82 protein-coding genes (1 of these 82 running past the window's edge) are annotated in these 115,343 nt (G+C 46.4%); 33 read left to right on the top strand and 49 right to left on the bottom strand.

Annotated features, from left to right (window positions below):
• Both OI18_RS13335 and OI18_RS13330 read left to right on the top strand, forming a co-directional pair.
• Window positions 1-1,704 carry the 3' portion of a TonB-dependent receptor gene (locus OI18_RS13335; RefSeq protein WP_052273198.1) on the top strand. It extends 684 nt beyond the left edge of the window, so the window shows 1,704 of its 2,388 coding nt (coding positions 685-2,388); its start codon lies off the left edge, out of view; it ends in the stop codon at window positions 1,702-1,704.
• Window positions 1,705-1,707: 3 nt separating this feature from the next.
• Window positions 1,708-2,601: a DUF4249 domain-containing protein gene (locus tag OI18_RS13330; RefSeq protein WP_039140509.1), complete on the top strand. Its 894-nt coding sequence runs from the start codon at window positions 1,708-1,710 to the stop codon at window positions 2,599-2,601.
• Between the two features lie 70 nt (window positions 2,602-2,671).
• Here OI18_RS13330 and OI18_RS13325 read toward each other — a convergent pair whose 3' ends face one another.
• Both OI18_RS13325 and OI18_RS13320 read right to left on the bottom strand, forming a co-directional pair.
• Window positions 2,672-4,516, bottom strand: a complete 1,845-nt coding sequence (locus OI18_RS13325) for a RagB/SusD family nutrient uptake outer membrane protein (RefSeq protein WP_039140507.1) — start codon at window positions 4,514-4,516, stop codon at window positions 2,672-2,674.
• Window positions 4,517-4,527: 11 nt separating this feature from the next.
• Entirely contained in the window at window positions 4,528-7,596 is a 3,069-nt protein-coding gene (locus tag OI18_RS13320; protein ID WP_052273197.1) for a SusC/RagA family TonB-linked outer membrane protein, read from the bottom strand.
• A 320-nt stretch (window positions 7,597-7,916) separates the two neighbouring features.
• On the opposite strand from OI18_RS13320, the gene OI18_RS13315 reads away from it, so the two are divergent.
• Both OI18_RS13315 and OI18_RS13310 read left to right on the top strand, forming a co-directional pair.
• Window positions 7,917-11,498 carry a CRTAC1 family protein gene (locus OI18_RS13315; protein ID WP_039140505.1) on the top strand — a complete coding sequence of 1,194 codons (3,582 nt, stop codon included), beginning with the start codon at window positions 7,917-7,919 and terminating at the stop codon, window positions 11,496-11,498.
• Window positions 11,499-11,516: 18 nt separating this feature from the next.
• Window positions 11,517-12,839 (top strand): vanadium-dependent haloperoxidase, encoded by a 1,323-nt coding sequence (locus OI18_RS13310; protein WP_039140503.1) that lies wholly within the window; start codon window positions 11,517-11,519, stop codon window positions 12,837-12,839.
• 103 nt (window positions 12,840-12,942) lie between these two features.
• Here the strand turns inward: OI18_RS13310 and OI18_RS13305 are convergent, their stop codons facing one another.
• From OI18_RS13305 to OI18_RS13285, 5 genes are read right to left on the bottom strand one after another with little or no spacing between them, the layout of a single operon-like run.
• Window positions 12,943-16,065 carry a GH92 family glycosyl hydrolase gene (locus OI18_RS13305; protein WP_240312773.1) on the bottom strand — a complete coding sequence of 1,041 codons (3,123 nt, stop codon included), beginning with the start codon at window positions 16,063-16,065 and terminating at the stop codon, window positions 12,943-12,945.
• Between the two features lie 57 nt (window positions 16,066-16,122).
• Window positions 16,123-17,418: a GH36-type glycosyl hydrolase domain-containing protein gene (locus OI18_RS13300; protein ID WP_240312772.1), complete on the bottom strand. Its 1,296-nt coding sequence runs from the start codon at window positions 17,416-17,418 to the stop codon at window positions 16,123-16,125.
• A 5-nt stretch (window positions 17,419-17,423) separates the two neighbouring features.
• Window positions 17,424-20,213, bottom strand: coding sequence for a GH92 family glycosyl hydrolase (locus OI18_RS13295; protein WP_039140502.1), 2,790 nt, complete (start codon window positions 20,211-20,213; stop codon window positions 17,424-17,426).
• A 32-nt stretch (window positions 20,214-20,245) separates the two neighbouring features.
• Complete coding sequence (locus OI18_RS13290; protein ID WP_160290233.1) at window positions 20,246-22,924, bottom strand: glycoside hydrolase family 38 N-terminal domain-containing protein; 2,679 nt, start codon at window positions 22,922-22,924, stop codon at window positions 20,246-20,248.
• A 26-nt stretch (window positions 22,925-22,950) separates the two neighbouring features.
• Window positions 22,951-25,335, bottom strand: a complete 2,385-nt coding sequence (locus tag OI18_RS13285) for a GH92 family glycosyl hydrolase (protein ID WP_039140498.1) — start codon at window positions 25,333-25,335, stop codon at window positions 22,951-22,953.
• 152 nt (window positions 25,336-25,487) lie between these two features.
• Between OI18_RS13285 and OI18_RS13280 the strand changes: the two genes are divergently transcribed.
• From OI18_RS13280 to OI18_RS13270, 3 genes are all read left to right on the top strand, one after another.
• The gene (locus OI18_RS13280) at window positions 25,488-26,219 is read left to right on the top strand and encodes a GntR family transcriptional regulator (protein WP_039140497.1); all 732 of its coding nucleotides are present in this window, start codon (window positions 25,488-25,490) and stop codon (window positions 26,217-26,219) included.
• Between the two features lie 156 nt (window positions 26,220-26,375).
• A complete protein-coding gene (locus OI18_RS13275) occupies window positions 26,376-29,045 on the top strand; it encodes an ROK family protein (RefSeq protein ID WP_039140495.1) in 2,670 nt (889 codons plus the stop codon).
• 43 nt (window positions 29,046-29,088) lie between these two features.
• Complete coding sequence (locus tag OI18_RS13270) at window positions 29,089-30,507, top strand: sugar porter family MFS transporter (protein WP_052273195.1); 1,419 nt, start codon at window positions 29,089-29,091, stop codon at window positions 30,505-30,507.
• On the opposite strand, the gene OI18_RS13265 is transcribed toward OI18_RS13270, so the two are convergent.
• Window positions 30,501-31,283 (bottom strand): hypothetical protein, encoded by a 783-nt coding sequence (locus OI18_RS13265; protein ID WP_152616821.1) that lies wholly within the window; start codon window positions 31,281-31,283, stop codon window positions 30,501-30,503. The two genes, OI18_RS13270 and OI18_RS13265, sit on opposite strands and share 7 nt — an antisense overlap.
• Before the next feature lie 174 nt (window positions 31,284-31,457).
• Between OI18_RS13265 and OI18_RS13260 the strand changes: the two genes are divergently transcribed.
• The 3 genes from OI18_RS13260 (at window position 31,458) to OI18_RS13250 (ending at window position 36,886) form a co-directional block, all read left to right on the top strand.
• Window positions 31,458-33,998, top strand: a complete 2,541-nt coding sequence (locus OI18_RS13260) for a BamA/TamA family outer membrane protein (protein ID WP_039140492.1) — start codon at window positions 31,458-31,460, stop codon at window positions 33,996-33,998.
• Between the two features lie 318 nt (window positions 33,999-34,316).
• Window positions 34,317-35,594, top strand: coding sequence for an epoxide hydrolase family protein (locus tag OI18_RS13255; RefSeq protein ID WP_052273194.1), 1,278 nt, complete (start codon window positions 34,317-34,319; stop codon window positions 35,592-35,594).
• 35 nt (window positions 35,595-35,629) lie between these two features.
• Window positions 35,630-36,886, top strand: coding sequence for an epoxide hydrolase family protein (locus OI18_RS13250; protein ID WP_052273193.1), 1,257 nt, complete (start codon window positions 35,630-35,632; stop codon window positions 36,884-36,886).
• An 84-nt stretch (window positions 36,887-36,970) separates the two neighbouring features.
• Here the strand turns inward: OI18_RS13250 and OI18_RS13245 are convergent, their stop codons facing one another.
• The 9 genes from OI18_RS13245 to OI18_RS13205 are packed head-to-tail and all read right to left on the bottom strand — an operon-like array spanning window position 36,971 to window position 51,147.
• A complete protein-coding gene (locus OI18_RS13245; RefSeq protein WP_039140490.1) occupies window positions 36,971-37,681 on the bottom strand; it encodes an MIP/aquaporin family protein in 711 nt (236 codons plus the stop codon).
• Between the two features lie 49 nt (window positions 37,682-37,730).
• Complete coding sequence (gene glpK / locus OI18_RS13240) at window positions 37,731-39,227, bottom strand: glycerol kinase GlpK (protein WP_039140488.1); 1,497 nt, start codon at window positions 39,225-39,227, stop codon at window positions 37,731-37,733.
• A gap of 12 nt (window positions 39,228-39,239) precedes the next feature.
• Window positions 39,240-40,751: a glycerophosphodiester phosphodiesterase family protein gene (locus OI18_RS24250; protein ID WP_152616820.1), complete on the bottom strand. Its 1,512-nt coding sequence runs from the start codon at window positions 40,749-40,751 to the stop codon at window positions 39,240-39,242.
• On the bottom strand, window positions 40,751-42,169 hold the full coding sequence (locus tag OI18_RS13230) for a calcineurin-like phosphoesterase C-terminal domain-containing protein (RefSeq protein WP_039140486.1): 1,419 nt from the start codon (window positions 42,167-42,169) through the stop codon (window positions 40,751-40,753). The genes OI18_RS24250 and OI18_RS13230 overlap by 1 nt, the downstream gene beginning before the upstream one ends.
• A complete protein-coding gene (locus tag OI18_RS13225; RefSeq protein WP_039140485.1) occupies window positions 42,169-43,464 on the bottom strand; it encodes a DUF5689 domain-containing protein in 1,296 nt (431 codons plus the stop codon). Before OI18_RS13225 ends, OI18_RS13230 begins: the two co-directional genes overlap by 1 nt.
• A 34-nt stretch (window positions 43,465-43,498) precedes the next feature.
• Window positions 43,499-44,974 carry a SusD/RagB family nutrient-binding outer membrane lipoprotein gene (locus OI18_RS13220; RefSeq protein ID WP_039140890.1) on the bottom strand — a complete coding sequence of 492 codons (1,476 nt, stop codon included), beginning with the start codon at window positions 44,972-44,974 and terminating at the stop codon, window positions 43,499-43,501.
• A 28-nt stretch (window positions 44,975-45,002) separates the two neighbouring features.
• The gene (locus OI18_RS13215; RefSeq protein WP_052273192.1) at window positions 45,003-48,164 is read right to left on the bottom strand and encodes a SusC/RagA family TonB-linked outer membrane protein; all 3,162 of its coding nucleotides are present in this window, start codon (window positions 48,162-48,164) and stop codon (window positions 45,003-45,005) included.
• 29 nt (window positions 48,165-48,193) lie between these two features.
• Window positions 48,194-49,531 carry a glycerol-3-phosphate transporter gene (glpT, locus tag OI18_RS13210; protein ID WP_039140483.1) on the bottom strand — a complete coding sequence of 446 codons (1,338 nt, stop codon included), beginning with the start codon at window positions 49,529-49,531 and terminating at the stop codon, window positions 48,194-48,196.
• A 26-nt stretch (window positions 49,532-49,557) separates the two neighbouring features.
• Window positions 49,558-51,147, bottom strand: a complete 1,590-nt coding sequence (locus OI18_RS13205; RefSeq protein WP_072039010.1) for a glycerol-3-phosphate dehydrogenase/oxidase — start codon at window positions 51,145-51,147, stop codon at window positions 49,558-49,560.
• A 207-nt stretch (window positions 51,148-51,354) separates the two neighbouring features.
• Between OI18_RS13205 and OI18_RS13200 the strand changes: the two genes are divergently transcribed.
• Window positions 51,355-52,122 carry a DeoR/GlpR family DNA-binding transcription regulator gene (locus OI18_RS13200; protein WP_082037964.1) on the top strand — a complete coding sequence of 256 codons (768 nt, stop codon included), beginning with the start codon at window positions 51,355-51,357 and terminating at the stop codon, window positions 52,120-52,122.
• Between the two features lie 25 nt (window positions 52,123-52,147).
• Entirely contained in the window at window positions 52,148-52,966 is an 819-nt protein-coding gene (locus OI18_RS13195; protein ID WP_039140480.1) for a cyclase family protein, read from the top strand.
• Between the two features lie 3 nt (window positions 52,967-52,969).
• Here OI18_RS13195 and OI18_RS13190 read toward each other — a convergent pair whose 3' ends face one another.
• The 6 genes from OI18_RS13190 to OI18_RS13165 form a co-directional block, all read right to left on the bottom strand.
• Window positions 52,970-53,812 (bottom strand): cation diffusion facilitator family transporter, encoded by an 843-nt coding sequence (locus OI18_RS13190; RefSeq protein ID WP_262494009.1) that lies wholly within the window; start codon window positions 53,810-53,812, stop codon window positions 52,970-52,972.
• 182 nt (window positions 53,813-53,994) lie between these two features.
• Entirely contained in the window at window positions 53,995-54,843 is an 849-nt protein-coding gene (locus OI18_RS13185; RefSeq protein WP_039140478.1) for an oxidoreductase, read from the bottom strand.
• 36 nt (window positions 54,844-54,879) lie between these two features.
• The gene (locus OI18_RS13180; protein WP_039140477.1) at window positions 54,880-55,623 is read right to left on the bottom strand and encodes a DUF1223 domain-containing protein; all 744 of its coding nucleotides are present in this window, start codon (window positions 55,621-55,623) and stop codon (window positions 54,880-54,882) included.
• A gap of 12 nt (window positions 55,624-55,635) precedes the next feature.
• On the bottom strand, window positions 55,636-56,064 hold the full coding sequence (locus tag OI18_RS13175; protein WP_039140475.1) for an organic hydroperoxide resistance protein: 429 nt from the start codon (window positions 56,062-56,064) through the stop codon (window positions 55,636-55,638).
• A gap of 156 nt (window positions 56,065-56,220) precedes the next feature.
• Window positions 56,221-56,649: an organic hydroperoxide resistance protein gene (locus tag OI18_RS13170; protein ID WP_039140474.1), complete on the bottom strand. Its 429-nt coding sequence runs from the start codon at window positions 56,647-56,649 to the stop codon at window positions 56,221-56,223.
• 73 nt (window positions 56,650-56,722) lie between these two features.
• Window positions 56,723-57,313, bottom strand: a complete 591-nt coding sequence (locus tag OI18_RS13165) for a TetR/AcrR family transcriptional regulator (protein WP_039140472.1) — start codon at window positions 57,311-57,313, stop codon at window positions 56,723-56,725.
• Between the two features lie 207 nt (window positions 57,314-57,520).
• Between OI18_RS13165 and OI18_RS13160 the strand changes: the two genes are divergently transcribed.
• The 5 genes from OI18_RS13160 to OI18_RS13140 all read left to right on the top strand — a co-directional run bounded on the left by OI18_RS13160 (window position 57,521) and on the right by OI18_RS13140 (window position 65,353).
• Window positions 57,521-58,204: a response regulator transcription factor gene (locus OI18_RS13160; protein WP_039140468.1), complete on the top strand. Its 684-nt coding sequence runs from the start codon at window positions 57,521-57,523 to the stop codon at window positions 58,202-58,204.
• Window positions 58,201-59,520 carry a sensor histidine kinase gene (gene porY, locus OI18_RS23820; RefSeq protein WP_052273191.1) on the top strand — a complete coding sequence of 440 codons (1,320 nt, stop codon included), beginning with the start codon at window positions 58,201-58,203 and terminating at the stop codon, window positions 59,518-59,520. The genes OI18_RS13160 and porY overlap by 4 nt, the downstream gene beginning before the upstream one ends.
• 100 nt (window positions 59,521-59,620) lie before the next feature.
• Window positions 59,621-61,018: a TolC family protein gene (locus tag OI18_RS13150; RefSeq protein WP_039140467.1), complete on the top strand. Its 1,398-nt coding sequence runs from the start codon at window positions 59,621-59,623 to the stop codon at window positions 61,016-61,018.
• Between the two features lie 16 nt (window positions 61,019-61,034).
• Entirely contained in the window at window positions 61,035-64,202 is a 3,168-nt protein-coding gene (locus tag OI18_RS13145; RefSeq protein WP_039140465.1) for an efflux RND transporter permease subunit, read from the top strand.
• 29 nt (window positions 64,203-64,231) lie between these two features.
• Window positions 64,232-65,353, top strand: coding sequence for an efflux RND transporter periplasmic adaptor subunit (locus OI18_RS13140; RefSeq protein ID WP_039140463.1), 1,122 nt, complete (start codon window positions 64,232-64,234; stop codon window positions 65,351-65,353).
• Window positions 65,354-65,437: 84 nt separating this feature from the next.
• Here OI18_RS13140 and OI18_RS13135 read toward each other — a convergent pair whose 3' ends face one another.
• From OI18_RS13135 to OI18_RS13090, 9 genes are all read right to left on the bottom strand, one after another.
• Window positions 65,438-66,172, bottom strand: a complete 735-nt coding sequence (locus OI18_RS13135; protein WP_082037963.1) for an alpha/beta fold hydrolase — start codon at window positions 66,170-66,172, stop codon at window positions 65,438-65,440.
• A 471-nt stretch (window positions 66,173-66,643) separates the two neighbouring features.
• Window positions 66,644-67,396: an SDR family oxidoreductase gene (locus tag OI18_RS13125; protein ID WP_039140459.1), complete on the bottom strand. Its 753-nt coding sequence runs from the start codon at window positions 67,394-67,396 to the stop codon at window positions 66,644-66,646.
• 169 nt (window positions 67,397-67,565) lie between these two features.
• Window positions 67,566-70,202, bottom strand: coding sequence for a sigma-54-dependent Fis family transcriptional regulator (locus OI18_RS24450; protein WP_052273189.1), 2,637 nt, complete (start codon window positions 70,200-70,202; stop codon window positions 67,566-67,568).
• A 336-nt stretch (window positions 70,203-70,538) separates the two neighbouring features.
• A complete protein-coding gene (locus OI18_RS13115; RefSeq protein ID WP_039140458.1) occupies window positions 70,539-71,747 on the bottom strand; it encodes an epoxide hydrolase family protein in 1,209 nt (402 codons plus the stop codon).
• Window positions 71,748-71,958: 211 nt separating this feature from the next.
• On the bottom strand, window positions 71,959-72,543 hold the full coding sequence (locus tag OI18_RS13110) for a TetR/AcrR family transcriptional regulator (protein WP_039140455.1): 585 nt from the start codon (window positions 72,541-72,543) through the stop codon (window positions 71,959-71,961).
• A gap of 167 nt (window positions 72,544-72,710) precedes the next feature.
• Window positions 72,711-73,154: a carboxymuconolactone decarboxylase family protein gene (locus OI18_RS13105; RefSeq protein ID WP_039140454.1), complete on the bottom strand. Its 444-nt coding sequence runs from the start codon at window positions 73,152-73,154 to the stop codon at window positions 72,711-72,713.
• 92 nt (window positions 73,155-73,246) lie between these two features.
• The gene (locus tag OI18_RS13100; protein ID WP_039140452.1) at window positions 73,247-73,834 is read right to left on the bottom strand and encodes a Crp/Fnr family transcriptional regulator; all 588 of its coding nucleotides are present in this window, start codon (window positions 73,832-73,834) and stop codon (window positions 73,247-73,249) included.
• A gap of 69 nt (window positions 73,835-73,903) precedes the next feature.
• A complete protein-coding gene (locus OI18_RS13095; protein WP_039140451.1) occupies window positions 73,904-75,433 on the bottom strand; it encodes a hypothetical protein in 1,530 nt (509 codons plus the stop codon).
• Between the two features lie 110 nt (window positions 75,434-75,543).
• Complete coding sequence (locus OI18_RS13090; protein WP_152616818.1) at window positions 75,544-76,341, bottom strand: hypothetical protein; 798 nt, start codon at window positions 76,339-76,341, stop codon at window positions 75,544-75,546.
• 296 nt (window positions 76,342-76,637) lie between these two features.
• Between OI18_RS13090 and OI18_RS13085 the strand changes: the two genes are divergently transcribed.
• Entirely contained in the window at window positions 76,638-78,527 is a 1,890-nt protein-coding gene (locus OI18_RS13085) for a T9SS type A sorting domain-containing protein (protein WP_082037962.1), read from the top strand.
• A 17-nt stretch (window positions 78,528-78,544) separates the two neighbouring features.
• On the opposite strand, the gene OI18_RS24700 is transcribed toward OI18_RS13085, so the two are convergent.
• The 6 genes from OI18_RS24700 to OI18_RS23810 form a co-directional block, all read right to left on the bottom strand.
• Window positions 78,545-78,946 (bottom strand): LytR/AlgR family response regulator transcription factor, encoded by a 402-nt coding sequence (locus OI18_RS24700; protein WP_160290232.1) that lies wholly within the window; start codon window positions 78,944-78,946, stop codon window positions 78,545-78,547.
• A 136-nt stretch (window positions 78,947-79,082) separates the two neighbouring features.
• A complete protein-coding gene (locus OI18_RS13075) occupies window positions 79,083-80,906 on the bottom strand; it encodes an alkaline phosphatase (protein ID WP_072039009.1) in 1,824 nt (607 codons plus the stop codon).
• A 19-nt stretch (window positions 80,907-80,925) separates the two neighbouring features.
• Window positions 80,926-82,614, bottom strand: coding sequence for a RagB/SusD family nutrient uptake outer membrane protein (locus OI18_RS13070; protein ID WP_039140877.1), 1,689 nt, complete (start codon window positions 82,612-82,614; stop codon window positions 80,926-80,928).
• A gap of 11 nt (window positions 82,615-82,625) precedes the next feature.
• The gene (locus OI18_RS13065; protein ID WP_082037960.1) at window positions 82,626-85,607 is read right to left on the bottom strand and encodes a SusC/RagA family TonB-linked outer membrane protein; all 2,982 of its coding nucleotides are present in this window, start codon (window positions 85,605-85,607) and stop codon (window positions 82,626-82,628) included.
• Window positions 85,608-85,855: 248 nt separating this feature from the next.
• Window positions 85,856-88,564 carry a GH116 family glycosyl-hydrolase gene (locus OI18_RS13060; protein WP_240312771.1) on the bottom strand — a complete coding sequence of 903 codons (2,709 nt, stop codon included), beginning with the start codon at window positions 88,562-88,564 and terminating at the stop codon, window positions 85,856-85,858.
• Between the two features lie 75 nt (window positions 88,565-88,639).
• Complete coding sequence (locus OI18_RS23810; protein WP_160290231.1) at window positions 88,640-89,239, bottom strand: TetR/AcrR family transcriptional regulator; 600 nt, start codon at window positions 89,237-89,239, stop codon at window positions 88,640-88,642.
• 137 nt (window positions 89,240-89,376) lie between these two features.
• On the opposite strand from OI18_RS23810, the gene OI18_RS13050 reads away from it, so the two are divergent.
• From OI18_RS13050 to OI18_RS13030, 5 genes are all read left to right on the top strand, one after another.
• Window positions 89,377-89,997, top strand: a complete 621-nt coding sequence (locus OI18_RS13050) for a TetR/AcrR family transcriptional regulator (protein WP_039140441.1) — start codon at window positions 89,377-89,379, stop codon at window positions 89,995-89,997.
• A 25-nt stretch (window positions 89,998-90,022) separates the two neighbouring features.
• A complete protein-coding gene (locus OI18_RS13045; protein ID WP_039140439.1) occupies window positions 90,023-91,405 on the top strand; it encodes a TolC family protein in 1,383 nt (460 codons plus the stop codon).
• 7 nt (window positions 91,406-91,412) lie between these two features.
• The gene (locus OI18_RS13040) at window positions 91,413-92,480 is read left to right on the top strand and encodes an efflux RND transporter periplasmic adaptor subunit (protein WP_039140437.1); all 1,068 of its coding nucleotides are present in this window, start codon (window positions 91,413-91,415) and stop codon (window positions 92,478-92,480) included.
• 14 nt (window positions 92,481-92,494) lie between these two features.
• Window positions 92,495-95,671 (top strand): efflux RND transporter permease subunit, encoded by a 3,177-nt coding sequence (locus OI18_RS13035; RefSeq protein ID WP_039140436.1) that lies wholly within the window; start codon window positions 92,495-92,497, stop codon window positions 95,669-95,671.
• Between the two features lie 162 nt (window positions 95,672-95,833).
• Window positions 95,834-97,006, top strand: a complete 1,173-nt coding sequence (locus OI18_RS13030; RefSeq protein ID WP_039140434.1) for a BamA/TamA family outer membrane protein — start codon at window positions 95,834-95,836, stop codon at window positions 97,004-97,006.
• Here OI18_RS13030 and OI18_RS13025 read toward each other — a convergent pair.
• Window positions 96,978-98,453, bottom strand: a complete 1,476-nt coding sequence (locus OI18_RS13025) for an aldehyde dehydrogenase family protein (RefSeq protein WP_039140433.1) — start codon at window positions 98,451-98,453, stop codon at window positions 96,978-96,980. The genes OI18_RS13030 and OI18_RS13025 overlap by 29 nt on opposite strands.
• A gap of 249 nt (window positions 98,454-98,702) precedes the next feature.
• Between OI18_RS13025 and OI18_RS13020 the strand changes: the two genes are divergently transcribed.
• Both OI18_RS13020 and msrB read left to right on the top strand, forming a co-directional pair.
• Entirely contained in the window at window positions 98,703-100,043 is a 1,341-nt protein-coding gene (locus OI18_RS13020) for an NAD(P)/FAD-dependent oxidoreductase (protein WP_039140872.1), read from the top strand.
• A 30-nt stretch (window positions 100,044-100,073) separates the two neighbouring features.
• On the top strand, window positions 100,074-100,511 hold the full coding sequence (msrB, locus tag OI18_RS13015; protein WP_039140431.1) for a peptide-methionine (R)-S-oxide reductase MsrB: 438 nt from the start codon (window positions 100,074-100,076) through the stop codon (window positions 100,509-100,511).
• A gap of 22 nt (window positions 100,512-100,533) precedes the next feature.
• Here the strand turns inward: msrB and OI18_RS13010 are convergent, their stop codons facing one another.
• Entirely contained in the window at window positions 100,534-100,920 is a 387-nt protein-coding gene (locus tag OI18_RS13010) for a cupin domain-containing protein (protein ID WP_240312770.1), read from the bottom strand.
• 89 nt (window positions 100,921-101,009) lie between these two features.
• Window positions 101,010-102,302, bottom strand: a complete 1,293-nt coding sequence (locus OI18_RS13005; RefSeq protein ID WP_082037958.1) for an epoxide hydrolase family protein — start codon at window positions 102,300-102,302, stop codon at window positions 101,010-101,012.
• A gap of 149 nt (window positions 102,303-102,451) precedes the next feature.
• Here OI18_RS13005 and OI18_RS13000 point away from each other — a divergent pair, with 149 nt between their 5' ends.
• The 4 genes from OI18_RS13000 to OI18_RS12985 all read left to right on the top strand — a co-directional run bounded on the left by OI18_RS13000 (window position 102,452) and on the right by OI18_RS12985 (window position 105,147).
• Window positions 102,452-103,045, top strand: a complete 594-nt coding sequence (locus OI18_RS13000; protein WP_052273185.1) for a Crp/Fnr family transcriptional regulator — start codon at window positions 102,452-102,454, stop codon at window positions 103,043-103,045.
• 67 nt (window positions 103,046-103,112) lie between these two features.
• On the top strand, window positions 103,113-103,478 hold the full coding sequence (locus OI18_RS12995; protein ID WP_039140429.1) for a hypothetical protein: 366 nt from the start codon (window positions 103,113-103,115) through the stop codon (window positions 103,476-103,478).
• Window positions 103,479-103,490: 12 nt separating this feature from the next.
• A complete protein-coding gene (locus OI18_RS12990; RefSeq protein WP_039140428.1) occupies window positions 103,491-103,919 on the top strand; it encodes a hypothetical protein in 429 nt (142 codons plus the stop codon).
• Between the two features lie 10 nt (window positions 103,920-103,929).
• Window positions 103,930-105,147: an ATP-binding protein gene (locus OI18_RS12985; RefSeq protein ID WP_052273184.1), complete on the top strand. Its 1,218-nt coding sequence runs from the start codon at window positions 103,930-103,932 to the stop codon at window positions 105,145-105,147.
• Here the strand turns inward: OI18_RS12985 and OI18_RS12980 are convergent.
• Genes OI18_RS12980 through OI18_RS12970 form a run of 3 tightly spaced genes read right to left on the bottom strand, consistent with a single transcriptional unit; the run spans window position 105,134 to window position 108,936 of the window.
• Entirely contained in the window at window positions 105,134-105,847 is a 714-nt protein-coding gene (locus OI18_RS12980) for a 3-keto-disaccharide hydrolase (RefSeq protein ID WP_052273183.1), read from the bottom strand. The two genes, OI18_RS12985 and OI18_RS12980, sit on opposite strands and share 14 nt — an antisense overlap.
• Window positions 105,848-105,894: 47 nt before the next feature.
• Window positions 105,895-108,288 (bottom strand): zinc-dependent metalloprotease, encoded by a 2,394-nt coding sequence (locus tag OI18_RS12975; protein ID WP_039140424.1) that lies wholly within the window; start codon window positions 108,286-108,288, stop codon window positions 105,895-105,897.
• Window positions 108,289-108,345: 57 nt separating this feature from the next.
• Complete coding sequence (locus OI18_RS12970) at window positions 108,346-108,936, bottom strand: outer membrane beta-barrel protein (RefSeq protein WP_039140422.1); 591 nt, start codon at window positions 108,934-108,936, stop codon at window positions 108,346-108,348.
• A gap of 213 nt (window positions 108,937-109,149) precedes the next feature.
• Here OI18_RS12970 and OI18_RS12965 point away from each other — a divergent pair, with 213 nt between their 5' ends.
• A complete protein-coding gene (locus OI18_RS12965) occupies window positions 109,150-109,428 on the top strand; it encodes a hypothetical protein (RefSeq protein WP_039140420.1) in 279 nt (92 codons plus the stop codon).
• Window positions 109,429-109,507: 79 nt separating this feature from the next.
• On the top strand, window positions 109,508-110,077 hold the full coding sequence (locus OI18_RS12960) for a hypothetical protein (protein ID WP_039140419.1): 570 nt from the start codon (window positions 109,508-109,510) through the stop codon (window positions 110,075-110,077).
• Window positions 110,078-110,184: 107 nt separating this feature from the next.
• On the opposite strand, the gene OI18_RS12955 is transcribed toward OI18_RS12960, so the two are convergent.
• Window positions 110,185-111,579, bottom strand: coding sequence for an SLC13 family permease (locus OI18_RS12955; RefSeq protein ID WP_205410044.1), 1,395 nt, complete (start codon window positions 111,577-111,579; stop codon window positions 110,185-110,187).
• Window positions 111,580-111,722: 143 nt separating this feature from the next.
• Between OI18_RS12955 and OI18_RS12945 the strand changes: the two genes are divergently transcribed.
• Window positions 111,723-112,766, top strand: coding sequence for a hypothetical protein (locus OI18_RS12945; RefSeq protein ID WP_039140414.1), 1,044 nt, complete (start codon window positions 111,723-111,725; stop codon window positions 112,764-112,766).
• A gap of 13 nt (window positions 112,767-112,779) precedes the next feature.
• Here OI18_RS12945 and OI18_RS12940 read toward each other — a convergent pair whose 3' ends face one another.
• Complete coding sequence (locus OI18_RS12940) at window positions 112,780-113,265, bottom strand: YybH family protein (protein ID WP_039140413.1); 486 nt, start codon at window positions 113,263-113,265, stop codon at window positions 112,780-112,782.
• Between the two features lie 183 nt (window positions 113,266-113,448).
• On the opposite strand from OI18_RS12940, the gene OI18_RS12935 reads away from it, so the two are divergent.
• Entirely contained in the window at window positions 113,449-113,847 is a 399-nt protein-coding gene (locus OI18_RS12935) for a VOC family protein (protein ID WP_039140412.1), read from the top strand.
• Window positions 113,848-113,890: 43 nt separating this feature from the next.
• Here the strand turns inward: OI18_RS12935 and OI18_RS23805 are convergent, their stop codons facing one another.
• From OI18_RS23805 to OI18_RS12920, 3 genes are all read right to left on the bottom strand, one after another.
• Window positions 113,891-114,265: a cupredoxin domain-containing protein gene (locus OI18_RS23805; protein ID WP_052273181.1), complete on the bottom strand. Its 375-nt coding sequence runs from the start codon at window positions 114,263-114,265 to the stop codon at window positions 113,891-113,893.
• 247 nt (window positions 114,266-114,512) lie between these two features.
• The gene (locus tag OI18_RS12925) at window positions 114,513-114,899 is read right to left on the bottom strand and encodes a DUF4242 domain-containing protein (RefSeq protein WP_240312769.1); all 387 of its coding nucleotides are present in this window, start codon (window positions 114,897-114,899) and stop codon (window positions 114,513-114,515) included.
• A 140-nt stretch (window positions 114,900-115,039) separates the two neighbouring features.
• Window positions 115,040-115,343: helix-turn-helix domain-containing protein (locus OI18_RS12920; RefSeq protein ID WP_039140410.1), on the bottom strand; the 304-nt coding region annotated here is incomplete at its 5' end.

Genomic DNA, 115,343 nt, shown 5'->3' with positions numbered 1-115,343 from the left:
ACCACGAGGGAGGGAAATAAGGATTCTTTGAAAGTCAGCGGTGGAATTGGCCTGATCTCATCCCGGCTATCACTTGAGGGACCAATCGTCAAAAAGAAACTGACATTCATCATCAGTGCGCGACGCACCTACATTGACCAGTTAGCCCGGCTGGTCGTACCCGGCAAGATCGGCCAGAATGCGTACTACTTTTATGACTTCAACGGAAGGGCTGATTACCGGGTCAACAGAAAGAACACCCTGTCATTTACTTTCTATTCAGGGCGTGATGATTTCAAGTTCCAGGACGATTATTCCGAATTCCTGGGGCGTGAGTTCAATGCACTCTGGGGCAACACCATTTTTGGGCTGACGTGGAAACTACAGCTGAACAACCGCTGGAAACAGGAATTGTCCGTAGTGCGGAATAATTTCAACCTGAGCAGCAGGATCTTTTACAGCACGAGCAGTTTCGTGCTTTCCTCGGGACTCACCGACTACCAGGTCAAGAACGACTGGGTCTATACTCCCCATAGGTGGATCAGGTGGAAAACAGGCGTTCAGTATACTTTGCATTCCTTCAGGCCGGGAGCGGGTAACTCAACTGTAGGAATACAGGATTTCAAATCGCAGATCAATGACCAGCATGCCCGGGAGGCAGCTGCATATATCAGTACAGATATCAATGTTACGCCACGACTGAATCTCGTTGCCGGTTTCCGTTACAGTTATTTTAACCAGGTCGGTCCGACCGAAAGAGTACTCTATGGTGCAAATGGAGCACCAACCGGCGAAACGGAATCTTTCAAAAAAGGGGAAAGCATTGCCCGTTACCAGTACCCGGAGCCACGCATCAGTGTTTTGTATAAAACCAGTAATGCTTCCAGCATCAAGATGTCTTATACGCGTACCACGCAGTACCTGCATCTCGCCACCACGAGTGCCGCAACATTCCCGAGTGATCTCTGGGTGCCGGTAAGCAGGTTGATCAGGCCCGGGAGGGCGGAGCAGGTTGCGGCAGGATTTTTCAAAGGCTTCGGCAAAGGCAGGTATGAGATAAGTATGGAAGCCTATTATAAAACCATGACCAATCAACTGGAATTCAAACCCGGTGCGCAATTGCTACTGAACCAGAATATAGAGGGAGAAATGGTTTTTGGAAGTGGCAAAGCATATGGAATTGAATTCTTTCTTCAAAAGAAAAAAGGAAAACTCAACGGCTGGATCGGGTATACGTTAAGTCGTACCACCCGCACTTTCCCTGGCATGAACGATGGCAAACCTTTTCCATACAGGTACGATCGTACCCATGACATGAGTTTGGTATTGAATTACCGGTTCAACCGGCACTGGGAAGCATCTACGGTATTTGTATATGGCACCGGCAATGCGCTCACAATGCCGACAGGAAGGTTTGCATATGACATGGGTTATGACCCGCGCAACATGGTGCCTATCCTGACTAATGTTAATCAATACGACAGGATCAACGATTACCGCATGCCGCCTTATCACCGGCTGGACCTGGCCTTCACATTTACACCGAGGCCGCGGACTACCAAAAGATATAAGAGCAGCTGGGTCTTCAGCCTTTATAATGTGTACAACCGATACAACCCGTACTTCATTTACCTGTATGCCGATGAAGACGAGGGCGTAATCCAGGGCAAGCAGGTTTATCTTTTCCCAATCACTCCGGGTATAACCTGGAATTTTAAATTCTGAAACATGAGAACGACGTCAGGCATTGTCTTTGTCTTTATTTCAGCCATCGTGGCCGGGTTGACCTCGTGTGAAAAGGATTTCGATATAAAAGTAAATAGCCACCAACCGAAGCTGGTGGTGGAGGCTTATATCAACAATGAACTGCCCCTGTACAACTACGTTATACTCGGAAGGAGCCAGGATTACTACGCACCTGATTTCACGAATGTACCGGTAACAGGCGCCAGTGTTGCAATAACGGAAGGCCGGTTGATTTCCGGCCAATATGAATGGGATGCATCCAGCCGGAAAGAACTGAAAGAGGCTGCGCTTACACAGCTCAGCAACGCTTATATCCCGGGCGTTTATTTTGATACAACCCTAAGAGGCACGCCGGGCATGCATTACCTGCTTGAAATCGAAGTAGAAGGCAAAATGTATAGTGCCACGACGGAGCTATTGCAACCATTGTCGATTGACAGTATTACCAGCGGTTACTATTTTATTGACGAGGAAGATGATCCCGAATATATGGCCCGGCTTACCGTTCACTTCAAGGACCCGGACACTATCGGGAACACCCAATTATATTACTGGAGGACGAGGCAGACAGGCGAAAATTTTGGCTGGGGTGCACTGGGCACAAACAGGTATTCACCACGAACAGATGAGCTTGTGAACGGACAGTACATGCACATTACTCATTCGAATGGATTTGATATAGGCGATACCGTGAGCTATCACCTGGTGAATGTTGAAAGGAAGGTCTATAATTTCTGGGACAGCTATTTAAAGGCAAGTGAAAGTGCCAGCCCCTTCTCCACCCCGGTAAACCTGCAGAGCACGATCAGCGGTGAAAACGTGATTGGTTGTTTCAGCGGGTTTAGTGTCAATACAAAGAGTGTAGTAGTGAAATGAAGTATGCGGCAAAAAAAAACCGGGCAGCAAATGCCGCCCGGTTATATCAATCATTCAGTAATCAGTAATTTTAATAACCAGGATTTTGCGAGATAGCATCATGACTCCTTTTGATTTCTTCGCGTGGAATAGGTAATAAGTAATAAAAATCACCTGCCCATGGTTTTCTGACTTCGGCGGCTTCAATAACTCCATAATTGAAAGTCATTTTACCTAACAAATCACCAGGCTGTGCACTTGACCAATCCATTTTCACGCTGGTCAATCCGCGGATAGGAATGTCAATATTTGATGGAGCGGCTTTCCAACGCATCAGGTCAAAGAAGCGGTGATCTTCAAGGTGTAGTTCAATTGCTCTTTCGTTCCTGTACTCCCGTACGAGATCGGTGCCGGAGCTCGTAATATCCGGCATGTTCACAGATGGCCTTTTCCTTACCTTGTTAATATACTCGCGGGCAACTGCTTCATTTCCCAGGGCGATCTGGATTTCCGCATAGTTCAGGTAGAATTCAGCAATCCGGAGGAAGGTGATAGCCTGGTTGTAATCATGATCAAAGCTTGCACGTGGACCGGTAAAATCCAGTAACCTTCTGAAAGTATAGCCCGTCTGAACCCTCCAGTGAAACGGTGTCTTACCTTTTACCCAATACGTTTTTGAATCACGGCCGAAATCATAGAGTTCCTGGCCATTTTTGGGGTCCACCTTATTTGGGTTGACATATGGCGCTGCATTGTCCGGATTGGGATTGGCATCTTCCCAGTATTCATAGGTTCTGAGTGTACTCTTCGCTCCATCATTGATGGTAAACGGACCTGCACCCGGATAAATGATGTCGCTATAGAATCTTGGATCCCTGTTTTTATGCGGATCCTGTGGATCATATCCCGAGGCAGGGTTTACGGTAACTCCGTCGGGCATGTATGGATACTGCCCGTTGGTCATTTGAAACATGTTTACAAAAGTCTGCGTGGGCATTATGCGCTGTCTTGCATCAAACCCGCTTGGCCAATAGTCATAGTTAAAGCCCCAGTCCGGAATACGGGTGCCGGCAGTATGGGATTTACCGAGGATTATTTCGTCCGATTTCAGTGGCCTTGTAAACAGATCGTCGTGCGTGGGATGCAGCGTATAGTTCAGGTCGATCACAGCTTTGGTGGCAACCTCTGCCGCCTGCCATTTAGCCACATCATTGGAAGGGTTATTAAGTGGACTTGCCATGTACAACAGCACCCTCGCCTTTAAAGCCATGGCAGCGGCTTTGCTTATCTTTCCGGGTGTGGGGCTGGTTGTTTTCAATAAATCAGCAGCCAGGTCGCATTCATCCATAATAAATTTAGTGCACTCATCGTATGTGTTCCGGGGAACATCAAAATTTTCATCATCCAGTTTGAAGCTGCTGGTAATAATAGGTACCCCTCCAAAGGTCTTCGTGAGCTCGAAGTACATCCATGCCCGCAGGAAATGCATTTCGCCTTTCATCGGATCAAGCACAGTTGCATCGATTGCAGAATTCTCAATGTTTTCGAAGAACACATTTGCCTTCCTGATATACCCATATTCATCGTTCCATACATTGGTAAGATCGGTGATATTGTCGGCAGAAAGGTTTCCCTCCAGGTATTGGCGGATTCCAGCCGATCTATCATGCGTTTCAGGCTGAGATACGGCTACATCTGTCAAAGGTTCGAAACCACCGGTGCCCGGCAACCATATGGGCTTCATGCCATTATACACATTGTAAACATAGCTTTGAAGAAAATTGGCATCGGAAAAAACTGCATCATCGGTCAGTGAATCCAATGGCTTTTTATCCAGCAAGTCCCTGTCGCACGAAATAGCAGTGATAGCCAGGCCGGTAAACAGCGTGATATAAATTCTGGCTGCCTGTTTATTTAAAAATTTTAAGGATCTCATAATTGTTGATTTTAGAAAGTAAGATTAACTCCGAAGCTGAATGTTCTCATATTGGGATATGCACCACCGTTACCAAGCAGGAATTCAGGATCGCCGGCACCGTACTTCTTCAGGTTGTTATAGAGCATAAAAACATTGTCGCCGGATAAATAGACCCTGAGGTTGGCTATTTTAACCTTTGACACCAGGCTTTTGGGAAGGCTGTATCCTAACTCAATAGCTTTTAAGCGTGCCCATGATACGTTATGGTAATAGAAATCCGCGTCGGATGATGCTACACCTGTTGGCGCTATCATTGGCAGAATGGCATTGGGATTTTCCAATGAATAGGAGTTCAACGCAACATACTCGAGACCATTTCCATTAGACCCGGAACTAAAGCCGGTGCTTAACCGCCACTTAGCTCCTGACTGTCCCTGCAGGAGCATTGTCAGGTCGAAGTTCTGGTAATCCAAACCGATGGTCAGACCAAACTGCGTTTTCGGAAAACCGGTACCATCGTACCTGTAGCGGTCATTCACATCGATCTCGCCATCATTGTTCAGATCCGCAAATATCAATCCCCCTGTGCGGGCACCTGCATAGCTGGCCCCCTTGGTCAGGTCGTCTTCTGTTCTGTAGATCCCGATAGCCTTGTATACCAGAATTGCACCGAGAGGATTTCCTTCCTGTTTCTGATACGATTCTGCCTGTGGTGGCTCATCAAAATAAATGATCTCGTTTTTAGCATACGAGATATTTCCGCTTGCTCTGAAACCGAGGCGGCCAAAATTCTGCCTGTAACCTGCCTGAATTTCAAATCCTTTGCTGTTCATCTTTCCGATATTCTCGTCGGGCAGCACCAGGCCGGTGTATCCCGGGATCGACGCCTGTCTCTTGGCAAGAATCTGTGAAGTCTTTGTATTGAAGACATCGAATTCAAAAGTTAACCTGTTATCCAGGAAGCCGGCTTCCAGGCCAATGTCAGTTTTTTCACTTACTTCCCAGGTAATATTCGGATTGGGTGTGGAAGTGGGCGCGATACCCTGGGCATCCGTTCCATTAATTACCCAACCATTTGAATATCCATATGCTCCTATATACTGGAAGGGATTTACCCTGTCGTTACCCAACTGGCCCCATGAAGCTCTTAACTTCAGGTTGCTGAAGATATTCTCAGGAATGAAAGACTCACTGCTCAACACCCATCCCGCAGATACCTGTGGAAAGAAACCATAACGGGTCTCTTTGGGAAAAATCGGAGAACCATCGTAACGGGCGCTGAAGCCAAACAGGTATTTACCTGCGTAATCATAATTAAGGCGGCCAAAATAGTTCTTCCTTGCTGATTCAGTAGCTCCGCCATTATTGTTCCAGTTTTGGCGGTTGGCACTTCCGGCCGAAAGCTGGTCGATCAACGGAGAGGCATAACCGAGGCGGCTGGTCCAGAAATTATTGTCCTTATAATCCATCTGCTCATAAGCAATGAATGCGCCGATTTTATGGTCGCTTATCGTGGTGTTATAGGATAACTTAATATTTTCTGTAATCCGCTGGCTCTGTACAAAGCCTTCCCTTAAGCCGATATCTTCCACTGTTCTTGACGGGCGTTTCACAACTTCCCCGGGGTTAGCTCCCCTCTCCCAATAAAACCAGGTGTAGTTAAAGGTCTTATCATAATTGGAGGTCTTCACAACAGAAGCAAATCCATCCAATGCAAGACCTTTCACAAACGGTATGTTGTATTTAAACTTAAGTGTACCCATACCTACGTCAGCCTTAGTATCGCGATAGCCCGGGCTTAGAAGCCTGGCGGCAGGATTCAGGTGTGACCAGCCTTCGCCTGGATAGCGATAGTCACCACCGATATATGCTTCCTGTAATGGACTGGTATTTGCGAAATAGGCTATCTCACCCGAACCACCTTGTGGAGACTCTGTATTTTTTTGCCTGAAGGAAAGGTCCAGTCCTACTTCAAAATTATCAGTAACAGAAACATCGATATTGCTTCTTACGTTGTACTGTTTCAACCTGGTTTTATCATCGCCTCGCATAATTCCGCCCTGCGAAGCAGTTCCGAGAGAAACAAAATATCTCACTTTATCTGTTCCGCCCCTCATAGTGAGCGATTGCCGTGACTGCTTGGCAGGAGGATCGATCAACGCATTGTACCAGTCTTCCGGTCTTCTTGTACCATTTTTAAATGATTCGATCAACTCATCAGGGAAATCGGGCGGTGTACCTTCCAGTGCCCTGCGCTGATTGAGTACATCCATGTACTGGAAAACATCAGCTGAATTCACTTTCATGGTCGGTGATTGGTAAGAATGCGTGGTTGTAAAATCAAAAGAGGGTTTCCCACTTTTTCCGCGCTTGGTAGTAACAAGAATTACCCCTCCTGCTGACTGTGCACCATAAACGGCTGCGGAGGCATCTTTCAATACGGATATTGACTCGATGTCGTTGGGATCCAGCCTGTTCAGTCCGTCCGGATCCGCGTTGGCAATACCGTCAATAACGATCAATGCAGAACTGTTCCGGTAAGTATTTGGTCCCCGCACCAGGATCTGCGCATCATCAAAACCAGGTATTGCACTTCTTTGGTTTACGAATAATCCTGCAAGTCGCCCTGACAGCGAGTTCGACAGGGAAACCGAAGTCGATTTCTTAACCTCCGAACCTGACACCTGTACAACAGCGTTTGTCAGTTCCTTCTTTTTCTGGGTGCCATAACCGACCACGACTACGTCTTCGAGGTTCTTTGAAAGTTTCTCCATTTTAACCACAGACGACGATGAGCCGGCTTTGATTTCCACATCCAGGAATCCGACATGGGAAAACAACAGCACACTGTTTTCATCCTTTACGTTGATGGTATATCTTCCTTCCTTATCGGTAACGACTACATTGTTAGTTCCTTTTTCAGAAACGCTTACTCCCGCCAAAGGCTCACCGTTGTCGCCGGTTATCTGTCCTTTGACAACACGGTCGGGCAGGTCAGTATGTTTGCCCCGGTTTCGGATATTGTGACCCGCATCTGACGGGGAATCCTTCTCCTTTGCTGAAAGAGTGTTACACAAGAAACCTTGCACTAATATCATGCAAAGAGCGCATTTGGCTTTATACCAAACACCAGGCAATCGTTTTGGTCTCATAACAGTGGTTTATAGTTAATATATTATCCCCAAGCAGGTTAAGGTTATGGCAACACTTCTGGTGTCAGAACATTGACATTTCAACATCAGGCCTTAATATTCCACCGCACTTTTCTTTATGTGATTGCCCTATATTTGTATTGTACCTATGTTTGTATGTCTATACATGATCAAATATAAAAGAAAAGATATTTAAGTCAAATATTTTTTTTACGAAATAATTGACAGAAACATCCTGGATGTTAACATGCCTAAACGATTGCCATATGAGATTACCCGGGTTCATTACCGTTATAGCAATTAACTGGTTGCTGGTTGCCTCCTGCAGCCAGAGGAAACAGCTTTTCCAGCCGGTAGATTCAAAACATTCCGGAATTGTATTCAACAACAAAATAGTCGAAACAGATTCCCTCAATCCCATTGATGTGACCAATATTTACAATGGTGGTGGTGTGGGGATTGGCGATTTCAACAACGATGGGCTGCAGGACGTGTACCTGACAGGCAATATGGTCTCTTCCGCGCTCTATTTAAATAAGGGCGGCCTGGAGTTTACAGATATAACTTCCATTGCGGGGGTAAACGGAAGCGGCAGGTGGTGCAAAGGAGTGTCCGTAGTGGATATCAATAATGACGGGTTGTTGGATATGTACGTCTGCGCCTCCATGAACAAGGACCCACAACAACGGAGAAACCTGCTGTACATTAATAAAGGACTGAACAAAGAGGGAGTGCCTACATTTAAGGATGAGGCAGCGGCCTACGGACTGGATGACAGCACCCACTCTACCATGGCCAACTTTTTCGATTATGATAACGATGGCGACCTGGACGTGTACATTGTTGTAAATGAAATTATTGCAGGCGTCAACCCTTCTGTTTTTAAACATAAGATTACGGATGGAAGTTTTCCCAGTACCGGTCGACTCTACCGGAATGATGTAAACAAGTCACTGAAACACCCTGTATTTACAGATGTAACCCATGCAGCCGGGGTAACCATCGAAGGTTACGGGCACGGTGCAACGATTTCAGATATCAATAAAGATGGCTGGAAAGACATTTTCGTTACCAACGACTTTATTGCTACTGACCTGCTGTACATCAATAACCAAAATGGAACATTTACAGAAAAGGCTACTACCTATTTTAAACACACATCCGCCAACGGAATGGGTCAGGACGTGATAGACATCAACAACGACGGCCTTTCTGATATCGTAGAACTGGACATGAATCCCGAAGACAATTACAGGAAAAAAATGATGCTTGGTGCAAGCAGTTACCAGACCTTCCAGCTCAATGATTTTTTCAGGTATCAATATCAGTATGTCCGGAATTCCATTCAAATCAATGAAGGGCCTCGACTCAATGCCAACGACTCAATAGGCGATCCGGTATTCAGCGAAACGGGATATTTTTCAGGCATCGCTGAAACAGACTGGAGCTGGTGCCCGTTGGTAGCAGATTTTGATAACGACGGATGGCGCGACCTTGTAGTAACAAACGGCTTTCCGCGGGACGTAACAGACCGGGACTTTATAGCTTATCGCCAGGAAGCTTCTCCCATCACCCCGCAGGAGAACACCCTGGCACAGATCCCACAGGTTAAACTTCACAATTATGCTTTCCGCAACAACGGCAACTGCAGCTTCTCAGACGTGTCACCGGAATGGGGTCTCACCACGCGCACATTTTCTAATGGCGCAGCCTATGCAGACCTGGATAATGATGGCGACCTTGACATGATAGTAAACAACATCAACGATGAAGCATCCGTTTATGAAAACAGCCTGATGAATGAAAAGCCAGGCACCAGGCACTACCTGACCGTGCAATTGTCAGGTGATTCGTTAAACAGGGATGGTATTGGCGCATGGATCGAAATCTATTATGGAAACCAGCAACAGGTTTATGAACAAACCCCGTACCGCGGGTACCTGTCCAGTATACAGGCAAATGCACACTTTGGACTGGGAGCAATTTCAACAATAGATTCTTTGGTTATCAAATGGCCGGACGGAAGTAAAGAGACCCGTAAGAATGTCACAGCAGACAATACGGTAAACATCAATAAAAAAGATGCTGGGGCGCGTTTTGACTGGTCTAGCTCTGCCCTGGCGAAACACAATCTTTTCAGCGAAGTAACCCATTCATTGGGCATTCGCTACAGTCACTCGCAAACAGACTATGTCGATTTCAACATCCAGAAATTATTACCTCATAAATTCTCAGAATATGGCCCATCCCTGGCGGCGGGTGATCTGAATGGTGATGGATTGGACGATGTAGTCATTGGTGGAAACTCATCGTTTGGTGCAATGGCCTTATTGCAACAGGATAATGGCTTGTTCCTACAAAAACCTATAACTAAACCGGTTGAAAATATCAATGTGCATTACCAGGATATGGGAGCTATCCTCTTCGATGCTGATGGAGATCTGGACCTGGACCTGTACCTGGCGCATGGCGGTTATGAAAGCAAACGCAACAGCATTGCGTACCAGGACCAGCTTTTGATCAACGACGGTAAAGGTAATTTCATTATTGACTCATCTGCGTTACCTGAAAATCTTACAAGCAAATCTTGTGTGCGTGCCGTAGATTATGATAAGGACGGAGACCTTGACCTGTTTGTCGCGGGCCGGGTAGATCCCTGGCAGTATCCAAAGCCAGTGTCCAGTTTTATTTACCGCAATGATTCAAAGGATGGGCAAATAAAATTTGTTGACGCCAGCAGCCTGGTGGCAAAGGAACTCGCTAATATTGGGCTGGTATGCGATGCACTGTTTACTGATTTTGACAACGACAGTTGGCCAGATATGGTGTTGGCAGGTGAATGGATGCCACTTACCTTTTTGAAAAATGAGAAAGGCATCTTCAGGAACATAACAAACAGCACGGGAATTTCTGATCAGAGCGGCTGGTGGAACAGTTTAACGGCAGGTGACTTTGATAACGATGGCGACATTGATTTTTTATCCGGGAATCTCGGCCAAAATTCATTTTACAAAGCCACTTCGCAACACCCTGCTTCCATCATTGCCAAAGACTTTGACAACAATGGAAGTTATGATGCTATTCCGGCACTATTCCTGAAGGCCAGCCAGGACGATACAAGCAGAAAACAGTTTGCAGTTCCAGGACGGGATGACATGGTAAAACAGATCATCGGCATGCGGTCAAAATTCCAGAATTATAAATCGTATGCCACAACTACCATTGACCAATTGTTTACGCCGGAGCAATGCAATGGCTCTCTCAGACTCAACGCAAATAATTTTAACTCGTCCTTTTGCAGGAATGACGGCGACGGTAAATTCACCCTTGTAGCCCTGCCCTTAAAAGCGCAACTTTCTGCATTGAATGGAATGGTGACCGATGACTTTGACGGTGATGGCAATCTTGATGTAGTGATCAACACCAACGATTATGGCACTGATGTATCGTTAGGCCGATACGATGCCTTAAACGGGCTAATGCTGAAGGGTGATGGCAGGGGAAATTTTATCGCAAAATCTATCATAGAAAGCGGCATCTATATTCCGGGCAATGGAAAGGCATTAATTAAGCTAAAGGGAAAGAATAATAAATACCTGTTGGCGGCTACACAGAATCGCGGACCTTTAGCGGTATTTCAACTTAAAAAAGACTGTAAGCATATAGTACTGCAACCTGCCGATGTTACAATCGACATTTCATTTAAAGATGGAAAAAAACAAAAGCAGGAATGCTACTATGGTACTTCCTTTCTCTCGCAATCTGCAAGATTCCTCCAGGTCAGCAAAAATGTGGAATCAGCAGTAATTACAGATGGTAATGGACAAACCAGGACATTAACTTTTTAAAACTCCAACCGGGAAAAGATGAGAAAGTCAATTGCAGGCCTTTGTTGGTTTACAGGCTTAATAATTCTGTTCAGCAGCTGTAGCCAGAAAAAAGCAGGCGTCAGCATGACGGACGCCGAGATCTTACACCAGAACCAGGACCTCCTCACCGAGGTGATTATTCATGATGTATTCACACCACCGGTAGCTGCAAGGCTATATGTGTATACATCTTTAGCGTCTTATGAGGCAATGCGGCACAACAAGAACGGATCGGCTTCCATTGCGGAACAGTTGAGTGGTTTTGGAAAAATGCCAGAGCCCGAAAAAGGAAAGACTTACGATTATACGCTGGCTGCCACAAAAGCTTTTTTCGCGGTCACCCGCAATGTAAAGGTATTCTCAGTAGACTCACTGAAAGCACATGAAGATGTGGTGTATAATACATTCAAAGAAAAATTAGACGACTCCACTTATCAAAGATCGGTTGCATTTGGTGATACAATTGCCAAAGCGATACTGGCAAGGGCAAGGAATGATGGTTATCATTTATCCAGGGGAAAGGAAAAATTCCTGGGAAGTAACGATGCCGGAAAATGGAGGCCTACCCCACCCGACTATCTGGATGGTGTAGAGTGGTGCTGGAATACGATGAAAACAATGGTATTGGATTCTGCATCCCAATATATGCCACCCCGTCCGCCTAAATATAGTACTGATAGCAGCAGCCTCTTTTATAAAAATGCAAGAGAAGTGTATGCAATCAACAAAAGCCTGACTGAAGAGCAAAAGACGATTGCGCGTTACTGGGATGACAATCCCTTTGTGATTGAACATTCAGGCCACCTGATGTTCGGCACAAAAAAGATAACACCCGGGGGCCATTGGATGGGCATTGCAGCAATTGCAGCCAAACAGACCGGCGCAGACCCGGTACAGGTTGCGAGAGGATATGCATTAACCGCAATAGCGCTGTACGACGCGTTCATTGCCTGTTGGGATGAAAAATACCGGAGCAATGTAGTCCGACCTGTAACCTATATCAACGAACATATTGATGATAAATTTGTTCCCTTCCTGCAAACGCCGCCATTCCCTGAATATACCAGCGGACATAGTGCTATTACTGCATCAGCATCAACGGTGTTGGCCCATATATACGGCAACAATTTCGCTTTCCGTGATACCAGCGATCTTCGGTATATCGGCATGGAACGAAACTTCAACTCTTTCCAGGAAGCCGCAGCAGAAGCCTCTATAAGCCGGGTTTATGGCGGCATTCACTATCGCACCGGAGTTGAAGCAGGTGCTGCACAGGGCAAAAAAGTCGGCGAATTGATTATTGCAAAAATCCTTAAATAATAATGTGTATGAAAATGCCAGTTGGTAGAAACCAACTGGCATACACCTCGCGGTGTTATACTGCATGAAAAGAGTACACATTTTATAGCATCAGATTTCGCTGCTAATCCAACCCCCAGCCAGGATTTGGTTCCGGTCCCATTTCAAGCACCAGTTCACCGCCCTTAAGGAGTTCGCTTGCCGGGAAAGCAAAAGAATTTAAAGGTTTCCCGTTCAGTGTTGCCTTCTGCACATATTTATTGAGCCGGCTGGAATTGTGAGCCGAAATGACAAATTTCTCGCCACGGCCATATTTTTTTCCCAAATCAATTTCCACTTTCTGGTAGAGCGGACTACCAATTTCATAAATGGGATTTGACCTGGATCCACCGTCTGTCTGGAACAGTCCAATTGAAGCCATTACAAACCAGGCACTCATCTGCCCCTGGTCCTCATCACCCAGGTAGGCATTCGACAATCCATTCCCATAATAACGCTCGACGATGGACCGACACCATTTTTGTGTTAACCAGGGTTTACCAGCCCAGTTAAAAAGGAAGGCAAAATGCATTGATTGCTGATTGCCCTGAACAACCGGGTAATCCCAATACTGGTCATTCATTCCATTGTATCTCCAGGGTTCACTTTGAGTGAATCCCCAATCAAGTCTTTTTGCGAACTCTTCTTTCCCGATGATGCTGGTCAGTGCTGTCACATCCTGCGGCACAAAAAAGGTAAGCTGCCACGCATTGCCTTCCACATAATGTTCATTGGCACCACTACGGAAGGGATTGAAATCCGAAACCCATTCACCATTACTTAATTTCATATGGCAATACCCGTCCTTATCAATTGCGTTCTTCCACCAGTATCCCCTGTCATTGAAGGTTCGATAAAGGGCCGAGTCTCCCAAAGATTTCGCTAGTTGACCAACACACCAGTCATCATAGGAATATTCCATTGTATTGGAGAAACGACCTTTATCTGAAGGAACATACTTATGACTCAGGTAAGCAGTAAGGTCACGGTTTCCGGCAAAACCGGTAAATAGTTTTTGGGCAGGTGTGGTTTGCATTTTAACAGACGCGTTCAATACTTTTTCAGCATCGAAGTCTTTTATCCCCATCTGGTACGCACTTACCATCATGGGAATTTCATGTTCGGCGACCATAACAGGTATGTAGTTCATGCCTGCAGGACCCTTTGCCAGCCAACCGTATGCATCGTACATGGCAAGTTGCGATTTTACCCATTTACTGCTCCATTCCGGCGTTACAAGGTTCCAGAATTGGTTCAGATTCCAGAATGTATTCCAGAAGGCATCGCAGCCCAATGCCACATCGTTTTTATTTTTAAATTTCTGAACGGCACCATCTGTTCCTTTCCATTCGCCGTTCACATCACTCCAAATATTCCTGCTGCAAACTGAGCGGTACATGGCATTGTAAAAGCGAATTTTATCGAGCCTGTTGCCGGTAGTCACTTTCACCCGATTGAAGATTTCGTTCCACACATTTTTATGATGATTTCTGACCGCATCAAAATCCCAGCCGAAAACAGAACTGATCTCCGTCTGAAGGTTTTCAGCGGCATTGGAAATGCTGACGAGTGAAATACCGGTACGAGTTTGCACAACGCGATTAGTGCGGGTATCAAATTCCAAAAATATCCCGGCATCTTTTATGTCTTTTCCTTCAATGGAATCTGCATAGGCAATTTCATCGTTGATCCATCTGCCCATACGTTTGATGGGCTGGTCGAATTCAATCACGAAGTTTACTGTATAATCCTGGCCCGCATCATTGCTCCACACCTTAGGTGAAAGCTGATGCGAGAAGCCCTCTATCCGGTTTTTACCAACCTTCCGCAGGAAAATATCTTTTAACTGGTAATCGTATTCTGCAGGAATATGTAAGTCGACGAGGATCCGGGAATCAGTTTTCTTACCGGGAAAAGTGTACCGGTGAAATCCGCAATGGGTAGTTGAAGTAAGTTCCGCCTGGATGTCATAGTCTTTCAGCAGCACTTTATAATATCCAATAGGAGCTTCTTCGGATTTTTTATCTATCGCTGACCGGTAGCCCGAACCCGGAATCAACTCATCGCCAATTCTTGTTTTCAATTGTCCATTAGTTGGGAAAATCCCTAAGCCACCCAGGGTCCATTCATGAATATGACTGAAAGTGCCAATGCTCTCATAAGCAGGTTCATAACCGGCCTGCCAACCTGCATTCTGGTTATCGGGACTGAGTTTAACCATGCTGAAAGGCATCCACGGGCCTGGTGCAATCATCCAACGGGAATGGGCAGTGCCCATCCGGGTATCAACATAATCAGCCGGGGTCTGCTTCTTTTGCCCGGAACGGCGAATGGTCCCTTCTTCAAGCAATTTATGATCAGCAAGAATTCTGTACCTGCTTTGTTTTAGAGACTGTACCGCAGGCATTGGAGCTTCGAAGATGTAATTCCCTTCTTCAACTACATGGTCAGATACTTTCACTCCATCTATCTCAACGCTTAATACTGACTTTCCGGACAAATGTTCTACGTTCACCAGCAGAGGCTGGACCTCTTTACCATCTTTTTCAATGGTATAGTCTGCGGGTTCAACTTTGCGAATGAAAAGATCAGACGGTTTCAAAAGTTTGCAGGCAGCACCCGATAACTGCACCTGGTCAAACATTATCCAGGAACCCTGGAGTACAGTTATAGTAACATTATTACCGCCTCTTCTGATCACATTACGCCTGAGGGGAATTTCAATTGTCCTTGGTGTAGCACCAGACAAATTCCCTGTTATAGATGCAGTATCTACATATTTTTCATTCAGTCGTGGAGAGCGTTGCTTTTTGACTCCATAACCGGGAGCTTCCAACTGGATTATTTCCTCCTGCTGGTTAACCATAACTTTGATAAGAGGCAGGAACTTTTTTGCATAATCCGCCAGCCTGATGGTCAATTTATAATCCCCGGTTGCCGGTTCGTTCTGAACTCCGAATAAAACATTCACCTGGTTGGTCCGCCAGCCTGAGGTCGGCCAGGTTCCACCCCAGGTATCAACCGGCCCAGGAAGTACATAAGGAAAACTTTCTCTTTCCTTTGAATAACCGATCAAAAAGAACTTGTCTTCATACCCAAAATCCTGTCCGACAAAATTCCTGAACTTGTCAGGCGCCAATGCAAATTCTTTGGATGCATTGTCAGCTGTACCAATTGTCCAGAGGGCATTTTGTGCAGCACACTTCATTCCAGGGATACTGACCAACCAAGCCAATAAACATAAGATCCGATGCATAAATTATTTTTATTTCAAGTTTTCCATCATCCTGATAGCAGTATACAACACACCGGCTTCCCCCCTGAAAGTACCGGATCCACGGGGCTTGTTGTCAACCGAATACCATTCATAAAAACCACTGTTATCCTTCACCCGTTTAACCATGGGTTGGATTTGCTCATAAGCATCTTCAGTAAAACCATATTTGACTAACTGCTGAATCATCCTGGCCCCAAACCATGTCCAGTCCCCTCCGTTCTGATAACTGTAAACCGGATTCATAATCTTATTGGCGAAGTACCCATCGGGGTAAGGAGGATAGAGGGTAAGTCCAATGGAAGCCGCACCAGCCTGCTTTACTCTCTTCTTCATTTCTTCCAGGGATGCCTTAATTTCCTGACGGCTTAACAGCCCGGCTTCGATGGCTACTGTTGTGCCGCCGAAATAGTAGATTTTATTCTCATCAAAATCAGCCGGGAAGGGAGAACCTTTCAGGTAAATGTGCGGAATGAACTTCTGTTCTTTTTTATCCCACAGATACTTCATGCAATTCTTCGCGAGTCGTTCCTTTATTTCAGCCCATTGCTTCTTTGAAGAAGGATCGATTTCCATCAGGTTATTCAACGCCACAATCAACATGGCATTGTCGTAAATATCTATTGCCGGATGTGTATTGTTATCCAGGTCAACACCCCATCCATGTTCAGGTTGCACATCGCCCCAGTCGGCAGTGGTAGCGCCGATGATTAGTCCGTACTGCTTATTATACCGGTGATCCATCAGAAACTTCATGGCCCAGTCAAGCCTTTGACTTACCGTTTTATCACCAACCTTTTCAGATAAAATTGATTTATCGCCGGTAAGTTGAATGTATTTGTAAACAGCCTGCACCAGCGAAGTTTCCTGGTCGGTTTCGACAGTATTCTTATGCCCGGCATAGCGAGGCTCAAGTTTTGAATAAGAAAAATCCGTTTCGCCTTTGCCAATTTTTTCCGCGGGAGTAAATCCGTCAATGATGTTACCATCATCGCCCTGCATTCTGAAAAACACCAGCAGATTTTCCTTCAAAACTTCTTTTGAATATACTTCTGCTGCCAGCTCTATAAAAGTATTGTAATCCCTGATCCATACTTCCCTGTACCCGTCTCCTGCATTAAACCCTGTCTTCATTACTTCCAGCGCTTTGGATTTTACATAGCTGAAGTATTGATTACTTTTAATCCTTTCGCCAAGAACCTGGTTACCTGATTGACCCGTTTGTGCGACAGCAATAAAGGCCGGCACCAGGTACAGAAACGTTAACGCACACCGCTTCATTTTCATATATTCTATTTTTTGGTCAGTTTATTCATTTTCTTGGACAACGCTTTTCCCCAGGATGCCCCGGGTTCAGCACCCATCCACAACTCCAGTACCCCTCCTTTCCTGAAATCAGAATGGGAAAAGAAAAACTGGTTATGTTCTTTGCCATTTAAAGAAGCCCGTTGTATGTAACAATTCGCTTTCGAGTTGTTGTAAGTTTTTATCACAAACTGTTTACCAGGATAGTAGTCATTATTGAGCCTGATCACAATTTCATCAAAGACCGGGCTGGTGATGTCATAATTTGGATCAATGGAAGTATTTCCATCCAGGCTGAAGAGCCCGATAGAAGTTAAGGCACTTACTCCTCCCATCTGTCCCTGGTCTTCATCATGGCCGCCATAACCTTTGTCCGGAGTTACGGCACCATATGCCTGTTCATTTACTCTTCTTACCCAGTATTGCGTGAGATCAGGACGACCTGCATAACTAAATACATGCGCATTTGAACAGCCCGGCTGATTGGCATAGCTAACATAACCTGAACTATAACCGAACACAAAATCCTGGTCTTTGGCTTTCTCAAAAGCATAATTCAGCATCTTACAAAGAGTGTCTGTGCCTCCCATCATGCTTGCCAGTTGATTGATGCCATGCGAAACGGACCATGTAGCCTGCCAGGCATTTGCTTCTACCCAGCCATGACCATCCAGTGGGTTTTTATGCAGCCAGGCCCCTTCTTTTGTTTTCGGAAAAATCAATTTTTGTTCCGGATCAAACAGTTTGGTCCAGCCTTGCGAACGTTGCATAAAATAAGCCGCATCTTTTTTCATTCCCAACCGCTGGGCCATCTGTGCCAAAGCCCAATCCTGGAAAGCAATTTCAACCGTGATGCCAGCATTGGAAGGATAATACCCGTTTTTGATATAAAACTCCATTTCGTCTTTTGCGCCCATCATGCCACCAGGCGCATGGTTCTGCTTCATTACTTCGTAAGCAGTTAAAACAGGTTTCTTTGTGAGAAGATCTTTCTGGTAGGCACATGTAATAAGGTTGGTGGCAGGGCAACCCGTCATGATATATGAATACCCGCCACCGCACGGACCTCGCGGTAGCAACTTACCGTTTTCCGCATATTGAATCAGGGATGCTGCAAAATCATCAAGTACTTCGGGCCACGCCAGGCCCCAAAGCACATTCAGGTTCCATTGAGTCAACCAGAAAGCGTCAGAATTATACATGTGAAACTTAACCTTACCGTTCCGGTCTTTGGGTAAGGTCCGGAGCTTAAACTTGTTGAGTGTGAAAGATCCGCGTCTTTCCCCTTCAGTATTATCGGGATAATCGCCCGATACGTCATCCAGTTTATGGCGCCCCAATAGAACATGCCAGAGATCGGTATAAAATTTCTTCTTCTGGTCGGCACTTCCTCCTTTTACGTCAATGCGGCCAAGCATTTCATTCCATTCCTGCTGAGATGCTTCACGAAGCTGGTCAAAATTCCAGTGATTGCTTTCAGATTGCAGGTTAAGCCTGGCATTTTCAACATTCGTATAAGAAACGGCAACTTTTACCTGCACTGTTTCGCCCGCTTTTACATGGTATTGAGCAGATACACCGGTAGTAGGCGCATCATAATAACTCATAGCACCGCTGTTCTTTGCCGTTTTTTCGGCGGTTCCGATCAAGGATTTCACATCTGCCAATACCTGTTTGCTATCCCATCCGTTCAGCTTTTCGAATGGCTTTTCAAACTCAATGGCAAAATAAATGCGCACATTTTCGGGACCACCCCACAAACGGCCCGTTGTGTTTACGGAGCCTTCGATCCGGGTATTAGTCACTTTTTCCACCCTCGCATCTGTCATGGTCGCGGTAGACACATATCCGCCGAGGTTCACCAAAATATCGGTAATTGCCTCTTTGGTATAGGTAAAGCGGTAAAAGCTTACCCGATCGCCGGCAGTTTGTTCAACCCACAAATTGTAATCATCAAGATACATGCGGTGATAACCGGGTTGTACAATTTCAGCATCATGTGAAAATTTCGATTTCCATCCCTGTTCTCCGTTACTGGGATTTACCGGGCCTGTTGTCGGCATAAGGGTAATACCTGCAAGCATCCAGCAATGTACTTGTGGAAAGCCCAGTACTTCTGTTGAATTATAATTGTATCCACCGCCGTACTGGTTCTTGTTGCGGGTTAAAGGAGCGGCGCTGATCATCCCGAAAGGCTGACTTCCTGTTACAAAATAAAAATACCGCCCACGTGCCGATTCAATATACGGATCTACCCACGAAACCGGATCAGCAAACTGCGTGGGTGATGGAAATACTTCCAGCTCAGATAAACCAATATTGCTTCCATTTGCATCGGTTGTTTCAAAACGCACCCAGGTAATGAGTTGATCGGGAAAATAAACTACCCTGGGAGCACCGTTATTGGGAATTTCAAAAACGGGAATCCTTGTTCCATTGCTGAAAATCAGTGTACCCCCGGCATTATGAGATGATTCAGCGACACGGTCATAGAGAATAATTTTATTGATCGACTGTGGCTTTTGCCAATCCAACTGGATCCAGGGATAATCAATATATCCCCAGAAGGTCACAGAAGTTTTTGCTACCCATTCGCCTAAACCGTCGGTCCGGATAATGCCATCTGTAACATTCACAGCGCTGCCTTTACCGGCGGTTTCAGATGAAGCAGTTACACTGGCCTTATTGGCAATACTTCCCGGACCTGCATACACGAAACAGCAGCAACACAGCAGCAGAACAACGAAAGCGGATTTCAGAAGTTTTCTTTTTTGCATGATGTCGCAACTAAATTTAGATATTATTAAGTTCAGTAAACCAGCAGGAAGGAAGCAGGACTATATTTGCCCAGGTAAAAATCAAATACACCATTCCTTACAATGATTTTTTTACCTTTTTTATTTCCACGCAAATCAATTGGATGCACTGACTTTACCTTGGAGCTGTTACCCAGCTTAACGGTACAGGTGCCTGAAACGCCGGCCTGCTCCCACAACCGCAGTACAGTACCATCGCCATCAGGATTTTCCCCATATGCTGTAACCAAAACGACAGACCCGGAAACTGATATTCCACTTGTGTTTGCCGGCAAATCTCCAGGTAGGCCGTCCGCAATGCCAGTCAGCAATGGCAGACGGGCTTCCCATCCATATTTTGCCAGGTTTGCAACTTCCTGTGACTGTTGATCAACCGGCCAGAGACGTACTTTTTCACTCCATGAACCATCCTGCCACAACGGAAAATTGGTATTCCACATATTGTTATACAGGTTAACAAACACCGCTGGTGTTGTGGGAATATAATCCATCGAATATTTCCAAAGTCCCGGCTCTCCCAGACTCACCAATGGCGCATCTGTGGAAACGATTGCAACACCTGAATGATCGGCCTGGGTGATTGACACTCCGGTTGTCGTCGCCATCAGGTGTCGGTTTGTACCAGGTACAATATCTGTCGCCGGGTCGATATCACCACCCAGGCGGCCAACTGTAAACTTTGGCTTTTCCACTTTAAAAGGGAAGCAAAGCCACCCTCCTTCGGCCTGCTTATCAGCAGTTTTAGAATCTACGGACCATTCTACATCTACATAAGCCGCGTGCCTGGGAAAAGTAAATTTCAGCGTATATCCGCGGGCGTAACCACCTGTCGACAAGGCTGTCAGTAATGCAACATCAGCAACTGCTGAATGCACAACATTAATTTTCCAGGCATCTGGCGTAAATGCTACGTAAGGAACATTTACGGCATTCGGCATTCCGGGTTTTCCGAGATCATTCAAACCCCAACCGTCTTTTATCCGGCTGTATTGATTAAACCATTTGTCCACTTCATTTGAACTGAAACGCTCGTGCAAAAACTGACCGACAATATACTTCGAAGACAAATCGACCAGTTCACGGCCAGTTGATCGTTCAATCAATGATGTTATTCCGCCTTTTCTCAAATCAAAAACCACTTCGAAAAAACTTGTGTTGAAAGTGGATTTCTCATCACTTGTAACAGCGTCTTCATTCAATTCATCACTGGAATAACTACTGTACCCGGATGCTGCCACATTACGAGCATAAAAATAATTTCCTTTCTCCCATGGATTTTCAATTATGCCCGATCTTACCCAGGGCAATGGGTTATAAACAACTATACGCTTACCTTTCTTTTCAACTGAGGTCGCAAGCAGGTTAAGGTTTGTATTGAGTTCTTTAGTTATAATATCATTTGTTGTTAGAATGTACCGGCGTTTGTCGTCATAGGAACGAAGCCATTTATTTTTGCTCCCAATGGCTGTATTATGGGCATTGCTGTTTTTCAATGCGGCATAATTTCCCTTTTCCGGAAGAGGTTCTGATGCCGCTTCATCCATCCATTGCTTCCATGCGTTTTCATAGCTGTAACGGGGCCCATATTCAGCGTTCATACCCCAGGTATGTTCACCATATAAAAGACTTTGCTCGTACGCTTTTGCCAGCTTTGCAGACACAGGCGAAACCGGGATACCCCAGGATCTCATCTGGGTGTTCAAGCCATCCAGTGCCGATTCCAGTGGACGGATATTTCTTGCAATCTTGGTTTCCTTTGGATTTGATTGTAGTCCCTGGATCCAGGTATCCGGACAATCACCCTTAACAACAGGTAATTGAGGTTCTTCTGCTAAAATGGCTTTTGCAAAATCATCAAGCGTACCGAAGTGTATCTTAACCCCTGGCAGTTCCTTCCCAGCAAAGTCAAGCAGGTTATCAATTTCCTTTGCTGAGGGCGGACCATGATTGTCGCCAGTCATTTGCATAGCGAGGTAATTTTTACAGGGCCAGCCTGCAGTCGGCCTGATATCAGAACCATACAACGCAGTGTAATTGCATAATATTTTTGAACCATCGGCTCCTTCCCACCAGAACAGTTCCGGAAACCTGGGATATTGACTCGCCGGATTGCAACCTAACTGCAAAAACCGGATGCCGGCATGATTCAGCAAGGTGGGCATAACCCATGAATGACTGGGCACATCCGTCATCTTGGCACTGATTGGTAATGGAAGTCCGTATTTTCTTGCGACCGCAGAAGAATATCCCAATCCCCGAACGAGATCTTCATAGTCCAGCGATTCAGTATGAGTTGTAAATGGAAGGCCATGTACTACGAGCGTTCCGGACCTGATTGCCTTTTCAATTCTTGCCTTTCTTTCAGGTGTCTGCAGCGGGCCAAGGATCTGGGCCTGTAAAGGCCAACCGGAAACAGTCCATGCAAACCGTTTCTCTTTTGGAAGCGTTTCGCTGTTTTCAATCACCGTCAATGCATTGTCCATCATTTCTTCCCGGTAACGTTTAAATACATTTTCCGGCAGATCTGTAAATCCCAGGTCGAAGTGGGTTTTAAACACTACCCAGATGTCGGTTACTTTTGAATTGGAACGGCTTTCATCCTTTTGGGCATGCACCATCAAAAACGAGACTGAAAACACAAAAAGAAGCAATACTCTATTTACTCGTGCCATTTTCATCTGGATTTTGAAGTCAGCCATTATTGGTTTGTACTCATCGAAGGCGGTGGGGTCTGGATTCCGAATGCCGTATTAGGATCGGGCCCCATATCAAACGATAATACTCCACCGTCTGTTAGTTTCGTCCGCTCGATCCAGCAATTGTCCAATTTCATATTATTAAACGATGCCGATTGGATATATGGGTGTTGTTTCGAGTTGTTCCTCGTTTCTATAACAAGCGTTTTACCCGGATAATATTTCCCGCTAAGTTTTATCGTCACCCTATCGAAAATTGGACTACCAAACTGGAAAGTAGGATTCATGCCGGCATGGCCCTGCACATCAAACAATCCGAGAGCAGCCATTACAAACCAGGCGCCCAACTGCCCCTGATCTTCATCCTGTCCATAGCCATAACCATGCAAAGGAGTTGCACCATAAAACTCATCACAGATGGCACGAGTCCATTTCTGGCTGAGCCAGGGTTTCCCAGAATAATTAAACAACCAGGAATGATGGAGACAGGGCTGGTTGCCGTGATTATATAACTTTTCAAGTCCGGAAAAACTATTGACCTCCTTACCTCCGCCAAAGGTTGATTTCCTGCTTTCGTTAAAGGTATTCTCAAGGCGTGCATTAAAAGTGTCTTTTCCCAGCGCAGCTATTAAACCTGCAACATCCTGAGGCACGTACCAGGTATATTGAAATGCGTTCCCTTCCTGGAATCCCCTCCATGCCTGCATAGCATTAAAACTGTCGATGAATTTTCCATTCTCATATCTTGGGCGGATAAATTTCGTTTCCTGGTCAAAAAGATTTTTCCAGCCACTAGCCAGCCCGATAAGGAGTTTATAATCATCCTTCTTCCCAAGGGCTTTGGCAAATTGTGAAACGGCGTATGAACTGAAACAGAATTCAAGCGTGTGTGAGGCACCGAAGTTAAACACCCATCCGTTGGATAAGGTAGTATCCTTTGCCGGGATGTAGCCCTGGTTTACAAAATAATGCAGGTCATACTTACCGGAACCAAATGGACGATTGATGTACCCTGTTTCATTTTTGTAAGCAGTTTCATATGCCCTGCTGATATCGAAATCCCTGATGCCGCAATTATAAGTTGCAGCGATCATGAGTCCGAAGAAATTGGTAAGAACTCCGTTCGAATGTGCTCCTGCTGCCACACCATCGTGCATCCAGCCGGTTTCCTGCGCAAAGTCGAGGTTCGTTTGAATATACTCGCTTTGAAATTCAGGGTAAACCAATGCCCACAGCTGACCAAGATTCCAGAAGGCACCCCAGATTCCATCGGTGTTGTAATGATTGTATTTGGGTTTCCCGTTTTTGCCCAGCTGTATCTGGCCGATGCTTCCGTCATTCTTCGGGTACTGGCCGTTTACATCACTAGCCAAACCTCTTCCCAGGAGTGCATGATAAAGACCTGTATAAAATTTCACCTTGTCAACACTGTCCTTTCCTTCTACGATAATTCTGCCCAGCTTTTCATTCCATTTATTCCGAGCGGCGTGCCTTACAGCATCAAAGCTTTGTAACCCGGTTTCCGCCTCCAGATTTTTTCTTGCATTTTCCGTGCTGGTATAGGAAAGGCCCACCTGCATTTCAACGACTTCATCCTTAACAGTAGAAAAGTTCAAAAACATCCCGTTTCCAGTTCCATGAGTGGATTTCTGACCAGGCGAAGCTACAGAGTCAATAAACGTTCCAAAAGACCTGGGGGCTTTGTTCAACCGGATAACAAAATACATTCTCACCCTTTTTCCGGCATCACAAAACTTCAGATATTCGGGGTAAGTTTCTATGGAACCTTCCAGTTCTTTAGGACCTGATAAGCGGATATAAGCTTCAGTTACATCGCTGCTTTCTCCCTGGCGATGACCAACATCGAAAATGATCCGGGATGCCGTGGACTGCGGAAAAGTATAACGGTGATAGCCTACTCTCTCTGTTGCAGTAATTTCTGCCTTGATCTTGTAGTCTTTCAGGTAAACGGTATAGTATCCGGGCTCAGCGTGTTCTGTTGCTTTATCGAAACGGGAGCGGTACCCGGAATCCGGATTTTCAAGTGACCCCGGAACAGTTTGCAATGAACCGGTAGTAGGCATAACCACCAGTCCTCCGATCTGGAATTCGTGGAAATGACCGAATCCTTCAATGGAAGAATGCCGGTCATCATAACCGCAGGGCTGCCAGCCTCCCCTGCTCCCGAAGGCATTGGTGTGAGGTGCAAGTTTTGCCATCCCAAATGGCAGAGAGGCCGGGGTATAAAAAAACCACCTGCCATGAACGGAGCCGATCTGGGGATCGACCCATGCCGATGGATTGAATTCTTTTTTAGCTACCTGTGCGAATGTGCCCGTGGTTAGCACCAGATAGCATAAAAAATACAGCTTGGCAATCTTGATCATTTTTTACACAATTGGCAAATGAACAAATCAGGAAAGGTTCTTGTCCAAATGTATATACATATATACTTACAAAGTGTAAATAATCCTACTTTTTTTTCCCGGTCCGGTTTACTGCCTCAAAAAAAACTAATATTGTGCCTTTATAAATGCGTATGACCTTTGCAATAGACCATAAGAGTCCGATCCCACTGCACATCCAGACAGAGGAACTCCTAAGAAAGATCATCAAGCAGCCCCAGTATGTGAAAGGCAAGCATCTGCCTAATGAAATAGAACTAGCGAAAAAACTTAATATATCCAGGGGAACCCTGAGACAGGCGATCAATAAGCTTGTCTATGAAGGTCTGCTGGTACGGAAAAAGGGTTTCGGCACCAAGGTTAATAACGTTGTAAGCTCGAAAGCATTGAGCTGGCTGAGCTTTTCCCAGGAAATGGCGGTACGGGGTATACCCATCAAAAATTTTGAACTAAGTATTAGCTGGGTTAAACCTGAAGAGACCGTAGCGAATTTTTTCGAGATCCGGGGAAACAAGAAGGTGTTGAAGCTGGAAAGATTAAGGGGACGGCCAGAAGGGCCTTTTGTATATTTTGTTTCCATATTCCACCCGCGGATCGGGCTGACAGGGGAAGAAGATTTCAGCAGACCATTATATGAAATCCTGGAAAAAGACTACCAGGTTGTGGCAGATCTGTCCAAAGAAGAAATCAGTGCAAAACCTGCCGACAAATTCCTGGCGGACAAATTAGATCTCGACCTCGGAAGCCCTGTCCTGATCAGGAAAAGGTTTGTTTTTGACCAGGCTGAGCGCCCGATAGAATATAACCTGGGTTTCTACAGGGCTGACAGCTTTGTCTATACTATTGAAAGCAGGAGAGAAAAATAAGCCGTTCTGCATCTCTCCTTCCTACCTGACATCCGGCACATATACCTGTTTTAACGGGATATTTTTGGCGAAAAACTATTTTAATTATATGTTTGAACATATAAACATATAACTTGTTTATTTCTGCCAGTAAATTATCGCTAAAAAGAACAGTTGATGTCGACCAACAGTAAGAGGATAGGAATTGACATAGGCGGTAGCCATATCTCAGCGGCTGTTCTCAGCAATACCGGTGGAGACTGGCAGCTTTCTTCAAAAAAAAGGCTATTGCTCAACTCCCAGGACAGCGCCGGCAATATCGCAACCGCCCTGGGCAATTGTATTAAAGAACTTACAGCTGGTGGTTGGGAACCCGAGGCAGTGGGCATTGCCTTTCCAGGTCCTTTTGATTACGAAAATGGCATAAGCGCCGTACGCAATGTTGGCGGGAAATTCGAGCAGACTTTCGGCCTCCATATCCGGCAGACAGTAGAAGATTTTACAGGCCTACGTCAAACAATTTTTAAATTCTCCAATGATGCGTCTTGTTTTGCTACTGGCGCATACAGCATACTACGCCTTAAAAGCAAACGTACCGTCTTTATTACCCTGGGAACGGGATTCGGGTCTGCTTTCATGAAGGATGCAGAATTACTAGATATACATCCCAACCTTCCGGCATCCGGCGCATTTTATGACCAGGATTTCCTGGATGCCAAGGCCGACGACTATTTTTCGACCCGCTGGATACTGAATGCTTATGCACAACGCACAGGAAACCAGGTTTCTTCTGTAAAGGAGCTGGTTGAATCCGCATCGACAGATGCGCGTGGGGTAATGGAGCAGTTGGGAGAAAATCTCGGGAGATTCCTTCAGCCCTGGCTGGAAAAGTTCCAATGCGATGAGCTCGTTATTGGTGGGAATATCGCCAAAGCATTTTCCCAGTTTGGGCCATCATTAAAACTGGAACTGGGTACCCTGGTAGATAAAATAAATATTTCCATCTGTGAAAACACGGAGGATTGCATTATAACTGGTGCGGCCATAGTGGCTGGCAAAGAGACACATTCAACAAGCAACAAGATAATGAGAAAATCTTCGCAGGAAATTTTAACTACGACAGTAACCACGAATGAGACCGGCGCGTATGATATTTATCCGTCATTTTCATCCGGGGAAAAAGTGTATAAAGGCTTTGATACCCTGGCGGCGGAACTCGCAGGTGAAAAATTAATTGTCGTAGATGGATATGGCGGTGTAATATGGGAGACTTTCAGGGAAAAACTGCATGCTGAACTAAGCCGCTATGACAAAATAGTATTCTGGTACAATATAAACACATGCCTGAAATCAGCTGATGAAATACAGGCAATGATTGCTGAAAGCATAAATGGGGATGACCCGGTATTCGGAACAAAATACGCAGGCAACCTGCGGGATTTTTTTGACGAACAGAAACTGAAGCTGATCAATCCGGATCCGGCAGCAGACATTTGTATTATTTACGGCACGGGCGCTGCTTTAACAGGTATTCAAGGAAAGCTGCTATATGCCGATGTTCCCAAAAATGAAATTCAACTCCGCATGCGGGCTGGAAGCATTTTGAACCTCGGAGCCAATGATTCTTCGGAAAGCACGCAGATGTACAAACGGTTTTATTTTGTTGACTGGCCGGTCCTGAACAAACATAAAGCACAGCTGCTTGCAACGTTTGATTACATCATTGACGAACAGCGAATTGAAGAAATAACCTGGATGACCGGAACTGCATTCAGAAGTACCCTGAACCAGATGCTAAAACAACCTTTCCGGGCAAGGCCATGGTTTGAACCGGGGGTTTGGGGTGGTGACTGGATGAAAAATCACTTTCGCCAGCTCAACCAGGAAGAGATAAATTATGCGTGGTCATTCGAGTTGATTACACCTGAAAACGGCGTAATAATAGAAGGGCAAAATAACCTGCTGGAATTCTCCTTTGATTTCCTGCTGTATTCAGATAAAGAAAAATTATTAGGAAAAGCCGCTAAAAGATTCGGAACAGATTTTCCAATCCGGTTTGATTTTCTTGATACGTTTGACGGTGGCAACCTTTCCGTTCAGTGCCATCCCAGGCCGGCTTATATAAAAGAGCATTTCGGCGAGAATTTCACGCAGGACGAAACATATTATATCCTCGACTGCAAACCAGATGCTGTAGTATATCTTGGATTCCAGGAATCGTTCGACCAGGAGGAGTTTGAAACGGCACTGATCGCGGCACAGGAAAAAGGCATTGAGATGGATGTAGAAAAATATGTTCAGAAACTACCTGCGAACAAACATGATTTATTCCTCATCCCCAACGGTACCATACATGCTTCCGGAAAAAATAATCTCGTACTGGAAATCAGCAGCACACCATACATTTTCACATTTAAAATGTACGACTGGATGCGCCTGGATCTGAATAACCAGCCTCGTCCAATCAATATTGATCATGGAATGAAAAACCTTTACTTTGACAGGAAAGGGGAATATGTAACGGAGAAACTGGTATCGCACCCGGTAACGGAGGCAGAATTTGAGGGCGGTAAAAAAATCAAACTCCCCACGCATGAAGAGCATTTTTACGCTGTGTACCGTTATGAATTCACAGGTAGCGTTAAGATAGATACCAATAATCAATGCCATATATGCATGCTTGTTGAGGGGAAAAGCATCTCCGTGACAGCAAATGGAAATGCGTCTACCTTTCACTTTGCCGAAACCTTTGTAGTACCTGCCTTTACAGGAAATTATGAAGTAATCAACAACGGAGGTGGCACTGCATTCTTAGTAGTGGCCCATGTAAAAGACGAACATTGCTGAACCGATCGGTTCAAACCAATACTATTCAATCTAACGAAAGCTTATGTTGCAGGCAAAAACAAACCAGTTTATCGCTCTCATCACGCTTATTGCAGCGCTGGGAGGTTTTCTCTTTGGCTTTGATATGGCCGTTGTCAGCGGTATAATCGAGCCTGTCAAATTGCAATATGGACTGTCTGCCTCCCAGGAAGGTTTATTTGTTTCCTGCGCGCTGCTGGGTTGTATTGCCGGAGTGGCGTTTTCGGGTTATCTCAGTGACAGGATTGGCAGGCGAAAAGGTTTATTCATTGCTGCTTTCCTGTTTATCATCAGCGCTGTAGGTTTTGCATTTTCTGAAGATTACGCCGTTTTAATCGCTTTTCGCATCCTGGCTGGAATGGGTGTTGGAGTAGCATCGAACGTATCACCGTTATATATTTCCGAAATCTCTCCCGCAAACAAACGCGGAGGCCTGGTGACTTTTTACCAGCTGGCAATCACGGTCGGTATCCTGGCGGCTTACATCAGCAACTTTTTTCTGCAGCGAAATGCAGCGGCCTATACGGGTGACAGTAACGGATTACTACATTGGTTATTTATAGAAAACGTGTGGCGAGGCATGTTCTTAGTGGGAGTTTTTCCTGCTCTTGCATTCGCTCTGCTGCTTTTCATCGTACCCGAAAGCCCACGCTGGCTGGTACAGTACGGAAGGACAGATGAAGCGCTGGCCGTTTTGATAAAAACTTCCGGTAAACAAAATGCGGCTGCTGACTTAGAGGCCATCAGGGAAATGGCATCGCAAAAAAAAGGCGGTTTCAGCGAATTGATGCGCCAGCCGCTCAGTAAGCTACTTATGCTGGCCATGGTACTCACGGCGCTGTCGCAGCTCAGTGGTATTAACGGAGTCATATTTTATGGCCCTACAATAATGAAATCAGCGGGTATAGTAACCAGCGATGCACTGTTTTACCAGGTAATATTAGGTGTTGCCAATATGCTCTTTACTTTCGTCGCCATTATGAAAGTAGATAGCTGGGGACGTCGCCCACTATACCTGTATGGCTCAATCTTCGCGGCGATATCTCTGGCATTAACCGGCGTTTGTTTCTGGATGAACATTACCGGATGGTGGATGCTCAGTTGTATTATGCTTTTTCTATTATTTTTTGCGCTTTCACTCGGCCCATTGAAGTTTGTCATTTCAACCGAAATATTTCCAACCCATATCAGGGGCCAGGCTTTGTCAATTTGTATTATGACCATGTGGGTTTCCGACTGGCTGGTGAATCTACTGTTTCCTATCCTGCGTGACGGGCTCGGTATCGCTGCAACATTCTTTATCTTTTCCTTCTTCTGCTTCCTGTCTTTCTTATATGCTAAAAGCAAGCTGATGGAAACGAAAGGAAAAAGCCTGGAAGAAATTGAAAAAATGTTCGCGAAGGATAAAGATGCCATACATGGAAGCGTATTGAATATTCAGTGATGCCCGGCCTGCGATTCGACCCTGAACCAGGGTTTATATTCCATTAGTCGTTTCATGAGGTCTTTTCCCTCACTAACAATTCTCTTGCGTTCTGCTTCTCCTGCAGCGAAGATGATATAACCATGAGGACCCTTCTTTTCACCCATCACAAAGCTGGCGGGATTAAGAAGCATGGGACTATCCTGTGATTCCTTCCTGAATCCTAATTCTGCATGGGTGATATAGGGAGCATAGAACATGTAGTGCGGGTAACTCACGGTAACAATGGTGTTGTTATCGGGCAAACCGGGGTAAACCCGCATCAAAGGCGCCAGCATATAGGACACACCTTCCCGGGCAGGTGCTTTATAAACTCCCCTGTTAATACGCGAGATCATCGTGTCTTTAATTTGTGCTGGTGTAAATTTTCCAGAAGCGCGCATTTCGGCAACAGCCATGTAAACAGGGAAGATGTTTTTGGCGCCTTCAGCGTCATAGCTGATAGGCGTGGCCAGATCCTTCCTGAATTCGCTCCACTCCCATTCGGTGCGTGAAACAAAACAGATAAATCCGTTGCTCCCCTGGTGCCCGACATAAAATCCTTTCTGTGGATCCAGCAGGTAAACGGTAGCCTCCATGCGAAGGTGTGGTGGCAAGGCACTTCGGGCAAAATCAGATTCCAGGTCAGCCGGCATTTTTTCAAGCTGTGTTCCGGCAGTTTCCTGGGCGACCAGGTGGGTAAATGACAGAACTGCAACGCAAGTTGCAATTGACTGCATGAAAAGTTGGCGAAGCATGTCAGGTAATTTAGGTGGTGACGTAGTATTGGTAATGGCCCTTCAAAGTTATTTTGCGCAATTTCTATCGAACAGGGGTAAATGGGACAAACTTAGGTGGTGGTTGCGGCCGTAACTATTAATTCATTGGAATAGTCGCCGGGATTGGGAACTTTGTGCGACAACCGCAGCGCCATGAATAAGTTTACCGGGATGGGAATATTTATATTCTCCATTTCCTTCCTGTATATACAGGCACAGGATTCGCTACCGGTTACCATGCCGGCAGGAAAACAATACAAAGCCAATGGCTGGAAAACATTCTGGTGGGGCAAACATTACCGACAGGAATGGGTCACCCCTGTCGCCTTCCCGGTGCTGCACCTCGATACCTTGGAAGGCGGTGCCGTACCATTGAAAGCGGGCGGTGGTCACCAGTCGAAATCATTACGCATACTGACCAACGAAGGCCATGAATATGTATTGCGAACAATGGACAAGAGCATCGATATTCTTGTGCCGATAGAATTCAGGGGTACTTTTCTCCATGCACTGGCTACTGACCAACTTAGCACTGCACATCCCTATAGTCCGCTCGCTGCAGCAGAAATGGCGGATGCCATTCAACTCAAACATACCCATCCCAGGATCTACTATATTCCCGATGACCCTGTTCTAGGTGAATTCCGGCCTGTCTTTGCGAATAAGCTATGTATGCTGGAGGAACGTCCTTCGGGTAAAGGATGGGAACACAATGAGCTGTTTGGCAACGCTGATAATATTGTCAATTCGGAAAAGATGTTTGAAAAGGTTTTTGAAAGCACCAGGAATCGTGTAGATCAACAGGCATTTCTACAGGTGAGGTTATTCGATATGATCATTAACGACTGGGACCGGCACGAAGACCAGTGGATCTGGGCAACATATAAAAATAATGATCATGAAACTTTCATCCCGATAGCCAGAGACAGGGATCAGGCATTCCTGAAAACCGATGGCGTTTTCCTTTACCAACTTACAAGACCGTGGACAATCCGACAACTGCAACACATGCATTCACATATAAAGGATGTGAGGGGAATGAACTTTATAGCAAGAAACCTCGACCGTCAATTTATGAATGAGCTGACGAAAGATGAATGGAAGGAGCGGATCAGCTTCGCACAGAAGCACCTGACAGATGCTTCGATCAAAGAGGCAATTCATGCCATGCCTAAGGAAGTATATAATATTTCCGGTGATTTTCTGATCAATAGACTGACTGAAAGGAGAAACCACCTGATGAAGGACGGACTACGATATTATGATGTGATCAGCAAACGTGTTTGCATAAATGGTTCAGAAGAGACAGAACAGTTCACCATCTCACAGGATAAGAAGGGACAGGTTTCTGTAACAGGCCTGTTACCCGGGAATGACACTTTTTATCACCGGACATTCGTCCGAAAGGAAACAAAGGAAATCAATATATACGGCCTTGGCGGAGATGACAGTTTCACTATAGAAGGCAAAGCACCGAACAAATTTAACATCCGTGTATTGGGCGGCGACGGCAATGATAAATATCTTTCAAATGAAATCCGGATCCAGGGGAAACGGATAAGATCGTTTGACAGTGTCTATTTACAAACGCCATCAGACAAAATTTTCAAGTCGAACGAAAAATGGGATACATTGTACCGCTACCGTCGCAACTGGGTAACTTACGACTGGTATTTTCCGAGGATCCTGCCGGCTTACAACCCAGACGATGGCTTCGCTATTGGTATCGGACTCATATACAGGCGACAGACATGGGGAAAAACCCCATTCGGATGGCAGCAAAGCGTTGTTCTTCATTATGCTTCCGGAACAGGCGCTTATGGATTTGGCTACAACGGACTATTCAAGCAAACGTTTGGAAAATGGGACTTCGATCTGACAGCGTATTACAAGGGGCCACGGTATACATTCAACTTTTATGGATACGGAAATGAAACCGAACTCAACGGTCATGACAAATCTTATTTCAGGGTAAAGGCCAATAATTTTGCTTTTAGTCCCGGCGCCAGCAGAGCCTGGAGAAAAACCTACCTGCGCTTCGGTCTGCATTATGAATCGGCATATGTAAACAGTCACCAGGAGAAATTCGTCACTTCTCCAGATGCAAAACTCGATTCAGCCACATTTACAACTTTACACTTTGGAGGTGTTAACGGGCAACTGGACTGGTCAACTGCATTGGCTGAGATCTGGCGAACCAAGGGAATACAACTGAACAGTGGATTTTCCTACACCGACAACCTTGATAAAAGCGACAGGAAAATGCTGAAACTGAATGGTTCGGCATCATTTTACTATCCCTTGCTGCACGACCTGGTATTTGCACATCGTACGGGCGCAGCGACCATATTCGGGAAATATGAATTCTACCAGGCAAACTCGATTGGCGGAGACCAATACCTGCGCGGTTATTGGAGAAGCCGTTTCACAGGAAAATCAAGCTTTTATCAGAATACAGAATTACGCCTTAGTTTAACAAGTTTTAAAGGAGCCATAATCAGGGGAAGGTTTGGTTTGTTTGCCTTCTTCGACGATGGTCGTGTCTGGATCGAGGACGAGCATTCTTCCACGCTGCATTTGGGTTATGGTGGTGGAATTTTCCTGCTTCCTTATAACCGCGCAGCATTGACTTTGCACTATGGGCTTTCTGAAGAAACGGGAATGATAGTATTAAGGGGAGGCTTTTTCTTTTAAAACTATTCCTTTAACAGTATTTTTCATTTAATTATTTGGAACGACTGTTCCATTGTTTCTATATTTGTGTCATGAAACAGAAATTAATACCTAATCATTCAGCCACTACGATGAGCCCAGCACTGACAGACATTGCATTTTTCGTTTCAAGAATGCTTAACAATTATTTTCAGGTTTACATTTGGAACATTCGTTCCATTTTGTATAGCTTTACATCCTGATTCACTGAATCCTTTTTTTTCTCTTAATCTGGAACGTTTGTTCCACTCTATTCGTCTCATTTCAAATCAACATATCAAACATCAAAACCATCAAACAATGACAACAGCGAACAAAATCCGCAGGTCCCTCTTCGGAGGAGTATTGGTAGCAGGATCCCTCCTGCTTGGAACAGTTAGTAATGCACAGACGGCTGCGGCTGATACAGCCATCCGCCCGTTCAAAGTGCAGATCGCGGAATCTGAACTGGCAGACCTTAAACAGCGAATTATAGCAACCCGCTGGACTGAAAAAGAAACAGTCAATGATCACTCCCAGGGTGTACCATCGAAAACCGTTCACGAACTTGCGACCTATTGGGCAACCAAATATGACTGGCGCAAAACCGAGGCGAGGCTGAACAGGTATCCACATTTCCTTACGAAAATCGACGGGGTAGACATTCATTACGTTCATGTCCGTTCAAAAGAAAAAAATGCACTTCCAATTATTCTTACCCATGGCTGGCCGGGCTCCTTCATCGAACTGATGAAACTCATTGATCCGTTGACAAATCCCGTGGCTTATGGAGGTAAACCTGAAGATGCATTTGATGTGGTGATACCATCGATGCCCGGTTACGGATTCTCAGGGAAGCCGACAACAACAGGATGGAACCCTGACAGAATTGCAAAGGCATACGTGACATTAATGAAGCGGCTGGGTTATAAAAAATTCCTTGCACAAGGTGGAGACTGGGGCTCGGTTATTGTGGATATCATGGCTGTACAGTCACCAAATGACTTATTAGGCATTCATACCAATATGCCTGGCGCAATTCCGGCAGACATTGACAAATCGGCATTCGCTGGTGCACCCGCACCTTCAGGCCTTACTCCAGATGAAAGGCATGCATACGATCAGGTGAGTGTTACTTATAAGAACGTTTATTATGCTTTCTTTATGGGATCACGTCCGCAAACTTTGACAGGGTTGGCAGACTCACCGGTAGGACTGGCAACTTTCCTCCTTGACCACGACCCTCGCAGCATGGCCCTAATTACACGTACGTTCGCAGGGCAAAAGGAAGGCCTGACCAAAGATGATGTACTTGATAACGTTTCTCTCTACTGGTTTACAAATACGGCGATTTCAGCTGCCCGTCTCTATTGGGAGAACAAATCAAACTACTTCAGTCCGAAGGGTGTAACAGTACCTGTTGCTGTAAGCGCGTTCCCTGATGAGCTTTATCAAACTCCGCGCAGCTGGGCAGAAAAAGCATATCCTAACCTGATCTATTACAACAAGCTTGAGAAAGGTGGTCACTTTGCAGCATGGGAACAGCCGGAAATCTTCACTCAGGAACTCCGCAACTCATTCCGTTCCCTCCGTAAATAAATAAACCCAACCATTTCATCTTATAACTTCAAAAAATGAAACAGCCTGAAAGCACTGCGTCACAAGTAAAAGGATCCGTCATTGACATTCGTCCTTTTAAGGTAACCATTCCTCAATCTGAACTGGACGAGTTGAAACGCCGCATCCTGGCGACGAGATTTCCAGAAAGAGAAACAGTCAACGACATATCGCAGGGCATTCAGCTGTCCACAATCGAGGAACTTGCGAAGTTTTGGGCCAATGAATATGACTGGCGAAAGGTGGAAACCAAACTGAATTCGTACCCTAATTTTCTTACAGAAATCAACGGCGTTGACATCCACTTTATCCATGCCCGATCTAATCATGAAAATGCCAGGCCGATCCTTCTTGCGCATGGATGGCCCGGAACTATCATTGAACATTTGAAGATAATCGACCCCCTGATTAATCCAACAGCATATGGCGGCAATGAATCCGATGCCTTTCATGTGGTATTGCCTTCCTTTCCGGGATATGGATTTTCAGGAAAACCAACAACGACAGGTTGGGATCCGGGACAGATTGCAGTTGCCTGGGCGACACTTATGAACCGGCTGGGTTATGACAGGTACTTTTTACATGGAACAGACTGGGGCGCAATCACCGTAGACCTGTTGGCAGCACAATTTCCGGAAAATATAATTGGTCTACATTCCAATATGCCGGGTGTGGTCCCCGATAATATACACCAGGCTTCAGCAACCGGTGCACCGGTACCTGCAGGTCTTACCCAGGAAGAACAACGTGCCTATGAGCAATTAAGCAAAGCCTACAAAAACGTGCATTATGCCTATTACCTGGCATCGCGTCCACAGGCGCTTGCCGGATTGATTGATTCTCCGATTGGACTGGCAGCATTCCTGCTCGACCCAATAACGGCCTTATTCTATCCGCCGGCGACAGAACTGTTTCAGAACGCGGACAACGAAAAACCTGATGCGCGACTATTTTCAGTTTATGATGAAGGCCTTTCCAGGAATGATCTGCTTGATATCATAACCCTTTTCTGGTTCACAAAATCAGGTGTGTCAGCAAGCCGGATCTATTGGGAAAACAAGTTTCCGTTTTTTACTCCGAAAGGTGTGAAGGTGCCGACTGCAGTGAGCGTTTTCCCCGGCGAACTTTACCAGGCCCCAAAGAGTTGGTCAGAACAGGCATATCCCAACCTGGTATACTACAGGCAAGAGGAGAAAGGCGCGCATTTCCCTTCGTGGGAACGACCCCAACGGATCATTGACGCGTTGCGTACCGGTTTCAGGACATTACGCTGAGAAAGAAAAAGATAATACGACAGCTAATACAAAAGGACACGAATAGATTTCGTGTCCTTTTTGTTTACTTACGTATCGATTAATTTATTGACTGATTGCCTTGAATACCATTGCTGCGAGAACAGCACCCAACAGTGGACCAACAACCGGGATCCATGCGTATACCCACTGGCTGTTCTTGTTATTCCCCATAGGCAGCACTGCATGTGCCATCCGCGGGCCAAGGTCGCGGGCCGGATTGATAGCGTAACCGGTTGGACCACCAAGACTGAGACCAATGGCCAATACCAGCAGGGCAACCGGCAGGGCATCAATAGAACCAAGACTATTTGATGGTGACACTATCATCAATACAAGCAAAAGGAAGATGGCGGTGGCAATAGTTTCAGTGAGCAGGTTGTAAAACCTGTTTGGAATGGCAGGACCGGTGCTGAACACGGCAAGTTTGAGCCCAGCATCCTCAGTTGCGGCGAAATGCTGGCGATAAGTCAGCCAAACCAGCAGGGCACCACAGAAAGCTCCTGCCACCTGGCAGAGTATATACATCGGCACCAGTGACCAGTCAAATTTTCCGGCAAGCGCAAGGCAAACACTGACAGCGGGATTAAGATGCGCTCCGCTATACTTTGAAACAGCGAATACGGCGACAAATACCGCCATCGCCCAACCAAAAGTGATCACAATCCAGCCACTGTTCTGGCCTTTGGATTTCTGCAGGAGCACATTAGCAACTACTCCATTTCCGAACAGGATTAAAATGAGGGTACCAAGGAATTCGGCAAAGCAATTGTTCATCTGGTCAAATTAAAAAGTAAAAATGAAAAATTCAAAAGAGACAACAAATTCAGGATTCATTCGCCCATGCCACGCTGGCTTTCACCGCGCGGTGCCAGCCGCGGATCAGCGGTTCCATGGCTTCAGCAGGTGCTGCAGGATGAAAGTAGCGGTCGGCCGTCCATTGACTACGGATCGCCTCTTCGCTTTCCCAATATCCCACAGCTAGTCCTGCAAGGTATGCGGCCCCAAGTGCAGTTGTTTCATAGACTTTCGGGCGAACCACAGGAACCTGCAGCAAGTCACACTGAAATTGCATGAGAAGGTCATTCACTGTTGCGCCACCATCAACACGTAGTTCTTTGATCGGCAGCCCGGCATCGGCTTCCATAGCTTTTAACACTTCCATAGTCTGGTAAGCAATGCTCTCGAGGCCAGCGCGCGCGACATGAGCTTTCGTTGTTCCCCGCGTAAGGCCGAACAGGGTGCCGCGTGCATGCTGGTTCCAGTGCGGCGCACCGAGACCGGCAAATGCCGGAACCATATAAACGCCATCGGTATGGGAAGTACTGCCGGCCAGTTCGCCGATTTCACCAGAGGTCCGGATCAATTGCAATCCATCACGTAACCATTGCACTACCGCCCCGCCAATGAAGATACTTCCTTCAACTGCGTACTCAACGCGATCGTTAACTTTCCAGGCTATCGTGGTTAGCAGGTTGTGGGTTGAGTGGACTATTTTCTCACCCGTATGCATCAGCATGAAGCAACCTGTTCCATATGTATTCTTCACCATTCCCGGTTGAGTGCATTGCTGGCCGAACAAAGCTGCCTGCTGATCGCCGGCAATCCCCGCCAAAGGAATATGCGTGCCGGAAACGACGGAATCTGTAACTGCATACTGCCCACTGCTTGAAACAACGGAAGGCAGCATTGAAGCAGGAATATCAAATAATTTTAATAGTTCTTCATCCCATTCACAGGTCCGGATATTCAGTAACATCGTGCGGGATGCATTGCTAAGGTCTGTCACATGCACTTTTCCGTTAGTCAGTTTCCATGATAGCCAGGTATCTATGGTTCCGAAAGCAAGCTCACCGTTCATCGCTTTTTCCCGCGCGCCACTCACATTATCGAGGATCCATTTCACTTTCGTGGCAGAAAAATAAGCGTCGGGAAGAAGGCCGGTTTTATTGCGGATCATTGTTTCATAACCTTCTGCTCGTAACTGGTCACAATAAGCCGCGGTTCTTCTGTCCTGCCATACTATTGCATTATAAACCGGCCTGGAAGTTTTACGGTCCCACACAACAGTCGTTTCACGCTGGTTGGTTATGCCGATACCAGCAACGTCGCCAGTCGTGATCCCTGCTTTGGCAAGCACTTCAGCCAGAACGGCAAACTGAGATGACCAGATCTCTTCCGGGTCATGCTCAACCCAACCTGGTTGTGGATAATGCTGGGTGAATTCCTTCTGCGCCTGCCGGATGATCTGCCCCTTTCGGTCGAAAAGGATTGCCCTTGAACTTGTTGTGCCCTGGTCGAGCGCCAGTACGTATTTAGACATGTCAATCGTTTTTTAGAATAGGTTAGGGTAATCTGAAATGATACCATCCACCTGCAACACTTTCATTGCCTCGATATCTGCTTTTGTGTTAACGGTCCAAGGTACTACTTTAATCCCTTTCTCATGACAATCACGCACAAGCGAAGTAGTTACGAGTTTAAAGTGAGGACTATATACAAATGGCAAGAAGCCTAATTCATCGATCTGCTTTTTTAGCGACCGGCTATCGTTCGCATTTATCAGCAGCGAGGTTTTAATGGAAGGATATTTCCTGTTCAATACCTGCAGGGTACGGATGTCAAACGACTGGATTACGGTGCGTGAAAGAATTCCTTCCTCTTTAAGTAATGCCACAAGGAGGTCTACAAACTCTTCCGGCGCAGGATGCCTAACACCATCGCCACCGGCACTTGTCTTCGTTTCAATATTATACCACATTGGTCCCGCCCCGTTTTCCTTTGCGTAAGATTCTGCAGCGCGAATAAGAGAAGACAGCAAGGGCTTATGGACCGGCATTTTCTGTTGTTGCGGAAAACCGGGATGCAATTTTGAACCTACATCATAACGGCGGATGCTGTCGTAATCCATTCCGTACAAAACGCGGGCCGACGCTTCCGATTTTGTTAGTTGTTTTCCCTCAGGTGTAATCGTGATATCCGCATTGAAATATGGGTCATGCGAAACCACCACCTTCCTGTCCTTCGAGATTACCACATCCATTTCCAGTGTGGTAACACCACAGTCGATTGCTTTTTCCATTGCCGGGATAGTGTTCTCAGGCATCAGTCCGCGGCTTCCCCGGTGCCCTTCCTTTGAAAAGGCGGGGAATACAGGCGACTTACTACCCTGAATGTAGCCGTCAGAATTCAGTAAAGAAGCCCAGTGATGATAGCCTTCAATAGTAAGATGTAAGCCATCGTGTGTGTACTGTTTTACCAACCGGCCGTCTTTGTCCAGGAAATGTGCATGCAGGTCAATTACAACTGCGTCGAACTCCTTCGCAATTTTTTTGATGGCATCATTTACAAAAAGGATATGCCCATCCTTGTTGTAATGGTTTTTGAATTGCGTGAACTGGTTATTCACCGGTAGTATGGTCTGAAGGTACAAACGCGTACGGGGACTCCCCGCCTTCATTCTTCGCACTATGTTGCGATAGTTAGCAACAATGATGCTGTCGGGAATGTTCCTTGAAATATCATTGATCCCGATCAGGAGGAACAGCTTTGCAGGTTTGCCTTCGATCACTTCATCGAGGCGTTCCAGAACGCCAAAGCTGATGTCGCCAGAGATGCCACGGTTCCGGATATTCGAAACGCCGAGCAATTCATTCCAGTCAATTCCGGCAGTAATACTGTTTCCCAGGAAGTAAATATCATCTGCATCATTGGGCAGTTGCCTGAACTGGTCCACTTTTACCTGGTAGTTATTCGGTCGGTAAGTACTGTCCCATTTCGTTCCCTGTGCGAACGAAAGCGTTGTTAAACCAGCAGTACAAAGCATCAGGAAAGTTCTTTGCATCATCAGCTGTTATAGGTTGCAGTGTATTGTTTACCAAATCGGTCGGTTGCTGTAACGGTTACAGTGGTTGCACCTGCAGGCAGTACAGCCCTGAACAGGTGATCAGTTTTTTTGGGTTCCGCAAATCCGCGCGGTTTGGGTAGTTCCGGTCCAAGCAGGGTTGCAGTTGCATGCGGATCAAATCCCTTGAACTGCAGCAACGGGAGGCGTTGATCGCCTGCACGACATTCAACCTTCCATTCCGGGTCGAAGTTCCAGACGTTGGCAATAAGATGCTGCTCGCCATCCTGTGATTTCTCAACAAACAATTTCACCTGTTCATCAATATGGGATCCGGTACCCTTGTATTGCCATGTCAGCTTATTTCCTTTTACAGAATAGACACCATAACCACTGGGAGTGCCATCACCACAGATCGGGCCAGTCCACCATGCGCCACAAACCGTTCCATGGTTATGTTCATAAATGCCATTACGGATCACGTTCTTGTTATAATGAGTATGGCCAGACATGATATGCACGTGCTCATATCCTTTCAGCAGGTCGTATAATTCCTGGTTGTTCTTCACACCATCATGAACGGGAATGTGCACACAAATGATCAGCAGATGGTCCTTGGAAATGTAAGCGAGATCTTTCTTCAGCCATTCGAGCTGCTGTTGTGAAATATGCCCGTCATAATCACGATCCTTACCAAGATAACGCACATCATCCATCACCACATAATGAGCCTTACCACGATTGAACGAATAATAAGTCGGACCGTATTGCCTGCGGAAACTGTCGTCCGAGGCTTCATCCCCTCCTTTATTATAATCCATATCATGGTTACCGATGCACTGGAAAAAAGGAATTCCCATCTGTTCTACAGCCTTGTCATAATCCCCGAATAGGGAAAGGTCATCCCACATCAGGTCACCCACAGTGATGCCATGCAGTAAAGCACCATTGCCTGCAGCATTTACCAACTGTTTCACATCGGGAACTGATTCAGCCATCATTTTCCCTACATCTTTTTTATTCTTGACCTGCGGGTCGGCCCAGATGATGAACTGGTGTTCGTTGTCCTCACGATCAAGCGGAACGAGGTTGAAATCAAGCTGGTTCTTACCAGCTTCGGCCAGGCTTACATAACTTCTTGAAATCCCTTTTTCTGCCGGAAACGCGTAGCCGGATGGAGTAGATACAGAAATAAATTCCGCTTCAGGACGGACAGGAAGTGTATAGTCACCATCGCGGTCTGTAATCACCACGTCGAAGCCATTGCTGACAACTACGTTAGAAAGCCCTTCACCGTTCGCCCTTATCGTTCCTTTTATCTTTTTACGGAAGGAAAGCGAGCTGCCTGCCAGCAGATCGCTTCCTACCATGATGCCTCCTGTAAGCCAGAACAGGTTGGCAACAAATTTTCTTCTTTGCATTATTGAATTTGTTTGTAAACAACAATATCCTCGATACACAAACGACCATTCTGCACTGTTGAGCTGGATGCACCCAGGCCCAGTTTGTTGATCCTGAATCGAACGGGTCCGCTAACATTCACCATGAAACTGGCCTGGTTGGAGCCCTGTTCCGGCATATCATTTACATTGGTACCTGCAACCACCCAGGTCGTACCACCGTCGATCGAATATTCGAGCCTGAAAGTACTCCGGGGATCGGTATAATACTTCCCGTAAAACACCGTCACTTTAGAAGCGCCATCCGGAAGATCAAAGTTCATTTGCACATATGCACTGCTCGTAAGGTTCTGTTGCATTCGGATACACTGTTTACCCGGCAGGTTGAAACGGTCACGGATAGGTGTATTTCCCAGGATTGCCTGCTGCAGTTTCCAATTGCCGGTAGCAAGGTCAATATTGTTGGAAGTCGCGGTCATGTTGTAGCTCGACTTCTCTGTGAAATCGGGTGATTCAAAACTTTCGGGAAATCCACTGTAAATAGTGCCACTCACAAAGCTTGTGTCGTTAAGCGAACGCAAACTTATGGTGCGCTGGGCGCCGGCCGTATCGTTTCCGTTATCGTTCTTATATCCCACAATTCCCATGAAGCGGGCATTCTGTGGCGTTTCCGCACCAGCAAAAGCAGCACCAGAAGTAGTATGCAGGAAAAGATTGCCAGTATTATCTCCGATGGGATGAAGGCCGGAAAATGTTTGTCCTGCTGAATAATCATTGATATCAGCATGCACAGCAACCAGCGTCGATTCGAAAACATCAAACATGTTATTCAGGATTGCCAGGTTCACCGGGCGTACGTAAACCTGCCTGCCTTCAGCCAGCTTTGTCACCTTATCGGAGGTCACTCCCTGGATCGTCAGTTTTCCGTTGATGCGTTTCAGGGTGGCACCGGCGATGTTCACCATCAGCGAATCGCCGGGAACATAGGGAACCTGCGTGCCGCTTCCCATGTCGATAATGATTCCCCGGGTGAGATCCGTTGCCTGGTTGGCAGTGAGAGTAGTTGACTGGATAATGAAGGATCCGGAAGCAATATTCCCGTTAGAGGCATCAGAAATGACTGTACCTGTTGTAAAGGATGCTCCTCCCAGGGTAGATGGGCCCAGGGCCACATCGCCCTTATGCCATGTGTCGCGTACCACATAAAGCGCAGCCTGGTCGTTTAGCGTACCTTCTGCCGGATTAACGTCTTTTTTGCAGGCAGCCAGTTGCAATAGTGGCAGCGCAGCCAGCAAAGTATATATGCGTTTGTTCATGTTAGTTAGTTGAATGTTGAAGAATTCTTACCTGTTAGTCTTTTTGCCACCAGACTTTTACGTTAATCTGGTCACCGCCCATAGCCGAAACAGCTGCATCATAGTTTGTGCGGTTGAGTGACTGAACCGACACGGGGTATTGCAGTCTCGCAGGCATTTCTCCATTGTTTTGAACGCCAGGTCCAACAGGAAGAACAGGGTAACCTGTACGGCGGTGTTCATACCACGACTGGAAATCCGTAAAGAACAGGGTGAAATATTTCTGGGTGATGATTTTTTCCATTTTCTGTTCGGTTGTTTCTGCATCTACCCAGGTAATGGCAGGATTAAGCAGGTGATCAACCGGAACTGCGAGTCCCCAGAATGTAATGGCGTTATTCACCCCATTGTTATAATAGGTTTGCGAAGTACCGTTGAAGTATCCTTTTAGTGATGCTTCCGCCAGCATAAACTGGACTTCTGCATAATTCAGGATATTCCCCAGCAACGGTTCATTTTTGAGCGCTGCATTATAGCTAGACATGCGTTCAGGTTGTTGACCAGGCGCATAGCCGCTTGGAATTCCTTCGTATACTCCACCAACTGTGTTGGCCCATTTCGTCAGCCTGGGGTCTGCCCAGTTGTTCAGCGTATTGATAAAGAACTGTGTCAGGCCGTTATCACCGTTGAAGTCATAATCGCGGTAAGTATTGAAGGCCGAGACGAAAGGCGCAGTGGTCGTAAAGCGCAAAACCGCCGATTCAGCATTACTGTTCATCAAGGGATATAATGCTGTATTGGTTTCGCAGATCTCCTTGATTTTTACTACCGCATTGGACTCAGGTCGGTCCGATGCACGCAGCAGCAGGCGCAGGTAAAGGCTGTTGCCAAACTTGCGCCATTGACTGATATTTCCGGCAAACAAGGGGTCGCGGACCAGGTTTGCAGCGGGCAGGGCGATGTTCTGAGCAAGCAGCGTATTTGCCTCTTCCAGTTTATGGAACATGCTGTCGTAGATGACCTGCTGCCGGTCGAACGTGGGCTGATAAAGGTTATCACTCCGCCCTTTGTTAGCGTCAGTGTATGGCACATCGCCGTAAGTATCCGTCGCAAGGGAAGCCAGCCAGGTGTCCATGATCAGGGCCATTCCCATATAGGAATCATAATAGGTCTGGTTGGGAAGATTGCGCAACTTCTTCGCGGTTTCATACATGTCGCGGAAGTTGGTCATCTGCAGGTACCAGGCATTCCACATATAGTCAGATTCCGATGGCCGAATGATATAACGGTGAATCTCATCTGAATTGATGGTTGTAACATGCACCTGCATGAGTTCATGAGTAAGGCGAAGAGCGCGGGTCTGGTTTGCTTTTACCGCACTATAGATTGCCGACTCCAGCAGAAGCTCCGGTCTTGCTTCCGGCATCCTGTTGGGATCAGTATTGGTTTCCTTAAAATCCTTGGTACAGCCACTCATAGTAAAAAGGCTGAGTGCGAGCAGTCCGCCAAAGATCAGTTTATGTTGTTTCATGATTTGCTTCATTGATGTTGGTGAAAGATCAGAGACCAAAATTGATTGCGATGCCGAAGCTGCGGGTCGACGGGAACTGCCCAATCTCAAATCCGGCATTGATCGTGCCGTCATTCAGGGTTCCAAACTCAGGATCGAACGAGGGCCATTCAGAGATCACCAGCAGGTCCCTTCCGTATAGTCCCACCGTTGCACGCTGCAATCCAAGTTTTTTCAAAGCGTTACCGCTGAAAGTATAATCGATCCGCATTTCACGCAGTTTGATGTAATCAGTGCTGAAAGTATTGGCTTCAACGTTATCACGGTTGAAATGTGCATCATAGTAAGCCTGGATATTGGTTGCTACAATATCATTCTTTACATATTTCTGTGAAGAGGCATCCAGTCGCACGCCATCGCCTATGATCCCGTTGTATCGTCCGGGAACGGTCTTCTTCAGCTTGCCTTCTTCAGCAAGAACAGCGTGGGTAAGCGAATATGCCACAGCGCCATACTGTCCATCGAACAGGAAGCTCAGGCCGAAATTTTTGTACTTAAGGTCATTACCGATACCAGCCTTCCATTTAGGATTGGTGTTACCGAGATACTTGATTGTAGTGGTGCGTACAGGTAAGCCCTGTTCGTTGTAAATGATCTGGCCATCAGGCGTACGTTCGTAACCGATGCCATACATATCGCCCATGCGACCGCCCGGCCTTGCTTCAACAGAGCCACGGTTTGCAGGACCGGTAGACATTACATAAGTGTCGACACCGTCTACCAGCTCCACTACCCTGTTCTGGTTGGCACTGAAAGTACCATATACATTCCAGCTCAGGCCGCTCTTCGACTGAAGTACATTTGCATTCATTTGCACTTCAATTCCCGAGTTGCGCACGAGGCCTGCGTTTGCGATTGTTGCTTCATAGCCGGAAGCACGATCAATAGGCACGGGGAAGATCTGGTTCTTTGTATTGTTGCGATAAACTGCCACATCGAGTGAAATGCGGTTGTTCAGGAAACGCATATCCAAACCGGCTTCAAAGCTCTGTGTGAGCAGTGCCATCAGGTCCGGATTGGCGATTGCTGTCGGGTTAGAGAGTCCACCCGGGAACAACGTCGGCGCATAAGCGTACGCTGTGAGGTAAGGAATGGTTCCACCACTACCCACCCCGGCATATGATGCACGAAGTTTCAGGAAGGAGATCACCGAAGGAAGTTTCAGCTTTTCAGACACAACCACACTCGCGTTTACTGATGAATAGAAAAAGTCAGCGTTTTTGTCATTATCAGGTGTTGCGAGTGTACTTGCCCAGTCTTCACGTGCAGTTACATCGAGGAACAGGAAGTTGTCATAGCTGAACTGCGCGAGTCCATAGAAGCTGTTCACCTTGTAATCGGCACGGTAAGGAAGTGATACAACAGGGTTCTTGCTGTTAGCCAGCTTGTAATAACCGGGTAGGTTCAGCTGGTCGGCCCTGTTCTCGTCACGTACATACCTGTTCGTCATGGTGCTTCCACCTACAGAGAAATTGGAACCGAGTTTTTTGGTGATTGGGCGGTTGTACCGCACCAGGAAGTCGGAGTTGATTTCCTGTGCGAAGATATTTTGTGTGCGGAACATACCTTCAGCAAACTTGTTCGTACCGAACGGCCGTTGCTGCGAGCGATACTCAGACGAGTAGTCAAGCGCCGAACGTACCAAAAGGCTGAGGTCTTTTGTAAAATTATAAGTTGCAGAGATATTACCGATTACCCCATGTCGGGATGTTTTATTCAGCATTTCGTAGCTGATCAGGTAAGGGTTATCGAGGAGACTGCTGAATGGTCTTGTCTGTGAGATCTGCTCCTGCTCCGGTACCCAGTACTCCCTGAACCAGTCGAGGTTCATGTTGGGAGTCATACCCCGGATAAAATACATGATGCTCTGGTTGTTGTACCCTGTAGAAGGAAGATTGTCACTGCTTTTGTTGGTATAGTTCACCTTCGTAGCGAGCTGAAGTTTCTCCGACACTTTCTGGTTTACCGAAAGTGCGACAGTATTCCGTTTGTAGCCGGTATTTGGAACAATCCATTTGTTATTGAGGTTGGTAAGTGAAAGCCGGGCCTGTGTCATTTTGTTACCACCTTCGATAGTAACTGAGTTTGTGAATGTACGGCCCGTCTGGAAGAAATCTTTACGGTTGTCTTTATACGGAACCCAGGGAGTCCTCGATTCGCCCTTAGTGCGCGTAACAGGATCGTACTGGTAGTAAGACTGGCCATTAAATGCAGGCCCCCAGGCAGAACTGGTGCTGCGGGTACTCTGGCCATCTTCCGAATCATTATATGAATACCAGGTATGTTGCTGGGATGCGCCCTGACCGAATTCATACTGGTATTCGGGCCAGCGGTTCACTGATTCGAACATAGTGTTCGAGCTCACGCTTACACCAAGTCCTTTCTGGAGCGCACGACCGGATTTGGTGGTGATGATGACGGCACCGTTTGCTCCGCGTGCACCGTAAAGTGCGGAGGCACCAGGGCCTTTAAGGATCGACACACTCTCGATGTCATCTGGATTGATATCGTTGATGCTGCTGCCGAAGTCAACAGGTGATTCGCCCTGCAGGTAAGAAGAACTTCCGGTACCGGTCATATTCCCACTGCTGCTGCTGATTACCACACCGTCAACAACGATGAGCGCAGCGCTGTTACCACCGAGTGAGTTTTCGCCGCGGAGGATGATCTTGTTACTGCCGGACGGCCCGCCGCCGGACTTCACCAGGTTGATGCCTGCCACCTTACCGGTTAGGGCATTGCTCCAGTTGTTCGACATGGCGTCCGTCAGCTCTTCAGTCTTCACTTTTGAAACGGCATAACCCAGCGCCTTTTCTTCACGGCGTATACCCAATGCCGTTACCACGACATTCTCGAGCTCTTTTGTTGCGCTGCTGAGGGAAAAATCGATTGTAGTCCGGTTACCCACTGTTTGTTCCAAAGTGTTGAAACCTACAGCGGAGGCAACCAATACATGGCTGGGGGAAGCGGCAATGGTGTAACGGCCCTGGTCATCGGTTGTTGTTCCCGTGGCAGTGCCTTTGACCTGGATGGAAACGCCGGTTACCGGAGTACCGTCTTCCGCGTTTTTTACCATGCCGCTGATGGTCTTTTGCTGTGCTGCCAGTGATGTGGCAAAGAACAGCAGGAATAAGCTCCATAAAGTCCTCATAAAGCAATCTTGATTTTAGTTGGTTTGTATTAAAAAGTCTTAGTTTTTTCTTTTTTCCAGGTTAGTGCGGTGAAAAGTATGGTCAGAATACATGAGGCGAACAGAACCATGAATCCTCCATCCCATCCCCAATGATCCACCACGTACCCCATTGCTATGTTGGCAAATAATGCCCCGCCGAGATACCCGAAGAGTCCCGTCAGTCCCGCAGCAGTTCCTGCGGCTTTTTTTGGCACCAGGTCAAGCGCCTGCACACCGATCAGCATTACCGGTCCATAAATAAGGAACCCGATTGCGATCAGGGCAATATTGTCTACCAGCGGTTGTCCGGGAGGGTTAGTCCAGTACACCCACAGCGCAAGCAATACCAGCAGCATGTAAATGATTGTGGCGGGAGCTCTCCTGCCGTTGAATAGTTTATCGCTGATCCAGCCACAGAGCAGCGTTCCGGGAATACCGGCATATTCGTACGCGAAATAAGCCCAACCGGCTTCTTTGATGGAGAATCCCTTGGCCTCCTGCAAGTAGGTAGGAGCCCAATCAAGCACGCCATAACGGACCAAATAAACGAAAACATTTGCGAGCGCAATGAACCAAAGCATTTTGTTAACCAAAACATAGTCCATGAAGATCTGCCGAGCTGACATTTCCTTTTCATGGGACTCATTGTACTGGGGTGAAAATTCTTTCTTGTAGGTCTCGATAGTGGGAAGTCCGCACGATTGTGGCGTATCACGGACAAGAACATACGCAATAGCGGCCACGACCAATGCTATAATGCCGGGAAAATAGAATTTGCTTTGCCAATCACTGAAGAGGGCAACACCAAGAATCGCGAGCGGACCGATAAGTCCGCCGCCGACATTATGCGCAACGTTCCAGATTGACATTTTCACTCCGCGTTCACGAACGGAAAACCAATGCACCATTACGCGTCCGCAGGCCGGCCAGCCCATTCCCTGGAACCAGCCGTTCACCATAAGAAGGGAGAACATGATGGCAATGGATCCGGTAGCAAATGGAAATACTCCCATGCAGATCATCGTAACAGCAGACAACACGAGACCGAGCGATAGAAAGATCCTCGAATTGCTGCGATCCGATACGTTACCCATCAGGAATTTACTGAGTCCATACGCAATGGATACCCCGGACAGGGCAATTCCGAGCTCGGCTTTGGTATAACCTCTTTCCACCAGGTCAGGCATTGCAAGAGAAAAATTCTTCCGTACCAGGTAGTAACCGGCATAACCGATAAAGATGCCGAGAAAAACGCGGAGGCGTTGTTTTTTATATTCAGGGTCGATGTTCTCTGCCGCGATCAATGGTTGATGTGCGGCGGGTTGAAGGATTTTCAGGGATGGCATAGCTACTTATCGTTTTGAGCACATTTTCATTTAAGGGTATAGTCGTTTGCGAGCTTTGTAAATGCCGTGACCTGCTCCTGCACCCAGTCATCGTCTTTTTGAAGGCACTGTGCCATTATGGACGCAACAGTTGGTGCTATCCGCCGGCTCTCCGCAGCATCGAGTAACAGTGCTCGGGTGCGGCGGGCCAGCACGTCTTCCACCGTTCTTGCCATTTCTTTTTCGACAGCCCATTTTACCTGCTGAGGATGGATCTTTAATTTTTCACTCAGCCATTGTCCTGCCGTTCCGTTAATACGTTCTTTGATAAGTGCTGCATCACTTCCGTAGAAATAAAAAGGATCACTGTGGGATAAAGGTGAAATGGCCCCGTGGAGCGAAAGGTTTGCGGTTGTGCTTGACCGATGCATCCATTTCAGTTCCTGTTCTATCCGGTTCACCATATCTTCTCCCATCCTGCGGTATGTGGTCCATTTTCCGCCGAGCATGGTGAAGAGTCGTGAAGGGGAAACGATGATCTTATGACTGCGTGAAATTTCCTTGGTTGTCTGTTCACCATTCTTAGGAGCAGCTAGTGGGCGTTGCCCTGCAAACACGCTCAGCACATCTGAACGTTGAGGCGCTTTTTCGAGGTAGGCACTGGCTGTATCGAGGATAAAGTTTATTTCTTTTTCAAGTGCGCGTGGCTCGAGTTCGGCTGTGTCAACAGGCGTATCTGTGGTGCCCACAACCACTTTATCGTGCCATGGAACGGCAAACAACACCCGGCCGTCACTGGTACGCGGGATCATCAGCGCGGCGTCGGCAGAATAGAATGATTTATCCAGCACAATGTGAACACCCTGGCTGACGCAAATAGTACGGCCACCACCCGGGTTATCGAGTTGCAGGATGTCATCTACAAACACACCAGTGGCGTTCACCACCACCTTCGCGCATATGCGGTATTGCTTACCTGATTCAATATCCAGAACCGAAGCCCCGGTGAGTTTACCATCCTGTGATTTGAACAAGCCCACAACCTTCATGTAATTGATGGCATCGCCACCATTTTCCCAGATGGTCTGCGCGATATTCACGGCAAGGCGGGAATCATCAAACTGACCGTCGTGGTACACCACCCCTCCTTTCAATCCGGCTGCCCGGATTCCCGGTAACCTCCTGAGGGTTTCCTCTTTCGAAATAAATACAGATGGTCCCAGCCTGAGTTTGCCTGCGATCCGATCGTACAATTTGAGGCCGATTGTGTATTTCAGCCTGTCGAGCAGGGAATATACGGGAACTATGAAAAGTTGGTCTTTAACCAGGTGAGGAGCATTGCGGTGAAGCAATCCCCTTTCGATACTGGCTTCGCGCACCAGGCGTATATCGCCCTGGGCGAGGTAACGCACGCCCCCATGTACCAGTTTTGTACTTCGGCTGGATGTTCCTTTGGCAAAATCTGCCTGTTCAACCAGCAAGGTTTTGTAACCACGGGAAACTGCTTCCAGTGCGACACCAAGACCGGTTGCACCGCCACCGATTACCAATATATCCCATTCCGATCCGGGTTCTGCGAGTTTACTTAAGTATGCAGCACGATCATAGGTCCCGTCAATGCCTTTCATTTCCATCATAAGCTATTTCAGTAGGTTTCGATTAGTTCTAATTCGAAACCAAATTAATAACAAAATGAAATATAAAAATTAAAATTTCGGTTTCATTTAAAATAATTCGTAAATACTTGCGAAACTGTAGTTTTCACCTGCTTTCGCAGCCCGCATAAAACCGCACTCCCGGCTTCTTTTCTTTTCTCAATGGGAATTCGGTACTTTGTATTCATTATGAGCACATTAGCGGAAAGACATCAATTAATCCTGCTGCGACTTAAAGAGGAAGGAAACGTAAACGTGCTGGAGCTGTGCAGGGATTTGAAAGTATCATCTGTAACCATCCGAAAGGATCTGAAATTACTTGAGGATAAAAACCTCTTGTTCCGGACGCACGGTGGTGCTACAGCAGGTAACCCGTATACCAGTGACAGGCATGTTAGTGAAAAGGAGAAGCTTCATGCAGATGAGAAGACCGAAATCGGCGCGGTGGCGGCGGAGTTGATTGAACCGAATGATTGTGTTATTATCGGTTCGGGCACCACAGTGTTATCGCTTGCCAGGAATATTAAACCAAAAGGAAACCTCACTGTGATCACTGCCGCCCTGAACGTGGCCACTGAACTTAACCAGCACCCTGAAATTGAAGTGCTGGTGCTGGGTGGGATGCTCCGAAAAAGCTCCTCCTCCGCGACGGGGGTGTATGCAGAACGTGCACTCGATGATTTTGCCTGCAGCAAATTGTTCATAGGGGTTGATGGTATTGATCTTGAGTTTGGCCTGACCACCACCCATGTGGAAGAAGCGCGACTAAACAGGAAGATGATGGCTACGGCACAAAAGACCATTGTACTTGCCGACTCGAGCAAGTTCGGCAGGCGCGGATTTGGCCGAATATGCGCATTAGACGAAATCGTACAGATCATTACCGATAGTGGTATTTCCGATCATATGCGAAAATCACTTATGGACATGGGGATTGAAGTCACGATCGTTGCCTGACCTGATTGCATAAACCATTTTTACGATGTGCAAAATAAACTTCTGTATTTCTGCCTTGCTAATTCTTGCCGGATGCCAGACACCCGAACCACAGAAACCAGATGCGGCTGCTTTTTTCTCAAAAGGAAAATGGATCGATCTGAGCTACGAATTTTCGAACCAGACCTTATACTGGCCCACTGCAACCACAACTTTTCGACTAGATACGAATTTTAACGGGCGCACGGAAGCCGGCTACTATTACTCCGCATATTCGTTCTGCAGCCCGGAACATGGCGGAACACACCTCGACGCGCCTGTCCATTTCGCCGAAGGCAGGATGAGCGTGGACGCGTTGACCATTGAACAGCTCTGTGGCAACGCAGTAGTGATTGATGTTTCAGCTAAGGCGCTGGCGAACAGCGACTACCAGGTAAGCATAGCCGATATTGAAAGTTGGGAGAAAGAGCATAAAACTATCCCTGACAGCAGTATCGTGTTATTCCGTACCGGATTCGGTGCTTACTACCCCGATGCTGCCAGGTATTTCGGAACCAATGCCAAAGGACCTGCGGCCCTTGATCAATTACATTTTCCGGGCCTGCACCCCGATGCTGCAACCTGGCTGGTAAATAATCGAAAAATTAAAGCAGCAGGGCTCGATACACCAAGTATCGATTATGGACAGTCAAAAGACTTTAGAACGCACCAGGTACTGATGGGTAATAATATCCCGGCTTTTGAAAATGTGGCCAATATCCAGGCTTTGCCCGCATCGGGCATTTATATTATGGCACTGCCCATGAAAATAAAAGGCGGCAGCGGCGGACCATTAAGAATAGCAGCCTGGATACCCGCCAGCTAAAACTCAATGATCCGGGTCATACTCAACTTCGATTGTAGCGTGGGTAATATGCAGTTCATGAAGTTTCCGTTTGATATTCTCTTTTAACACTTCAGCATTTTTCAGATCCATATTCCTGTTAACGACAATATGCATCGATAAAATGTGATGTTCACCGTCGAGTGTCCACAAATGAAAATCATGGAGATCAAGAACTTCTGTCCCGTCAACCACCAGTTGCCTGATTTCAGTTTCACCAAGTCCATCCGGAGCGCCCTGCAAAATGATCTGGAATGCCGGTTTTATATTTCGATATACATTAAACAACACAAAAGCTGCGATAGCCAGGGACAGGATCGGGTCCAACACAGGAATATCTTTAAACATCATGACCACGGCGCCGATCATTACTGCCAGCCAACCCAATACATCTTCAAGGAAGTGAATGGACACCATTTTTTCATTCACACTACTTCCTTTCCGGAGCCTGAGCATAGCAGCACCATTGACCACAATTCCCAAAACTGCAAGTATGATCATACCACCCGGATCAGGCTGTACCGGCTTCGTCAACCTGCTGACTGCTTCATGGATGATAAAGATGCTTCCGACCAGCAGTACAACTGCATTGATAAATGCTCCTACTAATGAGAATCGCAGGTAGCCATAATTGTAAGATTCCGAACTGGCCTTTCGGCTTTTGCGCTGGAAGTACCAGGCTGTTCCAAGTGATAAGCTGTCACCAAAATCATGCAATGCGTCTGAAAGAATGGCAACACTGTTGGTGATCAGTCCACCTGCCAGTTCAACTACGGCAAATAGAGTATTCATCACAAAGGCAACAGCAATATTTCCCGTGTCATGCACATGGGGATGAGGACTGTTTTTACTATGTATATGTTGGCCCAAGGGAATTCGGATCCCAAGTAACGCAGAATCCGATCCCGTTCCAAACAATCATCACAATAATTTCTGATGCTACGGAATAAAGTCAAAAAAAGCCCGTGGACTATTAGTCCTGCCGGGCTCTGTATCTGGGTTTTCCAAAGTTATGCAACTACTGCATGATCCGTACTGCTGGATAGTTCCTCCCATTCATCCACTTCCTTCGCTGTTGAATTATATTTTGCCCTGATGGCAGCTACAGAATCCCTTCCAATCGGCAGATGCCGCGGCGGGTGATCACCAGATGCGATCTGCACAACTACAGACGCAAGTTTCGCCGGATCACCGGGCTGGTTGCCATGCAGGTCTTTCACTGCTACCCTGCGCAGGCCCACTGTGTCTTTATACGCTTCCAGTTCTGCTTCTGCATTCTGATACGAGTCACTGGAAGTAAAATCCGTTCGGAAAAGTCCGGGTGCCACTGCCGTAACAGAGATGCCAAACGGTTCGAGTTCCAGCGAAAGCCCTTCTGAAATTCCTTCCACGGCAAACTTGGTTGCGCTATAGATCGCGAGTCCGGGAAACAATGTGGCATACCCGAGAACAGATGAGATGTTAATAATATGCCCCAAGCGTTCCTTTCGCATGAATGGCAGGACAGCTCTTGTGACGTTCAGTAAGCCAAATACGTTGGTATCAAATTGCCTTTTCGCTTCTGAATCCGAGATTTCTTCTATTGCGCCAAGCAAGCCGAAACCCGCATTATTCACGAGCACATCTATCCTTCCGAATTGGTCAATTGCCTGTTTTACTCCGTCTTTGACCTGCCCTTCTTTTGTAACGTCGAGCACTACGACAAACAGGTCCTTGCTATTAAACTGGGAACTAAGCCGACCGGGATTGCTCCTCACGGTGGCCACTACTTTGTGACCGGCTTTAAGCGCGGCTTTTGTTATTTCGAAACCAAAGCCTTTTGAAGCCCCGGTAACAAACCATACCTGGTTTTGTTTCATAAAAAAAGTTTGATAAATGATTAATGGTGGAAATGATCAGAGTGCACTTTTAGCAGCAGCTGTGATCTGTCCGTTAGCTGTATTTTGAACAAAGCCTATCAATTCCCAGTCATTGCCTTTAATATCCGCAGGTAGCGGGATAGTTGCCTTTCCTTTATCACTGATTTTTACCTGGTCAAGTTTCCTGACTATCTGTACATGTGATAATTTCCTGCCGGTATTTTCCCCGGCTCTTACATCCGATTGAGCTTTTTTCTGAACCAGGGCAAACACGAGGTTCACATCCTGACCTTTACTTTTTGCCTCGTAACTGACGTTGATATCCTTCCCTTCTATGCGACTGTTCAATACCAATTCGTCTGTTGATTTGTTCCCTAATGATCTGGAAATGGCATTTGTAACTGACTGTTCATCTGATCCCACATACTCTTCAGATCCGTTCACGACAATTTGCGGCGTGTACAATGATTGAACACGTAACCAATCTGCGTACTGATTTTGCCTGCGGGAGTAATCACCGGAGCTGAACCTGTCCTTCCAGCCCTGGTGATCCCAATAATCAACATGATATGCCATGATGTACACAGGTTTGTCCTGGTTGGAAGCACTGAGCTTTTCGATCAGCCTGTCAGCAGGCGGACAACTTGAGCAGCCCTCGGATGTGAATAATTCAACGACTGCGAATCCTTCATTCTTTTCTGCCTCGCGAGCTTTTGCCCCTGACAGGTAAAACGCTCCCCATAAACTACCGAATAACAGCACTGTACCAACTGCATTCATGATGACTGATTTTTAGATTAAATTAAATTCGACGTCAATATTACCCTTTGATAATTTTGAATAAGGACAGGTATTATGTGCTTCATTGATCAATTTGAAGGCAGTTTCCTCGTCGAGGCCCGGAAGACTTACATTCATGCGGGCTTTCAGGAAATAACCCTGGTCATATTTTGCCAGGTCCACTTCGGCATCAATGGCTGTGTCTGCAGGCAGTTTGAGGCCTGATCCGGCCGCCGCAATTTCTAAAGCACCGATAAAACATGCCGACCATCCTGTTGCAAATAATTGCTCAGGGTTTGTGCCTTCGCCTTTACCGCCTGGGTGAGTCAGTTTCAAGTCCAGTCTTCCATCGGAACTCCTGGATGCGCCGTTACGGCCGCCTGTAGTGCGAGTCTTGGCAGTATATAATACTTGTTCACCTGTTTTAATTGCTGTTTGCATTGTTTGTTGTTTAATGATTAAGATAAATTCGTAGCCTAAATGACCGTTCGGTCATTTCTGAATTAAAAAAAATTACTTTCCGTTTTTGAGTTACTTCTGATATTCCTTACGCCACCCTACCTTCATGATCCGTACTGCCTTCATGATACCTGAGTTTTAAATCAGATTAAACTCGACATCAATATTACCCCTTGACAATTTCGAGTAAGGACAGGTATTATGCGCCTCCTCGATCAATTTGAAGGCTGTTTCCCGGTCGAGGCCCGGAAGACTTACATTCATGCGGGCTTTCAGGAAATAACCCTGGTCATATTTTGCCAGGTCGATTTCGGCATCAATAGCTGTTTCGGCAGGTAATTTAAAGCCTGCTCCGGCTGCTGAAATTTCCAACGCACTGATAAAACACGCCGACCATCCTGTTGCAAAGAGTTGCTCCGGGTTTGTGCCTTCGCCTTTACCACCCGGGTGTGTCAGTTTCAAATCAAGTCTTCCATCGGAACTTTTGGATGCGCCGTTACGGCCACCTGTTGTGTGAGTCTTAGCAGTGTACAATACTTGTTCACCTGTTCTGATTGCTGTTTGCATCGTTTGTTGTTTAATGATTAAGATAAAACGTTATTCAAATATGACCGTTCGGTCACTTATGAAGCAAAAAAAATTAAGTAAGCTGCTGGCTGCTTATCATTTGCTTGAGTGCCTTTCCTATAGCTTTAATTTTTGTGTTATTTCCTGCGACCCGGCCTATCACTATTCCACCCTCTACCATGGCAAACATGATAGTTGCGAACTCCTTGTGGTTCCAGTCCGGCCGGAACTCTCCTGCCTTGATTCCCTGTTTAATAATATCTGATATCCACTGTTGGGTCGATTCTATTGCCTGGTTGATCTTTTGCTTAATCTCCGGGTTGGTATCATCTGCTTCCATTCCAAAATTGATCATCGGGCACCCACCAGGAACAGGCGGATTCAGGATATCAGTAACAACATCTATATAGGTAAATAACTTCTCTTTCGAGGTACCAGCAATATTAAGGGCTGCCTGCAACTTCTTTCTTCCAAGATTCAAATTGTGGTCAACTACTTCCGCCGCCAGTACATCTTTATTTTCAAAATGCACATATAGACTACCTTTTGCAAGCTTGGTTGCATCCATAATGTCGCTCATGGCAGTAGCAGCAATTCCCTTTTTATTAAAAATGGGAGCGGCTTTCTCGATGATAAACTGCCTTGTTGCTTCTCCTTTTGACATGCTGTTTGAATTGACAACACAAATATAGTGACCGTTCGGTCAGTTTTCCAAATTATATGGTTCCTTTTAAGATATCTTTCACCTATTGCCGGATCGACCTGTTGGCTACAATAGCATAACGCCTTCAAAACCGTACATTTGGAACGGCAAAGCAGGTTTAAATAAACTTCAAGATTCCATCAGATTGTTTGTCCAATTTTAACGGTCATGAAAGTACTTGTAATTGAGGACAACCGGCAGCTCGCTGACAGTATTTGCAACTTCCTGCAGGGAGAAGGCTATGTATATGAACGCGCCCATGATGTAAAAACTGCGGAGGACAAATTGCTGATGTTCAGCTATGACTGCATCCTGCTGGACCTGATGTTACCTGATGGCAGCGGCTTTGATATCCTGGATTTCATTAAAAACAAACAAATTTCAAGCGGTCTGCTGATCATTTCAGCACGGGATGCGTTGGATGACAAAATAAATGGACTGGAAAACGGCGCTGATGACTACCTGACCAAACCGTTCCACCTTTCCGAACTGAACGCAAGGCTGAAAGCCATTTACCGAAGGAAGAAACTTGAAGGAACAGACACTATTATATTTAATGATATTTCGCTCGACACCGACAGGATGGAAGTCCTGGTGAACGACACCCCGCTTGACGTAACCAGAAAGGAGTACGACCTTTTACTCTACTTCCTGATCAATAAAAACAGGGTATTGTCGCGCCAGGCCATCGCCACTCACCTGTGGGGCGACTATACAGACAACCTGGCCAATTTTGACTTTGTATACCAACACGTTAAAAACCTGCGGAAAAAAATCAGCGCAGCCAGGGGCGCAGACTATATTGAAACCGTTTATGGTGTGGGGTATAAGTTTAATGCGAACAAGGTATGAAGTTGATCAGTAAAATAACATTCTGGTATATTGTTATCATCGTGCTCATCATGTGCCTGACGATGTTTACTGCCCGTAATTCTATTGCAAAGCATATAAGGGAACATGAAACCCAACGTCTCACCGCCCAGAATGATTCCATCGGCGCTCTGCTACTGGCTGGTGTAAGGGATATCAATACTACCGGCACACCAATTACGATAACCAGGATCACTGGCAATATACCGCATTCCAAAACGCAGGTCCAGGAAACAGAGCATTACAATAGTCATATAGGCAGGAATGAACATCGTCTTAATGTCATTTCCTGGTACCAGGCAGGTAATGATACATACAAAGTGACATCTTACAATTACGTCACACGCAGTTATCTCTATTTCAGCTCGCTGGTATGGACACTTGTCTGGAAACTCCTGCTTATAGCTGTTGCTGTCGTAATTTCCGGCGCCCTGCTTTCGAGATACCTGTTGTCGCCATTCAGGCATACCATGAGCGCCATTAAACAATTTGACATTACCAAAAAGGACAAGGTCAGGTTGATGCAAACTACTACAAAAGAGTTCAAGGAACTCAATTGTTTCGTATCGCACATGACCGATAAGGCAATCGAGGATTATACAGCAGTAAAAGAATTCAGCGAAAATGCGTCTCATGAACTACAGACACCTCTTGCAGTATTGCAAAGCAAACTTGAACTTCTTGCGGAAACGGGCATTGATGAACCCCAGGCAAAACTGATCGAGGAAATGCAGATCGCCATTGAAAAGCTATCCCGGATCAACAGGTCACTAACGCTGCTGACAAAACTGGACAACCTTGAATTCAAGCCATCACAGATCAAGTTCTGCAGGCTGGCTAAAGAAGTTGTGGGAATGTATAACGACAGGATCGAACTGAAGCAACTCAAAATAAACAGCAGGATGGACAGTGGCATTTACCTGAACATTCACCAGACTTTAGCAGAAATACTGTTAAACAACCTGATCAGTAATGCAATCCGGCATAATATCGAAGGAGGATCCATAGACCTTGAGCTTACCAATTCGCATCTCTATATTTCAAATACAGGCCTTCCACCAGAATTGCCACCGGATGAATTATTCAAGCGATTCCGTAAAAGTAACCAGTCGGCCGAAAGCACCGGGCTTGGTCTCGCGATTGTAAAACAGATCTGCGAAGTATCCAATTTTGAAGTTAGTTATGATTACCATGAGTCCTGGCACCATATCCGGGTACAATTCAACAAAGAAGGCGACTTCAAAAATGAGCCACGCCCTGATCATGGCTATCCGCCATTAATACTTGAGCCGGCCTGACGTAATAGAATCTTCAAAATCTCATCAGAATTGGTTCAAAATCGCTTCAAATCCATACGATTGTTTTGCATATGAAATCAGACGCTAAAACAATCAGTGTATGTTGAAGACAAGAATTTCATTTACCATTTGCCTTGTATTTCTCTTCTTTTCGATCGCCGGTGCACAACCGGTGTTGACCCTGAAAGGTGCAGTAGAAAAAGCAACCCAAAACTATGGCACCATTAAAGCTAAAAACAATTATGCGCTGGCATCGCAATCGCTTGTTGAGCAGGCAAAAAGAGATTATCTCCCCAACCTGAATTTTGGGTTCCAGCAGGCTTATGGCACTGTGAACGGCCAGAATGGTCCGTTGTACGGATTCGGCGGACTATCAGCCGCATCATCAGGATTGCCTTTGCCGGACCAGAATTGGAATGCCGCATTTGGTGCATTGTACCTCACGAACGTAAACTGGGACTTCTTCACTTTTGGTCGTGCCAAACAAAAAGTGACCGTTGCAAAAGCTGTAGCAGAAAGGGATAATAAGGACCTGCAACAGGAGATTTTCCAGCAGCAGGTAAAAGTGACCGCAGTTTACCTAAACCTTCTTGCCGCACACCAGATCTCATTTTCCTATAAGAGGAACCTCGACAGGGCCGACACACTCCGACGAATCGTACAGGCCAGGGCAATGAACGGCCTGGTTGCAGGTGTCGATTCTTCCCTGGCGAACGCAGACTTTTCGAATGCAAAAATTCTGCTGACAAGGGCCATCGATGCCGAACAACAATTAAAGAACGACCTGACCCAACTTCTTGGAACCGGTTCAGAAGCGGCTGAATTCACGGTAGACACATCCATGCTTTATAAAGCCCCTGTAATTGAACAATTTGCCCTTGACAGTACAAGGCATCCGTTGCTCCAACTATCGAAAAGCAGGATCGCTGTCAGTGATGAGCAGGCAAGACTGATAAAAAAATCATATTATCCTGCCTTTTCTGTGGTGGGGTTAATACAAACAAGAGGATCTGGTTTTGAAAGCGGTTATTCGCTCGACCAGCATAATTACAACAAAGGATATTTTGACGGGATAAAACCCACGCGCACCAACTATCTCGTCGGGCTCGGTGCTACCTGGAACATTACACAGGTATTCCGACTGTCAAAACAATACGAAGCGCAGAAATTCATAAGCCGGGGATTGTCGGAAGAAAACACTCTTGTGGTACAACAGGTAAAACTCCAACAACAACTCGCAGCAACAAAAAGCCGGAACGCCATCTCCGTTTACCAGGAAGCGCCCGTACAGGTGCGGGCTGCATCCGACGCATACCTGCAAAAAACAGTGCTGTATCGCAACGGTCTTACGAACCTTGTTGATGTAGCCCAGGCAGCATATACACTCGTCAGAGCTGAAACGGACCGGGATGTAGCGATCAACAACATCTGGCAGGCCCTGTTACTGGAGGCTGCTGCCGCCGGCGACTATTCCGTTTTCCAAAACCAATTACAATAATTCAAGATAGCAGCGTATGAACCTGATTCGATTCGCACTGCGGAAACCAATTACTATCCTGGTACTGGTAGCCGGACTTTTCTTCTTCGGCGTCAAAGCCGTGAATTCCATTAAGGTCGATATCTTTCCCAAACTCGACCTTCCCGTAATATATGTTTCGCATCCATTTGGCGGTTACACTCCGGCACAGATGGAGGCGTTCTTTGCGAAAAATTATATCAATGTATTTCTCTTTGTAAACGGCCTGAAGAGTATTGAAACAAAGAATATCCAGGGCCTGACTTTGATGAAGCTTAGTTTTTACCCCGCTACCAATATGGCACAGGCTGCAGCTGAAGTATCGGCCTTTGCCAACAGGATCCAGTCGGTTTTTCCACCTGGTTCCAACCCACCATTCATCATCAGGTTCGATGCATCCACATTACCTGTAGGACAACTCGTATTAAGAAGCGACAAGCGAAGCAATAACGAATTGCTCGACCTGGCAAATGTATATGTAAGATCCTCATTCACGAGTATACCTGGACTGGTGGCTTCCCCTCCCCTGGGCGGTAACATCAGGACTGTTGTTATAAAAGCGGATCCTGATCGTCTCAGGCAGCATAACCTCACACCCGACCAGTTGGTGGAAGCCCTCCGGCTCAACAACCAGACAGCGCCATCGGGCAATGTCAGGATAGGCGATAAGAACTATATTACTCCGGCCAATACAACGATCAAAACGGTAAAGGAATTTGGCGACATCCCATTATTCAAAGGTGGAATTCAGAATCTTTACCTCCGCGATGTTGCGACTATTGAAGACGGTGCAGACATTACGGCGGGGTATGGCCTCGTTAATGGCAGAAGGTCTGTATACCTGAGTATTGCCAAAAATGCAGATGCCTCCACCTGGGAAGTTGTGCAGAATTTAAAGAAATCCATTCCTAAAATCCAGTCGCAACTTCCCGAAGACGTGAAACTTAGTTATGAATTTGACCAGTCTGATTATGTGATGAACTCTGTAAAGAGCCTGCTGAGCGAAGGAATTATCGGTGCGATCCTTACCGGGTTGATGGTATTGCTCTTCCTCGCCGACCTGCGCGGAGCGATAATTGTAATCCTGACTATTCCTATTTCCGTAATCTCATCCGTTCTGTTCCTGAACTTGTTCGGCCAGACAATCAATATCATGACGCTGAGCGGACTTGCCCTGGCTATTGGGATTCTTGTTGATGAAAGCACCGTCACTATTGAGAATATTCACCAGCATCTTGATATGGGAAAACCTAAGTCGCTCGCCATCTGGGATGCATGTAAGGAGATCGCATTTCCCAAACTGCTGATCCTCCTGTGTATCCTTGCAGTGTTTGCACCTGCATTCACGATGGGTGGCATCCCCGGTTCTTTATTTCTGCCGCTGGCGCTCGCAATCGGCTTCAGCATGATAACATCTTATTTCCTGGCGCAGACTTTCGTTCCTATCCTATCCAACTGGCTGATGAAGGGGAAACACCATGCGGTACTGGAAGAACATAATGCGCATAAAAAAGGTTTGTTTGAAAAGATCCGCCAACGCTACCTGCGGTTCATAGACAGGATGATGCCATACCGTAAACCTATAGTTGCCGGGTATATTGTGCTGGCCTGCGGACTCGCTGCATTACTCGTAAACAGTATTGGCCGGGATGTACTTCCCAAAGTAAACGGCAAGCAATTCCAGGTGCGCTTACGCCTGCCCGATGGCACACGTATCGAGCGGACTGAAACCCAAACTCTCCAATTCATAGACGCCGTAAAAGATCTTATCGGGAAAGATAATATTTCGATCACGTCTGCATATGTCGGCAACCATCCGCAATTGTTTTCCATCAGTCCCATATATCTATGGATGGCCGGCCCACATGAATCTGTAGTACAGGTTGCATTAAGTGAACACTACAGCACTAACCTCGATGAACTGAAGGATTCAATAAGAAAAAAAGCAGCGGCACTGAACCCTTTAATGAAACTGTCGTTCGAGCCAATTGAACTGACCGACAAGATCCTGAGCCAGGGATCACCTACACCAATCGAGGTCCGATTTTCAGGAAGGAATAAAAAACTAAATGAAGAATATGCGCAGAAAATGGTAACTGAAATGAAAAAGATCCCTTATCTGAGGGACGTCCAGATCGGTCAGTCCATTCATTACCCTGCGATCAATATTAATATCGATCGTGCCAGGGCAGCGCAGCTCGGCCTGGATATCAGTGATGTATCAAGGTCATTGATCGCATCGACTTCTTCATCGCGGTATACTGAAAAAAATATCTGGGTAGATGAGAATGCCGGATACAGTTATGGGGTTCAGGTGCAGGTGCCGGAAGACAAAATTTCCAGCAAGGATGATATCAGCCAGATTCCCGTCCTTAGGAATGGCTCACGGCCGAACCTGGGTGATGTGGCAACGTTCAGCGATGGACTGGCCTATGGTGAAATCGATAACCTTGGGTCCATCCCCATGTTGACGGTTACAGCCAATGTCAATAAGGAAGACCTTGCAACAGCAATAAATGATGTCGACAAGGCTAAAGCCGGTCTTGGCGAATTGCCGAGAGGACTTAACGTTGAACTGATCGGAATGAGCACAACCCTGACGGACACACTTAACAGTCTGCAGAGCGGATTGATCGTTGCGATAGTGGTGATTTTCCTGATGCTTGCAGCGAACTTCCAGTCGTTTAAGGTATCCGGTGTAGTCCTGGCGACGGTGCCAGCTGTGCTGATCGGGTCGCTTGCGCTGCTGTTGGCCTGGGGATCTACACTGAACCTGCAGTCATATATGGGAATAATTATGTCGGTGGGTGTATCCATATCCAATGCAGTCCTGCTGATAACCAACGCAGAGCAGCTAAGAAAAATTAATGGCAATGCCATTTCTTCAGCAAGGGAAGCGGCGTCACTGAGGCTTCGCCCGATTGTGATGACTGCGGTGGCCATGGTGGTAGGAATGATTCCCATGGCATTAGGTATCGGCGAAGCGGGCGACCAGTCTTCGCCGTTGGGAAGAGCTGTAATAGGCGGACTGGTCGCTTCCACCTTCGCCGCGTTGTTCGTTTTGCCACTGGCCTTCGCATGGGGACAACAGAAGGCAACGACAACCAGCGTTTCACTGGATCCGGAAGACGAAGAGAGCATTCATTACATACCATCAAGCATATAACTGAAACCATAAACCGCTAATAGAATATTATGAAATACTTACCGCACATATCCGGATTGTTATTGGCCGGCTTGCCATTGCTGATACTGCAGGCCTGCAATTCTTCGCACGCTAATAATGAAGCAAAGGCCGCAGTGGCCCCGGCAGGACCTGCCTCAATTGCAGCCATCCGCCTGCAGGAAGATTCACTTTCGACATCAATCAAAATACCTGGTGAACTCGCTGCATACCAGCATGTAGACCTGTTTGCAAAAGTTAACAGCTTCGTTGCGAAACTTTACGCTGATGTCGGAAGCGAAGTGAAAGCCGGTCAGTTGCTCGCTACACTGGAAGCACCCGAAATCAACTCGCAGCTATCGGCGGCAGCTTCGAGATTGAAGATGCAGGAAGCGATCCATACAGGCAGCATGGCGACCTACAATCGCCTTCTGGAAACCAGCAAAACACCAGGTACCATTTCACCGAACGATCTTGAACTGGCTTTGGCAAGACAACAATCTGATGAAGCCTCGCTGAATGCTGCACGTGCTCAATATAATGAAGTGGTGAGCAACAGGAATTACCTGCAGATCCGCGCTCCATTTAGCGGGGTCATTTCTTCCCGGAATGTAAGTGCAGGCGCTTATGTCGGACCCTCCGGCCGTGGATCCGAGTTTCCCATCTTTACTCTGGTAGAGCAAAAAAAGCTAAGGCTTGTAGTGAGTGTACCTGAAGCATATTCCGGTTACCTTAGCAACAATAGTAAAGTGACATTCACATTTCGATCATTGCCAACTGACACATTCACAGCCACAATCACCCGACTTGCAGGTGCCCTCGATAATCGCCTGAGGGCAGAAAGAATTGAAATGGATGTTGACAATACAGAAAAAAAGCTGCTGCCGGGAATGGTAGCGGAAGTCCGGATTCCTTTACTCAAGGGACAGCGGTCACTTGTCGTGCCGACATCAGCAATACTCAATTCTACCGAAGGTGTATTTGTGATCAGGATCCAAAATAACAAGACCATATGGATACCCGTGTCTGCGACGCGGGCTTTCGAAGGAAAGACCGAGATCTCAGGCAATCTTTCCGTAAATGATACGCTCGTAAAATTTGCCAGTGAAGAAGTAAGGAATGGGGCAGCCGTGGAGGCAATTAAAATGGACTAAAGCTTGTTGCAGCTAAACAGCGATAGAAACGATAAACCCTTGCGGCACATTACCAGCAAGGGTTTATCAACTATTAACTTCCTCTTATTGACCAATTGACTCTTCCACTTCTTTTTTTGAAACCGCGGATTTCTCCAATTCTTCGGAAATCCTGCCGATATACGCAGCCACCCTATCGGGCATTGAAAGCATTGGAACATGACTGGATTTAAGTTCAAGAGTCGTTGCCTTGATCTTGTTCGCTCCTGCGCGGAGTAATTCCGTTCCAAGCGTCTGGTCATCGGTACCTATTAGGCTCCAGGAAGGCCTGGTTTTCCAGGCAGCTTTATTAATAGTGCCTGACAGAGCTTTTAAAGCCCAGGGAACCTGAACAGCATACAAGATCTCCCGGGATCTTGGAGGCAGATCCTGGGCAAAATTCTCATGGATTCCTTTCGATGAAAGAGTCAGGAATCCAAATTTGTCCTGCCTGAATTCTGCAGCGGCCGGTGTATTAAATCCTTTAATCACATCACCGACAGACTGTCCGTCATCCGGAACCATTGCACAGACATAGAGAAGACCAGCCACATTCGGATGGTTGCCTGCTTCTGTAATCACCATACCTGCATAAGAGTGCCCAACCAGCAGGACAGGTCCATCCATAGATTCAATAGCTCTATTTGTCGCATCAACATCATCTTCCAATGAGGTGAGCGGATTTTGCACAGCGATGACATTAAATCCATTGTCTCTGAGCAGGGGAATAACATCGGACCAGCTCGAGCCATCGGCGAAAGCGCCGTGTACCAATACTACATTCTTAAAAGTGCTCATCATTGAGTTTGTTTAAATTTTATACCGGAAGAACTTTTCGGAAGGGCTGGATTTTTAGCGTGTGAATCAATCAGAACAAATTGTCCGGGCTGCCGACAGAAATACTTTGCTCAAATCTGCCTGGTTTGATTTCTGTTGGGCCTGGAGCATTACCGGGTGATTCATTGCCTTTGTTTGCTTTAATGACGGATTGGCCGACCCGGGAATCCGGGCGTTTATCCTGGTCTTTGCTGACAGGCGGGTTAGACAATAAAAAAGGGCTGATCATGATTGGTTTTAAAAACGGGATCATTTTTTGGACAGATATTGCCTGGTTCCTGGTGAGTTGCCGTGTTGTTGACCGGTTTTCGTTAGGACCGTACGCCGGCGTAGGGAAGTCCTCGTGCACGAACAGGTAGAAAGTGCACTCCCATTACAACCGCCTCGGCAAGCTGACACCTGTCATCTTCGTTTCAACAGGTAGCAGGCAACCAGTTAAGCTTTTGAAAGCTGGCTTTCCATCCATTTATCGAAGGAGATGGCCCCCACTTTAGCCTGGCCCTGGGGCACCAGTTCTGAATCCTTAAGTACAGCACCGAAATATGGAGTCTTGTCATCTGATACAACCTTGCGTGGATCGTTTGTAAGATGCAGGTAGCGGGCAACAAAATCAGCCATGGTACTGCGATCAGGACCGGCGATTTCAAAGTGGCCGTTAATTGGCTCGGACAATGCAGTCTGGGTTACAAAAGATGAAACATCTTCTGCTGCAATGGGCTGGAATTTTGCACCGGATACATGCGTCTCATTACCCTGCGCACCGGAACTCGCGATACCCGCCAAAAATTCGAAGAACTGGGTACTGCGAATAATGGTGTACGATACTCCAGATTCTCTGATCAGTTTTTCCTGCATCATCTTGGCCCGCATGTAGCCACTGTCTATCAGGTCCACTCCCACGATGGAAACCGCAATATGGTGACGGACACCTGCGTTCACTTCTGCTGCCAGAAGATTTTTGCCAGCGGTTTTAAAGAATTCCATTACAGCATTGTCTTCAAATGACGGAGAATTTGCGAGGTCTATAACGACGTCTGTTTCTTTCATGGCTTCTGCCAGTCCCTCTCCCGTAATCGTATTGATCCCGGTACTAGGTGAACCGACAATAACCTGGTGACCCAGCTGGCGAAGTTTATCAACTACTTTTGTTCCAATGAGGCCTGTGCCCCCGATGACTACGATTTTCATAACTTGACATTTTTGTGTTTGTGATTCGCTACTAATAAGGCCAACGAAATGCCAAACAGTTAATTGAATGAAAATCAAACCACTAGCTTTCAAGAGTAGAACTTTTTTTCACTTTATTCAGTGAAAGCACGAAAGAATTCACGTAATACGGGGGAGAGGAGAAAGGAAATTACGATTTACTAAAATAATCAGCCTTGGTGATTCCAAGTTTTTTCATTTTGGAATGCAGCGTGTTGCCTGGCACTTTAAGGATCTCAGCAGCACCACCTGTACCCGAAATCTTACCGGCACATCGTTTCAACACTTCAATAATGTAAGCGCGTTCAACTTCCTCAAGGGAACGGTTGGAAATGATAAAATTGTTTTCCTGCTGATCTGTAGCCGGCTTACGGGGAATGAAGACTTCCTGCAAAGTATTTTCGGTAGTAAGCAATACGCTGCGCTCAATCAGGTGCTCCAGTTCGCGTACGTTTCCTGGCCATGTATAGCTGCGCAGTTGCTGGAAAACCCGTGGGGATATTTTCATGACCCTGCGACCAGCATTCTTACTGTATTTCGCTACGAAATATTCTGCGAGTGGTTCAATATCGTCGATCCTGTCACGCAGTGGCGGCAGATTAATTGGAAATACATTCAGGCGGAAAAAAAGGTCTGCACGAAATCGCCCTGCCTTTACTTCGTTTTCCAGGTCGCGGTTGGTAGCCACTACCAGGCGGACATCCACTTTAATGGTCTGTTTGCCACCCACCCTTTCCACTTCACGTTCCTGGATCACCCGAAGTAATTTTGCCTGCGCCTCCAATGGCAGTTCACCTATCTCATCAAGAAAAAGCGTGCTTTGATTAGCGAGCTCAAATTTTCCTATCCGGCGATCGAAAGCCCCGGTGAACGCACCCCGTTCATGTCCGAACAGTTCACTTTCGACGAGATTTGCTGGTAATGCGGCACAATTCACTTTCACCATAAGTTTATCTTTCCTCGATGACGCATTATGAATGGCCCTTGCTATCAATTCCTTCCCGGTGCCGGTTTCGCCAAGTACCAATACCGTGGTATTCGAATCTGCCACAAGCGACATTAGCTTGTAAACTTCCTGCATCTGTGGCCCACTCCCAATGATCTCAGAGAAGTTGTAAATCTTCCCTATCTGCTCTTTCAGGTAAAGGTTTTCATTTTCAAGCTGCTTCTTATAAGCAAACAGTTTTTCATTCGCCTGGATGTTGGCAATGGCGATAGATATCTGTGCCGCCAGTCCCTGGAGTACCAACTCACTTAAACTGTTTGCAAGGAGCCACAGTGTGCCAATATTTTTGTCACCAACCCGCAATGGAAGACTATACATATTTCCCAACCCCGTCGCTTTCCAGAATTTCGCACGGGCATTGCCGCTGGCTACTTCTTCATCCACATTAAATACCAATCCCTCTTCACTCGCAAGCACTTTTGCCGTATAGCTTTCCTTTACTGTGCCAGGCACAACAACTTTTTCATCAAAATATTCATTTGATCCATTGCGCAGTGCCTGGTCATACATGAATGGATAAAGGGTAACGCTATCCTCTCCTATCACTTGTATTAGTGACAACTTCGTATGCAGTAATTTATCGAATACCCTGAAGATAGCAGCTTCAAGTTCCGGTTTCGTTCTGACATGCGCCACATCTCTGCTGAAATCCAACAGGAAAGCCAGGTCCCGTTGTTTTTTTGCAACTTCCTCATTAGCCATGATATTCGCCATGGCGGTGGAGATTTGTGCACAAATGCCTTGTAACAACCGGATGTTAATTTCTTCAATTGCCAGCCAAAGAATGCCCAGGTTTGTTTCACCGTTCCGCAGTCTGATACCGGCCATTGTTTTATAGCCTTTACTTTTCAAGAAATGCAGGTAAACAGATGTTATTCCTCTTTGTACCTCGCGGTCAATACTGAACAGTAAAGGAATCGGACTATCGAGTACACGATTCTGCAGGCCATCGTTGACCGGGAAGCTGGCGTCACGGAAATCCTGTTCATTTTCATCGCCCGGCGTAAACCTACCGGCATCTAATATATAGGAGCTCATGGTTTGTCCATCCTGATTGATCCTGCAAATCGCATAACCGTGCAGTGCAGTCAATTTATTCAATGCTGCGCCTGCAGCAACAGCCAGCTCCTCCCTTGTTCTTACGGTCGCAATGTCGCTGCTGAAATCCAACAGAAACGATTTTTCCTTCTCCTTTTTAAGAAGCTCTTCGTTTTTAAGAATGTTGGAGATAGCACTTGAAAGCTGCGGAGCGATGCCTTTGATTATACTTCGGAATTCCGGCGTAAAGCTGCCTGGCCTGTCCGTATAGACATGAAAGAAGCCGATTGGTTTTTCTTCTATCATCAGCTTAGTCATCAACACTTCCCTGATGCCAACTTCGTAATAAACAGGCAGGAAAGGCGGACATAACGGTTGGTCGATCACATCTTCCAGCAGAAAGGAGATTGGGACATCCGATCTAAGCACCGCCTGCATAAAGGATTCGTTCAACGTGTTTTGAGTAGTGACCAATTTAAGGTAACGGTGATCCTTCAATAAAGGCGAATAAATATTATCCAGCAGGAAAGCACCATATGTTTCGTCCTGTGGACTGATCAGGCTGACAGTTGCATGTGAGAAATAAAACAAGCTCTTTATCCGCCGGGTAAACAGGATGATCAGGTCATTTTTTTCCCGCACCCTCGTGATGTCGTGGCCCAGGTCGAGCAATATATTGCTTACCCTTTCGGCTTTGACTTCGGATGGAGCAGTTTCCGGCCCCTGAGGTTCTGACATTTTCATCGAAAGCAATTTAAGTTAATATGTCAATAGGTAAACCGGTGGGCAGGTGAATAGGTGATCAATTTCCACAGTCGCATCAGCCGACGGTTAAACCGGCAGCCCGGCAGGAATTGGTTTAGAACTGGCTAAGCAATTTGTCGCAAACGGTATAACTTCATTATTGTTGCCTGCGACGAGGCCATGCTCCAGGTAAAACCTGGCTGTAGATATACTGGTAAATAATTAAAGCGGGACAAGGTGTCTATGGTCGTGATATGCTCTCACACGGCACGCAACTCATCGGATGGGACGTGACATTTTCATCACGTCCCATTGTCATTCAAATATCAGCGATAATCAGCGTAACGATTTAAAACCTGCCCGGATATCCTCTACGATGCTTTTAGGTTGTTCCCATGCTGCAAAGTGACCGCCTTTGTCGCGCTTTTTGTAATAAACCAGCTTGGGATATGCTTTTTCAGCCCAGCTCTTCGGCATCGGGCAAAGCTCATCCGGGAATGCGCTCACTGCCACAGGCACTTTAACTCCCTTAGGAGGAAAGAATGGGTTTTTATTCTCCCAATACAACCGTGAGGCAGAAACTCCTGTATTGGTCAGCCAGAATAATGTGACATTATCCAGCACATCATCGCGCGTTAGTCCTTCGTTTACACCGGAGAAGGAACGGGCAATCAACTCGAGGCTCCATGGATCATGATCTATCATGAATGCTGCCAGTCCGACAGGAGAATCGGTTAGTCCCACCAATGTCTGCGGACGCGTACCCATATAATATGCATAATACACATGTTTGTAGAAAAAGCTAAGTTGTTCGTAAGCTGCTTTTTCTTCTGCTGAAAGTCCGGCAGGTGCAGGCTTGCCGGCAGCGGCTGCACTGTCGAGTTCAGCCGGAACCGCGTTTGCCATATTGGTATGCAATCCCAGCACATTGTCGGGCGATTGCGCCGCCAAAATATCGACAATTATTGCCCCCCAGTCTCCACCCTGAACAAAGAATTTTTCATATCCCAGCCTGTTCATGAGAGTTACCCAGGCCCTGGCAATGCGCTCAGGCCCCCAGCCCGTGCTGGTAGGTTTCCCGGAAAATCCATAACCGGGCATGGATGGAATTACAACATGGTACGCATCTGCCTCAGTGCCACCATACGCGGTGGGATTGACCAGCGGATCAATGATCTTCAGCTGCTCGATGATGGAACCCGGCCAGCCATGGTTAATAATGAGCGGAGCTGCATTTGCATGTTGTGACTTAACATGGATAAAATGAATATCCAGGCCGTCAATTTCTGTTATGAACTGGGGATACGAATTAAGTTTTGCCTCCACTTTCCGCCAATCATAGTCAAAAGCCCAATAGCGTGCAAGCTCTTTTATTGTTGCCAGTGGAACTCCCTGAGTAAAATCATTAACTGCTTCTTTCTCCGGGAATTTTGTTGCAAGGATACGGCGTTTCAAATCGTCAAGTTCGGCCTGGGAAAAATTCACTTTAAATGGCCTGATGTCTGCTCCCGTTGCAGGAGCGGCTGTGCTTTCTGCCTGTTTCATTTTTCAAAATTTAAGTGATTAATGAATGTGAACGCTTGACATATCGAAAGACATTCCTGTCCCAGTCGGTGGGGAAACCGGCCTGGATAGACGGACTTAATTCATTGCTCAACCAGCATTGATTTGTAAGCGCTTTCCCGTGGGCACGAAAGGATGCGTGCGGGTTTGCGGATTGCTGAAACCGGAAAACGATATAGGCGGTATACTGACTTTAATTCTGCAACACCGAAAGGCTGACTTTGGCTATATCATCCAATGTCTTCTTGTCACCCGTAGTTTGAGCCATTACTTTTAATCCAATAAGGCTATTAAACAAATGCCTTGCCAGGGCGAGTGACGGAATTGATTTATTGATCTCACCTGATTGCTGTCCCTTTTTTACCAGGTCCTGTAGAAACTTTTCATGATCTTCCAAATTCCCTTTTGCAAACACGGAAATATTATTTTCCAGATTCGCCAGCTCAGTCGTCGTGTTTACGATAAGACACCCTTTGCGGTCCGTATCTTTAATAAGTTCATCTATTGATACCCGGAAGATTGCCTGTAGTTTTTTCAAGGGCGAATCATATTTTACCAGCGACTGCATCAACTTATCGTGTTGACTTTTTTTGTAGTGGTTCAGGCTTTGGATAAATAAACTTTGCTTGTCCCCGAAGGTATTGTATATGCTTGAACGGCTCAGACCCATGGCCTTTGTCAGTTCATCCATGGATGTCCCGTTATAACCTTTTCGCCAGAATAACTCCTTAGCTTTTTGCAACGCCGTTTCTTCATCAAACATTACTTCCTTCGGCATAATATAAAATTATAGATTTTGAAGTTAACAGGTATCCCCAGCCATCAAATTTAGAATATAAGGAACGTACATTCCAAATAACCCAACAAAAAAATCTGTTAAAGCCCAACTGACAAAAAACCCGCAGAACAATTGTTCTGCGGGTGTGCATATACCTGCAAATTCCATTATCCTTTTGGAACAGGTAAATTTGTGCTGATTGCTATCCTGTTCCAGGCATTAATGGTCACTACAGCTACAATAAGCTGGGCAATTACATCTTCACTGAAAAATCTCTTTGCCTTTTCATAGGTGGCTGCAGTTAAGCCATTCTGATGAATAAGCGTAACTTCTTCAGTTATCGCAAGAATAACTTTTTCTTCTTCAGTAAACAGGTCAGTTTCGCGCCAGGCATTCAACAGGAATATCCGTTGGGCGCTTTCGCCATATTTCAAGGCATCCTTGGTATGCATATCTATACAGAATGCACATCCATTGATCTGGGACGCCCTGATCTTAATTAATTCTTTTTGTGTTTTGGTCAGTTCAGTACCAGCCAGGAAAGCTTCCAATCCATACATTGCTTTATATGCTGCAGGTTGTGCATTTTGAATATTAACTCTGTTTTCCATTGTTGTGTGACTTTATAAATTTGATTGTTTATTGACAACACAAATTTGGAAATTATGCCACGCAAAAAACTTAAGCTGGTTTAAGAAAGGAGCTATTTCGTTTTCCTGGTCATCCGTTTCTTCCTGATCTCACTCAGGTACTCTGGAGTTATACCCAGGAAAGAGGCCAGGACCTTCTGCGGGATCCGTTGTACAAATTCAGGAAAGTTACCAGAGAAATGGTCATAAATCTCTTCCTTGGACAACCGCATGATATACTTTACACGGAACAGCGAAGCGGCATAAGCCCTTTCATAAACCTGCCGGAAATAGCTTTCCATCAAAGGATAGGTACCAAGCATTCTTTCCATTTCATATTTGGTGATCGCGAGCACTTCCGTGTTTTCCACAGCCTGGATCGAAAAGGCAGCTTTTTTCCCTTTATTGAATGCTTCGATATCCGTCATCCACCAATTCTCAATGGCGAACTGGATGGTCTGCTCTGTTCCGTCAACATCCAGGAAAAACATGCGCAGGCAGCCCTTCTCTACAAAATAATTGGCCCGGCAGACATTCCCCTCCTCTACAAGGTTTTGCTTCTTCTTTACCGACTGGCTGTCAAAGAACAGCATAATTTCGGCGAAATCTTCGCGGACAAGCGGGATGAATTTAGCTATATGATTGTACAGGTTTTCTGACATCCGGCAACCAATTTCCAAAAAAAAAGCCCGCAAAACAAATAGTTCAGCGGGCTGTCCATAATACAGGAATCAATAATAGTTGTAAACTGTTTTCGTGGTAAACAGGTGCTGGCCTGTGGTGGGCGACTTAAAGCTTTTAATAAGCTCAAGCGGGTAGCCGAAATCATCATATTTGTATTCAAAACTGTACGGATCTGCTGTAGGAAAACTGCCATGATAAGTTTTCTGCTGACCGGTAAGATTATTTTTGGAATTCCGGCTGAACATCAGGTCCGGCCAGCCCATATTAGCATAAGGGTTGATGTTAAAATCGTACTGGTAAAGACCAGTTTCGCTGTTCCCATTTGCCGTTGCGGCTTCCAATTTTACCATATTGCCTCCGGTCATAGTCATGTTGCTGTTCAACATCATACCGGTACTAAAGCCATACCTGGCCTGTATCATAAATGAACCGTCCAAAGCCTGATAACTTACTGCAGCCCTGGTTGCCCCTGTGCTATTGTCAGTTTGCCTGATGTCAACCAATTTACCCTGGGCATCATACTGGAACGTAGTAAAGCTGATGAAGTTGCCAAATTCGTCGGACTTTACAGTTGACTCCACCCGGTCACCAGAATAATTGAAATCTTCGGTATTGGCAATGTAAGGAGTTCCGTCCTTTCTTTTCAAGCGGTAAATGATCTTATTCAGCTTTCCGTTTGGCCCGTAGATGAATTCATTTTTACTTTCGGCCTTGTAGGCGCCTGATACGAGTGTATATACCAATTCAGATTTCAGCCTTTTTGCAGCACGGCGACCACCGATAGTATAAACGGTATTGGAATCAAGGTCCTGGCGGAGCAGGGTCATTTCGTCGGTGTGTCCCCATTTCCAAACCTGGAATTTGAACTTCAAAGCTGATTTCGGCAGGATTATATCATTGGTACCCGGTTCAAGCTGCAGTTCACGGCTTGACCATTCATTTCGTTCGTCCCAGGTAGTTATTTTTAAAAGCGAGGCAATGCTATCGTATACTACATTCCCATTGGAGATTACTGTTTTAAGTTTAATCCTGAAATTGGGATTGTTGTCAGGTGCGGGACCTCCAGGCTGTTCGTTAAAAGTACCAGCCGGGTAACCGTAATGAGAAGGCTGCTCTCCGGCAATTACGAAAAGCACTTCCACTTTTACCGCCAGCACTTCTGTAGTCGGCAGGGAAAAAGCAGCCGATAACGGCTTCTGTACACCGGCAGCCTGGTCGGAGCCCAATCGCGGTGCGGCAAACATCACCTTATTGTCTTTTCCAAAAACAACAAATTTCGTCAGCTTATACTTACCCGCCGGAAGTTTCAGTTCTGCTGAACTGTACTTGCCATCCAAGGTCAAAGGCAGTTTTCGATCGGCCATTACCGCTTCTTCCTGTTCATTGGTTACGGTGGCGATTGCATATAATCCTTCGTGTGACTGGCCAGCAGCTGGCAGGTTATCAATCACAATGCGGAAGGAACTATTTACGGGTTGACCGGGTTGTGGCAGCGGTTTTTCAATCTTTTCCTTGCTGCAGGCATTGAAAACGGTTACTAATACTAGGGTGATAAGGTTTAATGATAATTGCTTCATCGTTTTTATTTTCCAGTAATACCCTCACCGGAAACAAAAGCGTTGGGTAGAAAAATCGCCTTAACAGAATTTTAGCATTTGGAGGCAAAAAATCAATTTGTATGGAAAAACTATTTGCAGAGATAGCCTAAACTTACAGGCTTGAAACGCCTGCCGTCATTTATGATAATGCTGTCCACATAATTCTCGTTGAAAAAATACTTGTAGGTAATTACCTCATTTGAACCTGGCCAGCCACCATAAGAAACACTTGTTGCGGACAGGATATTGTGTTCATTCCAGGGCGAAACCAGGTAATCGAACCAACCGGCGTTTATATCATTTGTACAACCGTCGGCAATTGATAAGCTGCCAAGGAAATTCTTTGTTGTATCATGGTAATAGGTAATCTCCTGTACCCGCTGTCCATTGGACAGAAACAGAATAGCATTGACAATATCACCGGATGTATTGTACATAAACTGGTAAGTCTGGCAAACAGCCTTGCCCCCGTTACGTTCATCATAATACATGTGTCGCTTGCGGGGCTTTTTTTCCCACCATTCGTATTCAAACTCGTAATATGTAGTGTCCGGAGCCAACGTGCCGGAATGGTCCCTTACATGGGTGGCACCAACTAAGCGTCCCTGGTTGTCATAAGAGAAAAACACCTCATTCTTTTGGGTCGGATGAAAGGATCTGATGATCCGGTTGTTCATATCATATTCATACCGCCTATTACCGCCTTCAACCAGCTGTCCTCTTTCATTCCAGGCAATACTGATAACAGTATCCGTACCCTGTCTTAATAAAGCAATGCGACAGGTATCATACCTGGAGGGGATGAGTTCGGAAGTCTCGGATGGACTGTCGGGCGTGCAGGACAGGAATGCGGCAAATAACATTATTGCCAGCAATGAATATTTCATAAGGCAGGGTTTGGTCAGGGTTTAGTCAGGGTTTCCTTGGTTTATTAAGCAGTGCAAACATAATAGCCAATCCGTGAATTTCAAAGGCTTGCGGCAAATGAGCCGTAGTCGTTTACACTTATCGTTCATTTTAGCCATTCTGTCGAATACTACCTATGGAAGAATAATACTTTCCACTTATTTCATTTGCTTTGAACCCGAATCGCAGAATAATCGTCCAATTTCGTATCCAAAGACCAGCAATCCAGAAATCCTACGCAAAGACGCAATCCGTCGATCAAGATTTAATACCTATTATGAAACGTACATCCGTACTCCTATTGATGACTTTACTGTGTGCATACGCGTGGGCACAACGCAACGGCGACTACCGTTCAAATGGTACTGTTAGGCTCAATGCGCCAGCGAGTTGGCAGTCATTCAACGGATCCAGCTGGGTCAATGCAACCACTGCTCCATCATCCGCTTCTCTGAACAATAACAATACCATTACAATCAGGGCCGGCCACACCTGGAATAACACCTCCAATGTGACGATGCCAGGCAGGAATTTCACCTTCCTGATGCAAAGCAATTCGGTAACATTTACAGCCGGAACCAGTATCAACTGGGGTACATTATCGACAGCCATATTTGAAAATACATCGGGTACAACTTCATATGCAGCAGGAAACCAGACTTTCAATAACCTGGAAATCCGCCGGTCCGGAACATCAGGCAACTTTACTGCTTCCTTTAATGGCTCCGCTTTTACCGTAAACAATACATTTTCCATAAGTGCCAATTCGACTTTTGGACTTACCTCGGGAACACTTACACTTAACGGCAATAACAAAACTTTTACTACCACCGGCAACCTGTCGCTTCAATCGTCAACTGTAAATATTACAGGCAATTCAGTAACGCTGACCAGTAATGGCACTGTCTCCCTCACCAACAGCTTCATCAACTTCGATGGGAATACAGCCAGGTACAACCAGGAAGCTGCCTTGAATATGAATAACAGCATTATCGATTTTAAAGGAAACAATGCAGAGATGAACCAGGATGGAGATATAAGTTTCCTGAATACGTCGGCCAGCTCAAGTTTTATCAGGCTCCTGGAATCAAACGGTAAAATTAACCAGAACGCATCCATCAGCGGCGCATCCGCAACCAATTATATCCAGTTAGGCAGATCCAGCACAGCTACAAAAACCTTTTCCATCCTTTTATTCGAACTCGAGTTCCCTATCGGAACAGCAAACAACTACCTGCCCCTGTCAATACAACGGGGATGGCTTACTTTTCCAACCCTGACTATTGCTGTGTTCGAAGGCATGACAAATAATGGCCAATCGAATGGTACCGCATTTAGCAATGCCCAGAAATCGAACCTGGTAGATGCTGTATGGCGGGTCACTTCTTCAGCCAACTTTACTCCAACTTCCATTAACCTGGGGTGGCAGGAGCCATTAGAGGGCCCTTCATTTGCGAAGCTGACTTCCAACATCGGTATGTCCTATTTTAATGCGGCAGCCAATGACTGGACGACCTCATTCGGTGCAGGAAATGGCCTGCTGAATACTGTTAACCGCAGCACGACGATACCAACGATCGGATCTTCAGGAATATCGTTTGGCGTCGGAATGATCGGTGTGGTATTGCCCATAAAGCTTACAGATTTCAGGGCAGTACCGCAACAAACTTCAGTACAATTAAGCTGGACCGCCAACACCCAGGGCAGCAGTTATTTCGAGGTGGAAAGGGCTTCATCCCTGAATGGGAATTATGCGGTCATTGGCCAGATCCCTACGGATGGCATCGGTGAACAAAATTATAAGTTCATTGATCCGCGCCCTATGAACGGAAGCTATTACAGGATCAGGACAGTTGCTGAAAACCGCGAGCCGGCTTATAGTACGGCATTGAAAGTCCAATTTGGCGACAACAGGTTCTCCCTGGAAAAGCTCTTCCCGACCGTTAGCCAGGGCCAGCTGAACCTTGTAATCAGCAATCCAAAAACCGAATCTGTTACGATTGAAATTGTTGACATGAACGGCAGAAATCATTCGCAAGAATCGAAGCAACTGAGCGGCGGCTCCAACCAATACCAATTAAACACCAGCCACCTGCCCAACGGGTCGTATTTGGTACTGATCAAAAAAGGTGATACACGGATCACTGGCCGGTTTTTACGCCAATAGTATATCATTCCCGGCGATCAACGGTTTTCCAGCCAGTGCAGAAAACTGCTTGCCTTTTCTTTTGAAACCAGCAGCTTCTCAGTAGTGGGGATGATCAGTTTAACAAGTAGTTTACGGGCAAAGTAATGTTCAGCCTCTGCAACAGCAGAGAAGTTGACCAGGTATTGCCGGTTAAGGCGGAAGAACTGCCGGGAAGACACCAGATGCTGGATATGCTCCAGCGAATAATTCAGGGTATATTCCTTTCCGTCCATTGCAACCAGGACGATTCCGCCAAACTTAAGTGTGAAGTAAGCCACACTTTCCGTGGGAATGGTTCGGTACGTGTGATTCTTGTACACGAGAAAGCTTGTCTTGCTTCCTTCCTGCACTGCATGCTCACCATAAGTGTCATAATGTGATTTTGCCAGCGATTCCATTTTCATTCTTTTTAAAAGTGACCAGGTTTGTTTCGTTACAATGTTCAAATATGTTGTGGGTAGCGGGCTGATAACAACACAAATGTGCGGACTATGCCATGGAAAAAACATAAGCTGGTTTAAGAAAAGGCTGAAGCTATTTTTGTGAAGGAAAACCAAATGCCTGCAGGATAAATTTGAAGATTGCCGTATTCTCAAAAACACCTGTAAAGAGATTTGCCCCTGGTCCATAAGCAAAGACAGGCACAGGAATCGCAGTATGATCCGATGTTGAAAATTGCCCGCCTACTACAGCCCTCCCGATATCACCTGCTGTCAGGGTCAAACCTCCGGTCTCATGATCTGCCGTTACGATCACCAGGGTTTCGCCATTCGTATCGGCAAATGACATCGCTTTACCGATAACCTTATCAAAGTCCAGTACTTCAGCCACCAGGTAAGGCAGTTTGTTCGCGTGTCCGCCATGGTCAATCTGTGCACCTTCCACAACCAGGAAAAAACCTTCATTTCCTGTCGAGAGTAAAGCGACTGCCGAATCAAATGCATTGCCTGCCCACCCGTTCCTTTCGGCAGCCGGACGACCAGCAACTTCATCTGTCTCCAGTTTCAGGTTTTTATTTAACGATTTAATGCTATCGAGGGTCGGGATTTCAAGCTTCCCCGATCCCATCAGCAGGCTGAGGTGTGATTGTACCAGGTCATTGGCGATACCACGATAGTCGCTTCTTTCTGACCGGTGCGCATAAAATGACGCAGGTGTCGCATCGCGTATATCCCCGGATGTAATAACGCCACTCCTTATGCGCTTCCGCTGAAGGATCTCAGGCAGCAGGATCAGCCTGTTTCCCGAATGGTCTACTCCCACTGCACGGTTGTTGGTTTTTTCCCCACTGGAAAATGCAGTGGCGCCTGGTGCAGAATCGGTGATGTAATTATCGAATGAACTGGTCTTTGACAAACCGGTGTACCGCATATTGAATACATTCAATTTTCCACCGTTTGCAGTGTAGCCGGCATACCATTGTGGTAGTCCCGTTCCGTCACCGATCAGCAGAATAACATTCTTTACTTTCTTAGTCCTGCCATCATTTTTATGCAATGGCTGGTATACGTCATGCTGCGAAATTTTCTGCACATACCTGTCGGGTAATTGGCGGAAAAAGGTACCCAGTTCTTCCACATGGTCCGTATTGATATAATCGAACCCCAGATCTATATAGGTATACCAGCTATTGATCATGTCAGGCGCATTCCAGAAACGGATCTTTTTATTTAACCTGTGCGCTTTGTCGACCAGTTGCTGCAAATTCCGCATTTCAGCTTCCGGCAGACGACCTTTGCCATTCCAGGAAGAATAATTTTTGAAATTGCCGCTCAGCATGTTAATTCTTTGCAATGCTTCTTTGCTGTACTCCAGCTTTAGGTCGCCATCAAACCTGATCCATTCGGGCCAACTGGAAAAGGTGGCAGCATCAGGGCGGTTACCTGAGATCACGATGTCTACTGTCTTGCAGGAGGTAATTGCAGGATATGCATTCAGTTTTTCCACAAGCTTCTGCAAGGTCGGAGTGGCTGCCGTCTTGATGTCGATCATGAGCTGCAGCCTGCGGTCATTCCCGGAATAAACCTTCCCGTTATTTTTCCTGATGCATTGTTCAAGCGGCCGGAGATAAAGAGAATCGAGTGTCCGTTTCCCCGCAAGCTGCGCTTTATCATGAGCCACAAGCAGCTCCTCTCCTTCGAGAAAAATATCTGCTTCAATTGAACCGAAACCCTGGTTCCAGGAAGTCCAGAAAGCGAATGGCCGCTCATAGTCGTTATGCGAATGGGCATTACCGGTAGTATAACCGGTATGCCCGCCGTGATATTCCTGCGCTTTTACATTCGCGGTTTGTGCCCACGACAGATCTTGAAAAAACAGGCTTATCACGGCGAGACAAATACGGGTTTTCAACGTCATCTTTTATTGTTTGTAATTACTAGTAACCGGGATTTTGCACAAGATAACCGGGAAGATTGCTCGCTGCGTCAATTGCAGTCTGCGGAATCGGGAAAATTCTTTTTTGTGGATTCGCATCTGTTTTTTCAGTCCAGGTGCCTTCGTACTTTCCGAAGCGGATCATATCCGAACGACGCAGCATTTCCCAATACAATTCAAAACCCCTTTCACGGAAAAGAAGATCCAGGTCCATGTTGGAAAGTGCAGGTGGTGCCGGCGTTCTCGCTGTACGTGATGCTCTCACCAGGTTTACATCTGCCAATGCCCCTGCCGCATCGCCGCTCTTACGAAGTTTCGCTTCAGCACGCATCAGGTAAATGTCAGCCAACCGAACTATCACAATATTTGCTTCGCCGAAGTTCCGCCCGCTGGCAGACTTGCGGCTGAATTCATATTTCTCTACGCGGTAACCGGAAGGATAATTACTCCCTTCTACTGAAAAATCAACTTTCTCGGTAAAATCAACCGGCAGAGTAGGGCGGTTGCGTGTATCATGGAAAAGCTTGCCGACAAGCATATTACCGTTCGCACATTTCAGAAACACGCCATTACGGCGGATCAAGCCATATTGCTGTCCACGTAATATTCCACGATTGATATAAAAATTCGCTGCCGGAACACAGGTGTCATTGGCGTTGGAATAAATAGAAAGGTTCTCCTTGTAGAACCTTGGGTCCACTTTCGGATCTTCCGGCGCATAGGCATTTTCCCAGGTACGATAATAATCGGGAGTGATTGCCGGACCATCCGTTCCGTTAGCGCCTACAAATTCAGGTAACGGGAACTGGTCGCCCGATAAGGAAAAATATGCCATCCGGTTGTGCCCGTTCAGGTCAGCACGCTGGTCAACGGCGAACACAATTTCTTTATTGGTGTCGTTGTTATCGTTGAAGATCGCAAAATACTCCGGCGACAATTCATAGCGCCCTGAATTGATCACTTTGTCGCAGTACTCGATCACTTTGTCCATATCCTCGCCAGCAAAAGTGAACTGCCCTGCATATAAATTCTTATATACAGCAGCATTGAGGTACAGTCGTGCCAGCAGTCCCCATACCGCCTGCTTTGACATGCGTCCATGTGTCACATCGCTCGAAAGGTCTGGCTCCGCAGCAAGGAATTCATTAAGGATATAATCGTAAGCTTCACTTCCCCTTTTGATCTCCGATAAAGCAGTAGGATCTTCTTTAACAAAGATCAGTCCGAACATATCAAGGGTCAGCATAGAATAGTAGGCCCGCATCGCCCTTGCTTCTGCCAGGAAAGTTTTTGCAGACGCGTCATTTATTCCTGGCAATGTCGTAATAGCCGTAAGTGACCGGGAAATCCCCTGGAAAATCAGGTTCCAGGTATTGCGCAGGTTAGGATCAGTACTTGTATAATTATGTGTGTGCATGGCAATATAGATCCCGTTATCACCCCAATCCGTTCCCCCGCGATATGGCAGGATAGCTTCATCGGTTGAGATTTCATTTAAGGCAAAATAGTTGGTATGGGTGAAAAGATTGGGAAGTGTTGCATATACCGGGACGATCATACTTTCTGCGGCCTGCTTATCGGTCAGTCCACCTGCAGATGATTCATCCAATACAGTTTCATTCAGCTTCGTGCATCCGGTTGACAGTAAAATGCCAAATGCGGCTATTGATATGAATAGTTGTTTTTTCATTTCAGTACACATTAAAAGGTTACATTAAAGCCAAGCAGGAATGTGCGGGCCTTGGGATAACTTAAATAATCGATTCCATATGATAATGCACTCTCGATCGCACGATCTGTATTTACTTCGGGATCATACCCGTTATACGGTGTGCTCACAAAGAGATTCTGGCCGGTAAGCGAGAGGCGCATAGCCGTGATCGCCTTACTGATGCCAAGTTTCATGGTATTGAAATTATACCCGACAGTAAGGTTATTAAAGCGGAAATATTTCCCATCTTTCAGGAACCTGGATGAAACGGGAGCAGCATTAGTCACAGCTTCCTCGGGATATTTAATGGCTTCGGGTGTAGTGTTTACGCTTTTGGAAAGGAGGAGTTTATAAAAGCCCGCATTGGCGGTATTGTCATAAACCTTATTACCCGCTACACCGTTGAAATTGGCCGAGAGGTCAAACCCTTTGTATGCCATGTTCAGGAAGAGATTGTATGTCCGCGTAGGCAGTGCTGACCCCAAAGCAAGCCGATCCTTGTCATTCACAATACCATCTTTGGTTACATCTTCATATGTGCTCAACCCGTTTTCATCGAACCCGGTGAATCGCTGCATATAGAAGGTACCAATGGGTTCCCCATTTACATAACCGTTGATGGTAGCTGAAGTAAGTCCTGCCCCGGACGCAGAACCCGATGGAATTACTGAGTATGGTGAATTTTCCACCCGGTTTTTGATTAAGGTTAAGTTACCACCGATGCTATAAGAGAAGTCCTTTCCCGCCCTGCCACGGTATTGGAGATCAAACTCAAGTCCCTGGTTGGTAATGGTCATATCCGGCACGTTGTTCCAAACGGTGGGTGCTGGCTGAACGGGATCTGCCGGAATCACCAGGAGCAGGATATCATCAGTCACTTTCCTGAAGTAATCCACTGTTCCGCTTAATGCTCCATTGAGTATCTCGAAATCAACGCCAACGTCTGTCTGCCTGGACACTTCCCATTGAAGATCGGGATTTGCCAGCCTCGTATAACTGGCTCCCGGGGGATATGCTCCTGCAGGATAAAGCGGGTAGCTTGTACCGGCCGAAACAGTAAACAATGCCTGGGTGATTTTCGCCGGGATCTCCTGGTTACCGGTTTGTCCCCACCCTGCCCGGAGCTTCAGGTTGCTGAAGATCGAGTTACTGAGGAAATCTTCTTTGGAAGCTATCCATGCAGCAGAAAATGATGGGAAGTAACCATACTTGTTATTGTCACCGAACTTGGAAGAACCATCTGCGCGCAATGAAGCAGTGAACAGGTACTTATTTCGGAACTGGTAGTTAAGCCTCGAATAAAAGGATTGCAGTTCATTGATCTCTGCATAACCGAAGGGCCTGTTATTCGCCAGTGTAAGTTCCAATCCTGTTCCCGGGTTATAAATCGGTTCAACGCCACCGATCGGGAAATTATTAATGCTTGTACCACGACCCTGCAGGTAGACCTTCTGGTAAGAATGTCCGCCGAGGATGGTGTACTTATGATCACCCCGATCGCCGGAATAAGTGATATAATTTTCGATAAGATAGTTCCGGTTATAATTGTTCAGGGTTGCCAACCTGCCCTGCCGCAGCGGAACTGTGTTTGGAAGGGATTGTACATCACGGGTGGAAGTAGAATTATCTACCCCAAAGTTCAATTTGTACACCAATCCTTTTACTATGGTCACGGCGCCACTGACATTTCCCAGGATACGGTTAATTGTAGTAAGGTCTTTTTCAAGGTCAAGAACGGTAAGCGGGTTGATCCCGTTTTCGAACTGGTATGGCTTACCGGCTTCATCATAGGCAGGAATGGTAGGATTGCTGGACAGGGAACCGCCTATCAACCCTGCGATATCAGGCCGCTGGTTAACCGTGTTATTAGCACTCAGGTTCACGTCAATTACTACCCGGTTATCAAACAGCTTCTGACTAACGTTCATCCGCCCGTTATAACGCTTCAGGATATTGCCTTTCAGCACACCTTCCTGCTGTTGCATTCCGAATGAACCATAATAGGTAAGCCTGTCATTGCCACCCGAGAGAGCAAGATTATGGTTTTGCGTAAAGGCAGTGCGGGTAACTTCATCCTGCCAGTCGGTAGAACCACCAAAGTCTTCTACTTCACCGCCAAGTGCGGCTACTTCACGCTTGTAATCAGCCGCGTTGAAGACAGGTAGTTTGCGGGCCAGCTTACTGAAGCCACCACTGAAATTATAAGCGAGATTATTGAATCCTGCTTTGCCCTTCCTGGTAGTAATCAGCACTACGCCGTTTGCACCCCTTGATCCATAAATCGCAGTTGCAGAGGCATCTTTTAATACGTCAATCGACTCAATGTCCTGCGGGTTCAGGAAATTCAATGGGTTTGTTGCACCCCCAGGCGAAGAATTATCGAGTGGAATGCCGTCCACTACAAACAAAGGAGTATTACTTGTCCGGATTCCCCCGGGGCCTCTGACTGTGATGCTTTGAAGACCGCCAGGTTCACCACTCGTTGAAGTAACATTCACGCCCGAGATCTTTCCCTGTAACAGGTCCTGTGGCGAGTTGATGATCCCGCGGTTGAAGTCGGCGGCCTTTATTGATTTTACTGAACCGGTCAGGTCTCGTTTGCTGGCGCGACCGTAACCTACTACAACAACCTCGTCACCAGCTATAGACGCGCCACGCTGCAACCCTACTGCCAGTGATGAAATTGACCTGTCGTTTAGGACATAATTTTCGACCCTGTCGGTGAACCCGATATGGGTGAAGGTAAGCCGGTAAGGTCCATTTGGCAGCCGGCTGAAAGTAAATACACCTTTGTTGTTGGAAGTGGTCGTGACGACAGTACCACTGCCGGTGTTCTCAGCGCGGATACTCACGCCTTCCAATGGCTCACCGGCTTCATTCCGGACAATGCCGGAAATGGACTGCTGTGTTTCCTGGGCTCTTGCAAACGGCAGGCAACAACAAAACAGCATGCAAAAAAGCAAACTTTTCATAAGCAGTAATTGATGTTTGGTTTTTGAAGGGGCAAAACTATCCCGCGTAGCAATGCAGCATGGGGACAAAGCATTACCCTTATGTTACGATTTGGTTACTCTAATGTGAATATGAAAGCGATACCCTGGCAGGTCGTAGTAATCACAAAAGATAAAAAAATTAACTAAAAAACCAAAAAATCGCAGACATAAATTATCTGGCCGGCTGAATTTCGGCTGCTTATTGACGTAAGTCTCCAGGGCTGATCTTAATTTATGGAGATAATCATTTGAAGACCGGCTTTTACCACCACCTTCCGTGAAAGCTTAATCCTGATAGCGGTGCCTGAGATACTGAGTTCATGAGCGATCTGTTCATTCCCGGCGGTAACAACAGATTTGCGTGGTGGCAAACCAACTTTCCAGTCAAATCCCAATTCAGACAACTGAAGAATGCCATATTTCACTTCGATAGTGTGAACCTGTGAATTACCCAGCCTTTTTTGTGAATAGGAGCCCCAGCCTTCAGCTGCGGTGAAGGGAGCTTTGAAATTGTCAGCGGACCATTTCGGCGCGAAACGTATATAGCCATTTGGACCATGATATTCGAAGCCACAGGCGGAAATGAAAGTGCCATAACTGGCCATTGCACGTGCATAATGATCACTGCACTCGATCTCATTATAGGGGTTACGTTTTGCCGCATGGTAACGGTCATGGATAGCCCTTGTCAGTATAAGCGCTTCATCCGTCATCCCTTCGGCCATCAGGTGAGACGCCACCTGGTGTTCGAAACCACTCATGCATTCATGAAAATAACCCAGTTGCCAGGTCATGTTTTCACCATATGCAAAGGGCTCGTTTTTGGGATTAGTATTCATCACCATCCCTGCTTCACCTGCAAGCGCGTATGGCCGTCCGCCGGTATGAGTTTTAATATAAGGACCAACATCAGGCGCAAAATTGTACTTCCATAATGAGCGAAGTGCAGAGAGGGTTTTCTCTCTATCCCAAAGCCTGCCAAGTCCGACCTGCCATGCCCAGCTCTGACCATACACCTGGTCTATATGGCAGGTGTTATAAGAGCCAAGCTTCTTTTTTCCCAGCACTCCATCAGGCCTATGGATGAAATATTCGCCATTAAAAAGCTTCTCCGCCATGTTCCTGTTTCCTTTCTCAACATATTCACGGCATTGATCGGCAAATGCCATGTCGCCAACTTCTTCCGCCATATATTGTGTGGCTTTGGCGGCGGCAATGCAAAGGCCCACAATCCACGCTATTTCACCTTCCCAAACTGCATCGAGCGTATTTTCCATGGGAGTATCTGTCATGCCATCACCATTTTTATCCTGCGCTAGCATAAAAATTGCGGCACGTTTCACATTGGGCCAGTTTGTTTTAAGAAAATGATCGTCGGCACTCACCTGGTGCTCGCGATAGATACGGAGCAGAGTACCAGCCTGGCCATCAATAGCGGGACGGCTTTCATATTCGGCCCTGAATATTATGCCGCCATCCTGCTGAAGGGCGATTCCAAGATCTGTCCGTTGCCGTGCATCACGTTCGAGGGAAGGAAAGATCCTGCCCATCGTCTGCGCATACTGCCAAACGTGGGTGCAGGTTCCTTCGCATGCATTTACACCTTCCCATCCCCAGAAACGGTCGTTTGCAAAACGATAGGTATTCGCGGTCGCAAGTGTTCCGATGTTCAGGAGGCATCGTTCAAGAAACCAGTGCGGCAATGTGGAATCGTAATACGTTTTCTGCCACAACAGGGTATTACCATGGAGTTTTTTGAAATTGGCTGCAATGTATGCACCCACCTCAGCAGCGTCCCTGAACCGTTTGCCGTAATAGTATCCCTGTTGGGTTTCAGGCAGTTTGTCAAGTTTTAAAAGCGGGTGATTGAAATGCCAACTCAGGATAAAATTCGTTTCAGTACCTGCACCTGGTTCAACAAAGTTGTTCGTCACAAGGCTGCTAACCAGTTTTTCATTTGGATTTGCTTCGGCAGGACTTTCACTTGTTGCAGTAAAAAATTCAGTTGTTACCGGCCAGGGGGTTGCGGATGTGTTGATAAGTACATCTTTGCCCATGCAGGTTATACAGGTTGTTCCCGAATCGCGCTGCGACGATGCATCAGGTTTTGCTGCAAGAAACTGACCTTTGATACTGGCGAAACCGTTATGCCTGGAAGCAACATTCTGACGCATACCGTCCGCATCTTTTGCTGTTATCTTATTCGCACCGTTTTCAAACCAGCCTCCTATAGATACAGTTAATCGTTTCGTTGAACGATTTTGTACATTGATAGAAAACACTGTGGCCGGTAAAGCAGAGTTATCAGCATCAAGGGGAATGAAAATAGCACCGGCTTTTACCACCACTTCGACCGGTAAACCTTTTGATATGTAGCGGATCGTCGCCTGTGGATAGCTGGCTTCAAATTTTATTTCGTCCCAATCCTCCTCTTTTAATTCCCTGGTGATCTTTTTCCAATTGAAATCAAAGCTTATGGCAAAGCCCTGTTCGAGCACACGCCGGTTTGCCGCTAAAGTTGGTTCTACGTAATTGGCTCCATCACGATTTCGTACACTTACTTCACGGGTGCCATCATTCCATAAAACGGTTTTGGGATCTACACCTTCACGCGAATCATTGTAAATTCCCCACAACCAAAGGCGTCCATCTCCACCAAGGTAAACCGTACCTGCATGAAGTCCGCCTGCGGGCATACCGATAAATTTCAATTCATTCAGCGACTTAAAATAGGTAGAGGGAATGGTTCGCTTGTATAAGGACCGAACCCATGCGGGGTCGAGGTTTTTATCGGCCGGAATGTTGTGTACAGCAAACTGTCCTTCGGCAATAAATGATGTAATTTCCCTTGCCCAGGCAGGCAGGTTGAATAGTAAAAGCGATGCAGACCCCAGGCTGCCATTCCGGAGAAATTTACGACGCGACAGATCTTTCACGATGAAGAAGACTTTTGATCCTGAGACAAATTAGTCAAATGATCATGATCACCGGAAAGAAATTGTTTGCGTAAACTATGCAACCATCACTCCCTTAAATAAAGTATCTGCGAGAAACTCAAGCTGGCTTTCGGAAAAATGTTCGTCTTCCAGGAACATTTTAGTGCCCAGGCCCCGCATGGTCAGGTTCACCATTTTGGACCAAAGGGAGATTTCGGCATTGTTCATCATCCTTACTTCATGCCGGCTGATGCCCACAATCAAGATGTCTTTGATCTGCTCCTCGATCACGCTGTCTCGACGTTTGATAATATTGGTAAGGAGAAATGGATTTTCAGTGATATCAGACCTGAAAAAAGAAAACCTGGTAGCTTTCTCGGTCACATCCTTCAACAACGTGGTAAACAATACACGGAATTTACCGGGGGCCGAAGCTTCCTCTTCTACTGCTTTTACCGCAACTGCCTGCTGCGTATCGATGTCGTGCAGGACTACAGCCTCAAATATGTCTTCCTTGGTTTTGTAGTAATAATATAAAGCACTCTTAGATTTCCCTATCTGCTTTGCAATATCTTCCATCGTGGTCTTTTTGAACCCGAACCGCTCAAACAAAATCCTGGCACCATTCAGGATTTCTTCCCGCATAGGGTCCTTTTCTATTTGACTATTCGACATATCTGGTCGATTTAATGCATTTGGTCCAAAAATAAGAAATAATTCTTCTGCCGGAATCATAGGGAATTCACGATCTATTAACATTAAAAACTGACTTTTTATACCATATAGTCGAAAAGTCATTATACTTTTGACTAATGAACCGAAATAGTCGAAAAGTTGACGAATTGATCCTGGACGCTGCTTACAACATGTTTACTACCCAGGGTATCAGCTTTTTCACGATGGATGACATCGCGGCGCGGCTGGCGGTTTCCAAAAAGACACTATACCGTTTTTTTAACTCCCGCCATGAGCTGGTACAATACGTTTCCGGGCTGGTTGCGGAAAACTATGAAAAGGCGGTTGCGGCAGCAGCCGCCAGTAGTGCGGGTCAGCTTCAAAAGTTGGTGGGCTTCATGGAAGCGAATATTCATTTCTGCAAGAAGATAAGTCCCCTTTTCTTTTCCGACCTGCAAAAGCATTACCCGCTGGAACACAGCTCGCTGGAAAGTGCAATAAGCCTCGTATTTAATCAGAAACTAGAACCCGCCCTAACGCAAGGAATAAAGAGCGGTGTCTTCCGGGAAGACCTGCAGCCGCCGCTCGTAGTCGCCATCATGGACCGGCATCTGCGCGCGGATTTTAAACTGGCTTCCGAACAGGTATGTACTTACCCTAAGGATGAGGTTTTCCGGCAGTCGATACGCCTCTTCCTCTTCGGCATCATTGCGCCTGGAGCCATCGCGGAACTGCACCAGGAACTTACAGAGCATTAAACACCCAAATAGTCTAACAAATCACATGACACATTTCCCATTGCTTCGAAGTCTAAGCAAACACCTGGTCTTGCTGTTGGCAGGTGTCAGCATCTTTACGGCAGCGTGGTCACAAGACAAACCGGCACCACTCCTGTTGAAAGACGCCCTGCAACACGCGCTGCAAAACAAATCCACAGCCGTGAAAGCAAGGCTCGATGAAGAAAACAGCCAGAACATCATTGACGAGGCAAAATCCAGGGCATTGCCCCAGGTGAATGCAAATGGTAACCTGACGTACAATCCTATCTTACAGCTGAGCGCAGTTCCCGGCGAACTGGCAGGACAACCCGGCACAACATTACTGATTCCCTTTGGACAGAAATGGAATAGTGGTGCCTCTGTCTCGTTATCCCAAACGGTACTGGACAAATCTGTTTTTACCGCATTGAAGGCTGCAAAAACGACAAAAGAATATTATAAAATCCTGTCGGGTTTAACCGATGAACAGGTAATCGAACAGGTGGCGACACAATATTACCAGGTGCTGGTACAGCGGCAGCAGCTGGTTGTGGTGGACAGTAACCTGGCATCCACCACCCGGTTGATTTCAATTATTGAAGGACAATATAAAAACGGGCTGGCGAAGAAAATTGATCTCGACAGGACTAAGGTCAGTCTCTCCAATATCCAGGCACAACGGCAGCGCCTGATCAATGCCGTGCAATTGCAGGAGAACATGCTGAAATTTTATATGGGAATGCCTATCGAAACTGCTATCCATATACCCGCTACGCAACTGGACAGTATTAAACCGCAATTGGCATCAATAGACCCGGTACCTGATATCAGGAAGCTGACGGATTACAAGGCCCTCAAGAAAAAAGAGGAATTGCTCGAGTTACAGAAAGAAGCCAACAAGGCAGCAAACTATCCTTCGCTGTCGCTTTCAGGAAACTATGGCTACCAGGGACTCGGACAATCATTCCCGATCGGGAAGAGCGGGGGAAACGGTGCCAATTGGTTCGACTATGCGACAGTCGGCTTAAGCCTTAAGGTCCCACTGTTTAACGGGTTTGCTACCCGCTCGAAAGTGAGGCAGTCAAATATAGAGATCCAGAAAGCAAGGGAGGACCTCAAAGATGCAGAACTCTCACTCAACCTGACTTACCAGAATGCGAAAACGCAGTTACAGAACAGCATCATCACCTTACACAACCAGGAAGAGAATGTAGCTCTTGCCGAAGAAGTGTATTCAAACAGTATGAACAACTATCACCAGGGACTTGCGCCGCTTACCGACCTGCTCGACGCAGAAAGCTCCCTGACCTCAGCACAAAACAATTATTCAGCCGCACTTCTTGATTACCGGATCGCTGAGATCCAGCTTATCAAGGCACAGGGAAACTTAAAAACACTTTTAAACTAACAGTACGATGAAAAAAGTCATCACGATCGGAATAACCATTGCCGTAATAATTGTCTCACTGGGAGCAATAGCCAAAGTGCTTTCAAATAATAAGAAAAAGTCAGAAGAAAAAACAAAGATCGTTGCGCAGTCAAATGCTGCGGTTGCTGTAAGGGTTACGGCAGCTACCTGGGAAGTGCCCAGCCTGGATGTAATTTCAAACGGCACTTTCACTCCCGCCCAGGAGCTTAGTCTCGCCTCGGAAAAATCCGGTCGCATTGTACAGGTATTGGTTGATGAAGGAAGTTATGTACAGAAAGGGCAAACCGTTGCCACGATCCGGGTTGACCAGCTCTCTGTCGACATGCGGAATGCTGAAGCCAACTTCCAGACAGCCCAGGCTGATCTGCAACGCTATGAGAATGCTTTTAAAACCGGCGGTGTAACCCAGCAGCAACTGGACCAGGCACGGCTTGGACTGGAAAACACGAAAGCGAAACTGGACCAGGCGCGGATTAACCTGGGCGATGCCAGTATTCGTGCAACGATCAGCGGGGTGGTAAACAAGCGGCACATTGAACCGGGAACTGTAGTTTCACCGGGAACAGCACTTTTCGATATCGTCAACGTTTCCTCACTGAAACTGATGGTGATGGTTAACGAAGCGCAGGTTGCAAACCTGCAGACAAGTCAGCAGGTAAAAGTGAAAGCAAGTGTATTCCCAGACAAATTATTTAATGGGAAGATCAGTTTTATTGCCCCTAAAGCAGACGCTGCTCTCAACTTCCCCGTAGAGATCATCATTACCAATAATGCCGGCAACCAGTTGAGGGCAGGAATGTATGGAACCGCAGTATTCGATTTCCCGAACCAGGCCGCGACAACCATGATCCCGCGTACCGCCTTTGTCGGAAGTGTAAACAGCCGCCAGGTATTTGTACCCGAGAATGGTGTCGCCCGCTTGAAATCAGTTATACCAGGCCGGGTTATTGGCGATAAAGTTGAAGTGCTTGAAGGCATCAGCAAAGGAACACCCGTAATTACCAGTGGCCAGATCAACCTGGTTGATGGCAGCAAGGTGAACATTATTCAGTAAAAAAAATTATCCGGATGAAAATTGCCGAAATCTCGATCAAACGACCGTCACTGGTAATCGTATTATTTACGATCCTCATACTTGGTGGTCTTTTCAGTTATAAAATGCTGGGATATGAACTACTTCCCAAATTTGCCAGCAACGCGGTCACAATCACCACCGTATATCCCGGCGCTTCCCCATCGGAAGTAGAAAACACTGTTACCAAAAAAATAGAAGACGCGGTAGCATCACTGGAAAACATCAAGAAGCTTGAATCGAAATCAATGGAGAATATTTCCCTGGTTACGATCCAGCTGAACAGTGGCGCCGATGCAGATTATGCATTAAACGATGCACAACGCAAGATCAATGCTATTCTCAAAGATCTGCCCGAAGACACCGACCCGCCATCGCTGAATAAATTTTCGCTGGATGATCTTCCGATCATGACTTTATCAGCTTCCGCAAAAATGGACGAGTCTGCCTTTTTTGACCTGGTTGACAAACGCATCAGCCCGGTCTTATCACGCGTAAACGGCGTGGCGCAGGTAAACCTTGTAGGTGGACAGGAACGTGAGATCCAGGTCAGCCTTGATGCGGAAAAACTGAAAGGATATGGATTGTCTGTTCCGATGGTTCAACAATTGATCCTCGGCTCGAACCTCGACTTCCCCACCGGAAATGTGCAGACACGCGAACAAAGCATCCTGGTTCGACTGTCGGGTAAATACAAAACAGTTGATGAACTCCGGAACCTGGTGTTGCTGTCACGCGACGGTGTTGTCGTACGCCTCTCAGACGTTGCCGATGTTCAGGATGCACAGAAAGAAGTGGAAAAAGTTGCAAGGGTGAACCAGAAGAACTCCATTGCCATCCAGGTCATTAAACAAAGTGATGCCAACGCGGTAGCGGTAAGTGAAGAGATCACCAGGAAGATCAACATGATCCAGAAGGATTATGCTTCCAGCAATCTTGCACTTACGGTCGCCAATGATACAACTGTATTCACCCTTGAAGCTGCAGACTCAGTGGTGCATGACCTCCTGCTCGCAGTTGTGCTCGTGGCATTCGTAATGCTTTTCTTCCTGCACAGCATCCGGAACTCGCTGATCGTGATGGTATCCATTCCCGCTTCATTGATCGCAACATTCATTGGCATGGTACTTTTCGGATATACGCTTAACCTGATGAGCCTGCTGGGACTTTCGCTTGTAGTTGGAATCCTTGTAGACGACGCCATTGTTGTGCTTGAGAATATTTACCGCCATATGGAAATGGGGAAGAACCGGGTACGCGCCTCATATGAAGGAACAAAGGAGATCGGCTTCACCGTTACTGCCATCACTATGGTAATCGTAGTGGTGTTCCTGCCGATCGCAGTCAGTACAGGACTAGTTTCCGATATCATCAAGCAATTCTGCGTTGTCGTAATTATAGCAACCCTATTGTCGCTGCTCTCATCCTTTACCATTGTACCATGGCTTTCGTCTCGATATGGCAAGCTGGAACACCTCAGCGGCAAAACCATATTCGGAAGAACAATCCTTGGCTTTGAAAAAATGCTGACTGCATTCACGCATTGGATAACCGGCATCCTGAAATGGTCGCTGCATCATAAGCGGATTACCCTGGTGATCGTACTCGCCATGTTCGTTGGCTCCCTATACATGCTGGCTGGTGGATTTATAGGCGGCGAATTCTTTGCCAAAAGTGATCGTGGAGAATTTCTTGTTCAGATAGAGCTGCCTAAGGACGGATCGATCGAACAAACCAACCAGGCAACCCAGAAAGCCGAACAATACCTGCGCAGCAAACCGGAAGTGACAGATATGATTACCACTGTGGGCCAGACAAGCGAGGGAATGGCCGGTAGCCAGTCGACTGCCTATAAATCAGAGATCAGGGTGAAACTGGTGGACAGGAAACATCGCGCAGATGACTCCTATGTTTATGCAGCAAAAACCAAACGGGAATTACAGGACGTACTTGTAGGATCAAAAGTGAAAACTACACCCGTAAGTATTTTGGGTACTGCGGAAAATGCTTCGCTCGCTCTTGTAGTAATGGCGCCGGATCTCGATAGTGCCATGGCATTTGCCAATGCGGCCCATGAGGAGTTGAAGAAAATCAAAGGAGCTACTGAAACAAAACTCACAGTTGAAGATGGTAACCCTGAAATCAATGTGCAGGTTGACCGGGATAAAATGGCGAGTCTTGGCCTGAACCTGCAGACAGTTGGCCTCACCATGCAAACTGCATTCAATGGAAATACCGATGGCAAATTCAGGGCAGGTGAATATGAATATGATATCAATATCCGGTATAAGAGTTTCAACAGGTCGAATATTGAAGACGTGCGTAACCTCGAATTCGTAAATGACCGCAACGAACAGATAAAGCTTTCGCAGTTTGCAACAGTAACGGAATCGTCAGGCCCCAGCCAGTTGGAAAGAAGGGACAAGAGTCCGTCCGTCACCATCCAGGGCCAGGCTGTTGGTCGTCCGTCCGGCACTGTTGCCGCCGAATGGCAGACCGCATTCGACAAGCTGCACAAGCCAACAGGTGTCAGTTATGTTTGGGGAGGTGATATGGAAAACCAGTCGGAAGGTTTCGGTACACTGGGAGTAGCACTGCTGGCAGCCATCCTGTTGGTATACCTGGTTATGGTAACACTATATGACAGCTTCGTTTACCCACTCGTGGTATTATTCTCCGTCCCATTGTCCTTTATCGGAGCATTGCTCGCGTTGGGTTTAACCAATAACTCACTGAACATATTCACCATCCTTGGTATTATCATGCTGATTGGATTGGTATGTAAGAATGCGATCATGCTGGTAGACTTCACCAACCAAAGGAAAGCAGCCGGCGAAACAACTTTCAAGGCATTGATCCAGGCGAACCATGCAAGACTGCGCCCAATTTTGATGACTACCATTGCAATGGTATTCGGCATGATCCCGATTGCCATAGCTTCCGGTCCGGGTGCTGAATGGAAGAACGGACTTGCGTGGGTGATCATCGGCGGATTGATCAGTTCGCTGTTCCTTACCCTGATCATCGTTCCGGTAATCTATGCCATTTTCGATCGCTGGATAAATTGGTTTAATCGCAGGAAGAAACAACCAATGACCATTGAAGAAATGATGGTGGAAGAATACGAACCAGCAGAAAGCGAAGACGGATTCACACCAATACATGTAGTGTGATGTACTTCGATGGTTCGATAAATGAATAGGTCAATAAGTCGGGCATTCACCGCCCTATTGACTTATTGACCTATTCAATATTGGCTGCATTCACAAATCACCTGGTTTAACCGTAAAATACTTCCCTCTCCCCTCACCTGCTTAATTTAGCGGGCTGAAGGTATGCGACTATTTACACTGTGTTATATACTGCTGATACTGTTTTCGGCTAGCCTTCCCGTATCGACCGAAGGCCAGTCGCGCAATAAACAATTCTCCTTCCGCGACTCACTTGACCATGCTTTCGACCTGAGTGACTGGATCATCAATGCAAATGGATTTATTCCTGTTCCCATCATCGTCACCGAGCCTGCCCTTGGTGGATTTGGGCTGGGGTTCGTACCAGTCTTTATGAAAAAGAATCCACCTCTGCAGTCGCAGGGCCGAACCGTTCCGGTACCTCCTGATATGACGGTTGTAGCCGCTGCATACACTGCGAACAAGACCTGGTTTACAGGTATAGGAAGAACTGCCACTCTTGATAAATTGCGGATGCGTTATAAGGCGTTTATAGGATATGCAAATATCAACCTTGACTTTTACCGGGAGACAGCCCAGTTGGGGGAAATGAAGTTCGGTTTCAATGGCAGATCCCTTCCCGCCTATTTTTACCTGGCGAAACAATTAACCGATGCAAGGTGGCTGACGGGAATCCAGTACCTGTTCGTTCATACTGAACTGAAAATGCAGAATGAAGCGTCACTCCCTGATTTTGTGAAAGACAAGGAGGTGAAAAGCAATATCGGCGAATTAGGCGTCCTTGGAGAATTCGATACCCGTGACAATACGTTCACACCGAACAAAGGACTCAAAGCGCATGCACATATCAACTTCAGTGAAAACTTTTTCGGCAGTGATTATTCCTATCAGCAGATTAATGGCTTCCTATATTGGTACGTACCGGTTTGGAAACAGAAATCGAGCGGCAAGAGCCTGGTTTCCGGATTTCGGTTTGATTACCAGCAGATGCTGGGTGACCCGCCTTTCTATGCCGTCCCATTCATAGACCTACGTGGGGTCCCCATGGCCCGCTACCAGGGAAATACCAACCTGATTGTAGAAACAGAACAACGCTGGGATTTCCAACGGCGCTGGAGCGCAGTAGCATTCGGTGGACTGGCCAAAGCTTTTGACCATTTCGATGAATTCGGCGATGCTACCCTGGTGTACAACTACGGAGCCGGTTTCCGCTATCTTGTAGCAAGAAAGTTCCAGCTCCGCATGGGGGTTGATGTTGCGCGTGGCCCAACCACCTGGGCATACTATATTATTTTTGGGAGTTCCTGGGGTCGCTGACTGTACCCGCCTGGTGAAACACATGTTTATATTCGATAAAGGCCTGGATTGCAGCCAGGCCGTTTAACCTGCCTATCCCGCTGAACTTATAACCACCTTCTTCGAATTCGTCAGTGACCTGTGCCCAGTTATTGATCCAGACTGTACCGGCCTGCAATTCTCTCGCAACCTGAAGCGGAAGATCTACATCCTGCGACCAAACCGAAGCAGCCAAACCATAATCATTATCATTTGCCAATGCAATTGCGTCCTCTGCCGTATCAAACAGCTGTAATGTCGCAACCGGGCCAAAGGTTTCATCCTGGACAATATTCATCGAGTTATCGGTCACCTCCAGCAAAACAGGAGCATAAAACGCGCCCTTTGCAAGATCACCTGAGGTTAACTTTCCGCCACGCGCCAGCACCTTCGCTCCTGCCCTTATTGCATCTTCAACCAGCTTATCAACCCTTTCCACATTCGCATGATCAATCATTGGTCCCATATCGCTTGCCGGGTCTGAAGCGGGCCCGACCTTTACATTCTGAAGCCTGTGTACCAGTCTTTTTTTCAAATTGCCGGCTATTCCTTTCTGCACGAGAAACCTGCTTCCTGTCATACAGAATTGTCCCGCAAAAACAGTGATCGCTTTTTCAAGCACCGGCAAGGCACGATCGAGGTCAGCGTCATCAAATATGATAATGGGTGTCTTGCCCCCCAATTCAAAATTGAACCTCTTTAATTGGGCAGCACCATTTCGCATCAGCAACTGGCCTGTCCTGCTGCTACCGGTATAACTTATTGCGGGTACATCAGTAGATTCAACCAGGAACGCAGCGCCTTCGTTTCCTGATTCTGTAAAGAGGTTCAACACCCCTGCAGGCACATCTTTTACAGATTCAAAGATCCTGCTTATCAACTCATTTACCTGGGCGGTTTGCGATGGCATTTTAATAACGACCGTACAACCTGCAGCCAATGCGGGAGCAAGAGAACGAACCATAAGGATAACAGGTGAATTCCATGGAGCAATAATTCCTGCCACTCCAATGGGTTCTGTTAACACCATGCTAAAGGAACCGGGTTTAGTTTCCAATGCGCGACCATAGTCTGTCAGTACGGTTGCAGCGTAAAAGCGAAGTTTCGGAGCTGCAAGGCCAACTTCAAATTCCGCTTCGCTTTTAACTTTTCCGTTTTCAAGCATCAGCATCTGCACAAGGCGATCCTTATAGAGTTCAAACTGGTCGGCCAATTGGTTAAGGACTTTATAACGCAGTTGCCGGTCACTTTTCCATTCCGAATTCGTGAACGCATTTTTTGCCGCAGCTATGGCAGCAATAGCCTCCCGCTTACCACCGTCTGCATACGTTCCAATCTCCTGCCCGCTGGCAGGATCAAAACTCTTCTTATGGTTGTGACTATCAACCCACTTGTTGTTGATCCAGTTGAGCGCAATTCTATTTTTCATACATACTTTTTTTGATCGGTAACGCAAACTTATTTCGGAATGAAAACGAAGTCAAGTGACAGATTACCGGGACAGGCAGAGTTGTGACTGAAGTGTCCGCAGCTGTTTGTGAAATTTTTAAAAGCCCCAAATGTCCGGTTCATGGATTGTCTTGTCCGCTACGAAAGCATAGAGCTTGACAAAGGCATGCTGGTGAAGTTAAATTTGACGTACTCAAAATTTCAATTCTCATTTCTAAAAAGCTATACAATGCTTTACGTTAATGATCTTTCGTTAAACATCCCGGAAACGACCAAACCCCGGGTGGTAATTATCGGTGGCGGGTTTGGCGGTGTGAACCTCGCCAAGAACTTATCGGGTAAAGATTTCCAGATCGTGATGTTCGACCGGCAGAATTACAATGGCTTCTGGCCAATGTTGTACCAGGTGGCCACTGCCGGCCTTGAACCGGATGCAATCGCAGAACCATTCAGGAAAATGTTTGACAACGGCGAAGATTTTCATTTCCGGTTGGTTAAGATAACCGGCGTAAACCCCGTGACCCGTACCATCACCACGCTCATCGGTGAATTGCAATATGATTACTTAGTTATCGCAACAGGTACAAAATCGAATTTTTTCGGTAATGAATCGATTAAAAAATTCGCCTTTCCGCTCAAACGAATTCCGGATGCTCTTAATCTCAGAAGCCAGTTATTCCAGGCATTCGAACAGGCCAGCCTCATCAGGGATGAGCCGCTCCGCCAAAGCATGCTGAATGTTGTGATCGCCGGCGCGGGTCCGACAGGAGTCGAGCTTGCAGGTGCCCTGGCTGAAATGCGGGAACATGTTCTTCCCGGCGACTATCGCGGCCTTGATTTTGAAAAGATGAATATCTACCTCGTTGAAGGAAATAACAGGGTGCTTCCGCTCATGTCGCCCGAGTCAGGTTCCTGGTCACAACAATTCCTTGAAAAGAAAGGAATTATTGTGAAACTGGGCACAAGGGTGGAAGACTATGACGGCGAACTGGCCAGGCTAAGTACCGGCGAAGAAATTCCCACCCAGACGCTCATCTGGTCAGCAGGAGTTACCGGGGCACTCATAGATGGGGTACCAGCTGAAAGCATTGAAAACGGGCGGATCCTTGTAGATCAGTTCAACCAGGTCCAGGGTTTACCGAATATTTTTGCAATCGGTGATATAGCGCTGATGAAATCCAAAAAATATCCAAAAGGGCTTCCAGGGGTAGCGCAACCTGCCATTCAACAGGGAAAGCACCTGGCGGGAAACCTGGCAAGGCTGCTGCGAAGGAAACCATTAAAACCCTTTAACTATTTTAATAAAGGGACCCTCGCAGTAATTGGTCGCAATGGTGCAGTGGGTGACCTTCCTGGCAAACTACACCTTAAAGGTTTTTTTGCATGGATAACCTGGTTGTTCGTCCACATCTATTACCTTGTAGGCTTTAGAAATAAACTCGTTGTTTTCAGCAACTGGATTTACCGATTCTTCACGTACCAGCGAAGCAACCGTTTAATCATCAGGCCCTTCGTGCGCCAGGAGGACAAGGCCGGGCAGGAATTTATCCGCCGTTACCAGGAAGACTAATCTTATTCTTCATATTTAAAACAGAAAAGCATGAACTGGAATGATGTGTTACAACTGAGCCAGGCCAACCTGGAACCAGACAGGAAAGTAACGAAAACAAAAGAAGAATGGAAAGCACAGCTGACTTCTGAACAATTCCACGTCACACGTGAGCACGGTACCGAGCGGGCTTTTACCGGGGAGTTCTGTGAATTGTTTGCACCTGGTGTTTATGGCTGCATCTGCTGTGGCACACACCTCTTCGACAGCACCACAAAGTTTAACTCCAGCAGTGGCTGGCCAAGTTTTACATCACCCATAAAAGATAACGTGATAAGTTATCACAAAGACACTTCATGGGGAATGACAAGGATCGAAGTGCTGTGCAATGTTTGTGACGCACACCTGGGTCATGTGTTTCCGGATGGTCCACCACCTTCGGGGTTACGGTTTTGCATCAACTCTGCTTCCCTTGACAAAATAGGTTAATGACATCTTGTTTTTTTATTGTTCATTTCGTCATTACCAATAGCGGTTTCCCTTTCTGAACTACATAGGTGGCAAGTTCTGATCCCCTCGTGGTACCAACATTTCTTGCCGCGTGCACCACACCAGCGGGAACGAATAACACTTCGCCCGCTTTTAATGTGACCGGTGGCTTCCCTTCTATTTCGTATTCCAGGATTCCTTCCAGAACATAAATGATCTCCTCGCCAGGATGAGAGTGTTTCCCGAAAGAAGTCCCGGGATCAAAGTCGATCCGCGACTGGATCACTTCACGGCCCGGTGCACTGAGATCAAACCGCTGGAGTTCCGTGCGCCTGACTCCGGGCTGTTGCGCTATTGTGAAACCTGAAAATGCAATTGTTGCGATCCCTGCAACAATGATTCTGGTCAAAAAGCTCTTTTTCATCTGCACCATTTATTTCGTTTATTAACAAGAAAGGAGCGCATTGGGTACGCTCCTTTTGGTTTGAAGTAATGTTACTAACGGAGAGACTTAAACGCCGCCCGTAATTCGGTTGCGAACAACTCCGGATATTCCCACATCGCAAAGTGTCCACCGCGATCCGCTTCGTGAAAGTAGACCAGATTTTTGAATGCCTGGCGAGCCCATTTTTCCTGTGCACGAAATACTTCATCGGGAAATACCGTAATAGCCACAGGCACGGAGATCTCATTGGTCTTCTGTGCTGCTGAACTGATCAGGTCGCTGCCGCGGTTTTCCCAATAGATCCTCGCGGAAGAAGCCGCTGTATTTGTGAGCCAGTACAAGGTAAAGTTATCCAGCACATCATCTTTTGTTGGTGATTGATTCGGGCCCTCACCGAATGACCACTTATCAAATCCGCCGTGAACGAGCATCCACCCGGCAAGCCCTGTCGGGGAATCTGTCAACCCATAACCAACTGCCTGGGGTCTGGCACCCATCATTTTAAGGTATGCCAGGCCGCCGTTATGTACATAGGTTCTGAGGTCATCGACAGCCGCGCGCTCCTTATCGGTGAAGCCTGCTGGCGGAGCGCCTCCAAGTGCTGCCCCTACGTCGTTTGTTACAGCTGCCGGAAGGTTGGAATGAATTCCCCGTAACCCTGCCGGTGCCTGGCGACCCATTGCCTCAACAACACCAGCTCCCCAATCGCCACCCTGTGCCACATAGTGCTTGTAACCAAGGCGTTTCATCAGTACATCCCAGGCGAGGCCGATACGCTCAAGCCCCCAGCCTGCTTCGGTCGGCTTCCCTGAGAAACCGAAACCGGGTAGTGATGGGATAACAACATCAAAGGCGTCCTCGGCCTTGCCGCCATATTTTGTGGGATCAGTCAGTGGCCCTATGAGTTTTATCTGCTCAAATACTGAACCCGGCCATCCATGTGTAATGATGAGGGGCATTGCATTCGGGTGGCGGGATTTAACGTGGATGAAGTGAATGTCCAGTCCGTCAATTTTGGTAATGTACTGCGGGTAAGCGTTCAGCTTTGCTTCCGCCTTCCGCCAGTCATATTTCGTTCCCCAATAATTGACAAGATCCTTCACTTTCGCCAATTGTGCGCCCTGCGACTTATCCGTCACCGTTTCTTTGTCAGGCCAACGGGTGGCTTGTAAGCGCTTCTTAAGATCCCTGAGATCCGCCTCAGCAATGTGCACTTTGAATGGCCGGATGGATTCATCGGTCCTGGCAAGATTCGTTGACCCCGCTTGTGCACCTGCAATTGTTCCCTGCAAAACCAACGCGCTGCCAAGCACTGTTTTCGCAAGGATGGTTTTAGTTCTTTTCATTGTTCTGCTTGTTTAATTTCCTTAAAGGGGTTAAAATTATCCCTGGCAACGGCCCTATACCAAGTAGCAATCAATGCTGGCAGGCAAAGTCACTGGCGAAGCAGCCATTTAGCAGCGTGAAATTGCGGCGATGTCATAACTTTGGCACGATGGAAATCAGCCACACACCTGAGGCGCTTACCAGGTTCCGGCAAAAACTGGAATCTATTGCCCCACTATCTGATTCCGATTTTACACTCTGGGCCAACACCATGCTGGAGAAACACCTTGCAAAGGGTGAAGTGTTGCTGAAAGAAGGCCAGGTCTGTCGCCAGTTCTTCTTTATATTCAAGGGATCTATACGCACCTTCAGCCTGGAAAACGGGATAGAAGTAAACGTACACTTTTACTTTGAAGACGATTTCGTGTGCGACTTTGACAGCTTCCAGAAAGAAACACCATCAAAATTCTATTTCGTCTGCATGGAAAATACTACGGTATATGCTGCGCTCAAGACAGAGGCTGTACCGATATTCCAAACCAGTACGACCTTTTATAATTTTCTATTCCGGTTCTTCCAACGCCTTTACCTGGAGGAGTCCGAACATTCCAACAGTTTCAAACTAATGTCACCCGACGACCGATATCATTATCTCATTGAACATAAGCCACAATTGCTGCAAAGGATTCCACTCACCCACCTGGCGTCCTATCTTGGGATCAGCCGTGAAACCCTGACCCGGATCCGCAAAAAAACGAATTAACATTTTGCGTCATTTGCCGCAGGCCATGGGCATACTTCAATGTTAGCTTTGCGGAAACTTTACATACATGCTGGTCGCAGAGCGTAAGAATCTTAACCATGTTGCGGTTTTAATAAGCGGTGAATCCATCCACCTGGAAATTCTTGAAAACGATAGTAGCAATATATTTTTCTCATGCCAGTCAACCTGGCCGGTCGGAACTATTTGTTTTGCCGCAACCATATCCTTGTTCTGTATGTTTCTGGAAGACCTGGTCGACCTGCAGACCCTTTTGTATCTGAGTCCATCACTCTTTGTCGAAATAGCGAACCCTGTAAAAACTGCTTTATACAGCAGGCAAGACATTGACATTCATCTGAGGCATGGAAATAAGTCCCTTAGTGGCCTCAGGAATATTGCATCGCAATCTCCTGCACACGGTAATTACTATTGAAACAATAAACACATGAAAGCACATTTTTCGACCGTAGACAACCTGGCATCCTTAAAGGGTGGCGGGAAAGCTGGTGAACTTATCAGGCGCACAAATTGGTCGGAGACGCCAATGGGGAAACCCGGAGAATTGCCCAGCGAGCTTTTTACCTGCCTTGGAATCCTGCTGAACTCACCCATTCCGATGGTGCTGCTATGGGGTAAGGACATGGTTTTCTTTTGCAATGATTCATACATTTCAATTCCCGGTAGTGGAAAAAGCAGGCCAGTGATTGGAGAAAAGGCAATGAATGTTCTGTCCGAAATCTGGGTAACATTAAGTACTTCAATTGAAAAAGTAATGAAGACCCGGGCTTCAGTATTGCAGGAAGAACGGCGTTTCAGCTTAAGCCCAATCTTTGGCCAGGAAGGAAATATCACCGGCGTATTTGTGTATCTGTAAATCGTGAGAAATGGAAAAACCAAGCTCTGTAAAATACCTGAACGATCCGGAAGACCAGATCAGGAAACTCATTGATAACATCTCTTCCGGAATTGTGGTGCTGAAGGGTGAAAGCCTGAAAATCGCAATAGTCAATGACGCATACGCCAAACTGATCGGGCATAATACGGAAGACATTTTAAATAAGCCCCTGTTCGACGTCATTCCAAAAGCAGAACCACTTTTCAGGCACATCATTGAAAATGTGAGGATCTCCGGAAAATCCGACTACCAGAACGATCACCCTTATTGTGTCTACAAAAAATCCATCAAAACAGAAGGATACCTTGACTTGGCATATCATCCCTACAAAGATGCGAGCGGACAAATTTCCGGAGTAATCGTTTTGTGCCATGACGTTACCCAGCAGGTCCGCACACGGAAGAACTCCGAGCATATTGCAGCCATGCGAAGCAGGCAACTTGACACTGCTCACCAGGAACTGTTGCGTTATAACAACGAACTTGAACAGCTTGCCCACATTACTTCCCATGATTTCCAGGAGCCTGCAAGAAAGATCACCGTCTTTATAGATTTACTGGAAAGAAGTCTTGGAAACTCAAATGAACAGTGCCGTACTTATATAGAAAAAATAAAAAAGTCCTCATTGAGAACATTATCACTGATCAGGGATGTTTTGTCATACTCACAGCTCTCCATGCGGGTGGATAAAATTTCAACAGTAGATCTGCAGCAGGTGATTGAGCACAACATGTCTGAGTACAGTCAGTTTATACAGGAAAGAAATGCAAAGATCCTGTGCGTTGACATGCCGGTAATTGATGCTGTACCATCTCAAATGCACCAACTCTTTGGCCACCTGATTTCCAACGCCTTAAAATTCACCAGTACCGAAATTGCACCACTTATAAATATAAGTTGTTACCCCCTTACCAAAGATGAGATCCGCCATAACAACCTCGATATCAATAACAGGTACCATCACATCCAGGTAAAGGACAATGGCATCGGGTTTCACGAGGAAAGCGCGGACCGGATCTTCAAAATCTGTCAGCGGTTGCACTCGAAAGATGAATATGACGGTACTGGAGTTGGATTAGCCATTTGCAAAAAAATAATAGCCAATCATAATGGAAAGATCTTTGCGAGTTCCAGGCACGGCCATGGCACAACGGTACACCTGCTCATTCCGAAAAGACAAAATGCAGAAAGTGTTACAACACCTTGATCCTGATATTCCGGAATGAAATGCCCTTGGCCCAGTCCTGCAGGGCAATATGACCCTGTGTATGTTTCCCGAACTCCGGCCATTCCTTAAACCAGGTTTTACTGACCGAATCCTGCCATGACTGTGAAGTAAAATCCTGCTGGGTTGTGAGCACGCCATTCAGGAAGAACTCTATTTTTCCGTTTTGCTGTGTGATCCTTGATTCATTCCATTCACCAAGCGGTTTGAGTTCAGCAGGATTTTCCTGCCGGGTAAATCCGAATATACAGCCCGGCATTTTGCTGCTGCCTTTTACATAGTCTGGATGTGTAGATTCCAGTAACTGGTATTCAGGTCCCGAGGCCCAGGCTGCCGGCACACCCGGCTTTTCCACCACATTGATAAATACGCCGCTGTTACCCGCTGCCGATATTTTCCATTCAAACCGAAGTTCAAAATTTTCATACGAATTGTCAGAAACAAGATCAACCGGTTCTTGCTTACTCTTCGGATCGCAGTACAGCTCACCGTTTACAACCGTCCACCGCGAGGCTGATTTGCCTTTATTGTAAGGATGCCAGCCTTCCATCGACTCACCATCGAAGAGTGATACAAATCCTTCTTTTTTTTCTTCCTTACTTAAACGATTGGAGTGGTTGCTCATGTCTGAGCAGGACGCCATCAATATAGCAGCAATGCAAAGGGTTAGTGTAAATTTCATTTTTGAAATATAGGCAATAAATGTCGCTAATCCCTTATTGACTTATCCTAATTCGATCGCAGGTTCTTCGTCAGCCTTGCCTTCAGGTCGGAAAGATGCAATTTGGTAACCTTGTCAGTAGTTTTCAGTTCAGCCGCCGATATTTTGACCAACAATTGTTTCATACATTCCCGGGCGGAAGCCCGCACATCCGAAGTTATGCCTTCGTCTTCGTGATCAAAGAGGTCTGTCAGTCGCTGGATGTATTTTCGTTGTAATTCCCTCCGGAGATCAGTAACCACGACCATCTGTTTGTTTAATTCAGAAAACAGTCCATCCTGGATGTCCAGCAGGTAATCCGTAATCTTATAGTCGAAAGTATCAGTGGATACCGTGTTCCAGAAACTCATGATGACTTTGTTGCTGAGCAGGCTCTTCATCAGATCTACCTGGCTGCTGGTGATCATGACCGTTAGTTCATGGGGCTCGAAGACATTTTTCATTCCGCCGGTTATGATGCCGGGAACATCACGCAATTCAGTCAGTAAAAACTTGACCACTTCTTTTTTCCTGTATGCTGAAACGGGTTTAAACTGGGGCAAATGAACATCAAGGGTTCTCACCTCCACAACGCCATATAATTCTTTGGTAGCGGCATCAAGTAACTTGGACCTGTCGGCCATTGCCGCAGTATAATACTGTTTCAGCAAGCGGAAATTCTGTGGTGTTGAGGCGATGGCTTCGGGCAAATTTTGCACTGCACGTCGCAGGTTTTCCAGGCCAAGCCTTGCCGCTTCGATCCGATCGCTCCCGATGTTTTCAGTAAGCACCATCGGGTCGTGCCCTGCTGCTTCATCTTCTGCACCCCATTGCAATATGGGATTCTCTTCCTGTTCTGCAAGCCAGGTATTAAGTACAGGAACTTCACCCTCAGGCGTGGTGGTTTCCGGAATCGACTGATAACCATATTTAATGGCAAATATGTCATAGGGGCCGATCTTGGGCAAAAGACGCCTTACACTGTCGCCGGGCTGTGCGATGTAGTTGATCCGGCCGTAAGACATGATCGAGGCAACTGGTCCGTTTTCATTGGCAAAATCGCTGTCTCTCAATTCATCAATGGAATAGGCCTGGCTTGCGCGGTAATTGTGGCGTAGTCCTAAAGTATGGCCCACTTCATGTGCAACCACATACCTCATCAGGTCGTTTTCTACTTCCACAGGAAGCGGGAGCTTTCTTGCCCTTTCGTCAGCGCCCGAGCCCTGCAGGTAATACCACCGCGTAGCAAGGCTCAATACGTCAGCCCAGACAAGGATATGCGCCGAAATGATTTCGCCACTTCGTGGGTCTACTACAGTTGGACCAAGGGCATTGGCTACCGGCTGGCTGACCCAGCGGATCACTGAATTGCCGAGGTCATTCGCGTTCCATAAAGGATCATCCGGCGGATCCCTTGCCTGGATCGCATTTTTAAACCCAGCCGCCAAAAACGCCTCATTCCACATTTCAACAGCTTCCTTGAAAATCGGTCGCCAGCGTTCGGGAACATCCGGGCCGATATAATACACAATCGGTTTCACCGGCTCTGATACTGCAGCATCAGGATCTTTTTTCTCCAGCCGGAACCGGGAGATATACGATTTCTGCTTGGCACTGCTCTCATACTGGAGCTCTGTAAAATTCGTATTGAAGTACCCGATACGGGGGTCAGACAGCCTTGGTTTCATTGGCTTCTCAGGAAGCAGGTAAATACTATGCTGTACGGTTATTGTAGCCGCCGTAGAGTTGATTGCACCAAGCTCGCTCTTGCTCTGGCTGGTTTCGAAAGTCAGCGTATTCGCGATCTGGATATTATTGGGAAACGTCTTAATGTCCGAGATGAAACTACGGCGGGTATCCTGTGAGCCAAGAGTGTAATACTTTTTCCTGAGATCGAACATTTCAAGGTTGCGGGTGAACACGTCGGTCACATCCACGAGTATAGAGTTATTTTCACCCCTTGCCTTGATGGGCAATGCCAACAGGATCGGCGAAGTATTGGATTCAGCAAGCGAACGTAACATCCGTGACTTTTCAAGCCAGGGCTTTTCTGCCTGGTTGATCCTCAGGTCAAGTATGGAGCTACGGTCTTTAATAAATACTTTGTTGCCATAAGTTTCCACCTGGATATTCCATTTGTTGATAAATGTCGCAGGGGAAGCTTCTGCCATCATTAGTCCCGGGATAAAAGGACCACTTTTAATTTCTGCATACCATATCAGTTCCTTTCCGAACGTAGTTGCAGGAATCTCAAAATAAACGCTATCGTTCCGGTAGTAAATCGTGATGCCGCCCTTATATACGCTGAATCCTTTGACGATGTCCTTGATCGCATCCTTTTGCGCAACTGCAACTGTGTTTACAGCGAGAAGGCAGATGACCGAAATCACTATCCGGCAGTATGCAATGTGGCATTTTAACATAACCTTGAATCTCAAATGGAATTATGCTACCACAATTACGATGCCTGTCTTTCTGCGTCATTCCTGCTTTATCTCTTCCTTCACTTCTTTCGCTTTGGAAGAGGGGAGATAAATCTGGAATCCTACATTGAGTGTTAAATTGTTTGAGGTAGTTGAGGATCCAAAACCAATGATACCATTGTATTTAAAGAGTCCCTCCAGCCCTATATTTGGCGTAATGAAATAAGCAATGCCGGGTCCGAAACTGATTCCCAACCCATTAGTGTTGTCTCCGACCGCGGGATTATCGCCATCAATCCCGACTGTTCCTTCCCCAAAGAACCTTGCCTGGCGCAGGATGTTTACCTGGTCACGACTGAAATAATACCGGCCCAACGCTCCTACTCCATAATTGATACTGGTTCCTGCATCTTTGGCTGTGCTGAGTCCAAAAGTTAAATAACCGCCGAGCGCGATATTATCTTTAAAGAAAAAAGCAGCTTTCGGATTAATCGTGAAAGAAAAGTTGCCGCCTTCATCGAGGCCAAGGTTTAGATCCGCAATATCTGCGCCTACAAGTATATTGCCCTGTTGGATCTGAGCTTTAGTTTGAATAGATTGAGCCAGTAATGCAATCAAGATCACACATAAGTACACTTGCCTTTTCATAAAAAATGTTTTAGCGATGAAACAATCGCCTTAACCGTTTTACGTGGTGTTGTTGGAGTGAGTTGCCGCAAAGTTACGCATCGAATCCCGGTTCAGAGATTGGTCCACTGGGAATTTTTAAATTTATCAGGCAAGTGGGTAACACTTGCTTTAACCATGCTTAAACCTTGTATTAACCATGTATAAAATATGCTGTTTCAGAGGGGATGATACATGGATGACACATGGTTGACACATGGATTAAATTTTATCACAGCACTCAAAACCCAGATTTTGGTCGTAAAAACCCAGATTTTGGTCGTCTTTTTTAGCCTCATCATTCTTCCCCACATTAAAGGCTATACGATTTTGCTTCCTGAAAAAACCGCTCGCGCCATTCCAGGTACCGCTCGCGAACTATTTTCCGGTTTCGATGCACAATGTTTGGAAATTAAATACCCTCTGCTTATAGTTATTCCCGATTTACCGCAGAGGAAGCATCACGTAAGTTGAAACGGGAGACGTGACCCGCCAGACTTTCTTCCGAAGCGGTAAATGACGAAACAATTTTAAAAACGTAAAATTTACAATCATGAGTAAGGTTACAGAAAACTTGCTCGTCAAAGGAGCAAGAGGGAAAATGGGTAATCAGTTCGTCTACAAAAAAAGAGGCGATGATACCTTTATGGCACGTTTGCCAAAAGTCGACAAAGATGCAGAACCAACGGAGAACCAGGTAAAGGTCCGGGACCGTTTTAGCGAGGCATCTTTATACGCCAAGGGCGCAATAGCTGATTCTGAAATGAAGGCAGAATATGAAAGAAATCTCCCTTCTGGAAGAACAGCATATAACATTGCGTTCCGTGATTACCTGAAGGCCCCTGCGGTGAAAAGCATCGATGTCAGCAAATATGCCGGACTCGCAGGATCTCCAATTGTTGTGAAAGCTAAAGATGACTTCAGGGTTTCTGAAGTAATTGTAAGCATCCGAACGGCAACAGGAGAACTGGTCGAAGAGGGTAATGCCATTCTTAACCCGATCAACCGGAATAAATGGACGTACACGACAGTAGCAGACAACCCTGCACTTGCAGGCGGCAGTGTCAGTGTAACGGCCAGGGATATCCCGGGTAATGAGGGCAGAATGGATCTCACGCTGTAAAAGAAAATCCCCCGGACTGCAGCCGGGGATTTTCCTTAATTTCAGCAGAATGAAATCCAGGACGCTAAAATTCCTTGCAAATGTTGCACTGACCGGCCCTCCTGCTGTTACCTGAGCAGGAGCATCACGGATAACACGATCAACAGTGGCCCGATAATACCCATCAATAAACCACCCGGTAAAAAATCTTTTTGCTTCAATAAGCCAGTGCTGTACGCAATTGCATTCGGCGGAGTAGACACCGGTAATAAGAGTGCTGTTGAAGCGGCCAGCCCGATAATAACAGCGATCCTTTCTGCTTCTGCCGGCATCAGGTAAATTCCCAGCGGAATAAGGATCGTGCTGGTCGCGGTATTGCTCATAACATTGCTGAAAAGCATGGCACTGAATGCAAAAATGAAGTAAAGCAATACGGTTGAAAAGCCGGATTCTGTAATACCTGCTGCAAAATATTCAAGCATGCCGGTGTGCTGTAATGCAAGACCGAGGGAAAGTCCGCCTGAAACAAGCATCAGCGTATCCCAGGGAAGCTTTCGCATATCCGATGCGTTCAGGATGCCCGTCATCGTCAGGAAAACAAGTGGAATGGCTGAAACCGCGGAAACACTCAATTGATGCAATGAACTGGTGGTCCACAACAGGACTGTAATAGCGAAAATTACCATTACAATCCGCCGGTTTCTTTTTTGGCCAGGAAGCGGCTCCTGTTCATTTTCCTGCAGAAATTCAATCGCAATAGAACTGTTGTCTGGAATGTAAAATTTACAAAGCAGACGCCAGGATAACAGGATAAGTACCAATGCCAGTGGCACACCGACCATCATCCATTTTAAAAAGCTGATAGTAATCCCCACGTTCTCCAGGGCACCGGCAGCAATCGCATTTGTCGGGCTGCCAATAATGGTTCCCATTCCGCCGACTGCCGCTGCCAGTGGAATACCAGTCAGTAAAGCTTTGGCGAAGGGCTTATTACCCAGATGGTTCAATAAAGGCATAATGGCTGCAATAACCATTGCTGTGGTTGCCGTATTGGAAAGGAACATCGATGCCACCAACGTGGTAATCATCAATGCAAACAGTATAGTGCGTGGCCTGCTTCCGGATAATTTCAGGGAGAGCTTCAGCAATTCAGAATCAATGCCGGTTTTGGTCATGGCCTCTGCAAGAAAAAATCCGCCGAGTAATAACCAGATGATGCTGCTGGAAAAAGTCTGAACGTATTTAGAGGCGTCCTGTGGTTGCGGGTTAAACCTGGGGTTTCCGAGGGCAAAAAACAGGAATGCCATGATAAATAATGCGACAGCAAAGGGAGGAATAGCTTCCGTCAGCCACAGTCCAACAGAGAAAAAAAGGAGGAATATTACATAATCCTGCGAAACAGTAAACGCCGGCGACCTGAGCAAGTAAGTCAGTAACAATGCCGCTGCCAGGCAAAGCATCAATTTAAATGCGTTTTTGCCCGGGGTTGAAATTGTTAAACTGCTGTCCGTCATTTGAGACATGGTCCTCAGTATGTTTCCCTGAATCGATCAAGTTAAGGTAAATGGAAAGCAACCCTGGCCCGCCGGTTGACTTTACTGTTAAATCAGGTTTATGGAAGCGATTTGTTAACTTAGATAAGCGTCGATCCTTAAATATACCAGTCATGAAAAAATTCATGTTACCGTATTTGGCTATTGTGCTGAGCGTGGTAAGTCTGCCTGCTTTTTCCCAAAGCACAGGAAGCGATACTGCAATGTTAGGCTTGCCGGGAGACAACCTGGATCTTTATGCAGTACTGGATCTTTTTCAAAAGTCAAAAACCATCGAAGCATTTGAAAAATCGCTGAATGAACAAAAAACGGGAATCAACAACCTCGACCTGGATCTCGATAAAAAAGTCGACTTTATTAAAGTGGTAACGAAGCAAAAGGATTCAAGTTTTACGTTTATACTACAGGTTGAAGTCAGTAAGACTGAAAAGCAGGATGTTGCTGTCATTATGTTAGAAAAGAAGAAGGGGAAAGTAACGATGCAAATTGTCGGGGATGAAGATCTGTATGGCAAGAATTATATCGTTGAACCAAAGTCATCTGGCACGCCTTCAGTCACTGCTAACCCGGGATATACCGGTCCGGAACCAGTAACCGTAAATGTTCCGGCAACCACTGTTGTTGTCGAAACAACGCCAATTGTCCAGTATGTGTATTCACCTGTCTATGTGCCATATGTCCCTCCCTACCATTATGGTTACTATCCGCCATATTTTGCAGCGTTCACAGTAATGGCAGTAGGAATTTATCACGCCAATCATTACCATTACCACGGTGGTTATGGTTACCATAACACTACTGTCATTCACAATCATAATACTTTCAATAACTACAACGGCAACAGGAACCGTTCAGACAGGGTTGCGCATAACAACGCAAATGGAAGATATAATAACGGGAACAGGGCATCCGACAGGCAAGGGAACAGGGGATCAGACAGGGGGTCCAATCGTGGGTCCGACAGGCCCTCTGCGTCAACCAGGCCTTCGACAGGTCAGTCGGACCGTCGTTCAGGCGGTGCCTCCGTTTCTGACCGGCAATCAAGGTCGAACTTTTCGTCTCCGTCAACGATGCAATCAGGCCGTTCCCGGGGCGGCGGTGGTGGCGGTGGCAGGGGTGGTGGCGGCGCCAGGGGAGGCGGTGGGAGAAGACGATAAGCAGGAATTTCTTTTATGGAATAAGAACATCAGAAGCGCTCATATCCCTCACGCAAACATATTTGCCATTTCTCTTCTCAAAAAGACTCATATAGTTGCCTTTGTTGATCGCAGTGTTGGTTGAGTCAATAACCTGGAAATAGCCAATTTCGACTACCTGGTTGCCATCGTTTGACACAAAAACTTCATCGGTTTTGAAGGAGATCTTATTGGAGTTTTCGACCAAATCAGCTTTTAAGAATTCAATTATAGCTTCTTTGCCTACCAATGCCGGCCTGTTTGGGTAAAAGGTTATCGCATCGTCAGCATAGTAGCCGATATTTTTGATTTCCCCCGCGTTATATGTTTCTGCAAATTCATTTTCCTTGGCCTGGATCTCCTTCTTTATCTGCTCTTTGTCGATAGCAGCTGTTGTGGGTTCTCCTTTTTTGGTATCACAGGCGGAAACAAATGTTAAAATACCTGAAAGTACTATTCCATAGGTGATCATGTTTCTCATAATATGTAGTTGAGTTTTGGCATGAAATACTTAAAACCTGTCACTTAAATATAAGCTGTTCTATTTATAAGCGCAATATTTACGGATAAATGACCGGAGAGGCTGCTACCTTAGAATTTCGTCAAAGTTCCCCCCCGGGTACTTGTAGTACCATCTTTGATGGGTATTAGGAAACCATAGGTTATGAACAAGTATCTTACTGAAGATCAGTTTGCAGCAGTGCGATATATTGTTAATGATGTTGATGCTGCGGTAGGTTTTTATACGGGCATTCTGGGCTTCGAAACGGATCAGCATGTAAAATCTGCTTTTGCTTCATTAAAACTGGGAAACCTCCGGTTGTTTATAAACAGTCCGGGTGCGGGAGGTGCGGGTCATGCCATGCCTGACGGAACCATGCCGGCCCCGGGTGGATGGAATCGCATCCAGCTACAGGTAAAAAATATCGAGGCTGTGGTGCAGGATTTCAGGAAGCGAGGCGCAACATTCCGGAATGAAATTGTACAAGGTGTTGGCGGTAAGCAGATCCTCCTTCAGGACCCTTCCAAAAACCTGATAGAATTGTTTGAATTTCCATCATGACACAAGAAAAATCCCCCGGGAAACCGGAGGATTTTTTCATTTTTTAGTAATCGTCCACTACTTCGATGGTTCCCGTCATTCCCGGGTGAAGCGTACAATGATATGGATATGTTCCCACGGTGTTGTACATCCTGCTGAAATTACCGCCGGGCTGAATTTCTCCGCTATCAAAACTATTATCATTTGCCGTTACGGTATGAGCCATCGTATCATCATTGTTCCATTTTACTGTTGTACCTGTCTTAACCCGCAGACTGGCAGGAGAAAAGACTGAATTCTTCATGTAGATTGTAGAGGAATTGCTACCGTTATTGTTGTCTTTTTTCTCGTCTTTATAATTGTCTTTGCTGCACGCTGTTATCAAGGTAATCGCCAGTAAAATGCCGACAAGGGTGCCGAAAAATTGTTTGGTTTTCATATACGCACGTTTTAAGATTAAACAATGAGTCTAATAAACCAAATGCAGCAACAATCAGACCCTGGGAAGAAATCTTTTGTTAAAACCTGCGTAGGGAATAACATACTCGGCCGACCTGTTCGCCAGTCTGCAATCGTGTTCAGATGAAGCCCACGCAGGTCGTAAAAAGCCAGCAGAACTGAATTCTGCCGGCTTTATTTACCGAATAAGCGCGATTTTGACACTGCAGCAGTAGCAGCGATATGCATCAGTTCGCCGTAGCCGGATTGATGATTGTAACTACCTCACTGATAGTATTGGCCGGAAAACCTGCTTTCCTGGCATGTTCCCTGATCAGCTCCTCATTCTCTGCTTTATACACACAGGTTAGTTTATTTCCCTGCACGTAACTCTGTACCCATTCAATGCGGGGTCCTATTTCTTTTAAAACTGCACAGGATCTCTGGGATGCTGCCTTCAGTTCTTCGGCTGTTAATTTACCGGCATTCGGAATTTCTCTTTCAATCAGATAGGTTTTCATTGTTGTCTTGTTTTTGGTTTCGTAAACAATTGCTGAGTTCTGAGCCATGATTGCAGATCCTGTGAAAAGAAGAATAATGACAAGCATGAAGCTGTGTTTACCAGGCTGTTTCATAACTTTTAGTTTAATGATTAATGATACCAAAGTTAACAGTGAGTACTGCCGGAAGCCTGTAACAAATCGTTCAATAAATGAAAATCCGGTTGAAACAAATCGTTCAATAAATGGTAAAATTGAGCCAGCAGGTAGCAGCATCAATGATGCAACATGTCAATATAAGCCATCGGAAGCAGGCCATATTTCTTTTTAAAACACTTGGTAAAATAAGAAGGACTGGTAAACCCTGAGTCAAATGTTATCTGCAAAATAGTATGACGCTGTTTTTTCATGAGCTCTTTTGCTTTCTCAAGCCTGAACTCTTTCAAAAGTATATTTGGGGAGAGGCCCGTAAGTGAAATTGTTTTCCTGTACAATTGCGATTTACTCATTGCCATTTCCTTACAGTAATCTGGAATATCAAAATCAGGATCCTGCCAGTTTTCCTCCAATTTATTGAAT

The sequence above is a fragment of the Flavihumibacter solisilvae genome (assembly GCF_000814475.1).
GTDB classification, from domain to species: Bacteria; Bacteroidota; Bacteroidia; order Chitinophagales; family Chitinophagaceae; genus Flavihumibacter; species Flavihumibacter solisilvae.
Note: the sequence above shows the minus strand (reverse complement) of the source record. Positions and strands in the feature narration are given on the sequence as shown.

Bases quoted from the DNA above. Each gene is read 5' to 3' on its own strand.
- OI18_RS24700 (WP_160290232.1), bottom strand. From the start codon at position 78,946: ATGGAATCGCTGGCAAAATCACATTATGACACTTATGGTGAGCATGCA.
- OI18_RS13005 (WP_082037958.1), bottom strand. From the start codon at position 102,302: ATGAAAAGAACTAAAACCATCCTTGCGAAAACAGTGCTTGGCAGCGCG.
- OI18_RS13115 (WP_039140458.1), bottom strand. From the start codon at position 71,747: ATGAAACAGGCAGAAAGCACAGCCGCTCCTGCAACGGGAGCAGACATC.
- OI18_RS13100 (WP_039140452.1), bottom strand. From the start codon at position 73,834: ATGTCAGAAAACCTGTACAATCATATAGCTAAATTCATCCCGCTTGTC.
- OI18_RS13205 (WP_072039010.1), bottom strand. From the start codon at position 51,147: ATGATGGAAATGAAAGGCATTGACGGGACCTATGATCGTGCTGCATAC.
- OI18_RS13300 (WP_240312772.1), bottom strand. From the start codon at position 17,418: ATGAAAATGAAGCGGTGTGCGTTAACGTTTCTGTACCTGGTGCCGGCC.
- OI18_RS13230 (WP_039140486.1), bottom strand. From the start codon at position 42,169: ATGCAAAGAAGAAAATTTGTTGCCAACCTGTTCTGGCTTACAGGAGGC.
- OI18_RS13295 (WP_039140502.1), bottom strand. From the start codon at position 20,213: ATGCAAAAAAGAAAACTTCTGAAATCCGCTTTCGTTGTTCTGCTGCTG.
- OI18_RS12975 (WP_039140424.1), bottom strand. From the start codon at position 108,288: ATGTTAAAATGCCACATTGCATACTGCCGGATAGTGATTTCGGTCATC.
- OI18_RS12935 (WP_039140412.1), top strand. From the start codon at position 113,449: ATGAACAAGTATCTTACTGAAGATCAGTTTGCAGCAGTGCGATATATT.
- OI18_RS13200 (WP_082037964.1), top strand. From the start codon at position 51,355: ATGAGCACATTAGCGGAAAGACATCAATTAATCCTGCTGCGACTTAAA.
- OI18_RS13040 (WP_039140437.1), top strand. From the start codon at position 91,413: ATGAAAAAAGTCATCACGATCGGAATAACCATTGCCGTAATAATTGTC.
- OI18_RS13175 (WP_039140475.1), bottom strand. From the start codon at position 56,064: ATGCAAACAGCAATTAAAACAGGTGAACAAGTATTATATACTGCCAAG.
- OI18_RS13320 (WP_052273197.1), bottom strand. From the start codon at position 7,596: ATGATATTAGTGCAAGGTTTCTTGTGTAACACTCTTTCAGCAAAGGAG.
- OI18_RS13255 (WP_052273194.1), top strand. From the start codon at position 34,317: ATGACAACAGCGAACAAAATCCGCAGGTCCCTCTTCGGAGGAGTATTG.
- OI18_RS13305 (WP_240312773.1), bottom strand. From the start codon at position 16,065: ATGAAGTGTGCTGCACAAAATGCCCTCTGGACAATTGGTACAGCTGAC.
- OI18_RS13280 (WP_039140497.1), top strand. From the start codon at position 25,488: ATGACCTTTGCAATAGACCATAAGAGTCCGATCCCACTGCACATCCAG.
- OI18_RS23810 (WP_160290231.1), bottom strand. From the start codon at position 89,239: ATGTCGAATAGTCAAATAGAAAAGGACCCTATGCGGGAAGAAATCCTG.
- OI18_RS13030 (WP_039140434.1), top strand. From the start codon at position 95,834: ATGCGACTATTTACACTGTGTTATATACTGCTGATACTGTTTTCGGCT.
- OI18_RS13000 (WP_052273185.1), top strand. From the start codon at position 102,452: ATGGAAATCAGCCACACACCTGAGGCGCTTACCAGGTTCCGGCAAAAA.
- OI18_RS12980 (WP_052273183.1), bottom strand. From the start codon at position 105,847: ATGAAATTTACACTAACCCTTTGCATTGCTGCTATATTGATGGCGTCC.
- OI18_RS13290 (WP_160290233.1), bottom strand. From the start codon at position 22,924: ATGGCACGAGTAAATAGAGTATTGCTTCTTTTTGTGTTTTCAGTCTCG.
- OI18_RS13105 (WP_039140454.1), bottom strand. From the start codon at position 73,154: ATGGAAAACAGAGTTAATATTCAAAATGCACAACCTGCAGCATATAAA.
- msrB (WP_039140431.1), top strand. From the start codon at position 100,074: ATGAACTGGAATGATGTGTTACAACTGAGCCAGGCCAACCTGGAACCA.
- OI18_RS13085 (WP_082037962.1), top strand. From the start codon at position 76,638: ATGAAACGTACATCCGTACTCCTATTGATGACTTTACTGTGTGCATAC.
- OI18_RS13090 (WP_152616818.1), bottom strand. From the start codon at position 76,341: ATGAAATATTCATTGCTGGCAATAATGTTATTTGCCGCATTCCTGTCC.
- OI18_RS13180 (WP_039140477.1), bottom strand. From the start codon at position 55,623: ATGAATGCAGTTGGTACAGTGCTGTTATTCGGTAGTTTATGGGGAGCG.
- OI18_RS13145 (WP_039140465.1), top strand. From the start codon at position 61,035: ATGAACCTGATTCGATTCGCACTGCGGAAACCAATTACTATCCTGGTA.
- OI18_RS12985 (WP_052273184.1), top strand. From the start codon at position 103,930: ATGGAAAAACCAAGCTCTGTAAAATACCTGAACGATCCGGAAGACCAG.
- OI18_RS12965 (WP_039140420.1), top strand. From the start codon at position 109,150: ATGGATGACACATGGTTGACACATGGATTAAATTTTATCACAGCACTC.
- OI18_RS13160 (WP_039140468.1), top strand. From the start codon at position 57,521: ATGAAAGTACTTGTAATTGAGGACAACCGGCAGCTCGCTGACAGTATT.
- glpT (WP_039140483.1), bottom strand. From the start codon at position 49,531: ATGCCATCCCTGAAAATCCTTCAACCCGCCGCACATCAACCATTGATC.
- OI18_RS13245 (WP_039140490.1), bottom strand. From the start codon at position 37,681: ATGAACAATTGCTTTGCCGAATTCCTTGGTACCCTCATTTTAATCCTG.
- OI18_RS12995 (WP_039140429.1), top strand. From the start codon at position 103,113: ATGCTGGTCGCAGAGCGTAAGAATCTTAACCATGTTGCGGTTTTAATA.
- OI18_RS13045 (WP_039140439.1), top strand. From the start codon at position 90,023: ATGACACATTTCCCATTGCTTCGAAGTCTAAGCAAACACCTGGTCTTG.
- OI18_RS13195 (WP_039140480.1), top strand. From the start codon at position 52,148: ATGTGCAAAATAAACTTCTGTATTTCTGCCTTGCTAATTCTTGCCGGA.
- OI18_RS13150 (WP_039140467.1), top strand. From the start codon at position 59,621: ATGTTGAAGACAAGAATTTCATTTACCATTTGCCTTGTATTTCTCTTC.
- OI18_RS13065 (WP_082037960.1), bottom strand. From the start codon at position 85,607: ATGAAAAGTTTGCTTTTTTGCATGCTGTTTTGTTGTTGCCTGCCGTTT.
- OI18_RS23805 (WP_052273181.1), bottom strand. From the start codon at position 114,265: ATGAAAACCAAACAATTTTTCGGCACCCTTGTCGGCATTTTACTGGCG.
- OI18_RS13070 (WP_039140877.1), bottom strand. From the start codon at position 82,614: ATGAAAAAACAACTATTCATATCAATAGCCGCATTTGGCATTTTACTG.
- OI18_RS13275 (WP_039140495.1), top strand. From the start codon at position 26,376: ATGTCGACCAACAGTAAGAGGATAGGAATTGACATAGGCGGTAGCCAT.
- OI18_RS13135 (WP_082037963.1), bottom strand. From the start codon at position 66,172: ATGATGAGCACTTTTAAGAATGTAGTATTGGTACACGGCGCTTTCGCC.
- OI18_RS13035 (WP_039140436.1), top strand. From the start codon at position 92,495: ATGAAAATTGCCGAAATCTCGATCAAACGACCGTCACTGGTAATCGTA.
- OI18_RS12940 (WP_039140413.1), bottom strand. From the start codon at position 113,265: ATGAGAAACATGATCACCTATGGAATAGTACTTTCAGGTATTTTAACA.
- OI18_RS24250 (WP_152616820.1), bottom strand. From the start codon at position 40,751: ATGATGCAAAGAACTTTCCTGATGCTTTGTACTGCTGGTTTAACAACG.
- OI18_RS13220 (WP_039140890.1), bottom strand. From the start codon at position 44,974: ATGAAACAACATAAACTGATCTTTGGCGGACTGCTCGCACTCAGCCTT.
- OI18_RS13020 (WP_039140872.1), top strand. From the start codon at position 98,703: ATGCTTTACGTTAATGATCTTTCGTTAAACATCCCGGAAACGACCAAA.
- OI18_RS13250 (WP_052273193.1), top strand. From the start codon at position 35,630: ATGAAACAGCCTGAAAGCACTGCGTCACAAGTAAAAGGATCCGTCATT.
- OI18_RS13110 (WP_039140455.1), bottom strand. From the start codon at position 72,543: ATGCCGAAGGAAGTAATGTTTGATGAAGAAACGGCGTTGCAAAAAGCT.
- OI18_RS13265 (WP_152616821.1), bottom strand. From the start codon at position 31,283: ATGCTTCGCCAACTTTTCATGCAGTCAATTGCAACTTGCGTTGCAGTT.
- OI18_RS13285 (WP_039140498.1), bottom strand. From the start codon at position 25,335: ATGATCAAGATTGCCAAGCTGTATTTTTTATGCTATCTGGTGCTAACC.
- OI18_RS13270 (WP_052273195.1), top strand. From the start codon at position 29,089: ATGTTGCAGGCAAAAACAAACCAGTTTATCGCTCTCATCACGCTTATT.
- OI18_RS13095 (WP_039140451.1), bottom strand. From the start codon at position 75,433: ATGAAGCAATTATCATTAAACCTTATCACCCTAGTATTAGTAACCGTT.
- OI18_RS12970 (WP_039140422.1), bottom strand. From the start codon at position 108,936: ATGAAAAGGCAAGTGTACTTATGTGTGATCTTGATTGCATTACTGGCT.
- OI18_RS24450 (WP_052273189.1), bottom strand. From the start codon at position 70,202: ATGAAAATGTCAGAACCTCAGGGGCCGGAAACTGCTCCATCCGAAGTC.
- OI18_RS13185 (WP_039140478.1), bottom strand. From the start codon at position 54,843: ATGAAACAAAACCAGGTATGGTTTGTTACCGGGGCTTCAAAAGGCTTT.
- OI18_RS13025 (WP_039140433.1), bottom strand. From the start codon at position 98,453: ATGAAAAATAGAATTGCGCTCAACTGGATCAACAACAAGTGGGTTGAT.
- porY (WP_052273191.1), top strand. From the start codon at position 58,201: ATGAAGTTGATCAGTAAAATAACATTCTGGTATATTGTTATCATCGTG.
- OI18_RS13075 (WP_072039009.1), bottom strand. From the start codon at position 80,906: ATGACGTTGAAAACCCGTATTTGTCTCGCCGTGATAAGCCTGTTTTTT.
- glpK (WP_039140488.1), bottom strand. From the start codon at position 39,227: ATGTCTAAATACGTACTGGCGCTCGACCAGGGCACAACAAGTTCAAGG.
- OI18_RS12955 (WP_205410044.1), bottom strand. From the start codon at position 111,579: ATGTCTCAAATGACGGACAGCAGTTTAACAATTTCAACCCCGGGCAAA.
- OI18_RS12945 (WP_039140414.1), top strand. From the start codon at position 111,723: ATGAAAAAATTCATGTTACCGTATTTGGCTATTGTGCTGAGCGTGGTA.
- OI18_RS13225 (WP_039140485.1), bottom strand. From the start codon at position 43,464: ATGAACAAACGCATATATACTTTGCTGGCTGCGCTGCCACTATTGCAA.
- OI18_RS13310 (WP_039140503.1), top strand. From the start codon at position 11,517: ATGAGAAAGTCAATTGCAGGCCTTTGTTGGTTTACAGGCTTAATAATT.
- OI18_RS12990 (WP_039140428.1), top strand. From the start codon at position 103,491: ATGAAAGCACATTTTTCGACCGTAGACAACCTGGCATCCTTAAAGGGT.
- OI18_RS13050 (WP_039140441.1), top strand. From the start codon at position 89,377: ATGAACCGAAATAGTCGAAAAGTTGACGAATTGATCCTGGACGCTGCT.
- OI18_RS13165 (WP_039140472.1), bottom strand. From the start codon at position 57,313: ATGTCAAAAGGAGAAGCAACAAGGCAGTTTATCATCGAGAAAGCCGCT.
- OI18_RS13325 (WP_039140507.1), bottom strand. From the start codon at position 4,516: ATGAGATCCTTAAAATTTTTAAATAAACAGGCAGCCAGAATTTATATC.
- OI18_RS13170 (WP_039140474.1), bottom strand. From the start codon at position 56,649: ATGCAAACAGCAATCAGAACAGGTGAACAAGTATTGTACACTGCTAAG.
- OI18_RS13315 (WP_039140505.1), top strand. From the start codon at position 7,917: ATGAGATTACCCGGGTTCATTACCGTTATAGCAATTAACTGGTTGCTG.
- OI18_RS13260 (WP_039140492.1), top strand. From the start codon at position 31,458: ATGAATAAGTTTACCGGGATGGGAATATTTATATTCTCCATTTCCTTC.
- OI18_RS12925 (WP_240312769.1), bottom strand. From the start codon at position 114,899: ATGAAACAGCCTGGTAAACACAGCTTCATGCTTGTCATTATTCTTCTT.
- OI18_RS13215 (WP_052273192.1), bottom strand. From the start codon at position 48,164: ATGAGGACTTTATGGAGCTTATTCCTGCTGTTCTTTGCCACATCACTG.
- OI18_RS12960 (WP_039140419.1), top strand. From the start codon at position 109,508: ATGAGTAAGGTTACAGAAAACTTGCTCGTCAAAGGAGCAAGAGGGAAA.
- OI18_RS13330 (WP_039140509.1), top strand. From the start codon at position 1,708: ATGAGAACGACGTCAGGCATTGTCTTTGTCTTTATTTCAGCCATCGTG.
- OI18_RS13125 (WP_039140459.1), bottom strand. From the start codon at position 67,396: ATGAAAATCGTAGTCATCGGGGGCACAGGCCTCATTGGAACAAAAGTA.
- OI18_RS13140 (WP_039140463.1), top strand. From the start codon at position 64,232: ATGAAATACTTACCGCACATATCCGGATTGTTATTGGCCGGCTTGCCA.